This is a genomic window from Draconibacterium sediminis (assembly GCF_000949475.1).
GTDB lineage: Bacteria > Bacteroidota > Bacteroidia > Bacteroidales > Prolixibacteraceae > Draconibacterium > Draconibacterium sediminis.
The window spans coordinates 1-87,616 of record NZ_JRHC01000009.1; the positions used below are offsets into that span (position 1 = coordinate 1).

An 87,616-nucleotide genomic window follows, 5' to 3' on the forward strand; every position below is an offset into this window, starting at 1 on the left:
TGTTTCCGATACGCTTTTCAATATTGTGGTTACCGGAAGTGTAAACCTTGTTTTCACGTTCGTGGCAATTTATACGGTTGACAAATTGGGCCGGAGGGCCTTGATGATTATTGGTTCAGCCGGATTGGCCGGAATTTACGCTTTAATGGGGGCCGGGTATTATTTCCATGTTACAGGCTGGCCATTGTTACTTCTGGTGGTTTTGGGAATTGCATGTTACGCTATGTCACTTGCACCGGTTACCTGGGTGGTGCTTTCGGAGATATTCCCAAACCGGATTCGTGGCGCAGCCATGTCGTTTGCAACCGCAGCTTTGTGGATCGCAAGTTTCCTGTTAACCTACACATTCCCATTGCTAAATTCAGCATTTGGTGCCTCAGGTACATTTTGGTTATACGGACTTATTTGTGCTGCCGGACTGCTATTTATATACAAACGATTGCCTGAAACAAAAGGCAAATCATTAGAAGAAATTGAAAAGGAGATTTTAAACTAACGAAGATTGAGATTTGATTAATTGAGAAAGTAATAGAAGATGGATCAAGTAAAAGCTTATAAAGAAAATCTGGTAATTCCCACTTATGAATTGGGAAAATCAGAAATTAATCCCGTATTTTTTGAGAAAAGAGTTTACCAGGGATCATCGGGTAAAGTTTATCCGGTTCCGTTTATCGATAAGGTTTACGATAATAAAGTAGATCGGAATTACCAGGCTGCAACACTTGAAAACGAGTTTGTGAAACTGGTAATGTTGCCCGAAATTGGTGGACGAATATTTGAAGCACAAGATAAAGCCAATAATAATTACAACTTTTTCTACCAGCAAAAGGTGATTAAACCGGCTTTGGTTGGTTTAGCCGGTCCGTGGATTAGTGGAGGTGTGGAGTTTAACTGGCCGCAGCACCATCGGCCAGGAACTTATTTACCTACAGATGTTTACATTGAAGAAGAAGCCGATGGAGCCAGAACAATCTGGATGTCGGAGTACGACCCGATGTATCGCCTCAAAGGAATGCACGGAATTCGTATTCGCCCAAACAGTGCTTTGGTTGAATTGCGGGGACGCTTGTTTAACCGCACACCGTTAACACAAACATTTTTGTGGTGGGCAAACGTGGCTGTTGAGGTACACAAAGATTACCAAAGCTTTTTCCCACCCGATGTGCATTACGTTGCCGACCATGCCGTGCGTGCACAAAGTAGTTTCCCTTTTGCTGAAAACGATTACTACGGCATTCCTTACCACGAAAGACAGGGGAGAAACGATTTGCGTAATTACAACAATATTCCTGTGCCCACCAGTTACATGGTTTGCGACACTAAATATGATTTCTTCGGAGGATACGATTTTAAAGAAGGCGGAGGATTTATTCACGTAGCCAATCGTCATATTGCACCGGGTAAAAAACAATGGACGTGGGGAAATGAGGCATTTGGCCGCGCATGGGATCGTGAATTGACCGATGAAGGTGGACCTTATTTCGAACTGATGGCAGGTGTTTATACCGATAATCAGCCCGATTTTACTTACCTGCTTCCTTACGAGACAAAAACATTCTCGCAATTCTGGTGGAGCTATAAAAATCTTGGTCCGGTACAAAATGCCGACAAAGATTTAGCCATTCGCCTGGAAATTCTTCAAGGCAACAAATTGGATTTAGGTGTTGGAGCAAGTCGTAAATTCGATAACCTTAAGTTTATACTGAAAATTGGTAATGATACAAAGGTGTTCGAAAAGCAGAGCATTTCTCCCGATAAGCCATGGAAAGATACAACAATGACCATTGAAGCGGGACAGGAAAATGCAATTTCGCTAATTGTTATCAATGAGAAAGGAGATGAATTAATTGCCTATCATCGTCGTGAAATTAGTAAGGAACGCAACCGCAAACTAGCATTCGAGCCAAAACAGCCCGAAGAAGTTACCAGCGCCAACGAGTTGGAATTAATTGGCGAACACCTGGAATTGTACCGTCATCCAACCCGTTATCCTGAACCCTACTGGAAAGAGGCAATTAAGCGTGATCCCAAAAGCTACAAATCGTTTATTGCGTTGGGCCGTGTAAAACTGAAAAACGGAAAGTTTGCAGAAGCAGAAAGAAATTTCAGAACGGCAATCGATATCATGACCACCTATCATCCAAACCCGGCATCGGGCGAGGCACATTATTTCTGTGGTTTAAGTTGTTCGTTCCAGGGTAAAAAAGAAGAAGCTTATGCATTGTTCTACAAATCAACCTGGAACTTCGAGTGGCGCGCTGCTGCATATTATCAACTGGCAGCACTCGATTGTTTGAAAGCCGACTATGAAACCGCACTGGAACATCTTGAGGCTTCTCTGGATACTAATCGTCAGAACAACAAAGCATACATTTTAAAAGCTGTAATACTGAAAAATCGGGGTGATAAAAAAGCTGCAAAAACTGTATTGGCAGAATTGTTTAAAACAGATTCGCTCGATCAGTGGGCAAAATTTGAGATGGCAACCTTGTCAGGTAACTTCGCTGAGTTTATCGAATCATCGAGAAACGATGCACAAACCATAATTGATATTGCTTTTGATTACGCTGAAGCCGGTTTTTACAAAGAAGCAATTCAGGTAATTGAGTTACATAACAACAATGAAATTCCGGAATGTGCTGTACCAAATCCAATGGCAAAGTCGATTATGACTGATTTCATTCTGGCCTGGTTGTACCAGTGCATTGGAGATAGCAAAAGAGCATCTCAAACTTTGGAAATGACAAAATCGGCTACGCCCGACTATGTATTCCCATCGCGAACTTTCGAGCAAATTGTATTGGAATGGGCATTGCAGGCAGATAAAAAGAATACGGTGGCTGCCTTCGGTTTGGGGAACTATTTCTTCAACCTGAAACGCCACGATGATGCGATTAAAGCCTGGGAAATGGCAGCTGATGCAAACTGTACTTACGGTACGCTGTACCGAAACCTGGGAATTGCTTACTGGAATACTCTTGAAGAAGGCGAGAAAGCCCGTCAGTCATTTTTAACCGCAGTTGAACTGGCACCTGAAGATATGCGAATCCGCTATGAGTACGATCAGCTGCGCAAAAAACTGAACGACAATCCGAAAGAAAGGTTAGACAGTTTACTGCCGATTAGAGATAAAATTGTTACTCGAGATGATTTTTCAGTTGAACTGGCCGCTCTCTGCAATTTTGTTGGAGATTACGAAGGTGCGCTCGAGTTAATGGAGAACCGCAACTTCCATCCATGGGAGGGTGGCGAAGGACAGGTACTTCGTCAGTTTACACATGCCTGCTTAAAACTGGGACAATTAGCCTTGTGCAATGGTGATGCTCAGGCGGCATTCGATTACTTCGAAAAATCAATGAATACGCCTGACAATCTGGGAGAGAAATACCATCCTCTTCAGGCAGTTGCACACATCAATTACTGGAAAGGAATGGCATTGAAAGCAATTGGAAAAACAGAGGAAGCCAGGGCTCATTTCCTTGAGAGTAAAAACGAAGCGGGTGACTTTATTGATATGGCAGTGAGTGCTTATTCCGAATTGTCGTACTACAAAGCATTGTCGCTAAACGAGTTGGGGGAAAAGGTTGAGGCTCAGGATTTATTGGCCGATATTAAGAAATTTGGTGAAACCAAATTGAATGAAACAGCCAAGATTGACTATTTTGCAACTTCGTTGCCACTTTTACTGGTGTTCGAAGATGATATTCAAAAGCGAAATACCATTGATGCAAAATACCTGATTGCTCTTGCTCATGTTGGTTTAGGATCGTTTGGCGATGCAATAGATAACCTGAAGGAAGTATTGCAGTTGAATTCAATGCATGTGGGCTCAAAAGATTTGCTGGAACAGGTTACCGCTGAAGTTGCGTAATAATTTAAATAGAATTTAAAATGAAGTTGGGATATAGTTTTTTTATATTATTTGTAGTTCTGCTTTTTACAAGTTGCTCAAAACCTCAGGTGAAGGAAATTAGCCTGGAGGGAGAATGGGGTGTGGTCCTTGATTCTTTAAATGTGGGTATTCAAGAAGGCTGGGCTGAACAAGACCTGAAAGGAGAAACAATTCATCTACCCGGAACTTTGGATGATGCCGGCCTGGGAAAAGAAAATACCCAGGTGCCGATAATGGATAACAGCATATTATGGGGCTTAACCAGAAAACACCAATACATTGGAGCTGCCTGGTACCAAAAAGAGGTTGATATACCTGCCAGTTGGGACGGAAAGCATATTAATCTTGAATTGGAAAGAATCATTTGGGAATCAAAACTTTTTGTTGATGGAGTAATGATAGGAAAAGGAGAAAGCCTTGTTGCACCGCACCGATATGATTTAAGTGAGGTGCTTACTCCCGGGAAACATATTATTACGGTTCGTATTGATAATTCCAACAAATATCCTTTGATAAATGTACAAGGAAATCGTTATCCCGATCCTGTAAATCAGGATATGGCACATGCTTATACCAACCACACGCAAATTAAGTGGAACGGTATTTTGGGCGATATCATGCTAACTGCAGATGAACCCGGAAAGATTGAGAATTTACAGGTGTATTCCAATGTGGAAAAAGGAACAATTAAAGCTACTTTTAGTAAACCAGCGGCTGCTGAATCAGTAGTTAACTATCAGATATTTAGTGCCGATGGAGATGTTATTGCAGAAGGTGCAGTTGAGGATGGAAAAGAGGAAATCACAATCTCAACGCCCGATAAAATTGAACTTTGGGATGAATTTAATCCGAACCTGTACGAGTTCAAATTAACTTCGGGAAATACAAGTACAAGTGTTCGTTTTGGATACAGCCAAATTGGAAAAGATGGAGAAGTATTGACTTTAAATGGAAAGAGAATCTTTCTTCGTGGGAATCTGGAGTGCTCTATTTTTCCGCTAACTGGTCATCCGCCAACAGAGAAGGAAGAGTGGGCAAAGCTTATTGCTCAGGCAAAGGCTTATGGTTTAAATCATTTGCGTTTTCATTCCTATTGTCCGCCAAAGGCTGCTTTTGAAGCTGCTGACGAGGCAGGTTTTTATTGCCAGGTAGAATTGCCACATTGGAGTTTACGTTTTGGTGAGGATGAAAAAACAACCGAATTTCTAGTTTCAGAAGGAGAAAAAATCCTGAAAGAATACGGAAACCATCCATCGTTTGTGTTAATGGCCCTTGGAAATGAATTGCAGGGGAGTGTTGAACTATTAAATTCTACCACGGCTGCCTTACGCGAAAAAGATAGTCGTCATTTATACATGACAACAACCTATTCGTTTCAACGACCGCTGGGTTTGGTGGCTCAGCCCGAAGATGATTTTTTTGTAACGCAATACACCAAAAAAGGATGGGTACGCGGACAAGGGATTTTTAATGCACAGTCACCAAATTTCGACGAAGATTATACTGCCACCAGCCAACATGTACCGGTGCCACTAATTTCACATGAAATTGGCCAATATTCGGTTTATCCTGATATGACTGAGATTGAAAAATATACCGGCGTATTAAAACCTCTTAACTTTATGGCTGTTCGCAATAGTTTGGAAAAAAATGGTTTGCTTGATATGGCCGATAAATTTACTTATGCTTCAGGTAAACTTGCCGCTATTCTTTACAAGGAAGAAATTGAAAGGGCTCTAAAAACCCCGGCATTCGACGGTTTTCAATTACTTCAACTACAGGATTTTCCAGGACAGGGAACAGCACTGGTGGGATTGCTTAATGCATTCTGGGAATCGAAAGGAGTTATCAGTGCCGAAGAGTTCAGGCAGTTTAATTCAGAACTGGTTCCGCTTATTCGTTTCGAAAAAGCGGTGTATGAAAACGGTGAAACATTCGCCGCTTCCATTGAAGTCGCCAACTTCTTCAAAGAAACGAAGGGGCAAACACTGGAGTGGGTAATTGCCAATGAAACCGGAGAACAAGTAAAAGCTGGTAAAGTTGAAAGTGTTGATCTGAGCTTGGGGAACAATGCCAATTTGGGAACCATTGAATTCGAAGTTAAAGTTGCCAAAGCCGAAAAGCTAACAATCAGTCTGGCGCTAAATGGCACGGATTATAAAAATAGTTGGCCGATTTGGGTTTATCCTAAAAATGTTACGGTTAATTCAGAAAAAGTTGTTGTAACCGGGTCGTTTAGTGCTGCACAAAAAGCATTAAGTGAAGGAAAAACGGTTTTGTTAAATCCGGAATATAAAAAACTGGACGGAATAGCAGGTCGTTTTGTACCTGTATTCTGGAGTCCGGTACATTTCCCAAATCAACCCAGTACAATGGGCTTGTTAATGGATGAAAAACATGCGGCTTTTAACGATTTTCCAACCGATGACTATACCGACTGGCAATGGTGGGATTTGTGTCTCCAATCTAAGTCGATGATTGTTGATAGCTTGGATGTGACACCAATTGTTCGGGTGATCGATAATTTTGTGACGAATCATCATTTGGCGAACGTTTTTGAAACCAATGTTGGCGAAGGCAAATTAATCTTTTCATCAATCGATTTAATGAATAATCTGGACAGTCGCCCCGTGGCAAGGCAGTTACGATCAAGTTTGATACAATACATGGAAAGTGAAGCGTTTAATCCTGCCGGCTCGGTTAAAATCGATGAGCTGAATTTTCTGAATAACGAGGCTGAGAAAGAGTTTAAGGCTTCTGATATATATGAAGATTAAATAAGGAAGTTATAAAAGGAGAACCTGTTATGAAGATTGCAATAAATAACATGCTGGAAAGATACATTGTAGCCATCGCAGTGTTGTTGGGTGTCATTGGTATCGTTTCCACCAATGCACACGCACAGCAAAAACCAAATATTCTTTGGCTTACAATTGAAGATACATCGCCACAGTTTGTAGGATGTTACGGTAATAAAGACGCACGTACACCGGTGATTGATAAACTGGCCGAAGAAGGAGTTCGTTTTACGAATGCTTTTTCAACAGGTACTGTTTGTTCGCCCAGCCGAAGCGCCATTATAACAGGTGTTCATACTTTTAAAATGGGAACGGGACACCACAGAAGTAATTATCAGATTCCGGATTTCATTAAAGGTTTTCCATATTTCCTGCAACAACAGGGCTACTATGTAAGCAACAGTTACAAAACCGATTATAATGTGGCTAACATGAAGCAGTTTACTGCTGAAGCCTGGAACGAAAGTTCAGGCAAGGCCGGTTGGTGGAACCGGAAGCCCGGTCAGCCATTTTTCGCTGTTTTTAATTTCAACGATTCGCACCAGTCGCGAACCATGAGCAATTCGTACGAATGGTATGAGAAATATGTGTTGAGTAATCTTTCTCAGGAAGAAAAGATTTCTGAAGATGCATTTGAAATGCCGCCATTCTATAAGGATTCGCCAGAAATGCGAAAAGATTTTGCCCGCGTGTATAATTCGATAAAACTAACGGATAAACGTATAGGCGAGTTGCTTGATAAACTTGACAAGGATAATTTACGCGACAGTACAATAATTTTCTTTTATGCCGATCATGGAGAAGGGATTCCACGTGCAAAAACAAATGGTATTAACCTTGGGTACCGGGTGCCATTTGTTATTTGGTTCCCTGAAATGTACAAGCATCTCTCTCCCTGGGGAACTGCCGGAGTGGTTACCGATGAATTGATTGATTTTAAAGACTTGGCTCCAACATTAGTAAGCTTAACCGGAGGTGAGGTTCCCGAATACATGACAGGTAGGGTATTATTGGGCGAAAATCGTAGTCCTGAGGCAGATCACTTGATTTTATCAACCGATCGTGCCGACAATGGGCCGGACTTGGTTAGAACCATTACTAACGGGCGCTTTGTTTACTCCCGAAACTTTATGCCGTATATGCCTCAGATGCGCTATATCCGCTACCTGGAAATTGCAGATATAACAAAAGAGATGCGTAGCGACTTGAAAAAAGGCAACTTGGATGAGTTTCAGAAAAGCCTGTTTGATGAGCGCCCGGCAGAGTATCTTTTCGATATTGAAAGTGATATGTGGGAACGCCGCAACCTGGTGAACGACCCGGAATACAAATCGGTATTGAAGAAAATGCGCAAACAGTTGGATGACGAAATTTTATTGGCAAAAGATGCTCATTTTATGCCGGAATATGAATTAGGATTGATTTCTGAAACCGGGAATGCCTATGAATTTCGCTTGGATAAGAGTAATTATCCGTTTGAAAAGATTTATGCAGCAGCTTCTCTGTCGGGGAAACGGGGAGATGAAACAATCCGTCGGCAAAATAGCTTGTTGAAGAACGAAAATAAGTTTATTCGTTACTGGGCTATCGTTGGTCTGCGTTCTCAGAAGAAAGAATCGCTTTTGAAGTATAAAAAGGAAATTATTTCTGCCATGGATGACCCGTACCTGCCGGTTGCAGTAATGGCCTCATCTATTGCTTATCAATGTTTTGATAGTAAGGCCGCTGAGCAAAAATTAGTCAGTTTTGCTAAACACGATAATATGGATATAGCGCTTCTGGCTATTAACGAGATGCTATATTTTGACAACAAAGAACCTTTTGTTGAAACGATCGAGAATGTATACAAACTTCCGGAGAGAAACTTTAATGTAAAGGGGGCATGTCTCGATTTTTTGGGTATACTCGGGAAAGTGCCTAATACTCCTGATTATGGGAGTTAATACTTAGGTTATTTATCAGTTAAAATATAAATCACACGTCATGAGAGTATTGGGTATTGTTTCTTATTTGTTGCTGTTATGTTTACTTGTTAATGCGCAAGAAGAAAAGGCAACGATTATACAAAAACCGAACTTTGTTCTTATTGTGGCTGACGATTTAGGCTTTGCGGATGTAAGTTTTAATGGAAGCACTCAAATAAAAACACCGAATATCGACAGACTTGCAAGTACTGGAGTGCGGTTTACGCAAGGTTATGTCTCTTCAGCTGTTTGTAGTCCTTCGCGAGCAGGTTTGTTAACTGGCAGAAACCAGGTAGAATTTGGACACGATAATAATCTCGCTGGTATTCAGCCAGGTTTTGATCCCGATTTTAACGGTCTTCCCCTTACTGAAAAAACTATTGCCGATCGTTTAAGACCGTTAGGTTATGTTACGGGCTTAATTGGTAAGTGGCATTTGGGAGACCTGCCTCATTTTCACCCTTTAAAAAGAGGCTTCGATGAATTTTGGGGGTATACCGGAGGTGGTCATGATTATTTCGTTGCTAAACCAAATGGTAAAGGTTACACCGGACCGATTCAATGCAATTTTAAAAAACCTCAGTCCATTACTTATATAACCGATGACAAAGGGGATGAATGTGTTGATTTTATAAAGCGTCATAAAAACAAACCTTTTTTTCTGTTTGCATCCTTTAATGCACCTCATGCTCCAATGCAGGCCACTGATGCCGATTTGAAATTATTCTCACATATTAAAAATGAAAAGCGAAGAAGCTATTGCGCTATGGTGCACCGCCTGGATATAAACATCGGACGCATAATGGAGACGCTTGAAAACGAAGGGCTGGTAGAAAATACATTGGTGGTGTTTTTAAGTGATAATGGTGGCCCGTGCGACCAGAACGCATCAAATAATGCACCATTTAACGGACAAAAAGGGATTCTGCTGGAAGGAGGAATTCATGTTCCTTTTGTTATGAATTGGCCAGGTGCATTACCCACAGGTATGGTCTATGAAAAACCAGTTGTTTCGCTTGATATTGCACCTACTTTTTTAGAACTGGCTGGAGGCAAAATCACAAATGATGATAATTTTAGTGGAGTAAATCTTATTCCGTATTTAAATGGTGATATTGAAACGCTGCCGCATATTGATTTGAAATGGAAGTTCACAATAAGCCGGGCGATTCGTAAGGGGGATTGGAAATTGGTAAGTATCCCTGATCGGATTCCTTTGTTATATCATTTGCCATCTGATGTTTCTGAACAACACAATGTAGCCATGGAAAATTTTGACATTACCACTGACCTTCTAAAAGAATTAGGCAATTGGGATGTGAGTTTGCCATATCCCTTGTTTTTGGAAGGTGCACGTTGGAAAAGAGTGCAGCTGGATCTGTATGATAGAGAATATCAGCTTACCCAGCCTGGACAATAATAATTAGGATTATAACTCAAACTCTAGGTTTCACATAGAACAACAAAATAAAAAAATATGCTATGAAGTTAATTGTATTAATAACGCTCTTCTTTACATTTTCTACTACTTTGCAAAGTAACTCAGACACAATAAATACAAAGATTGATGAAGATTACCTAGCAGAGTTTAAAAAGCAGATGCAACTTAAATGGCCGAATAACAAAACAATGAATGTTGTTTTTCACGGACACAGTGTCCCATCTGGCTATTCCACAAGGGGAATCGTAAACACACTAGCAGCTTATCCTCATTTATTCTTAAAATTTTTAAAGGAGCAATACCCAACTGCGGTTGTAAATTGCATTACTACTTCCATTGGAGGTGAACAGTCGGAGCAGGGGGCTAAACGTTTTAAGGATGATGTGCTTTGTATGAAACCCGACCTGCTTTTTATCGACTACGCATTAAATGATCGGGGAATTGGCCTTGAAAGAGCTGAAAAGGCCTGGAGATCGATGATTAATGATGCATTAAACGTAAATATTAAGCTTGTACTTCTAACGCCTACACCTGATATAAAGGAAGATATCCTGGATGATAATACCACTTTGGCTGGATATGCCAATATGATAAAGAAATTGGGTGAAGAATTCGATATACCGGTAGTAGACGTGTATGCGCAATTTAAAAAGATGAGGCAAAATGGAGAAGACCTTACAAAATATATGGCTCAAAATAACCATCCTAATGAGTTGGGACATCAGGTGGCTGTGCAGGAAATTATCAAAAAACTTTTTAGCGAAATTCAATGAAGATAAAATTTCATTACCTGCTACTGTTTGTTTTCGGAGTTAGCCTTATTCAGTGTAAAAATTCCAAAACGCAGGAATTAAATGGAGCAAAGCCACCCAATATTGTATTGATTGTCACCGACGATCAGGGCTATGCCGATTTAAGTGCCTATGTGCATGCATCTGATTTGTGCCAGACTCCAAATATGGATCGTATTGCCAAGGCCGGTGTATTGTTTGACCACTGCTATGTTTCCGGGCCCGTTTGCAGCCCTTCGCGTGCAGGAATTTATACTGGTAGATACCAGGAACGCTGGGATAAAAACATGGGCTGGGGACCTGGTTTGCCAAACAATGTAAGCACTTTGGCCGAAATGCTCAAAGAAAATGGTTACACTACTGGTCGCGTGGGAAAAAGCGATTATGGAACGAATTATCATAACCCACATGCACGCGAATTCCCGGTGCATCATGGTTACGAACGTTTTATTGGCTTTAGCGCACATGCCCACGACTTCTTTTTGTTAGACGAAGAAATTGAAAGGACAACACCTGATCCTTACGGCGAAAGTGCATCGTTGGGAAGGTTATGGCGTGATACTACAAAGGTAAGCTTTGAAGATACCTATTCAACCAATCTTTATACCGACGAAGCAATTCGTTTTATAGAATCGAATACCGATGGTCCTTTCTTTTTAGATCTGGCTTACAACGCTGTGCATGAATTGATTCATCAGGTGCCGGAAGAATATCGCGAAAAGTGGGACGCCCCAAAAATTCCGAATTACGATCCTTTGATGGGAACGTACAACGAGTATTACTACAAATACACCAAAGTGGGCGATATTAGTGATGAAGGAAAACGAAAACTTTACCTGGCGAATTTGAATTGCCTTGACGACAATATTGGCCGACTACTGGATGTGTTGGAAGAAAAGGGATTAATGGAAAATACCCTGGTAATTTTGATCTCAGATAATGGGGGAGAGCCTTTAACGGGGGCAAATAATCTCCCTTTAAGCGGGTCGAAATATACCATGCACGAGGGGGGAATTAGGGTACCTTTTATTATTTCTTGGCCAAAATCCTTACCACAGGGTAAACTATATCAGTACCGTGTTAGTGCCCTGGATATTGTGCCAACATGCTTGCAGGCAGCTGGTATTGCATCAAATGAATCAGATACATTTGACGGTAGCGGCCTGATTTATCCAATTTTAAACGATGAACCATCTGTAAAAGCTGAGGAACCGCTTTGTTTTAAGTTTGGCAAACAATGGGCGATTATCGATCAGGGGTGGAAACTGGTTTATGCCGAGGATTACAATCCTGGATGGAGACCAATTACATCACAAATATTGTTGGGGGCAAATAGTGGTAAACTTGCCTTGTACAATTTGAATGAAGATATTGGCGAACGGAATAACCTGGTTGATGTTGAAGAGGAAAAAGCCCGGGAACTTCAGCATAAATTTGATAGTTGGCTGGAGAAAATGAAGGCAGAGCATCAGAATTATTCGTTTTGGTCTAAAGGAGACTAGTCCACAAGTATTGTGTTTATTCCGTGGAAGAGTTGAAGGAACGATAACAACAAAATATTGTAAAAGTGAATAGAGATGAAGAGAAAGGCGGTTGTATTTTTATTGTTTGGGGTTATTGGTATTGCTGGAACAGTTTTTTTTACAGTAACTTCAAACAAAGCCATATCTAGTACTGAAACGACAGAAAGAAAAGCAGAATATAACAACGAAAAACGACCAAGAGAAAGCCTTTCTGAAAAAGAAAAAGCTATTAATAAGGCTCATTTAGAGCGTCATTATGATTCAGGTGTCCCCTTAAAAAGTGCTTCCGGAATTACTTCTTATGCAGATGGGAAAATACAAGGATACTGGGATAAAATGCGATTCTTATCTTCGGGGAAAACTGGCTACGGTTATCGAGTGGATGGTTCGGTGTACGATAAGGAACATGATGTAATTTATGCGATTTCTTATGCAGGGCACATTTGGAAAATTAACCGTGACGGGGATAATCCATCCCAAATCCAATGGGAATTAATGAATCACAAGCAAAGTTTTAAAACTTCTTACATTGAAGGTTTAAACAAAAGCGATGGGGCATTTCGTATGATTCGTTCCTCAAAAACAGGAATGCAATACAGCGATGATGAAGGAAGAACATGGACGGCAGCGTCGGGGATTTCAGCTATGGAAGAAACCAGAGAAGCTGTCGTTGCCGATAAATTGGGAGCAAACAGAATATTTAGTGTCGTAAAAACCAGTTCATCAAATTTGCAGGCCTGTATTTCATTAAATGACGGAGTAACTTACAGTCCCTTATCTACAAACTTTAATCCTGCGGAATATAATGTTAAGATGTTCAAAGCATTAAACTCCGAATCCGTTTTTATTGCAGCCTTGTCCAATTCTGATTCATTATTAAGGATTTTCGAATGTACACCCGCCGATTCCAGTTTCAATTTAATTGCCACTTCATCAACCACATTTTTTGGGTTGGACAGAATATTTGGTACCTTTTATAACGACAATTTTCATTTTTACGTTGCCGCCAAAAATTCGCACATTTACTATTCATCAGACAAGGGAAATAACTGGGAACTAAAGAGCAGCACAAATAATAGCGATGGGGATACGAATCCCCGCACGGTGCACCCCACAAAACCAAATATAATTTTCCAGGGCTATTTAGACGTTAACATGTCGGTGAATAGTGGAGCATCGTTTTCGAATTTTTCCCATTTATTTGGTTGGGATGTGCATCACATGAAAATGCATCAGAAAAAAGATGGAAGTTATTTTCATTTTATTGGATTGGATTTCGGATGCTATATATCTGATGAACCTGAGAATAAGGACGAATATATCCAGCTTAACAATACTTCTCCAGCCCAAATGTGTTATGATGCCGATCATGGTCAAAATTATTACAGCTCATTCTCCAGTACGCAAGACCGGGGGACGTTGGGATATGAAACCTACTCCAACAGATCATTTACTACCGATGTAAAAACAACAGATGGATTGCGTGTGACCATCGGGAATAACGAAGAATCTGTTTGGACCTGGATGTACTACGGTTCAATTTTCAGGCAGGCAAACTTTGTGGTTCAGTCATCGGATTTGGCCCAAATTAACTGGACGAGCAACTGGTGGGCAGCCCCCATGATTCCATCTCCGGATAAAAATGAAGATGCAATTTATGTGGCGGCAGGGCCTAAACTTTCTAAGTTTACCTATAATTCGTCCGATAATTCTATCATTCAGACCAGCCATTATGTCGATTTTGGAGAGAAATCAGGGTCAGAAATAACAGGTTTTGGCTATTCTCCGATAAACACAAAAAGGTGGTATGTTTCGGTTAAAACAGGCGGTTTTTATTATTCAGTAAATGGCGGACAAACTTTTAGTCAATCGCAATACACCGGGCTTTTCCCACGTGCGAACGACCAGGGGTACAATTATGCTAAAAATCAGCATGTAATAAAAGCATCAAATATTGATGAGAAAACAGTGTACTGCGCCGGTGTAGGTAACTTGTTCATGATTAGCACCGATGGTGGACAAACATTTACGAACCATAGCAACGGATTAAATATATACAGGATACGAGACTTTGATTTTTCTCCGGATGAGAAATTCATTTTTGCTGCTTGTGCATATGGTGGCATTTGGGTGTATTCCGTGGACGATGATAAGTGGTATGAAATGATCGATGAGGCGGTTCCGTATGTTGACTTTACCGATGTTGAATATATGGTAAGAGAGAATACAGTAAACTTTGGAACATTCGGAAATGGTATACTAAAATTAAAACTCGATGTAAAGGTTCCTCCGGTGGCCTATCCCGATAGTTTGGTGGCAACGTTGGATGGGAACAATCGTGTAAAACTATCGTGGAAAGATAACTCGGACAATGAAATAGGTTTTATTATTCAACGTCTGGATAACGGAACGTTTTTAAAAATAGGTGATGTCTCACTTAACGTAACTTCCTATACGGACACTCAACTGACAGAACCGGGAGATTATACCTACCGGGTTAAAGCCATAAATTCGACCGAATCATCATACTTCTCTAACTATTCTCAGGCTACAATATTGCAGGAAGGTAAAGTCTCAAAACAAAACTGGACCCTGGTTAGTGTTGATAGTGAAGAAACCAGTGGATATGGTGCAGAGTTAGCTTTCGATGAGAATGAAAGCACCATGTGGCATACACAATGGAATGTGACTCCAAAGCCTGATTATCCGCATACCTTGGTGATTGATATGCACAACACGATTACATTGCAGGGGTTTGGGTATTTACCCCGCCAAGATAACCAGTGGAACGGAACAATTAAAGCTTACGAATTCTATGTTTCTACTGACAATTCAAATTGGGAAAAAGTAGCTTCGGGCAGTTGGGATCAAACAAAAAAGAACAAGGAGGTGTATTTCAGTTCACCGGTGGAGGCCAGGTATATTAAGCTGGTTGGGCTAAACGAAGTGAATGGTTTGGCTTTTGCTTCCTGTGCTGAACTATCGGTGTATACTCAGGTACTATCGAAACAATTACTTACTGCACCTCAATTTGTGCAGGGAGGCAGGTTATCAGATACTGAAATAGAATTAATCTGGCTGGATAAGTCGAGCGATGAAAGCGGTTTTGTTGTTGAACAATTAATCGACGGAAATTTTACTGAAATATACACCAGTGGTCCAAATGTAACGAGCTACAAGTTGCAAAACACAACAATTAATACGGCTTACTCATTCCGCGTTTCAGCATTTAACTCAGAAGGATCATCCGAATACTCAAGATTATTAACGCTCGATAATATAGATGCTCCAGTTGGTGTAGATGATTTAACAATTCAGAATGATATGATTGTGGTGTACCCTAATCCTGTTAAACATCAATTGAACATCCGTATTGACGGCAACTTGAAATTTGATCGCTGGCAAATATTCGATATGTCGGGCCGGGTGATCAAAAGTGGCAATATCACGGAGTACATAAGCCAGGAGCAGATAAATGTTCAGGAACTAAAAACAGGGCATTATCTGCTGCGTATGAGTGGTGTGAACGGCACGGTCTCAAAATCAATTATAAAAAAATAGCATGAAGTTTTTAGCGTTGTCATTTACTATCTTTTTATTTACTGTAAGTGCTTATTCGCAATTTATTGATGAGGCAACTCCTGCAGATGTAAAACCAACACTTTCATCGGTACCCGATAGTTGGGTGCTTGATTTTAGCGATGAGTTTGATGGTACGCAAGTAAATGCCAATAAATGGAGAATCGATAACAGTACCAAATCCCGTGCAGCCCGCCCCAAAATTGGAATCGACGATTGGCGATGGAAACCAGAGAACGTCTCTGTTGCCAATGGGAACCTAATTCTGAAAGTGTATAAAACAGCAGCAGGTTCCATGACAAATGGATCGATAAACAGTTACACCAAGTACGAAACTCAATATGGGTATTTTGAAGCCCGAATTAAGATTGGTGAAGCCAACAAAGGGACACACACTGCATTTTGGTTACAAGGACCAAATATGGGTAATGTAGATGGCACGGCAAATGATGGAGCCGAAATTGATATCTTCGAATCAGCATGGACTGGTGAATTCACAAAATCGGTGGTACATATTGATGGATATGGAGCTGATCACCAGGCAAACACTAAACAATACAGCACTCCCGGCATCCATGATGGATTTCATACCTGGGGTTTTTATTGGACGGAACATGAGATGGAGATATATTATGATGGTGTATTTAAAGTTCGGTATTCTGATCCGAAATGGGTGGCACAGGCTCCCGAATTTTTGTGGTTGTCAAACGGAGCCAGCTTCGGGTTGGAAGGCGATCAGTATTTTGTTGACCATCCGATTGGTTATCTTACCGAAACGCAGGTTGATTATATTCGAGTATGGAAACCCGACGGCAGCCAATCAGCTAACGATTCGCTATTAAGCAAAGAAAACTGGTCGCTCATATACACCGATAGCGAAGACAACTATAGCAGTAATTTGGCAACTTACGCTTTCGATGACAATCCTTATACCTTTTGGCACACAGAATGGAAAAACAACCAACCTCCCTTTCCTCACGAAATTCAAATCGATTTAGGAGATACAGCCGTATTTTCAGCCTTTGTTTATACGCCTCGTCAAGATAATAACCTCAATGGGAATATTAATAATTATGAGTTTTATGCTTCAAATGTTCCCGGATGCTGGGGCGATCCATTAAAATCAGGCTCTTTCACAACAACTGGAAGCACTGTACGTGTAGTACTTGACGAACCTGCAGAGTGCAGATATATTCGGTTGGTGGCCTTGTCTGAGATAAATGGATTGCATTTCACCAATGTTGCAGAATTATCTTTAGTTGGAGATTATATCAACGAAATTCAGGTTGGAGTTAATAATACAATAAAAGAATTGGTAGCCGCGGTTTATCCGAATCCTTTTACAGGTGAAATCAACCTGAAATTGAATAATAAGCATAATCTGGCTGGCTGGAGGATTTATACAATTGGTGGACAGATTATGAAGCAAGGCGAGATACCTGATTTAGAAAATAGAGTAAAAATAAATACACAAAGTTTAACACCGGGAGTATATCTTCTTGAGTTAAATAATGCTTTGGGGCGCGAACTAAAGTTAGTGGTCAAAAAATAATTTGTTAAGAATATATATGAAAATTGTAACCATGAGAAAGGATAAATTAGCAATTCATTTAAAGGCATCAATCTATGTAGTCATTTTTGCAGGAATGTTAATGAGTTGTGCCAATAGAAAGCGTGTTGAAATCGATTTGTCTGGCGATTGGAAATTTCAAATTGATCGTATGGATCAGGGATTTAACGAAAAATGGTACAAACAGGAGCTTTCGGACACCATCATTCTGCCTGGATCAATGCCCGAGCAGAACAAGGGAATTCCCGTTGGGTACAATACCAAATTTACCGGTAATATATGGAGGGAGTATCCTGCCAGTAAATACTGGTACGATGATGAAAATTACAAACCTTATTTAAGCGACGATAAATTTCGCTTTCCTTTCTGGCTGGTGTCCGATTATCATTATGTTGGTGCAGCATGGTATCAGAAAAAAGTTACAATTCCCAAAGATTGGAATGGAAAAAAAGTGGAACTGTATCTGGAGCGTCCGCACTGGGAAACTAAAGTATGGGTAAACGATACTTATGTGGGTGTAAATAATGCACTGGGTGTTCCGCATATTTACGATTTAAGCGAATACTTAAATCCAGGCGACAATGCAATTACCATTTGTATTGACAACCGTGTGAAAGATGTAAATGTGGGTATTGATGCGCACAGTATTAGCGATAATACACAAAGCAACTGGAATGGAATTATAGGAGATATCAAGCTGCTTCAAAAAGATATGCTGTTCATTTCTAATGTGCAGATTTTCCCTGACCTGGAGAATAAAATGGCACGTTTGGAAATTGAAATAGGCAACGATACAGAAAGCCCAATGTACGGCGAAATTAAGGTTTCTGCATCAAGTATTTATACAGAAGAAGTACACAGCGTTGATGCTGTAAGTACGACTTTCAATTCAGATGCCGGTACTAAAATAATCGAATTGGAATACCCCATGGGAGAAGATGTTCGTTTGTGGGATGAGTTTCATCCAAATATGTATCAACTTAAAGTGGAACTAACATCAAATGAGCTTGGTGATGTTTGGACCGGCAATTTTGGTATGCGCGAATTCCGAAATGTGGGTAAGAGTCTAGAGAATAATGGCCGCCCGGTTTATTTACGAGGTACTTTAGATTGCGCCGTATTCCCAAAAACAGGTTATCCTCCAACAGATAGGAAATCTTGGGAGCGAATATTAAATGTATGCAAAGCGCATGGTCTTAATCATATTCGTTTTCACTCATGGTGTCCGCCAAAAGCAGCTTTCGATGCTGCCGACAAATTAGGATTTTATTACCAGGTGGAGGCTTCGGCATGGGCAGTTAATTTAGGAGACAGCACAGCGTTAGATCAATGGATTTATGACGAAAGCGAGCGAATGGTATCAGAATATGGCAATCACCCGTCTTTCTGCTTAATGCCATACGGAAATGAGCCGCATGGTAAAAATCACAAAGCCTATCTAATTGACTTTGTAAAATACTGGAAGGCCAAAGGCGATAAGCGAAGAATTTATACCACAGGAGCCGGTTGGCCGCTTATTCCTGAAAACGATTTTCATAATACGCACCGTGGAACGCGTATTCAGGGCTGGAACCAAAACCTGGAGAGTGTAATTAACAAAGAGGCACCTCGCAGCGACTACGATTTTGAAAAAACAGTGGCAAATTTGAAAGCACCAATGATTGCTCACGAAACAGGGCAGTGGTGCGTGTATCCGAATTTCAAAGAGATGGAAAAGTACGATGGCGTAATGAAAGCCACCAACTTCGAAATCTTTCAAAAAAGTTTGGAGGCACATGGCATGTTGCATTTAACCGACGATTTTGTAAAAGCTTCGGGCATGTTGCAGGTATTGTGCTACAAAGCCGATATTGAAGCTGCGTTACGAACCAAAGGTTTTAGCGGATTTCAACTGTTGGATTTGAGCGATTTCTCAGGTCAGGGCACTGCCATTGTCGGTATTCTGGATGCCTTTTACGAAGAGAAGGGGTATGTTACACCCGCTGAGTTCAGACAATTTTGTGATGTAACTGTTCCCTTGGCACGCTTCAAAAAAATGATATTTACGAGCGATGAAAAAGTGGCTTGCGATATAGAAATTGCGCATTATGGCGAAAAGGAACTGAAAGGAGTTGAACCAGCATGGAAAATAGTTGATGCGGATGGAAATACAGTAAAAGAAGGAACTCTCGATAAAACCGATATAAGTTTCGGACACAATATTCAGTTGGGTTCAATAAGCGAAACCATTGAAATCTCGGAAGCTTCGGAATTTCAATTGCAGGTTGATGTAGCCGGCTTTGTGAATACATGGGATATCTGGATTTATCCGGCTGAGCTACCAAAAGTAGAAAGTGATGTAATGGTGGTTTCAACTTTAAATCAAAAAGCATTAGCAACCTTGGAGAATGGAGGAAAAGTGTTGTTAACAGTTAAAAAAGGCAGCATTAAAGAAGGTAAAGGTGGCGAAGTGGCCGTTGGTTTCTCAAGCATATTCTGGAATACAGCTTGGACGAATTATCAGAAACCGCATACCCTGGGTATATTGTGTAATCCTGAACATCCGGCATTGGCTGATTTCCCAACCGAATACTATTCTAACTGGCAATGGTGGGATGCCATGAGCCATTCAAATGCCTTCAATATTGAAGGATTTGAAAATACAACTGAACCCATTGTTCGTATCATAGACGATTGGGTAACCAATAAACCATTGGCCTTGATTTTTGAAGCCAAGGTAGGCAATGGAAAATTGATAATGACGGGTGTTGATCTTCAATCCGATTTGGATAACCGCCCTGAAGCAAGGCAAATGCTGTATAGCTTTAAGAAATACATGAGTGGTGAATATTTTAATCCGACAACAGAAATAGGTGTAGCCGAAATAGAAGGTTTATTTCAGAAGTAATTATTATCCATTTGTTTAAAAATTTAGAACTCCATTCAATTCGTATGAATTTGAGACTCAATTTTTGACAAGAAAGGTAATGAAAAGATTAACTGAAATGCTCACCAATATTGGTTTTAGGCAGGCTAAATTGTATAAAATACTTGTGATATAGTGGATTCTCATATTTGTAAAGGTAGGTTTTCAGTGAGATTGCGATCCCGCTATGTCGAATTTAATAATAATTGGTAATCACTTGAATAAACTATATTCTCTTTAAAATATGACAGGTTGTTTTTTGGGTAATTCAACCTCCTTTTAATTGAACAAATACTTCACTTTGCAACATCTGTTCAATGTTGACCATTAAGTTCAGAAAACTGGCTTTGGTTTTAAATTTATTCTTGCGCTATTCCTTTAGGTTTGTTGACACTTAAATGTAAAAATAAAACTAAAGAATCTATTCATATGAAACTTAGAACTGTTATGCTATTGGCAGTGGTCTGTTTTACCTTGTCAGGGTTTGGGCAGGAAAAGAAACCTAATGTAGTCGTGTTTTTAGTAGACGATTTAAGAACAGAACTCGGTTGTTACGGTAGCACTCATGTTAAAAGCCCAAACATCGATGCGCTGGCAAAAGACGGTGTGTTATTCGATAAAGCCTATTGTCAGGAAGCAATTTGTGCACCATCGCGGATGAGTATATTAACTGGTTTGCACCCACAAAATATTGGTATTTATTCCTTATTTACTCCACTGCGCAAAAAGCACAAAGATATGGTTACCCTGCCGCAGTTCTTCAAAGCCAATGGGTACACCACGGTTAGCATAGGTAAAGTTTATCATCATACATTCGACGATAAAGAAAGTTGGAGTATTCATATTCCAAAAGAATCCAACGCTTATGTGCTCCCTGAAAATATTGCTTTACAGAACAGTGGTAGTGGTAAAGGATCGGCTTTTGAATGTGCTGATGTTACCGATGACGCCTACAAGGATGGAAGAACAGCAAATCATGCCATTGAAACACTTCAAAAAATAAAAGATGAAAAGTTTGTAATGTTTGTTGGTTTAAGCAAACCACACTTGCCTTTTAATGCACCAAAAAAATATTGGGACATGTACAAAGAAGGTGATTTTACAATTCCCGTCAAAAAAGCTCCCGAAGGGATGAGTTCGCTGGCATTAACTAAATGGGGAGAGTTGCGTGGATACCATGGTATTCCGAAAGAAGGTTTATTGGATGATGAGCTAAGCCTTAAATTAATGCACGGTTACTACGCTTGTGTAAGCTATATCGATGCACAAATGGGCAAAGTAATGCAAGCTTTAGAAGACCTTGATTTACGCGAAAATACCATGGTGGTTTTAATGAGCGACCATGGCTGGAAATTAGGAGAATACGGTGCCTGGTGCAAACATACCAATTTTGAATTAGACGTTCATGTGCCAATGATTATTAGCCGGGAGACCTCGCATAAAAACCGACAAACCAATGTACGAAGCCAGGCACTTGTTGAGAATATTGACATTTTTCCAACAATTGCCGAAGCATGTGAATTAGAAGTGCATCCTGTCGACGGGAAAAGCATTTTGAAATTGGTTGATAATCCCGAAATGGAGTGGGATAAAGCAGCTTATAGCATCTATCCACGTGGCGAAAAATACATGGGCTGCACTGTAACGGACGGCGAGTGGCGCTACACCGAATGGCGAAATATGGATGAGCACAACACGCATTCGGTTGAGTTGTATCCGTGCCAAACTGATTTCAATAAAGTGGGTGAAAATCTGGCTGGAGGTGAAAAGTACAAAGGTATTCAGATAAAAATGAAAAAGTTACTGGACGAAAATTTCTCACCTGAGCGTATTTCGTTTTATACTAACTAAGGGAAATAATAAATAATGAAACAATTTATATTTAAAGCAAAACTACTTGTTTTTTTATTGATGTTTGGAACAGCTTATGCTCAGTCGTTGCAACACCCTGTTATCTGGGCAACTAACAACGATAAAGCTGAAATACAGGCTAAAGTAGAAAATTACAACTGGGCCAACAGTATAATTACAAAAGCCAAAGCGGCAATTGATGATAAAGTTAATACACATATTTCAAACCCGACGGCAATATTAGGCACAATTCCGGTGTGCGAAACCCGCGATGATTTGTCAGAATCTGCTGCCAGTGCTAATAATGCAAAACATGCACAGGTACTTAATTATGCATCATATGCGGCCATGGTTTATTATGTGACAAGTGAAGAGAAATATGCGCAGTTTGCTGCCGATATTCTTTGGTATTACATAGAAGAACTGGCGCCGCGAACACCCGAAACTACTGCTTTAAGCGGAAGCCATTTTTACGATCCAAGGGCCGGTTACCTGCAGTTTGCCATGGCCTACGATTTAATGGTTAGTTATTTAAAGCAAACCGGCACTAAAGTGTATCGAAAATCAACTGGAAGCAGAGTTGCTTTTGATAACGTAAAGGCACAAAAAGCCGTTCACAACATTGCAATGAATGCTTTACAAGAGCATGCCGGTGCTGATACCCGGATTGGACAACGAGTAAGCAATCATCCTATTTTAAGAGCACCCGGAGTTTTGTTCAACATTCTTTGTGTGGAAGATGATAACGAACGCGAGCGAATGTTCGAAGTATTCTGGAATACAGGAACAAAGAATCAAAACTCGTTTACAAAAACAATTTTACCAATGTTTGGCGATCAAGGTATTTGGCCCGAAGCGGTGAGTTACAGTTTTATGCCAAACATTACATTGGTGCTTGATGTGGTCGACCGCCTAAAGCCCGAAATGAATTTGATGGCGGATAAAATGCACATCCTGGATGGTAATTTCCTTTTTGATAATCTGAGGTATCCCAACAGACGTTTTGTGCGCTATGGCGATTCGCACCGCGACAACGACGGAACCGGGGCACTTTATCGCTACACCCTTGATTTAGCTGCAAGAAGAGGTTTTGCAGCATATGAACAAAAAGCCACGGTTGCCTTGCGCCAAGGCTACGATGCAGAAGGTGGGTACGATCCGGCAGTTCCGGTTACAACTTTTGATAATGTAAAAGCTTTTGAACAATTGTTTTTGGGAATAGATATTCCTGAAACCATTGACGGAGAAATTGATTTTCAGAAACCGACTGTAGTAATAGAACATGCAGGTGTTGCCCTTCAGCGGAATTATGTTGAGGTAAATAATATCGATTATGGGCTTTGCGGAATAATTGGAGGGGCTCATTATGTGCACTCGCATTGCACAGGTATTACAATGGAACTTTATGGAGCCGATTATATTATGGCAGCTAATGGTGGTTTGCCAAACTCATTGGCCGAAAGAAAAGAAGATGTTCATACTGGTTACTTTTGGCGCCACGCAGGAAACAATACCGTAATTGTAAACGGAACATCGCATGGTATTCAGCAAGGTTCGTGGAAATCCAATTCCGATTTGTGGATGAATACCACTGTAAACGAAGCTGCCGAACCAAAACATCTCGAAGACCCGGTTAATCCGAATTTCAGCTTTGCCACCCAGTTTTTAGATGACGAAGTAAACAATTGCGAACAGCAACGTACACTAAGTACCATTCGAACCAGCGAAACAAGTGGTTATTATTTTGATCTATTCCGTTCAAAATCTACTGTAAATAATAATTTTCACGATTATGTATACCATAATATTGGCGACGAAACACATATTTTCAATAGTAATGGCGACGAATTAAGTGTATCGGCAACCGCAAGGTATCAGACCGATATTGGCGACACCTACAAGTCTCCGGGATGGCGCTTTTTTGAAGAAACAAAAGTTACAGCACCGCTTGACGAGGCAACCAATATTCGCTTCGATTTAAATGAAACGAACACCTACATGAACATGTTTGTACCTGCTGATGTAGTGCGTGAATACACAAAAGCAGTAGGACCTGCCACACGCGAAGCAAAAGGAGGTTACGAGGATAGAAAGACACAAATACTGGCTGTGCGTCAAAATGGTGAGGCCTGGAATAAACCTTACGTTCATATCTTTGAACCATCAAAATCAACCATTACAAGTGTAAAATCGGTTGAGCATTTGTACCGGGGCGAGGTGATTGTTGGTGCAAAAGTTACCAGTCAGATTGATAATAAAACAATAGTTGATTACGTGATTTGTCAGGAAGATGAAAACCAAACGTTTACGCTGCCGGAGATGGGATTGACTTTTAACGGGCGTTTTGCCGTGGTAAGAACCGAACAGGATTTGGGAAAGGCACAGACAACGTTGTACATTGGCGAGGGTACTAAACTAACTTTCGGCAACCATATGCTGGAAGCAGATGCTGATAAAAAGGGAAACCTTGTTGTTGAAGGGGAAGTAGATTTAAGCCGGGTGCTTGGTTTTAAAAACCTTTCGAATAATACCGTGGTTGAGAGAGGCAGTAGCCTATCGGTTGAAGCTGTGGTTGGGAGCGACTTCACGGAAGTAACCTTGTTTGTAAACGGAGCGAATGCGGGAACTATAACACAGGCTCCGTATATATGGGAGTCGAATGCCCTCTTAGCTAACCTTACAGAGCCATCATATATTTTAAAACTGGTAGCCAAAGATGTAAATAATGAGGTTGCAGAGAGCTCAATTTCCATTTTAACTCCCGGACAGTGGGCACGTACAACCGATTTTCACCCACATTCGGTGCCAGGAGTAATTCAGTTTGAAGACTATGATTATGGCGGAGCAGGTGTGTCGTATTACGACCGATCGCCCATTGATGAGTCGAAATACAAGTATTGGGAAGGTGATAACGTGGATTTAAATAGTTCAAAAGAGAGGATAAGTTACATTCAGGGACAAGAGTGGTTAGAGTACACCATAAATGTTGAAAGCACTGGCTACTACGATTTTTTTGTTAATCATCAAACTCGGCGTACACCCGAATTTGAAGCCCTTACCGTTTCTTTGCCCGATGAAAATAAGGTTTTGTTTAGCAAGAAAATACTTACATACACGGGTACGGGTGCATTTGCTACCGATTTGCTAGGCAATGTTTACCTGGAAAAGGGGACACATGTAATCCGGTTTTACATGGATAGTTATGGCTTCGATTTGGATTATTTTGAACTAAAACTCACACAACCAACCGGTAATAAGCAGATTCAGGCGGAAGCAGATCGGTTGAAAATTTACCCCAATCCGGCACACGATACCGTAAATATTGCCATGGATGGATTTCGAACCGCCGATATCACCATTTACAATATGGCCGGGCAACTTATGTTTAACACACAAACAAGCGAATCAGTCATTCAACTGTCTCGTAGCTTCAATTATAAACGTGGACTATATGTGGTTAGGGTGTTGGATGAAAACAAACAGGCACACTTTGGAAAACTAATATTTAGGTAGTAAAACAGTAATATTTATATGAAATACTTATTGTCAACACTTTTTGTGCTTTTTTGCACTTCAGTTGTTTTTAGTCAAACAGAACAGAAGGAGGTAAATTACTTTGCCAACAATGCTTTTGGTAATCCGATAGTAGGCAAATTGGGAGAACATTATAATGGAGTAACTTATATCGCCTATCAAGGAGAAAAGGAAGACCCGTACGTTGCTGCGTACGACCATAAAAAGGAGATGTGGATAGGACCCTATAAAGCCGGGACAAGTTTACTGGGTAAAACATCCGGTAAAAAAATCGATAACCACGGAAAACCAACTTTGGTTGTAGATGGAGAAGGGTATATCCATGTTGTTTTTGGAGGACATGGAGGTTCAAAAGAGTTTGGCGAGAATTCTCTTGGAAATTACAATTGCGGAAAACAAATCCATGTTAAAACAAAAAAGCCCATGGATATATCGAGTTGGGAAGAGGTGGATAACCTTACACCCTTTGCAACTTATAGCCAGTTTCTGAAAATGGACAATGGAGATATCTACTTGTTTTATCGGCATGGGGCACATCGTAGTGATTGGGTTTATCAGGTATCGAAAGACAATTGCCGCACGTTTTCTCCCAAAGTTTCCATTGTTAAAGCAAAGCCGACATCCGCAACAGAGGAGTGTTCTGATGTCTGGGACTCCTGGTATCTTGATATTCAGCATGGCAATGGCAACGACATTATCGTTTCGTACAATTACCACGTTTGCAAAAACATGCGCCCTCACGATAGTGAACGTCATAATTGTTACTATATGAAGTTCGATACCGATAAAAATGAGTGGTACAATGTAAAAGGTGAATCATTAAAGCTTCCTGTAACCAAAGAGTATGCCGATACAATGACTCTGGTTGCAAACACCGGGGATAAATGGAATCATATCGGGCGAGCCTGTATAAATAAAAATGGTTTTCCCCATGTTGGCTTTTATGAAGGCGAAGATGATGGTTCGCTTAATGGCGGACCCAAACAGCTTAAACTTTATCAATGGACAGGTAATGAGTGGATTGGGGGCAGAACAAACCTGCCGGAAGAAGCCCGAGGAGAAATGAACGTAAAATCACCTGATTCAGTAAGTTGTTTACTTGGTAATGATAAGGGTGAGTTTGGTGAGGTAGCCTGGTGGAATAGTAGCAATGGCAACACAGCGTTTACAAAAGAAGCTGTTTTGCTAAAGGAAGAAGGTGGTCGGTTCACCTTGTCCAATTTTATTCGAAATGCACATCCGGATGCAAAAATTGTTGCAACACAAAAAATAGAAGGTACTGATTATTCGAGAATTTTTCTTTTAGCTGATAAGGGGCCGATAATGCGAAAGAAAGCTGAAGCTGACTTAATTTGTGTAAGTGAAAATCAGGAGTTTGATATCGAATCAGTCTTGAAAAAATCAGAAAAGCAATATGCTGTACTTCTGGGATCAGCTTATGCTGAAAATAAAATACCACGAGCAACTGATGGCCATGATGAGATTGAATGGGCACAACGAAAAATGGATTGGACTCAGGGATTTTTCCCCGGTTGTTGCTGGAAACTATATGAATATACTAACGATGCCAAATGGAAAAAGGCAGCCGATTATTTTCAAAACCTGTTTATTGACGGGAAAGATGTAAACACTACCCACGACCTGGGGTTTATGTTCTACTGCTCTTTTGGCGAGGGATATGAATTAACAAAAGACGAAACGTATAAACAGGTGGTAATTGATGCTTCTGAAGCTTTAATTACCCGGTACGATTCAACGGTAGGTTGCATAAAAAGCTGGGACTTTGGAAAAGAAAGGTGGACATTTCCGGTTATTATTGATAACATGTTAAACCTTGAAATGTTATTTGAGGCTTCGCTTTTAACCGGCGACGAAAAATATAAAAACGTTGCTATAAACCATGCGAATACTACATTGAAAAATCATTTCAGAGACGATTACAGCACCTGGCACGTGGTAGATTACAACCCTGAAGATGGAACGGTATTTAAGAAATTAACACATCAGGGCTATTCGGACGAAAGCAGCTGGGCCAGAGGACAAGGCTGGGCACTTTACGGTTATACCATGTGCTACCGTTATACAAAAAATCCGGTATACCTGGAGCAGGCAAAACATGTAGCAGAATTTGTTTCCGCAAATTTACCTGTCGATTATGTGCCGTTTTGGGATTTTAATGTAAGCGATGCTGAAATTATGTACAAAGATGCTTCTGCCGGGTCACTTTATGCTTCTGCCTTTATCGAATTGTATGAATACACCAACAACGAAGCGTATAAAACTTTGGCAATAAATATTTTAAAATCGTTGAGCTCCGAGAAATACTTCTCAGAATATGGCGAAAACTGTGGTTTTTTGTTGAAGCATAGTGTTGGTAATTTCCCAAAAGTCAGCGAGATAGATGTTCCGATTAATTATGCCGATTATTATTGCCTGGAAGCTTTGTTACGATTGAAAAAACTAAATAATTAAAGCAAAAAATCTCATGGTTAAAGTTATTGTTCTTGGAGGATTGCTGCTCGTTTGTTTGGTTTTACAAGCGCAAACCGAGGCGCCATCGTGGGTAGAATATGCCGATAAAAAAGAAAGTAACAGGTTGGACGAAGCTACTTTAAGCGATTATTCCTATTCGGGGTATCATTTCTCCGAAAAAGAAATTCCCGATGTTTCGGGCTGGACCAGGTTTGATGTTACAAACTACGGAGCGTCTCCGGATGATGAACATTATGACGATGATGGTATTCGGGCAGCCATTAATGCCGCAATTGCCAGTAATCAACCCGCTGTGGTTTTTTTTCCAGCCGGAAAATTCCTGGTAGCTGATGCCGCTAATGCCGATAAGCCGTTTGTAATAAATGCCAGCAACATTGTATTAAAAGGAGCTGGCTCCGGCGACGGTGGTACCGAAATTTACACTGATAAAACCCTTGATAATCCTTCTGATGCAGCGATATATCCCTGGCGTTTTCATTTTAAAGCCGATAACAATGCGATTGATGAGAAAATCACTTCAATTAATAAACGAATTAACAGGGGCGATTTTACAATTGAAGTTCAGGATGCAAGTGGATTAAGCGTAGGGCAGATTGTAAACCTTTATCACGGTGGAGTTGCCAATCTCGAAGCAAATATGCCCGGGTTAAGCTATAAGGCAGAGTGGATAAGAATAATAAATAACGGTATCAGGACTCATGAAAAACATATTATTGAATCTATCGAAGGCAATAAGGTAAAGTTTAAAAATCCTGTTCAATACAATATAACAGCCGATGTTTCGGGGGCTGAGCTACGAAAATATTATACAATTGAAGAGGTAGGTGTAGAAGACATTTTATTTACCAGCGGCTGGGCAAATAGTGCAGAGGTTTATGCGCATCATGCCAGCGATTATGTAGATTATGCCTACCGGGCTCTGGCGTTTGAAAATGTGAAAAACGGCTGGATTCGTAATTGTCAAATCAAAGATTGGAACGAAAGCCTGATGATTGAGAAAAGTATCGGGGTAACAGTTAAAAACATTTTAATCTCGGGAAAGCAAGGCCATACTTCCTATTTTGCACGATACTCTTATGGGGTTTTATTCGAAGATTGTAGAGACATCGTACCTGTAGGATTTAAAAATGCAGGAGGACAGGGGCACGGACCCGGAATGCGCTGGTCAACCGTAAATACCGTATTTCTTAACTGTGAAATGCCGAAACACCAATCAATTGATTGTCATGGTTATCACCCCTACAGTAATTTGTTGGATAATGTTTCAGGGGGCTCTTTTTATAATAATGGAGGTGCCGAAATTGCGTATCCCAACAGTGGCCCTTATATGACCTTTTGGAATTTTCTCCACGATGCACATTACAGCAATTGGACATTTGATTTTTGGGACACGGTAAATCGAAAAAACAATACTTATGTGAATCCTCTTTTTGTTGGTTTCCGTGTAGTGGAAAAGCCGGTTACCTTAAAAAATACAGGTTTGAATGAGTTAAATGGTGAACAAGCCTATCCAAAGTCATTATTCGAGGCACAACTGCAACTTCGGCTGTACGGAGGCTATATGTCGGCTTCTTCCTCAAAAGAAGAATTTTTACCTGTAAATGCGAATGATGACAAGGCTGCAACAAACTGGACTTCAGAAAATGCCGGGGCAGGCGAATGGCTGATGCTCGACCTGGGCAAAGCGGAAAGTGTAAATGAACTTACAGTAGATGAAACTACAGCAGGCATTGATGAGTGGAAGCTGGAGGCCTGGGGTGAAGGCGAATGGCAAATCCTAAAAACAGGATCGGAAATCGGAGCCAATAAAGTGATTTCTTTTGAACGAGTGGACACCCGCAAGTTACGATTGGTTGTTGTAAGCATGAAAAACGGGCTGGAAAGTAATCCCGTTTCAATAAACGAATTTAAGGTTTCAGGAGATTCTTACTATGTTGGAATTGTTAATCAACCAACAATTAATAATGAATTTATAAGTGTTTACCCAAATCCAAGTAATGCGCTGGTTAATATTGACATCAATTTTGAAGGCAATAAACACATTGCAATCTACAATTCTGTTGGAAAGCTGATTTGGCAAAAAGTTACCGTACAAAAAAGTATTCAGCTTTCAAAAGGCGTTGAATTAAATAGAGGATTTTATATTATCAGGATTATAGGTAATGGTAATCACATGTTTACGGGGAAAATGATTATTCAATAGAAAAATCACTAGCGAGCACTTAAATTCCGCAGGCTAATTGTTTTCTAAAAGCATACCTGCTTTGTACATACCTTTTAAAACAGGGTGCATTTCTTTTCCTAAAGCGGTTAAACTATATTCTACCCTGGGAGGAACTTCTGGAAATACGGTTCGAAGAATCAGACCATCTTCCTCCAATTCTTTAAGTTGTTTAGTTAGCATTCGCTCACTAATATCCGTGAGTAGCTTCATTAGCTCACTATACCGTTTATCTCCTTGATATAGATGCAGAATAATGGTTCCTTTTCGTTTTCCTTTAATCGTGTTGATAAAAGTATCTATTGGGCAATAACTTTTTTTCATTTTTTTCAACCTCCCGATGTACCGTAAATAGTTAAATCAGTAATAAATGTTCGTTTTCCTACTTTTTGTACGTTCTTGTGAAAGAATATATTTCTGTTGATATTTGCCTAAAATTAAACAAAAAACAAGCAAAAATGACAAATAATAAATCAACATTCAGGGCTTTTAGGATAGAAGAAGAAAATGGAATATACAAGGGGGTTATAAAAGACATGCCATTTGAAATCCTGGATAATAATGAAATACTTGTAAAGGTTCATTATAGTTCTTTGAATTATAAAGATGCATTGTCGGCAACCGGTAATAAGGGAGTTACCCGAAATTATCCCCACACTCCAGGAATTGATGCTGTTGGAGTGGTAGTCGACTCACGTAGTGACAAATGGAATAAAGGAGAAGAAGTAATTGTTACCAGTTATGATTTGGGAATGAATACTGATGGCGGATTTGCAGAATATATTAAAGTTCCTTCGGATTGGGCAGTTAAATTTCCCGCCAATATGACACAAAAGGAAGCAATGATATTTGGTACTGCAGGCTTAACGGCAGGGATGTCGATACTGCGTTTAACAAAGTTGGTAAAGCCTGAAGACGGAAAGATAGTTGTTTCGGGTGCTACCGGTGGAGTAGGTGCATTAAGTGTTGCAATTTTAGCCAAACTGGGTTATTCCGTTACAGCGATCACGGGTAAGGAGTTTGAACGAGATTATTTGTTGAAGCTTGGGGCAAACGAGATCTTATTACGCGATGATATTTTAAACTTTGATAAAAAACCATTATTGAAACCTTTATTTGCCGGAGCAGTGGATACTGTTGGTGGAGAAATCCTCGAAAATATTATTAAGGCAACAAAGTCAATGGGTGCAATAACTTGCTGTGGAAATGTAGCTTCTCCAAAACTCGAACTAACCGTATTCCCGTTTATTCTGCGTGGTATAACATTAATTGGTATCGATTCGCAGAACTATCCAATGAAGTTTAGATCGAAAGTATGGGAAATGTTAGCCAACGAATGGAAACCGAAACAACTTCTTGAGGCTTATATTGAAATAGAGATTGAGGAGTTACAGGAAAAAATAGACTTAATGCTTCAAGGAAAGTTGAAAGGAAGAACAATCTTGAAAATATTGGATTAAAGTATTGTTTGTCAATATTATAGATTTTGTATTGGCTTGATGTTTTATTGTGTATTAGGGTAAATTCTCATAAATACGAGCCTGAAGATTCCGGCTCGTTGCCCAGTGCTTCCTTTTATTACTTTGTATCAATAAAAAATTATTTCTTCAACTTCGAATAATACTCTTTAGGTGTTTGTCCATATTTCTTTTTAAACGAACGGATAAAATACGAGGTGGAGTTGAAGCCCACATAGGTTCCAATTTCATCAATGTTGTATTTGCCGCTTTTCATCAGTTTTACAGCATTGTTTAAACGTACATCGCGAATAAATTCGGATGGGCTTAAATTTGTTGCAGTCTTAATTTTTCGGTGCAGAGAGCTTCTACTCACGCCTAGTTTGGTTGAAAGGCTGTCGATATCGAACAAGGTATTTTGTAGGTTGTTTTCTACAATTCGCTCCGCCTTTTGCTCGAAAGTTTCGCTAACAGTTGAATCATGAGATGTCTGCCCCTGGTCGTCAAATTTTTTCTTCAAGTTTTCGCGGTTGCTTAAAATATTTTCGATACGAGCAATTAGTAATTTTTCGTCGACCGGCTTGGTAAGAAAAGCATCAGCACCTTTATGCATACTATCAATCTGATACTTATTTTCGGTTAGTGCAGTTAATAAAATAATTGGAATATGATTGGTTTTCTGGTTACTTTTAATCCTGTCAGTAAGCTCAATGCCATCAATCCCCGGCATCATAATATCAGAAACAATAATATCCGGTAAAACCTCGGTGGCAATTTCTAAGGCTTGCTGACCGTTTTTGGCGGTAAGTACTTTATAATTATTAGCAAGCACATTTTTCAGGTAAACGCGTAATTCGTCATTATCTTCAGCAAAAAGTAAAACTTTTTTATCTACGGAAGTAACTATAGCATTCTCTTCTATATCTGAATCAATATCCTTTGTAAGGTGCGATTGAATAATAATGTTTTCCTTTTCATATTCCGGGCTATCTTGAACTGGAAGGTTTATTGTAAATGTTGTTCCATTTCCTTGCTCCGACGTAACCATAATGTTCCCATTGTGTAAACGGATATATTCCTGACAAATATGTAAGCCAATTCCTGTGCCTGTTTCATCACTTTCTTTGTCAACAAAAAAGCGGTCGAAAATAGTAGGTATGTTTTTATCACTAATACCTCTTCCGTTATCTTTTATTTTAATTTCAAGGGAATCTCCCAAGAACTGATTCCCGGTATAATTTACATTAGAGTAGTTGTTTTCGTTTAGTTCTTTTTGTTCTATCGAAAGTATTACCTGTCCTTTTTCAGGCGAATATTTTAAGGCATTCGAAATGATGTTATACACTACCTTTTCAATTTTTTCAGAATCAATTGATAGTTTAAACGATTTAAATGGAGAAGAGAATATGTAGTTTATTTCTTTCTCCTTAATCTGAAATTCAAAATGTTGAACTATGTTTTGACAAATGCTTACAACATCTTCTTCTTGAATGTTTAACTTTACTTTGTCCAGTTCGATTAATCTGAAATCGAGAATTTGATTGGTTAAACGTAAAAGTCGTTCAGCATTTCGTTTCATTATGTTTAAATGCTCCTGCACACCTTTTTCGTTTTCAAAACGGCTTATTAAGCTGTTTAACGGCGAGAGAATAAGTGTGAGAGGAGTACGGAATTCATGCGAAATATTGGTGAAGAACTTGGTTTTTTCTAAAAATAAATTCTCTTCCGCTTCGTGTTTATAGCGCTCAGCCATCATTTCCTTCCTCATTTTTACTCTATAAGCCAATTCTCTGGTGATAAGTAAAAAAATAACTCCAATAAAAATGGTATATAAAATATAGGCGTACCATGAGAGCCAAAAAGGAGGATGGATTATAATTTCTATTTCTTTTGTTTGTTGGCTCCATATTCCATCATTATTTGAACCAATTATTTCGAGCGTATATTTTCCCGGAGGTACTTTTGCCAGCGAAACATCATGACCCTGGCTAATTTCAATCCAATCGTCGATATAATTTTTAATTCGGTACTTGAATAGGTTCTTCGATGATTTTATAAAGTTATTAGCAACAAAACCAAAAACCAGTGTATTCTGATTGTGTTTTAGTTCCAGCTTATTGATACTGGCAAAGTGTTTAGCGTTTACTTTTATCGTGTTTTCGCTGTTTATAGGTTGATGGTTTATCAATAGTTTCGACAGAAATATTTCAGGAACCACTGGGTTTTCTTTCACAATCTGTGGATCGATTATATTAAAACCATTTGCCCCACCAAAAAATATTTTACCTGTAGAATTTATAAAGGCTGCATTGGGATTGTACTGGTTTCCAATTATCCCATCTTGCAAAGAATAACTCTTCAGCTTGTTGGTCTTGGTGATGTATTGAAAGATTCCTTCGTTGGACGATACCCACATATCGCCATTCAGGTCTTTTATTATGCTAAAAATATCGGCATTTTCTATTCTATTGTTTTGTTTAAGTTTATAAAACGAGTCGCTTTTAGGGTCGTAAATATCAATTCCGCCACCGGCAGTGCCAATCCATATATTTCCTGCATTATCTTCAGCTACCGTATAAACCATATTACGGCTTATGCTGTTGTTGTTGTCATTGTAGAAAAAACGTTCAAAATTATCTGATTCTTTACGTTTTAAACTTAGGCCGTTATTGGTACAAATCCATAAATCGCCCCTTGAATCCATAAATGTTTTTCGTACACGGTTAGAACTTATCGATCCTATTTTCGAATCGTTTTCATGGTACTCTGTTGTCTTATTAGTATTAAAATCATAAAACAATAGACCATTTCCTGCACCACCAAGCCACAAACCATTATCGGTAGCGGTTATGGAAGTATTGGTCAGATTCAGACTGACATCACTTTTTATTTCAGAAAGTTGCTGATTAGCATACTTCCACAGTCCTTCGTTAAAAGTACCAATCCATATAGTGTTGTTTTTATCAGCTACTAACGATTCAATACGCTTGAATGGAATTTTTTTAGGATTGAAATTTTTTGTAACGAATAATTTTGTTTCTATATCATATTCAAATAAACCAAGGTTTTCGCTTCCAATTAAAATATTGCCATCTGCTTTTTCTGCAAAAGACGAAATAACGTTTCTTGGTGTAGGTGATCCTTCCTTCAGCCTTTTTATATGTTCAAATCGGTAGTTGTAAGGATTGTAATAGGCCAGACCCCCGGTCCATGTACCAACCCATGTGCCGCCATTTTTATCAACATAAAAATCGAAAATAATATTTAATGGAAGTTTATTGTGTTGTGTTGGTCTTATGGTAAGGTTTCCGTCTCTACTTATAACCTGAATGCCATCAAAAGTAGCCACCCAAATATCGCCATTAGGTTGTTCAATTATTTTGTGTAGCCGGTTATTAGGTAAGGCAAATTCTCCTTTAAGATTTTTGTTATATTCTTTTAATAGTTTTCCATCTTCATCAACAACAGCAATTCCATTATTTCTTGATCCCAGCCAATATCCGGACTTAGTTGTGCAAATATCTAAAATGTCGTTCGATGAGTTGAGTGTAGGGGATTCGTAAAGTATGCGAATATTATTTAAGGTATTATCGGTTACAAGTAATTTGCCAAATTTTGTTCCAATTAAAATATTCCCGGCATTATCCGTTGCTAAACACATCGCAGGCCTTAAGATGTTAATATTGAGGTCAACCTGCTGCAGATTCTTTTCTTCGATGTTAAAACGATAAAGCCCATTGTTGATTATTAATAGGTAGCCCGATTCAGAATATTGAAGAATTTGCCTAACATGGTGTTTTGACTGAAATAAATCAGCCTGCTTTAAATTCATTCGAACAAAAGCATTTTCCTTTTCATTAAAATAACAGATACCATTGTCAGTGCATATCCAAAGGGTGTTGTTCCAGTCTTTATAAAGCCGGGTAATAACATTAGATGGAGGAGTGTCTTCTTTTGTTGGATCGTAGCTATATTTTACTATTTCTAAACTATTGTAATAGTATAAACCATTGTAACAGCCAAACCAAATAAAACCATTTTTATCTTCAACGATGCTGCTTATCTGGTCGAATGCAAAACCAGCATCGGGCGAAATTTGCTCGAAAATGTACTCCTTGCTATTCGATAGAACAAGATTGTAAGTTAAAAGGGAAATGACTAAAGCAACAATATATTTCACACTTATTATTTTTTGGATAAAACTAATCATTATTGCTCCTGCAAGTTAATAAATCGTAACGAAATAGTTGAACAATTAGTTCAGGATGATATATCCGTTCAATACTGAATCAAAAGTTCACTTAACTGCATTCTATGTTAAATTATTTGATGCTACAAAAAGCGATGTTTGATTTCAATAAAATAAATCAGACAACCTTGATCTCAGTATGAAAAACATCGTTTATGCCTTTTTTCTAACTCTATTGTTTCTTTTAGGCTGCAACAACACTGAAAAAGGAAATTTATCAATTCTTCCGAATGCTTTAAAGTCAACCGAAAACCGTGTTTTCGACTCTTATTTCAATTATGTTGAAAATATAAGTTCTGCTGATATCCCTCTCAATAAATGCATTCAAAGGAACAAGCTTTGCGAGGATCTCGATTTTATCAAGAAAGTAGTAGACAATCCTGATTTATTGTATTTTCCAGCTACATTATGGCAACTGAACATTCTTCGGAGGAAAAAGGGCTGGGAACAACAGGTACCAGATTTTACAAAAGAAATTCAAAAAGCATTTTCGAATAATATTATAATCAACGGCGAACATATTCAAAGTATTTTTCTGTCTGCATACGAATATAATCCAACGATGGAATTGCTCGATGTAATTGTTAATGGCCTTTCGAATCATATTTCCCGTATCGAAAGAGATAAGATTAATATAGACAAGGAAGTAGCTACTATAAATAATCTGGATTTATTGATGGAAAACAAAATAATGTTTTTCGCAACTAAAAAAACAGGAGATCCTGTTTTTCAGAACTTTGCAATAGAAAATACTTCGTTTTTTTACGAAGAAGCTTTTAAAAATGATTTACGCATTATGTCCGTGATGTCAAATGGCATTTCTGAAGGTAACTTAAAACTACTACGTACTGAAGATTTTTATAAAATGGCACTTGGAATTCGTGGTTTTTACGAATTATACAAAGAAACAGGAATAGAAGATTATTTGAAGCTTTGTGAAGATATTGCCATGGTGTTTAATTCAATTTTTAATAGTAGCGAAGTAGATATTAAAATAGTGGATAATATAAATTTATTGTCTCAAAGCCTGGTAATTTTGGCCTTGTATGATTTATCAAAATCTCTTGATAATTCTTTTCTGGAGACTTCTGAGGAAATCTATCAAAACGTTTTAATGAAGCTGGAATCACTTTATCCCGATATAGAAGTACTGAACAGTGAGGATGGTATGCCGAACGAATCGTTCAGATTGTTTTATTATTTATTGGAATACGAGATAAGAAAGCAAAATGAATCATGAAATAGAATTACAATAGTTTTTCTCAAAGGGATTTTAGCTTGGGAGTTTAGTTAGTTAGTTAGTTTAGATTTGATTTATGGGGTGTAGTTCCTGCACCTCATATTTCTTCTAAAAAGAAACGACGAAAAACAATTTTTACAATAATTCGAAACAATTGCAATAAGGAATGGAATAAAGACGAAAAGAATTGAAACAATATTGTTAGTAATTGCACGATATTGAAAAAAAAAGCTTACACCATTCACTAGTTTTGAAGTTGGAGTAGTGTGCTATTTGTAGGCCAAATTTCAAACTAAGATTATTCTTGTAAAAGTGTTTTTTAGTAATAAAACAGTGATGAAAATAATAATGAACCAATATACTATGAACAAAGTATCAATGAAAGTCACAATTTTACTTTTTGTATTGCTTCTTATAACTCCTTCTTTTGGGATGGCGGCAATAAATGGTAAAGAGAAAAAGGCAAAAACAAAAAAACCGAACATTATCTTTATCCTCACCGATGACCAGCGTTATAATGCGCTGGGGTATGCCGGAAATAAACTAGCCACAACACCGGAAATGGATAAACTGGCCGAAAGTGGTGTTTATTTTAAAAACTCGGTAGTTACAACACCCATTTGTTCGGCAAGCCGGGCAAGTATTTTCTCCGGTTTACATGAACGCACCCATAAATACACCTTTCAAACTGGAGATATACGTGCTGAATACATGGAAGTTGCTTATCCGAAATTGCTTAAAGAAGCAGGATATTATACCGGTTTTTTTGGGAAATACGGCGTGAAATATTCCAAAAAAGAGAAACATTTTGATGTTTTTGAAGATTATGATCGCAATAACCGCTACAAAGATTACAGAGGATATTACTACAAAACTTTAGGCAACGACACGGTGCACCTAACCCGTTACACCGGGCAAAAAGCATTAGACTTTTTAGATGATGTTCCGGCAAACAAACCATTTTCATTATCGCTATGTTTTAGTGCTCCGCATGCACACGATGGGGCGCCATTACAATATTTTTGGCAAGAGGAGCCTGGCAAACTCTACCAAAATATGGATATGCCAGAGCCCGAGTTAGCTGATGATAAATATTTTTATGCATTACCCAAAATTGTTCGCGATGGATTTAACCGTTTACGCTGGACCTGGAGGAATGATACACCGGAAAAATACCAGCACAGTACAAAAGGATACTACCGAATGATTTATGGTGTTGATCTTGAGATTGCAAAAATTAGGAAAAAGCTGGAAGAAAAAGGATTAGCTGAAAACACTGTTATTATTTTGTTGGGAGACAACGGCTTTTTCCTGGGGGAACGCCAGATCTCAGGAAAATGGCTGATGTATGACAATTCAATTCGTACTCCGCTTATTATCTACGATCCACGCGTAAATAAACACCGCGATATTGAGGATATGGCATTGAACATTGACGTTCCTGCCACCATTCTGGATTTGGCGGGGGTTGATATTCCCGAAACCTACCAGGGAAAAAGTTTAGTGCCTGTTATTAACGGAAAAGAAAAATCGATTGGAAGAGATACAGTTCTGATTGAACATCTTTGGGAATTTGAAAATATTCCACCAAGCGAAGGAATAAGAACTAACGAGTGGAAATATTTGCGCTATGTAAACGACAAGTCGCTGGAAGAGTTGTACAACTTGAAGGACGATCCAAAGGAAACGAATAACCTTGCCGCCAATCCAGAGTACAAAGACGTTTTGTTGGAACTGCGTGCCAAAAACGATGAGCTTGGGCAACGATATGCCGACCCGTTTTCTGGAATTCCCACCGGATTAACAGTGGAATACATTCGTAAACCTGAAAATGTAAAAATAAATGATAGCAAACCGGAATTTAGTTGGATTGTTCCAAAAGAGGCTGTTTTGCAAAAGGCCTACCAGGTGCTCGTTTCATCAAGCAGAGAATTAGCAGAAAAGAATATTGGTGATGTTTGGAACAGCGGTCAGGTTCGAAGCAATAAATCATCGGATGTTGAACTGGAAGGAGAACGATTGAACCCAAACACCTCTTACTTTTGGAAAGTGCGTATTTTTGACAAAGACAACCGTATTTCTGAATATTCCGAAATTCAGGAGTTCAAAACCGGTTCGTTTGAGGGTGATATTACTTCGCAGAATTTTTTTCAGGTAGAAAAAATAAAGCCTGTTGACTCGAAACAATTGGCCGATGGCACGTATTTTATAGATTTTGGGAAGCATGCTTTTGGAACAATAGAACTAAACTACATGCCGAAAAAAGCAGAAACCCTTACCGTTCGCTTGGGTGAAAAATTATTGGATGGCAGAATAGACCAAAATCCGGGCGGAACAATCCGTTATGCCGAGGTACAGTTGGAAGTGAGGCCAGAAAAAAGTTCATATTTAGTTGAATTGGTTCCCGACAAACGTAATACAAACGAATTGGCAGTTACAATGCCCGATTCGTTTCCTGTTATCTTGCCGTTCCGGTATGCCGAAATTGTGGGAGCAGGAAAGAACTTTGAGCCCGGTATGGCAACTCAGTTAGCCTACTTTAATTATTTCGATTATAACACAAGTGCATTTAGTAGTTCTGATACCATTTTAAACCAGGTATGGAACATGTGCAAGTATTCGATGAAAGCAACCACTTTTGCCGGATATTATGTGGATGGCGACCGCGAACGGATTCCTTATGAAGCTGATGCTTATTTAAATCAGTTGAGCCACTATTCAGTTGATAATGAATATGCAATTGCCCGAAAAACAATTGAGTTCTTTTTTGAAAGTAAACCCACCTGGCCAACCGAGTGGCAAATGCATGTAGCCATGATGATGTACCAGGATTATATGTATACCGGAAACACCGAGCTGATTGAAAAATATTACGAACGATTGAAAATTAAAACCTTGATGGTGTTGGAGGTTGAGGATGGTTTTATCAGCACCGAATCACCCAATCATAATGTGGAATTGATTAAACAACTCGGTTTTAGGGATACAACCAATCGTTTACGCGACATTGTTGACTGGCCTCCAAAAGCAGATAATTTTGGCGGCAAAGGACCAATTCCTGGCGAGCGCGACGGATATGTGTTTAAACGCATTAACACGGTTGTAAATGGTTTTTATTACCATAACATGAAAATAATGGCAGAATTTGCCAAACTTCTTGATAAACCAAGCGAGGCATTGGATTTTGAATTTAGGGCGGCGCGTGTTAAAAAAGCAATTAATGAACAACTTTTTGACCAAGACAGAGGGGTTTATGTTGATGGTGTGGGGACTGAGCACGCATCCTTGCACGCCAATATGATTTTATTGGCTTTTGATGTGGTTCCCGATTCACATAAGCAAAGTGTGGTTGACTATGTAAAAACAAGAGGAATGGCTTGCAGCGTTTATGGTGCACAGTATTTAATGGAAGCACTATATAAAGCCGGTGAAGCCGACTATGCCCTCGACTTAATGACGGCCACACACGACCGTAGCTGGTATAACATGATAAAAATTGGCGCCACCATTACCTTGGAAGCCTGGGATATGAAATATAAAAGCAATGCCGATTGGAATCATGCCTGGGGTGCAGCACCTGCCAATATTATCCCTCGTGGAATGTGGGGGATTCAACCTGATACTCCGGGATTCGGAGTGGTTGAAATCAAACCACAAATGGGCAAGTTGAAAAACAGTAGCATAAAAGTTCCAACAATAAAAGGAGAAATAAAGGCCGATTACAATAAAATGAATGCCCGAATGAGTACATACAGCATTGAATTGCCGGCTAATATGATTGGCGAGTTTTCTGTTAAACTCTCCTCTGAAGATGTGGTAACGTTGAATGGAAAAACGGTTAATCCTGTTTTTGGGTCCATCCGTTTAAATCCCGGCGTTAACAATATTGCCATTCAAGTGAATTCATTTTAAAACATAAACATTAGATTAAGACCAATAAAATGAGATTATTGATAAAGAAAAGTATTTGTGTTCTATTAGTAAGTATTCTGTTTGGTGCGTGTTATGCAGGCCCAAAAAGTAAAGAGTGGAACGATAAACAGGCGATGGTAAAGGCCATGGAATGGCAGGAACAACATCCGATATTTGCACTTGCGCCAACCGATTGGACAAACGGAGTTTATTACAAAGGAGTAAGTGAAGCTTTTCGGGCAACCAACGACCAACGGTATTTGGCAGCCTTAAAAACAATGGGGTATCGTAATGATTGGAAACCTTTGCACCGAACACATCATGCAGATGACATTTCAATTTCGTATTCTTACTTATTTATAAGTACCACACGTCGCAATCTGGTTGACCTTAAACCAACAAAAGACTGGCTGGATAAGCATTTAATGGAAGCCAACGAGTGGAATGGCATTGGAGGCGAAAGCAAAATGCCTACCCTTTGGTGGTGGTGCGATGCTTTGTTTATGGCACCTCCGGTAATTGCTTATTACGCTGAACTTACAGGTGAAAAAAAGTACCTGGATGCCATGCACAAATACTACAAAGAAACATATGACTTATTGTTCGACCAGGAAGAAAAATTGTTTGCCCGCGACCTTCGCTACGTATGGAAAGGTAACGAAAAGGATATAAAGGAGGAGAACGGTCAAAAAGTGTTTTGGTCGCGCGGAAATGGTTGGGTAATTGGTGGTTTGGCATTAATTCTTGAACATTTGCCTGCCGATTACGAACACCGCTCTTATTACGAAGATTTATTGAAAACTATGGCAGCCCGTTTGAAAGAAATTCAACACGAAGATGGTTTGTGGCGTACCAGTTTATTGTCACCCGAATCATACAATCATGGCGAAGTTAGTGGTAGTGGGCTGTACACCTTCGCTATAGCCTGGGGCATAAACAATGGTTTGCTGGATAAGAACGAATACGAACCAGTTGTTATAAAAGCGTGGGAAGCTTTGCGTACCTGTCAGAACGATGAAGGTATGGTAGGTTGGGTGCAAAACATTGGAGATTCGCCAAAACCTGCCGATGCCGGCAGTTGGCAAAACTACGGAACCGGGGCATTTTTGCTCGCGGGGAGCGAAATGTTGAAACTTCAGGATAACAAATAACCAGATATTTAAGAATGAGTCCCGAGTTTAAGGACTCATTCGTTTACCTACAATCTAGTCCAATGAACAAGCTTTTTATTCTACTCCTGTTTTTTACAACTCCAATTTTATTATTTGCTACCAATCCTATCATTCCCAACAAAGGAGCAAACGACCCGCACATTCGTATCATAGATGGAAAAGCCTACTTGTCAGCAAGCCATGATAAATCATCCGATAACAAAAGATTTACAATGGAAGACTGGTGGCTGTGGTCATCGGACGATTTGGTAAATTGGAAACTGGAGTATACTCTTAAACCCGAAGAAACATACATTGGTAAACCGTTTGACCAATGCTGGGCAACCGATATTGTAAAACGAAATGGAAAATTCTACTGGTATTTCTCTGAAGGCAATAAACAAACGGGGGTGATGGTTGGGGATTCGCCGATCGGGCCATGGAAAGATCCGCTTGGTAAACCTTTACTAACTTCAGATATGACACCAACCCATGAATATGATATGGGCATCGTTCAGGATGAAGCAGGAGAGTATTATATTGTTTTTGGGGTGTGGGATTACTACATCGCCAAATTGAATGAAGATATGATTTCATTGGCGGAGAATCCTAGGAAAATAGAAATAAATAATCCACGTGGCCCATACAATTTAGATGGCAAAAACCACGAGAAACCAACCGATGATAAACCTTTTATTCATTTTTATAATGGGAATTTTTACTTGTCGTGGGGATGTTTTTATGCCATTGCAGATAACGTTTATGGCCCATATAATTACAAGGGCTCAATAATCGAGAAGGGGAGTTTTGCACCTGGTTATGATGCGCCAACCTGGCCTACCGGTTTTCGTCAAGGTCGGCATGGTTCTTTTTTTCAGTGGCATAACCAATGGTACTTCGCCTATTGCGATATTAGCCAAACCGGCAACCGCTATTTCCGCGATACTTTTATCAGTTACGTTCATTACAAAGAAAATGGCGAAATGGCTCTAATTAGGATTGATGGAATTGGGGTTGGTGAGTACGACGCTAATCAAACCATTCAGGCCGAAGATTATTTTAAAGCTTTTGGAATTCATAAAAAGGAAACAGAAACGAATGGTTTTGTAATTGACAATATCAGCAATAACGATTTTTTGACCTTTCAAAATATAAAGGGATTGCAAGGGAAAAAGAAAATTGAGTTTTCAGCAATTCCTAACGAGGAGGTAACTATTCAGATTTATCAGAATTCACCAGAGGGTAAGCTGCTGGCAAGTTGTGAAATAGCACCGGCAGACACGACAAAAAAGAATTTTGTTTGCGATTTGCCCGCAATGTCGGATACTGAAACCTTGTGTTTTGTTTTTGTCGGAAAAGACAAACAGCTGATGCAATTCGGTTCATTTTCATTCAAATAATTAATAACCAGTAATCAGTTAACATGAACAGTAAATTTATTCAAAGCATAAAAGTTCTGCTATTTTTTGTTTTTGCACTCATTTTAATGAATTGTACCGGAAAGAATAGTGAAAACGCATCTAAGGAGGAATTGAAAATTATAGAAGATATCATAATCGACTCTGTATGGGTAGCCAACAAAGTTTCGTTTGCATTGCAAACCGTTGGCGATAAACAGTTTGTTGCCTATTACGATAAAAACCGAATGATGACAGTTGCTTCAAGAGAGCTTGGCAGCAATAAATGGCAAAAAACAACCTTGCCCAATAAACTGCACTGGGATTCGCATAATTACGTGGCAATGGCTGTTGACAGAAAAGGATACATTCATGTGTCTGGAAATATGCATGTAAACCCGCTGGTTTATTTCCGCAGCGAAAAACCTTACGATATAAGCACGATGCTTGAACTGAATGAAATGACAGGAATGAACGAGCAACGGGTAACCTATCCAAAGTTCTTTTTCAACAATGAGGGCGATTTACTTTATTCATACCGCTCAGGTTCGTGCGGAAACGGGAACATTTTGGTGAAACGATTTCTACCCGAAAAAAAGGAGTGGGAAGTATACCTGAAAGAGCCATTATTTGAAGGTGTTGAAGCCGATGATGACCGTGCGGCTTATCACCAGTTTGTGAAAGATTCGGAGGGTAATTTTCATTTTTTATGGATTTGGCGATGGACTCCGGATGTTGAAACGAGCCACCAAATTTGTTATGCCACTACGCCCGATTTAATAAACTGGAAAAATGCGGCAGGCGAATCAGTTTCTTTGCCTCACCAGCCCGATGATGAAAAACTGATAGTTGACCCGACGCCATCAAAAGGAGGAATGAGCAACGCACGTTACCGGATTATTTTAACACCTGATGAAAAACCTTTGGTCGGCTATATAAAATACGATGAAGAAGGATTGACACAGTTTTTCCTGGCTAATTTTACGAATGGGATATGGGTGTCGAGACAAATTAGCAACTGGGATTTTCGGTGGAAATTTGTTGAAGGTGGCGACCAAATGACAATGGGTGGTGTTTTCAATTTTATTGGTTTTTCGGAAGATGGATTGCTGGGCGTGGATTGGAAAACTGAAACCGGGAAATCGGGACGATATGTAATCAATCCTGAAACGCTTGAGGTGGTGAATGCCAATACAAAATTTAAACCCCAATATCCTGAAAATCTATATGACAGAATTACCGGGCATCCTGAAATGTCGGTAAATATTCAAAACGACAGGAGCTTCAATGCGAATGATAACACGTGCTACGTTTTAAAATGGGAAAGCATGGGCAAAAGCCATGGCCGACATGCTCCTGAAGTTATTCCTGATGGGCCGATAAGTCCCCTGGTTCTGGTGGCATACAACTAAAAAGTGTAAAAATACTAAACCAAAAATAATGAAAATCATAGTTACTCTTGTCCTTGTTATTGTTCTTGCCAGTTGTACCACAATGCTAGAAAAGGATTTCCAAAATCCTCCGGTTCAATATAAACCCATGCCTTTCTGGCATATTAACGGGGAGTTAACCACCAAAGGAATCAGGCAACAAATGAAAGATGCCAAAGAAGCCGGTTTTTCGGGAGTGAGTTTGTTACCGCTTGCTGAAAAAAGCCCAACGAAACCGGGTACCACTCCCAAATTTTTGTCGGAAGAATATTTTGACCGTTACCAGGATCTATTGGACGTTGCTGAAGAATTGGGTATGGAGATTATCCTTTATGATGACAATGATTTCCCGAGTGGTATGGCCGGAGGAAAAATGGAGGAATTGTATCCGGAACATACCATGAAACGACTGGATAAAATTGAGTATTTAGTTAAAGGCCACGAGATTATTGTCGATACCATTTCCTGCATAAAAATAATGGCTGCGGTGGCAATGAATACTGAAACCCAACAGAGAGTTGAAATAAGTAAACATGTAAAAGATAATATTCTTGTATGGGTAGTTCCTGAGGGCGAATGGAAAATCCAGCTGTTTCCGTTAGTGAAAGACAGTTTTCATAAAAAATACCTCTGTATGGATTTTATGGATACCACAGCTGTTCGTCACATGATTAACGAAACCTACGAAAAATATGCCGAGCGTTTCGAAAGTTATTTTGGCAACACAATAAAAGTAACTTTTTTCGACGATGTTGGTTTTTGGCGTCATCCACGAAACTGGACAGCCGGTTTCAATAAAAAGTTTAAAGAAATTAATGGTTTTGATCCGCGGCCATTTTATCCGGCACTTTGGGAAAATATTGGGCCTGAAACGGAAGCCATTCGCAATGCATTTTTTAAAACAAGGGCAGAGTTGCTGGCAGAAGGATTTCCGAAGTTAGTAGCACAATGGAATGAAAAACACGGTTTGAAAAGTACGGGGCACCCGCCAGGCAATTACGACCCAACGCCTATTGACATGAATGCCGATATTTTTAAGTATTATCGCTATACGCAAATTCCACTTACCGATGCTATAATCAGTTATCAGTTTGGGCAAAACGGGCATAAGCTCATTAGTTCGGCTGCCGATTATTACGATAGGCCTGTTGTTTCAACAGAAATTTACGGAGCCTACAAAGAAGCTACATTTGATTCGCTGATGATGTATCGCTCAGTTATGGATTTATTTGCCAGAGGAGCGAATATGGTCATTCCGCATGGCATGTGGTATAATCCCGAACAAGTTTACATCTCGCCTTTAGTGTCGCCGTATAGTGATAAAATTGCTCCGGCTTTGCCTGCATATTCAAATTTTGTTGGCCGTTCGTGTATGCTATTGCAAGGTGGTAAACGAGTGTCCGAAATCGGCGTAATGTATCCGTTTGAGGAGTTAGCAGGCCATTTTGTTTTTGATAATCCCGATGGAATCCGACAAGGATTTTATGTGTCGAAAGAAACAGATTACCAGTTAATAAGTGGGATTCTTTCAAACGACATACGCCGCGATTTTACTTTTGTGCATCCCGAGTTTTTGCTCAATGAAAAGTATTTGGTAGAAGATGGAAAAATTATCCTGAACAATGCTGAAAATTACCAGGAATATAAAGTTATGTTTTTAACCGGATGTAAAACTATTTCATACAAAACACTGGAAAAACTGAAAGCTTTTTATGAAAGTGGGGGTACCATTATTTCAACAACTCAGCTACCATTTAAATCTTCGGAAATGGGACATGATCAGCTCGTAATCGATTTGGTTGGTGATATTTTTGAAGTAAATCCTTTACAAGTCGATACCACTCAAATAATTTCAAGTAGAAATCAGAACGGTGGCTTAGCTGTGCATATTCCTATCCCTGGCAAGGAAAATATTCAGAAGGTACTTGGTGAAAGAATGACAGCCGATGTAAGTTTCTCGCCCAACCCGGATTTAAAAACTGATTTTGGCAAATTCAATTACATCCATAAAATAAAGGACGGCAAACATATTTACTTTTTTACGAATTCAAGTGACAAAGAAATTGACATAGACGTGGTTGTGCGGGGCAAGCATAAATTAAGAAATTGGAATCCACATACGGGAGAGATTACCAGACTTGAAAGCTCCTTTAAAAGTGACTCACACCTAAATTATACAAGGTGTAATTTGAAATTGGGGGCAGTAAGTTCTGTTTTCTTTGTTGAAGAATAAGTATTGATAGACACGATTTTTATGAACGAGAAGATCACTAAAGTTTTCGATCTGTCAGGCAAAGTTGCACTGGTTACTGGTGGTGCCCATGGAATAGGAATGGCTATTGGAAAAGTGTTGGCTGATGCCGGAGCAAAATTATGTATTAACGGAACTTCACACGAAAGACTGGAGAAATCGAAAAATGAATTCGCAAAAACCGGAATTGATGTTTATACAACGGCCTTTGATGTATCAAATGAACAGGAAGTGAATGAAGCCATTTCCCGAATTGAAGCTGAGATTGGGCCGGTTGATATTCTTGTAAACAACGCTGGAATTATTAAACGTGCTCCTATTCTTGAGATGCCTTTGTCGGATTTTAAACAGGTTATAGATATTGATCTGATAGGACCACTTATTGTTTCAAAGCGAGTTGTACCTGAGATGATAAACAAACGTGCTGGTAAGATCATCAATATTTGTTCTCTTATGAGTAATTACGGTCGCATATCCGTAGCAGCTTATGCTTCGGCAAAAGGTGGACTCAAGCTTCTAACCCAAAATATGACTTGTGAATGGGCTAAATACAATATTCAGATTAATGGTATTGCTCCTGGTTACATTGCTACATCGCAAACAGCTCCGATAAGGGAAGAGAGTCATCCATTCAACGATCTTGTGTTGGCCCGTACTCCCGCCGGTCGATGGGGAGAACCAGAAGATATAGGAAATGCTGCCCTTTTTCTTTCATCAAGAGCCAGTGATTTTGTTAACGGTCATATTTTATATGTCGATGGCGGCATTCTGGCTAATTTTGGATATGTACAAGGTGAGAATGTAGTAGCAGACGAATAATCAGCCTATTGATAAATCAGAGTGAGAAATTGAAATCCTAATAATAAAACAGATTTTGCTGATTTTTCTGGATGTGCTGAGAATTGTGACCTTGCAGGATTTGATGGTAATCTCTCGGTAGTTCTGGATATAAAGACTGGCGTATAAACAATACTATAACACAAAATTATCAGTGCTAACCAAAAGAAGAAGGCCATAATGACGTATTTGCGGTAAACATTTTCTGGCAGCGCTGAAATGGGGCAACAAAAAAGCACCCAACCGGAAGGATGGATGCTTTTGTTCTCCACAAATCAAACACGTTATACTTCTTCGCCCGAAGTTGGAGGAATCGGTTCCGCTTCTTCAGGCTCACTGTCGGTACGTCCCTGGCGCGCAGCCAGCTCATTTTCGTAATCGTTTATCTGGTTGTTTGTTAATTGAATAAAATTTTCAATTTCAGGTGTGGCCATTTCCAGTTCAACCAGTGCATTAATTCTTGATACAATTTTTTCGTAAGCTGTATCAACAGCCTCGCGCAACAATTTGTATTCTTCGTTATCCTGGTCTACTGATTCCTGACGACGTTGTTCCGTTAGGTCTTGCACCGTAAGGTTTTCAGTTTTTAGTGCAGTAACCCAGTTGTTAATACCTACAGTCATGCAATAGCCGCCATAATCGCGGCTCTCCATGGCCTGAATAAGATTGGTAAGTACAGCCGACTCGCCTTTCAAAGGCATTGTGCGTACGTTACCATGTAAATCGAAAAGCGCTTTTAGCTTTTCGGCAGCCTCAACTTCGGCCTCGTCGGGGCCCATAATTGTAGCGCGCAAACGCATAAAAATAGCACTCCAGTATCGATCGCGTTTTACATCGGCGCCATTAATTAGCGGAGTAAAATCGCTACTGTTGTTCTTTTTGTACACCGTATCCATTTCCGCGAACGCGGCATTGAATTCGGGCATTTTGCTCTCGATGTTTAACGTAGCCGGTGTGGCCTTGTTAATACGTGTTATAAATTCAGTTATAAACTGATAATGGTCGTAATTACGGAAACGACTAAAAACCACTCTTAAAATTTTCATAATGAATTTGTGAGGTGTTTTAAAATGTTTGATGATTTTTAAAATATGTAGTTGAATTTGTGGATTTTGTATGCTTTTGGTATTAATTATTGAATAAAATTAAACGATATGTTAATCCATGTCAAGGGCTGATAATATGTTTTACAGCAAACTTTTGTTTAAAATGTGCGCTGCTAAGTTTTTTAAAATTCGTTTATTGCGTCGTCGCCGGTGTAATGATACATCAAAACGCAACGGTTTAGTTGCCCGGATGACTAACACCCGTGCAAAATGTATTTTGTACCACCAGCTGTGTGCTGAGCACAAGGAAAAATACGTTTTGTACCCATTTCGTTTGTCTGGCGGCGTGCGGAAATGCGTTTGAAACCCACTTCCGTCACCTGGCGGCGCAAAAAAACGCGTTCGGAACCAACTTCTGTTACCTGAGGACGAAAAAAAACGCGTTTGAAACCACTTTCTGTTATCTGGGGGCGTAAAAAAACGCGTTTGAAACCAACTTCTGTCACCTGTGGGAGCTTTAAAATCAGATAGTTAAGGGTGTTTGCATTTTGGGCAATTAGCTGAAAGCCGCCGGCAGCAAGGCACAGGGGCTAAAGACGAAATAAACCACATGCGAGGATACGTTCGCTTACTAAACCAGTGTTGTTTTAATTCTTTATTATGCTAACTTTAAACTCCGAATAAAAACCATAGCCGTTGAATACGTACCCTGAAATTACCATAAAAAGCAAGAATTATAGATTAAGTGTGTTTTACATACCATATGGGGTGTATAACAACTCTTTTTATAGCGATATCTGGAAAATAACATTACCTGGTGATGTTATATAGTAGTTATAGGCAAGGTTAAAATGAGATGAAAAAATCAAATCTATATCCACAAATAATTATCCTTAAGGGAAATGGAACATTCTCTTCGAAAGAGAGAAAATTCAAATCTCATTTTGAAATTGTGCATTATCCACAACATACTACAATAACTACAAAAATACGAGTTAGAAGAAAAAATTATTTTGAAAATAAAAACATATCGAACATTTGGGAATTAAATGGTTTAATTGATGGAAATCTAACCATTCATGCTAAAAATCTTCTGCTCACAAATTTGTCCGATAATATTCTTACACTTTCATCATTTAAAGACCTGACAATCTATAAAACTCAGACAAATAATTTAACATCAGCTGAATTTCCTCTTGTTGGACTTTACAAAGGAGATTTTGAGACTAGTTTGGATGGTTGGGATATTCAATGTTTTGGAGACAAAGAAAAAGTTAAAATAATTCAGAACCAGAGTAAAAATTGGAATATCCAATTGGAAGGACTCAGCTTAAAACTAATAAAGCAGAAAAGCTCAAAAGAAGAATTTCTTTCAAAAGCAAATGATATTACTTCCTTACTTTCACTTGCGCTTGGTAATGACATAGTATTCAATAGACAGAAATATTATCGGGACAATGAATTAATTATCGAAGATTGGAGAAGAAAAGTTGACGACCACTTTGGAGTTGAAGCTTGCGTTCCAGATTTCAGATTAGCCAATTTTATAGTAAAAACTTTGCACAATTATGAAAAGTGGAATGACAAAAAAAGAAAGATTTTTTATGCAACAGTTACTGGAATTAATTCATCTAGCAGAGGTTTCCTGGAGGACAGGATTTTAAGAATTTGTATTGCATGGGAAGGATTAGCCGGAAGTTGGTCTAAAAACAAGAAAAAGCCGAATTCAGAATTAAAACCATTAAAAGATTTGTTAATTGAAACTGTGGATGGATGTAGTCTGCCAAAAAACATTGATAAGAACTTTATTAAAACGAGAGTCTCAGATTCCTTAGATTGGGAAAAATCATCCGACTTTTTAACTAAATTTTCGAACCAATATTTATTGGACGCTGAAAAACTGAAATTGGATTTTAAATCATTAGTAAAAGTCCGAAATGACATTGCTCATTCAGGTCTTTTCAAGAAAAAATATACGACAGATTTTCTAACTGATTTGATATATAATCACAAACTTGGATTACAAATAATTCTCTTGAAAGAATTAGAGTATGATGGATTAGTAGTAACCAGTGAAAATAAATGGACAACTTATACAAAAATGGAAGAATTAATAAAACCCAGCCTATAACAAGGTAAATATTGCAGGGCGGGGTTTGGTGGTGTGCCAACTGCGGATTCTCGTTTCTTAGTTCCGTGTCCCTCTACTCGTGCCGATCTGTGATCGGTGTGCATTTCGGCAGAATTGAACCCGTTCTTTTCTGCCTGTCCCCCAATAATCGAAGACCGTAGGAATGGATTGGTCGATTTTAGTATCAATTCCACTGTTTTATTAAGTAAGATCCGGATTTCAGTAGAGAAACGAACTGTAATCTGATAGTCGAACTAATCCCTATAGCGGAGTGTATCTGGATAAATGAGTTTTGCCAGTCATCCGCTTTTGAAAATCATACAATAAACGCGTTGTGGATTATAATAAAGGATAAATCACTCATGTAATTGGATATTTATCTGATATGCATGGTATTTATTGCATAAATGTATGAGATAGCATTCAAATGTATGTTAATATAGTCTATATGAATGATTAATCATACAGTGATTGGAGTAGTTCAGTTTCTATCAAGTACACTCTACAAAAACATACATAGCCCCTTGACAAGAATCCATCCGGATCAATGGCATACGCCAAACTTTATATTTCCAGAATTCTAAATGAAATCTCAAATAGACACCTTCTTATAATTGATACTCTTCTCATCCAACGAGTCCGTTGGTAAAAACCCCATTTTTATCCAATCATTTCCAGGAAGATTATTGGAATTTTTATCGGTTTAATTTATTCACTGTTATTGCGTATGGAACACTATTCTAATGTTATTCTTGAGCTCGAACAACGTTATTGAAATCGTGTTTGCAGCCGGATGCGTGCCATGTTTAATCTGGTAGCTTTCAATAAGACAAGTGTAGACAAGAGAATATAAAAATGTTGATTATTATCTGCAAAATACGTATGTTTGTAGAAAATAATCAACATTATGAGGCCGAAGAAAAATATTATTTTCCCCAAACACCTGCAAATTTTGGAACGTTTGGGAGAAAATATTAAACTGGCACGAAAAAGGAGAAAACTAACAACGGTTCAGGTAGCAGAGCGTGCAGATATCGACAGGACAACGTTGTATCAGATAGAGAAAGGGAATCCTAAAGTATCTATGGGGGCTTATTTTAACGTCCTGAGAGTTTTAGGCCTGCAGGACGATTTCCTAAAACTGGCTGCCGATGATACCCTGGGCAGAAAGTTACAGGATTTGGATTTGTTGTAGAATCACGGTTACACATAAAGAGGTAACCATCGATATAAGAAATATGGCAACAGGTAAAACAGACATATATGTGTATGCTCACTGGAAGGGGCTTTCGGATCCTCAGTTGATTGGAATTCTCTCCGGGCATGCTGCAAAAGGAAGAAAAGCATTCAGCTTTGAATATGATACTTCCTGGCTGAATTCATCAGAGCACTACTTGCTGGATCCGGATATACAGTTTTACAGCGGCCCTCAATTTCCCAATAGCAAGGAAAATTTTGGTTTGTTTCTGGACAGTATGCCCGATACATGGGGGAGAACACTAATGAAACGACGGGCAGCGCAGAAAGCTGCGGAAAAAGGGGAAAGGGCAAAAACGTTGTATGAAGTAGATTATTTGCTGGGAGTACTGGATGAAAGCCGTATGGGAGCTTTGCGCTTTAAGTTAGATCCGGATGGACCATTTCTCGATGAGAATAGAGAGTCTCCTACGCCTCCATGGTCATCCGTTGCAGAATTGCAGGAAGCTGCAAGTAATATTGAAAACGAAACAGACAACGATAGTGTTAAAAAATGGTTGGCTATCCTGATTGCTCCGGGATCTTCACTGGGTGGGGCCAGACCCAAGGCCAACATATTGCACAAAGACAATAATCTCTGGATTGCAAAGTTTCCAGCCAAAAATGATATGGTGGATAAAGCAGCCTGGGAATACCTGGCCTGGAAACTGGCATTAAAAGCTGGGATCAACATGTCAGAGTGTAGGATCAATAAAGTTGCAGGTAAGTATAACACCTTTTTTACCAAACGTTTTGATCGGGAAAAAGAACAACGTATTCATTTTGCATCTGCAATGACCATGACTGGAAATAATGAAGATACGATCAGGGATAATCCGGCCAGTTATCTGGAATTGGCTGAATTTGTTCAAACCCATGGCGCGCAGGTTAATGACAATTTGGAGCAATTGTGGAGAAGGATTGTTTTTAATATAGCCATTTCCAACACTGATGACCATTTACGGAACCACGGCTTTATTTTAACTGATAAAGGGTGGATATTATCACCGGCGTATGATATAAATCCATCGATTGATAAAGACGGTTTGGCTTTAAATATTGATATGGATAACAATGATTTGGATTACAATCTTGCAAAAAGTGTTGGTGAATTCTTTCGTTTAGATAATGCAAAAATGGATCAGATCATAGAAGAAATCATTACTCAGGTAAAGAATTGGCGTAAAATGGCAAAGAATATTGGGATCCCGAATAACGAGCAGGAGTTGATGGCCAAAGCATTTCGTGTATAATTTATCTTTGATATTTTTTGTTGGTATTCTCCAGTGCCCCGGCCCATTCCCCTGACGGGCTTCAACGCTCCCTAAACCCGTTCGCCCACTCCCGGGAAACGTTCGCTGGTTTTGCCCTTACAGAAAAAAGCGCCTACAGGCATCACACTCAAAAGCGCCATCCTTTCGTTTCACTACTGTCCTGCACTTTCCTTTTGCCCGCCCACCTAAGCGATTTAAGGGTTGTTAATTCTTAAAAGGTTGAAAACAAAAGAAGACGCCCAAAGATCGCCAGCCTCCGCTAAAGCCCAAGCCCGTTAAACCGCAAGGCTAAATAAATGTCCCGTTTTATCTGTTGAAAAGCTAAATCCGGAATTTTAACAGTTACGGGACAGCCTTGCCGTTTATCCACGGCTGGCAGTCCCCGGGCTTTCTTCTCTTTTTTTTCTTTTTTTCTCTTCTTTTGGGGATTATTTTATTTTACCAAATAAAATTAAAACAGCCTGTTTTTTAGGTGAATTTAGCTTGTTCCGAATGGCTTCTGTTCGAAAGCATTCAACTACGTATAAATTTAATGTTATCGAGGAAATATATTTAACCAAATAAAACGCTCACTGAAAAACAAAACGAAAAACAGACAAAAACAAAAGGGCTAAACAAAAAGTTGGTTAGCCTCAATCCGGTTGATTTGAATTTTGAAAGGGAAACAGTCAAGCCTGTTTCTCTTTCTTCTTTCAAGCCCGAAGTCCTTGCTATAGCTGGTGGGGGAGGGGTTGGCAAGATGTGATTTTGTTTCACAAAATCGCTTGTGCCTGTCCGGCAGGGACTTTTAATCTGGCGATTAAAAGCTGGATTAATTCTTCGAATTAAGGTCTTTACAATTAAAATTTATAAGCCATGTCACGCTACCGAAACCCGAGAGATAAAAAAACAGAAGCAGTTCGTGTTCGCTTCACTCCCATGGAAAAGAAATTACTCCGCGGCCGTTGTAAAAAAGAGGGCTATAAAAACCTGAGCAATTTTTTTCGGGCAAAGGCTATGCGTCATCGTGAGATTAAAAAGATTGAGGTCTCCCCTGAATTTACCACCCTGATTAAAAGCCTGGATTTTAACCTGAATAAAATAGGTGTGAATTTAAACCAGGTGGCAAAACAGATTAATACGAAAAAGAACGATGAGCTCACATCTGCCGACCGCCATACACTTGACAGGGTGCAACAAGAACTGAAAAAGTGTTTTTCCTCCCTTCAAAAATACATGGACCTGATCCGATAAATTCCTAATCAAGTATTAGACTATGGTAATTGTGATGCATAAGAGTGCATATACCGAAAATGTAATGATGTATAACGAAAAGAAGGTAAACGAAGGAGTTGCCATGTTTTTTCATTTTAAAAATACCAGGTCGGTCAATCCGTTTAACTACGACGAACATCACCGCCTGAAGATCTTGCTGGATATTGAAGATGAAAATCCCCGGGCATGGAATAAGTGTTTTCATGTTTCGTTTAATCCATCAACCGAAGATTATAAAATTCTGGACGATGCTACCATCAAACTGGAAATTGAAAATATGATGGAACACATGGGCTATGGTCATCAGCCTTATTTTGTGTACCGCCACGAAGATCTGGAACGTGTTCACTTTCATGTGGTATCAACGCGGATTGATTGTGTAACACATCAAAAGATCAAGGATAATTTTGAGCGGCTGAAGATGCAACGTTTTTTACATCAGTTGGAAGAGAAATATAATCTGCCGTTGAAAGATAAGCCACAGGAGATTAACTTTCGTTTCTCAGCCCGCAGCAGAAATATCAAACAGAACCTGGAGAATCTTTTCACACATTTGAATGGATTGGATGAACTCTCCACTAAAGATTTGTACGATCAGGCCTTGCTGACTTTTAAAGTTGAAGTTCAGAAATCGGGGAGAGGCCACATCGCTGTGGTTCTGGGCGATGATGGTAAACCGGCGCGCTATCCTATTCGCTTATCGAATTTTAAAAATAAACCGAAGTTTTATTCCAAAGAAAACAAGTTGGCAGAACATGAAACGGTTGAAAGAAAACAAAAAATCGATAAGTCTCAGGATATTGATTTAACCAAGGTTGGGGTTATTGCAAGGGATCTGAATCGGTTGGTGGAGCAGAGTAAGCAATCAAATAAGTCTACAAAACCAAAGATAAAGAATAGAAAAAAGGGGAGGCAGAAAAGATTTTAAACCTTAAATGTTCACCGACTTAGATAAGCTAGTTTTAATTCAATCTGAGTTTTTCTGTTCTGAGGAACTTTCAGCCAGTGCAATGCTGGTTCTAGTGCAGAAAATACCTGGTATTTTGAAGAATGTTTATAACTTCTAACGTACTGTACGGCCTTGTTGAGCAGTGATTCGGAGGCCAGAATGGCAAATTTCTTCAATCCCGTATGATCAATATTGTCGAATACAAAGTGACTTAGATCTTCAATTTCTGCGAAGTTCAACTGTGTGTTTGCGTTTCGAATATCAATTAAGATGGAATATTCCTTTCGAAAAAATGGATTGCTTTTTAAATCGGTAATTACTCTTTCAACACTTTGCTGATCGAGTAAATTATTGTGGGAAACAATTATCAGTCTTAAACTTTCTATGATATGCAAATTTTCACTTGAAGATAACATCACATCTTAATTGGTAATACAGGCATTAAAGTAAGCTAATTTTTTAAAATGAATTACTGTCGCCAGGAATAATGAGTAGGATATTGCCATAAATCCTGTCAAAGTTACTTCGCCGCCCGGAAAAGTCAAGGGCGGCTGGTATTGCCCATTTTTTGCCAGCCGTCCTTCGGAGCTGTTCAGTTTTTATTTAGAATACTCCATAAAAACTGACATAGCCCCTTGACAAGAATCCATCCGGCTCAATGGCATGCGCCAAAATTTAATGGCGTGCCAGTAGCCGAAATAAACCCGCAGGGCAGCGGTGGATTCAATGAGTAAATTTGATATTTATGAAACAGTTACTAATTTGATTGTTGAACGCCTGGAAGCAGGTGTAATTCCTTGGCATATGCCTTGGAAAACCGCAAGTGCTATTCCTCGTAACCTGGTATCTAAAAAGCCTTACCGGGGATTCAATTTCTGGTACTTGCTTAGCTTTGGTTTCGAAAGGCCTTATTTCCTTACTTTCAAACAAGTTCAGGACCTTGGTGGAAAGATCAAAAAGGGATCTTCATCATTTATGATTGTATTCTGGAAAATGGTGGAATACGAAAAAGATGATGAAACCAAGGAAATTCCAATGCTTCGTTATTATCGGGTATTTCATATTGATGATATAGAAGGTATTGATCCTGATAAAATTCCTGAGAACACTGCTCACGATCATGATTTCGATCCAATTGCTTCCTGTGAGCAGCTTATCCAGTTTTGGTCTGATTCTCCAGTAATAAAGCTTGATCAGAAAAGAGCCTGTTATATTCCTTCATTAGATGAGGTCCACATGCCTGGAGCAAGAACTTTCTTTCAGGATGAAGAATTCTACTCTACGATTTTTCATGAATTGTGTCACTCTACAGGTCATCGTAAACGGTTAAATCGTCACGAAAGGTTTTCTAACCTTAATTTTGCAAGTAAAGATTACTCGCAAGAGGAACTTGTAGCCGAAATGGGAGCTGCATACCTTTGCGGTATATGTGGCATTGAAAATGCTACCATCGATAATAGTGCAGCTTATATTCAAGGATGGTTAAAGAAGCTAAAAAGCGATAAGAAGTTTATTGTTCTGGCTTCCGGATTAGCTCAAAAAGCTGTTGATTATATTCTGGATCATCAGGATTCGAATCCTAAACCAGTTACTAGTAGATCCAAAAGGGAGAAAGGTAAATCGGCTTCTTTTTCAATGAATTTCTGATCGTATGGCTAATGAAGCCCCCAAATCCTTTTTAGTATTCATTAAGCTGGCATCACGAAATTGCCTGTTAATCTCGTTTTTCAGTTTGTATGGACGATTAAAGGCTTCCTGTGAAATCTGAAAATATTCAGATAGTTTGCGTATTGTTTCTTTTGACAAGCCTTTCTGGTAATTCAGAATCTTTGAAACTGTTCCTTTCGACAACCCCAGGAGTTTTGCCAATCCAACTGCTCTAAGGCTGTTCTCTTCCATTAATGACTTAATAAGTTGTACAGGGTCAAGATCATTAAAGGTCCTGTGTTCCGAATCCCACTTCTCAATGAGAAGCGTTAACAACTCAATTTCATCATCAAGGGTAGGAGAGGCCTTTGAAAGAAGATTCTCAAGGATATTACAATAGTTGTTGTACTGTTCTTCAGTTTTTATTACTGTATATTTTAAAGCTTCCATGTCTCTTTGATTAATAGATATCTACAAAATACTGTTCTTCATTATTACAGAGCTTTGTGTAGAAAGCATGCGTTCCAATCCATTTTACAAACAGATGTACCTTCTGCTTCCCAAAATAATACTGGCAAATAATCCGGTATTTGTTACCACCAATCTTAAAAACAACTCTGTTTGATCCTTTCCCCAAAATATCAGCAGAATTAAACGTTCTGATAATATCCCGGGGACTTTTCCAGTCAGCTCTTTTTACAATCGATAGCCAGGTTTCAAATGCCTTTCTACTTTGGACATTATCACGGACATAGTTTTCGATTGACCGTACTTTTATTAAATGAACTTTCATTGTTGTACTTGGCAAAGTTAGTAAAAGTTACACAAAGGGAAACTCTGTGTTGTTTTAAATTTATTAAACTATTTGGATTTCTTTTTTTGAGACTTCTTTCCAGATAGCTTTTTTTCAAGAATGGCCATATCATCGCTTATTTTCTTCTCAACCACCTTTGCATAAATTTGGGTTGTTTTTAAATCGGTATGTCCCAGCATTTTGCTGACGGATTCGATAGGTACGCCATTCGTAAGGGTTACTGTGGTAGCGAAGGTATGTCTGGCCACATGAAATGTTAGATTTTTATCGATTTCACAAACATCTGCAATTTCTTTAAGGTAGCTGTTTAGCTTTTGATTTGAAATATTTGGAAATATTGTTCCTTTATTGACAGAGCGTGGATGGTCTTTGTACTTGTCGATTAAGACCTGGGCCTGGGATAATAACGGTATTCGCACCGGTGTGGTCGTTTTTTCTCTCTGGGTAATTATCCAGGTCATTCTGTTAATGCCTATCCTTATGTTATTGGGTTTAAGATTCATAACATCGATGTAGGATAGTCCTGTATAACACGCAAATACAAATAGATCTTTAACATACTGAAGACGTTCAATCTTGAATTGTTTCTTTTTTATTGTATCCAGTTCCAATTGAGTTAAAAATTCCCGTTCAACACGTTTAAATGACAGGCGATAGGCTACAAATGGATCTTTGTCAAGCCATCCAAGTCTTACGGCGAGATTGGTCATTTTGCGCAATCTTTCAATGTGTTTCATTACTGTATTGTTTCCCATTGGTAAATGATGATCCTCAGGCTGGTATTTTCGCAGGAAATGTTCGAAATCAGTAATGAACTTGTAATTTAATTCTACCAGAAAGATATCATTGCGTTTGAATTTCTGCTTCAAAAATTTCTCGATATACTTTTCGGTAGTTTTGTAATTTTTTAATGTTCCCCACCTAAGGTTCGAATCCATTCCGGTGTTGTGATAATCAACGAGTCCTTTTAAGGTTTCTCCTGAATCTTCAACTCCCAAAAATTTGTTTTTAATTGCTTCAGGACTTACTACTTCTTTGTTGATGACAAGTTCCTGATAGCACTCAGTAAGCTGAGACCTGATCTGTTCTAAATAAGAGTTAAGCTTACTAATTTCCGGGGACTTGCCTTTTGCCATTCCTCGGCCATTATTCCAGTTATCGACATGAATTCTTTTCTTAATTGAGATTTCAGCCCGTTCTCGATTTACTGTTACACGGGCATAAATAGGAGCTTTGTCGTCTTTAATCCGATGCTTGCGGATCACAAATTGAATTCCAAAAGTGTTAATCTTCTTCATAATTTTTAATGTTGTTTAGTTCTGGTTCACTTTTGGTTCACCAGAAAATGTTAAAACTGGTTCCAAACTGAACTAAACGGTACCAAAAACTTCGATTGTAATCTTTTGAATAATAGGTGATTATGTGTTTCTGGTGAACCAAATCTAAAAAATATTTTGGTTCACCGTATTGTTCACATAAACAATGGTTTTAGATGGTGTATTTTGACATCGTAAAAACAAAAAAGCCTGCAAATCATCTGATTTACAGGCTTTTGGTGGATTCTGATTTTCCACTTCGTCGGGATACCAGGATTCGAACCTGGGACCCCCTGCTCCCAAAGCAGGTGCGCTAACCGGACTGCGCTACATCCCGAATTTATTTATGCGGAGAGAGGGGGATTCGAACCCCCGGTACAGTATTACCCGTACGCCGGTTTAGCAAACCGGTGGTTTCAGCCACTCACCCATCTCTCCAAAAAAGATGATTAAAGTTGCTAAATCTCCCTCGCCTCTCAGCGTTGGTATTTAAAACTTAATCTGTTTTTAAAAAGAACGTCGTTGCTTTGTTAAAGCGTGTGCAAAAGTAGAAATTGTTTTTACACTGGCAAAGAAAAATGAAAAAAAATGGCAAAAAAAATCGAATTCTTTTTTCGCGGTATAAACGAATGGCGATAGGGGATTGAGCCGTTTAAACTTGATTTTTTTGTACGTCTTTTTATGTGATTAAAAACCAGAGAGTTTCATTAGGTGGTTTTGGGAAGTTCATAGGTGTCTTATAAAAATGAAGTTTTTTGTTTAATATTTTGTTTTTATAGATTAAACAAAATAGTTTTTAGTCTGTTTATTAACTCGTAGAAACTAGAAACAGAAATTATGAGTTACAGAGAAGAAATAATATTTACCAATACCGGAGCTGGAAGGAATGGTAAAACAAACGGACATGATAATCATGAGACCATAGGCGATAATCACATTGCGACTTCAATTGATACTCCAATGCGCGATGATGCTTTTGAGCTGAGCGACGAAAGGAAAATGGAAATTATTGAAGAGAAGTTTCGTGATATAATGGAAACAATGGGGCTCGATTTGAATGATGATAGTTTGAGTGGAACGCCACATCGTGTTGCCAAAATGTTTGTGAAGGAGATATTCAACGGACTAAATCCAGCCAATAAACCAAAAATCTCTGTATTCGAAAATAAATTCAAATACGGCGAAATGTTGGTGGAAAAGAACATCAATATGAATTCCACTTGCGAGCATCATTTTCTACCGATTGTAGGAAAAGCTCACGTGGCTTACATTTCATCGGGCGAAGTGATCGGATTAAGTAAAATTAACCGTATAGTCGATTATTTTGCACGCCGTCCGCAGGTGCAGGAGCGTTTAACGGTGCAAATTGCAAACGAGCTAAAAACAATACTTAAAACCGATGATGTGGCTGTTGTGATCGATGCCAAACACATGTGTGTATCGTCGCGCGGAATTCAGGACGAAAGCAGCAGTACGGTTACTGTCGAATATTCGGGTAAGTTTAAAGACAAAAACGTTCGCGAAGAGTTTCTGAAGTATGTAGAACTTTAAGCCTTATCTTTTATATCGAAAGCCATCAGCACCTGACCATGGCGCTGGTATAAAACACCGTTTTTAATTACCGGGTGCGAGAAATGTTCCTTTGTTCCCCGGGTAATTTTAAAATCGCTGATCGGATTCATTTTACCGGTTTCATCGAAACCAACTAATGACAATGTTCCGGTTTGACCATAATAGTAGAGCAGATCATCGGCCGAAATAACTGCGCCCCAACCCAACTTTAGCGAGTCGCTAAGTTCGCCACTTGTTGCATCAATGCTTCTGAAAAACTTTTTCGAGGTGGCGCTACCGTATAAATGATCGTCAATTTTTACAATGCCGCCCATATAACTGTCGAAGCCTGTATTGCGCCACACTTCTTTAATGGCTGTTCCGTCTTCGGAGAGTTGAAGTTTTACCCCGCAATTTCCGTCTCCGGCGGCGTAGTATAGGTAACCTGAGTCGTATATTACACAATTGCTGTGTGTATCGCCCATGCCCGGCTGACGTTTGTCGAGCGGAACATTATCCTGCGCATGTGTCCATAACAGTTCACCTGTCTCAGTGTCAAATCCCATCATATTATAAGCAGAGAATGTAACAAAAATATGACGTGTTGGAAGTTCGATAAGCGTTCCCGGATTGTAGCCCGATCGTTCGCTATGTCCGGCATTGCTCCAAAGTATTTCTCCTGTAAAACGATTTAAACCAACCACATTATATTCTTTTCCACCGGGTGTCCAGAACACTTTGTCGCCATCAATTACAGGCGCTTCCGAGTGCCCAAAACGCGGATAGATACCTTCAAAATCTTCTACAAATCGTTTTTCCCAGACCAACTCTCCATTCGTGCGTTTCAGGCAAAACAAATTTCCCATTCCCGAACCCACATAAATTAAATCGTCGACAACAGTTGGTTGCGAGCGCGATCCCGGGTAGCTGGTAACCCATTCTTTTCCGAGTGATACTTCCCATTTTTTCTGCCCGTTTAAATCGATACAGAACAAAATGGCAGTGCTGTCGAGTGCTCCGGTTATAAAAATCTCATTATCGGTTATTGTGGGCGTGCCATATCCATCTCCAATACCTTCAATATACCAAAGTTCGGCAGGTCCTTCTTGGGGCCATTCTTTTAAAAGGTTTTGCTCGTTAAAAATCCCTTTGCGGTTTTCGCCGCGCCACTGGTAAATTTCGGTTTTGTTTGAACTACATGAAAAAACAATAAGGCAGATGAAAAGCAGGAACAAATTCTTCATAACAGTTATTTCGGTTTTTTAGAAATAAAAGTAGGAGTAAGTGCCAAATAATTACAGTTTTAAGACGAAATTTTAGGCTTTACCTTCAAAATACTTTTTCTGCATTGTGACAACTGATTTGTGAAAATCAGGAAATCTTTCCCAAAGGTCTTTATCACAGCCTTTTAGCTGCTTGCACTGAATGCACGAGTCGAACTGTTTATCTTTGGCACACGCACGAACCGTACAATTAGTAAGAACAACTCCGGCAGGTTTACCGGAATTTTTACACCCGAAACAAAATATCTTATCGGCCTCAAATGCAATTCCGTAATGTTCTTCTATTTTCCATTGTTCGTAAGCTTTTTTCTTTAGTTCCACATCATTTTTTTCTGATGCCTCCAGAAACTGACAATCGGCAGGGCAGGTATAGCCACAATAATTTAGTTTCTTCGGATCGGGAAGTTCATCCTGAGGAAAAGTAAAGGCTGAAAGTTTTCCTGAAAGCAAAATTGCACAGCCTGTAAAAGAACTGTTTCTGATAAACTGCCGACGGTTGGATGGATTAGTCATAACTACTGATTTTGGTTTACTAAGTTATGACAACTTATCAAAGGAACACCCTTACTAAGGAGGATATTTTTGGCTGAAATGATCCGGTATTTCAGATTGAGTAATTATTTGAAATAAGCATATACCTCGTCATAACCTTTCATTTCCATCACATCGGCACGCATTTTTGCCGCACCCGGAAATGAATTGAGGTAGATTTTATAGAAGCGTTTCAGAATATTGAAATTTTTGTCGGGGCTCCAGGTTTGTTCAAAAAGCCGGGTGTGTTCCAACAGTTTGGCAATGCGGTCTTCCATCGAAATTTCTTCTTTTTCAGGATTGAAAAACCAGGGATTGTGGAAAATTCCACGACCGATCATTACTCCGTTTACGCCGGTTTGGTTAACGCGTTCAAGTCCCTGTTGGTACGACATCACATCGCCGTTTCCATGAACCGGAATATGTGGTTTTAAGCTATTTTTCAGTTGAACCGCTTTGGCAATTTCTTCCCAGCTGGCATCGCCATCCGATTGCATACGTTGCGTACGGCCATGTAAAATAATAGCTGCCGGATCAACCTCCAGCAGGTTGGCAATCCAGTTTTCGGTAATGTGCTCTTTTATTCCGGTGCGGGTTTTTACACTCACGGGTAGGTGGGTGCCTTCTTTTGTTGCCAGAATTATTTCTTTGGCACGTTCCGGTTCGCCGATCAGAGCGCTGCAGGCACCAATTTTAAATACCTTTTTTACCGGGCATCCCATGTTAATGTCGATGCCGTCGAAATCGTAATTTTCAGTAATGTATTTGGCAATGTTGTGGTAAATCTCCGGATTTCGTCCCCAGATTTGTGCCACAATTTTAATGTTGAGTTTTTTGAGCAGAGCCCGTTCCGACTCATTTACGATCAACCGTTCCGAAACACGTTCTCTGCCCACCGGATGATTCATACCTTCAACAGAAGTGAACTCGGTGAAAACCATGTGTAATTTCCCCGGTGCTGTCATTCCCATTACAATTTCGCGGAAAACCGTATCGGTAACATCCTCCATGGGGGCCAGCGAAAAAGCAGGGCCATCAAACTCTTGCCAAAAATTGTTCATGCCGCAAAATTATCAAAACATATAGAAGTGCACAACGAAACTATTTCTGTTGCTCGAGTTGCATTAACGAAAGGCTTTTTCTGAACTTGCGGCTGTTGCCAAAACCAATGCGTAAATCGGACGGCCGGCCGGTGCCCTGCATTTTTTCGTCGGCACATTCGGGTGTGCAGCAACCGTGGTATTTCTCTGCACATTGTGGGCATTGGATAAACAATATATGACAGCCATCATTATCGCAATTGGTATGCGAATCGCAGGCTTTGCCGCACTGATGGCATTTTGAAATGATTTCGCCATTTACACTTTCTCCCAAACGTTCGTCAAAAACAAAGTTTTTACCAATAAATTTTGAATCGAGTTTGGCCGTTTTAATCTGTCGGGCATATTCCAAAATCCCGCCGTGTAGCTGGTTCACATCGCTAAATCCCTGGTGTTTTAGGTAAGCACTGGCTTTTTCGCAGCGAATTCCACCGGTACAGTACAACAGCACTTTTTTATCTTTTTTGTCTTCCAGCAAGTCGGTTACAATTTCCAGTTCTTCACGAAAAGTATCCGCTTCAGGGCAAATGGCACCTTCAAAATGACCGATCTCGCTTTCGTAGTAGTTGCGCATGTCAACAACAACCGTATCTTCCTGCCCGATATATTTGTGGAACTCAACACCCGACAAGTGTTTACCCACATTGGTAACATCGTAGGCATCGTCGTCCAAACCATCGGCAACCAGTTTTGGGCGTACTTTAATGGTTAGCTTGTAAAACGATTTTCCATCGTCTTCAATGGCATATTTAATCGGAATGTCTTGCAGGATTTCATGTTTTTTCAAGGTTTCCACAAAAGCGTCCCAATGGTGTTCCGGCACGCTCATTTGTGCGTTAATTCCTTCGCGGGCCACATAAATTCGGCCAAAGCAATTCAACGGAAACCAATCACGAAACAATTCATCTCTAAATTCCTGTGGATTTTCAAGAATGTGATATCGATAAAACGAAATCGTTTTTCGCTGAAAGGTTTCTTCAGCCAGCCTTTTTTTTAGTTCTTCCTTGTTTACCCGGTTGTATAAAAACATGTTACCTGTGTTTAAAATGCGCGGCAAAAATACACAAATTGGCAAAAAGAGCAAAAAAGATGGTTTATTCTTTAATGTGTACTGTTTCTGAAATACTGTTTTTCTTGTAACTTTATATAGCTTCTTCGCGTTGCGGAATCAGTAATCTAAATTATACCAAAATGAAAAACCTGTACTATCTGCTAATCTTATTGTTATTCATTGGAACTTCGTGTGCCAAAGAAGATCCAAAAATAAAAGAGGTTAAAGACTACATCGAACAATTGCGTGTTGAAAGCGAATCGGTAGGGTGGACTGCAACTGTTTCGATTGATAATGAGATTGTTTTGTCGAAAGGATTTGGTTTGGGTCATTACGAGCAACAGGTGCCTGTTTATCCGAGAAAAACCAAATTCAGAATAGGAAGTATTTCTAAGGCACTTACAGCGGCCGGATTGGGTATTTTGATAGAGGAAGGAAAGATCGATCTTGATGCTCCGGTTCAAAAATATGTACCTGATTTCCCGGAAAAGAAATACGAAATTACTACGCGACAGGTGGCCGGGCATTTGGCTGGAATACGCCATTATAATGGGGATGAATTCCTGTCGTCAAAGTACTATCCAACGGTGAGAGATGGATTGGAAATTTTTATGAATGACACCCTCTTGTTTGAGCCGGGAACAAAGTACAGTTACTCGAGTTATGGATTTAATCTTTTAAGTGCTGTAATGGAAGGTGCTTCTGGCGAGGAGTTTCTGCATTTTATGCAGACGCGTGTTTTCGATCCTTTAGAAATGACCGAGACAACTGCCGAACGTATGGATTCGCTCATCCTGTTTCGTGCCGGTTATTATGACATGAATGAGGGGAAAGTTATAAATGCACCATTCGTAGATAACAGTTACAAGTGGGCCGGCGGTGGTTTTATTTCTACCTCAGCAGATTTGGTAAAGTTTGGGAATGCAATGCTGAATAATACGCTTTTTACGGAAGAAGTAAAACAACAACTGATTACACCACAAACCTTGAAAAATGGAGAAAAAACAAACTATGGTATGGGTTTTTCTTCCGGAACCGATGAATTTGGACGTGAATATTACGGACATGGTGGCGGTTCGATAGGAGGCTGTAGTAATCTTATTATATACCCGGAGGAGAAAATGGTGGTAGCTGTAATAACCAACGATTCACGTGCCAAGGTGGGGAATGAGCTACATAAAATTGCAGAAATCCTGCTAGGCGAAAAACAATAAAAAACCCGGAGTTTAAATCCGGGCTTTGAGCTATTTAAAGTACTTAATTACAAATGAATAATCGGATCCGGATTTCCGTCAGGATCTCCATTAACAGTACCACTTGAACTTGCCGGTCCCATTAACAAAACACCTGCTGCGTGTGGTGCAGCCATCGATGTTCCGCTGATGGTATTATAACCTCCGTCTTTCCAGGTTGACTTAATGCGGTAACCGGGTGCGCAATAATCAACGGCACTTCCGTAATTCGAGAAATAGGCCCAGTTATCGTTACTATCGCAAGCCGAAATGGTGTAAACTTTTGTGCTTTCGTCACCTACGCGGGCAGGAGAATGATTGTTTGCATCATCACTTTCGTTACCGGCGGCCAGCACAAAGGTGCAACTTGATGCGGCGGCTAAGACAGCATTGTCGAGTGTAGTAGAAACGCCACCGCCAAGACTCATATTTGCCACATCGCCTGACGAGGCATTAGCGGCTACATAATTTACTCCGGCTACAACTCCTGATACTGTACCGCTTCCACGACGGTCGAGAACGCGAACCGCAACAACCGTTGCTCCGGCTGCAACGCCCACAACACCTTCTGAATTATCAATTGCCGCAATTGTTCCGGCAACATGAGTGCCGTGTCCGTTTTGGTCATCAGGCGTTGATTTTCCTCCCAAAAATGTCTCACTTCTATTTTTATCTACATTCAAATCCGGATGGTCCTGATCAATTCCGCTATCAATTATCCAGGCAACTTTTCCGGTTCCGTCGGCAGCTCCGCCAACACGGGCAATTCCCCAGGGTGTTTCCTGCGCAGTAGTTCCGCCTCCTGTGTCGCCACCACCACTATTAGGCCCTTTTCCGGGAGGTGGTGCCAATGCAATTACTTTGTCTTGCTCAATGTAAGCCACCGAAGCATCATTTTCGAGTTTCTTTAATTGCCCGGGAGCAATTTTTACTGAGAATCCTTTTAAGGCAGTGCCGTATACGTGGACAATTTCACCATCGGTAATACCGGCACGTTCCAATATTTTTGCAGACTTGGCTTTTACAGCATTTTGTTTCTTTTCGTAACCTTTTAACCGGGATAAGTCCTCCGTTAAATCAGCATCGTTCAGTACAACTATGTAACTGTTTTTCGATGATGACGCGGATTTAAGTTCTACTGTGTCATCAGCGTTTTCGTCACTTACAAAGGTGTCGTTACACGAGTAAATTAATGCTCCGGCACAGAAGAGAACCAGGATTTTTAATTGCAGTTTTTTCATAAAGTCATGTTTTTAGTGAGTAATTAATTATCAGCGTTTTGTGTTCATTCTAAAGCATAAAAAAAGCTGCTTGTAAAATACAAACAGCTCTTTTATTAATATTGTTTAAATCCTAGTTTATCAGTTCATTCACCTTCTCAATAATCTTGTTGAATTCGTCTTCATTAAAACCGATAGAAGCGACTGCAATTTTTCCGTTTTTATCGATTATAAAATTACGCGGAATGTTTTGTTTGGCGTATTTCGAAAATATATCGCGCTCAGGATCAGGGTAGAAAGGGAGGACGTAATTGTTGTCGGCTTTAAATTTATTTACCGTTTCCCAATCGTGTTCGCGGCCAATTACCATTACCTCGAAGTTTTCGTTTTGCTTAAGTTCTAGGTACACTTCCTTTTCCAAATGAGGCAACTCTTTGCGACATGGCGGACACCAGGTGGCAAAAAAGTTAATCCATACTACTTTCCCTTTCAAATCTGATAGCTTTTTTACCGAACCATCTTCCAAAGTTATAGAGAAGTCGGGTGCTACATCTCCTTCTTTAACCAGGGTGAATTCGTCTTGTGCATAATTATTTAGCGCGAAGAACGCCAGTAAAATAAAAATCGTCAGTTTTTTCATCATACAATTTTGTTTCTAAACAGGAATAATCACTTTACATTTTTACGAAGAAAACAAAATTAGCTTTATAAGCCAACAGTTTTTATATACGAATAATAATTGGCGGCTTCAACCGTGCTAAAAAATAGTCCTCCCATTTGATTAATATGTGGAGGGATAAAAATGCCAGGCCTAAGGGCGCTGTCAGCTATTGGTAATCTTCCTTGATCTGTATTTACAAAGCCATTTCTGAATTCACCGTTTTTGTGTTTTTCCTGTAAAATTATTTCATCGCCTTGACTATAAGTCCACTTTCCTGTTTTTAAATGATCAAGATATTCACCACGAAGAACAAATGAGATATCCGGCCATTTTTCAATAACAATTTCGAATTCTCCGTTGCCTGAGTTAAGATGATAATTGGGGTTATCTTTATCTGTTATTTTCAATTCAAATGATTCATTTTTGAAAATCACTTGCATATTTTCAGAGCCATCCTCATTAAAATAGGTCCAGGTTCCATCTGGTAGTGCATTCGTGAAATGTGCCTTTAACTTTAAGTTTCCGTTTTTATAATATTCCAGGTATTCGCCATTAATTCTGTTGTTTTCCAATCGTCCTTTAGCATATAGTTCTCCGCTGACGTAATAATCCTCAAATTCTCCGCCAAAATTATTCAATAATTTTGCCCAGAAAGCTTTCCTGTAAAAGCTTGCTTCACCGGGCAGACATATCTGCCAGTTATCATTAAAATATACCTTAACTTTTCGGTTATAATCAGATTCTGAAATTTGATACGAGTTATTAGTGAAGTGCGGATAGTAAATCGTATCGGAAATTATTCCGGCCAGTCGTGTATCAAGAGCTCTCGAAAGTGTATCGGTGTGGCCGCGGGCTTCAAGCAAATGAGAGCACCCATCACAATACGCACTTAAGGCAATACAATTTATATCTCCTCCCAGAACAAATGCTTTTTCAAGGTCGTCACAGAAATTATCAATACTGTCGATGTTAAAATAACACACGGCCGAGTTGATATAAACCGAGGCATTTTCGGGAGTGTAACTTTTTACCCGATCGTAAAACACCAGGGCCGAATCGTATTTTTCATTTAAACGATAATAATTCCCCGCAAACAGGTTCATGTATAAAAGTTTGGTCTGGCTGAAATCTTCTGCAGCAACTTCAATGGCAGGAATAAAATACTTGATGGCATTCACCGAATCGTTCCTATGTTTGTAAAGATTTCCCAGGGCGTATTTTGTTTCTGCATTATCGGGTTCTAATTCAATATTTGACTTGAAATCAGCAATGGCGCCAAGTGTGTCTTTTAAATGTAATTTGCAAAGTGCCCTGTTTTGATAGATAAAGAAAGCCTCGGGATCTTCGTTCAATGCTTCGTTAAAAAGTTGAAGCGCATCCTGGTACTTATCTTCGGTCATAAACATATAGCCATCGTAATTCTTCTGGGCTATTTTTCTGTTTATGTATTTTTTCTGAGCGTGTAAAAACTGAAAACTAAATAGCAAAATACAGCTGAAAATAAGAGGTTTTAACATGGTAACTTTGGCGTTTTATTTGTGTTTTAGGGTAGAAAGTTAACAATAAATATTACAAACAAAAACACCCGCTTAAAATTAAGCAGGTGTCTTCAGTTTATGATCGTTATTCTTTTATGCTTGTTTCAAAAAATCATTAACGGCAGTTTCAATACGCTCTTCAATTTTTGAAGTATCTGATTTTACAAATTTGTCGCCGGTGATATTTTCATACAATTCAATGTATCTTTCAGAAACCTCGTTAACAAACGACTCCGGAATTTCTGGAAGCACATCGCCGTCGCGGCCCTGGAAATTGTTTTCCATTAACCACTCGCGAACAAATTCTTTCGAAAGTTGCTTTTGGTTTTCGCCTTTGTCAAAACGCTCCTGGTAACCATCAGCGTAGAAATAACGCGATGAGTCGGGTGTGTGGATTTCGTCGATCAGGTAAATCTGTCCGTCTTTTTTACCGAACTCGTATTTGGTATCTACCAAAATCAATCCCATTTCTTTGGCCATTTCGCTACCGCGTTTAAAAAGAGCCAGCGAAATACGTTCCAGTTCTTTATAATCTTCTTCCGAAACCAGTCCTTGTTTGATGATCTCTTCGCGCGAAATATTTTCGTCGTGAGCACCTTGTTCAGCTTTTGTAGTTGGCGTTAACAGTGGTTCAGGAAAAGCCTGGTGCTCTTTCAAACCTTCAGGAAGCGGAACGCCGCAAATATCGCGACCGCCATTTTTGTACAATCTCCACGAACTTCCGGTTAAATAACCACGCACGATCATTTCTACCGGGAAAGTTTCGCAAAAATGCCCAACGGTTACGTTCGGATCGGGTGTTGCTATTTTCCAGTTCGGAACAATATCAGCAGTGGCATCCAGAAATTTCTCTGCAATCTGGTTAAGTACCTGACCTTTAAAAGGAATTCCTTTTGGCAGCACCACGTCGAATGCTGAAATACGGTCGGAAACAACCATCACCAAAAAATCGTCGTTGATGTTGTAAACGTCGCGAACTTTACCTTTGTAGTGGCTTTTTTGTCCCGGGAAATTGAAACTTGTTTTTGTAAGTGCGTTACCCATTTTTGTTGAATATTTATAGTTGTATTTATACTTATTGCCGGTGTTATAATCTGTTTCCGATTTTATTACAAATTTAGCTGGTTTTTGTTTAATTCAGAAAATTGTAAAACTTGATTCTGGATACTCGATTTTTGATACTGGATACAGGATCCTCCGAAATTCAAATTTCTTTTATAGAATGATCTACTGCTTGTTTTTTTCTTTGGTTTCAGTTTTTATCTCAATTTTCTCCTCGTCATGTTTATCGTATGCTTCTACAATGTCGCGCACCAATCGGTGGCGTACAATGTCTTTTTTATCGAAATATATGTTCCCAATATTTTTAATTCCCTTCAGAATTTTCAGGGCCTGTATCAAGCCTGAATGACTTTTTCGCGGGAGGTCGATCTGCGTAACATCGCCGGTAATAATAAACTTGGCGTTGAGGCCCATTCGGGTTAAAAACATTTTTAGCTGGTTAACGGTGGTGTTTTGCGCCTCGTCGAGAATAACATAGGCGTTACTCAATGTTCGTCCACGCATAAAAGCAAGCGGGGCAATTTGTATCACACCGTCTTTCAGAAATTCCTCCAGTTTTTTCGGAGGGATCATATCCTGCAAAGCATCGTAAAGTGGTTGCAAATACGGATCGATCTTATCCTTCAAATCGCCGGGTAGAAAACCCAGATTTTCACCCGCTTCAACAGCCGGGCGACTCAAAATTATCTTACGTATTTCTTTGTTTTTTAATGCTCGTACAGCCAGTGCTATGGCGGTGTAGGTTTTTCCGGTCCCGGCCGGACCAATGGCAAAAATCAAATCGTTATTGGCACTGGCCTCCACCAAACGGCGTTGGTTGGGTGTGCGGGCACGAACAGGTTTTCCGCTGTTACCAAAAACAATAATATCGGGTTCACCATTGCTGTTTTCTTCAAACGATGACACTCCCGAATCCAATAGCTCGTGAATAATTTCTTCCGAGAGCATATTGTACTGGTAATAATGATCGAGAATGAGGGCGAACTTTTTCTCAAAAGCTTTGATTTCCTTTGGTTCCCCCTGAACGAACAAGGCGTGGCCCCGCGCTGTGATCTTAATTTTTGGGAAAAGCCTTTTTATCAGTTCAATTTTCGAATTGTTTACTCCAAAAAACTCAAGGAGATCAATTCCTTCCAGTAAAATTTGTTTATCCAATGTGTCTTCTTAAAAATTTAAGCACGGCAAATTTACGAAAATAAATTGCCACTATCGAATGTTGGAAGGCTTTGATATTCAATTTCTGACCGATGTGTAAATTGTCGGCTTTTTTATTTCGAGAACATTTTTACGAGCCAAAGAATAAAGTACAATCCCAGTCCAACTCCAAAAATAAATACGCCAACTACAAATGCAATCCTGATTGTTGTTACGTTCCAGCCTAATTTGCCGCTTAGCCATTCAGATACTCCTAAAATCATGTGTTTATTATTTATTGTTATACTGGCAAGATAAAATTTATAAATAAATCTGTGAACTTTAAATTCAGTTTTTGTTTGTTAAACATCGGAATCCTTAACTTCGGATGAAATTTGAAACCTTATTGAATGGAACGAAAAGTAGAAGAGTTTAAACGCTTACTTGATATAATGGACGAATTGCGCGAGAAATGTCCGTGGGATAAAAAACAAACACTGGAGTCGTTGCGCAAACTAACGATAGAGGAAACCTACGAGCTGGGCGATGCCATTTTGAAAAACGATTTGCAGGAGATAAAAAAAGAATTGGGCGACATTATGCTGCACATTGCTTTTTATGCAAAAATCGGATCTGAAAAAGGTGCTTTCGACATGGGAGATGTGCTGGAAGGAATCAACGAAAAATTGATATACCGTCATCCGCATATATTTGGCGATGTTGATGTTGATGGTTCGGCCGATAAAGTTGCTGAAAACTGGGAAGCCTTAAAACTGAAAGAGAAAGGCGGCAATAAACGTGTTCTGGAAGGTGTGCCTGCTGCCATGCCGGCGCTGGTTAAAGCCAACCGTATTCAGGAAAAAGTGCGTGGTGTGGGTTTCGACTGGGAATACAAAGAGCAGGTTTGGGATAAAGTAAAAGAAGAAGTTGACGAGTTAAGCGTGGAGATCAACAAAGCTGACAAAGATAAAATGGAGGCCGAGTTTGGCGATTTGCTATTTGCCGTTGTAAATGCTGCCCGTTTGTATGATATCGATCCGGAAGCTGCGCTGGAACGTACCAACCTTAAATTTATAAAGCGCTTTAATTACCTCGAAAGCAAAACGCTGTTGCAGGGAAAAAGCCTGCACGATATGAGTCTTGCCGAAATGGACGAGATTTGGGAGGAAGCCAAGAAAGAAGAGTAGTTTTAAGGCAAAAGTATAAAGTAAAAGGGCAAAAGGAGAGGAAGGATTATTGATAAAGGATTAATTGGTAACGGATAATAGTCGCAATCACCAGTCGTAGTTGGCAGTTTAGCAATTTATCAATCGATGTGAAGTGGCCAAACCATAGCGTTTTAGATTTATTTCAGTCTGTCTGCGGTAATTATTCTAAACGTGTTTTTATTAATTGTAAGCCTGACATTACGTGTTTTATTGGTAATGTAGAAATTTTTACCTTTTAGTTGAAAATTGGTTTCGTCGGTTTCGTTTATAATCGAGCAAACCATTTCTTCGATTTTGTCGTTTGGCAACTCAATTTTTAGTTTCTTATTTATTCTGCCATAAACAAGATCAGTGTAACAAATTTTCTTGGCTATTTCATTTTTTAAACTTTTCATAAATCTTTGATAAAGCTTTCAATTAAAACAATTAAGCATTTTTATATTCAATCTTCCATCAATCTATTTCAAGCTCCAATCAATCAGTTACAACCTTTTTCATCAGCCAGCTCATATTCTCGGCCAGCGTCCGGATGGTGTTTATTCCTTCTTCATCCTGCAGCACATCGCCCTGGTTTTTGCCAAAAGCAAAGTTCCAGTAACTGGAGCCGGGAACGATCATCTGGTTAATCAGGAAGAATCGATTCATAGTATCAAAAGTGGGCAAGGCACCGCCACGGCGCACTGAAATTACACCGGCACCAACTTTTCGTTTTAGCAAATGACCGTTGCCACGTGTAACATAACCGGCCACATCAATTAATGCTTTTATCTCGGTGCTCACATCGGCAAAATAAACCGGTGTGCCCAGAATAATCCCGTCGGCTTCAATCATTTTTTCGATGCAATGATTTAGCAGATCATTTTTAATGTGGCATTTGCGGTCCTGAATTTCGCGACATTTACCACAAGCCGTGCAACCGTGAACCGGTTTATTTCCCAGCTGAATAACTTCGGTTTCTATTCCTTCCGCCCGAAAGATCTTAAACGTTTCTTCTATTAACAGCGATGTATTTCCGTTGCGTCTTGGGCTTCCGTTAAAGGCTACTACTTTCATGAATTAAATTGATAAAATGTTGAATTGCTAAACTGTCAAATTGCTAAATTGAAAACTGATAAATTGTTTATTGTCCGAATACGTAGGCGATAATGTTGGCGCCCATTTTCAACGCTTTTTGGCGCAGGTCCTCCGGATCGTGGTGTACGTCGATATCTTCCCAGCCATCACCCAAATCGGTTTCGTAGGTGTAGAAACAAACCAGCCTGTCGTCGACAAATAGTCCAAATGCCTGTGGCGGTTTATTGTCGTGCTCGTGGATCTTCGGAATGCCTTCGTTAAAATCGTACTTCTGATGAAAAATCTCGTGCGACGGTGGCAGTTCTACAAACTCCTTGTCGGGGAAAACCTTTTTCATTTCGCGTCGGATATATTCATCCAGCCCGTAATTGTCATCAATGTGTAAAAAACCACCGCCTTCAAGGTAAACGCGCAAATTCATTGCATCGCTTTCCGATAAAATGATGTTGCCGTGCCCGGTTAAATGCACAAACGGGAAATTAAACAACTCAGGGCTGCCAATTTCAATGGTCGATGGCTCCGGATTTATGTTGGTGTTCAGGTTTTCGTTACAAAACTCTATGAGGTTGGGCAGGGCAGTAGGGTCGGAATACCAATCGCCGCCGCCATTGTATTTCAACAAAGCAATTTTTACACTGCTGCCTTGCGCGGCAACACCAAGTGTAAAAAGTAGAAACAGGAACAGAAATGAAAGTTTCATTTGCAAAATTTTCCGAAAAATACGATTCCTTACCGAGATGAAAAAATGCAACCGAAATCAATTACTAACTGAAGGCAATATTAACTTTCCATTGCTCCCCGCATTAGTAAGTCAAGGGCTTTGTCCAGCGAGCCGGCAGCTGTTATTTCTCCCGAGTTTACAAAGAAAATTTCATCGGCATTTTCAATTGTATTCAAGCGGTGTGCAATTATCACTTTTGATGTTGATGCAGGCAGGTTGTTGATGATTGTTTCCAGTTGATGTTCGGTAACGGTATCGATATTTGCTGTAGCTTCATCAAGAATGAGCAACTCCGGTTTTCGTAAAATGGCACGCATAAAAGCAATCAGCTGTTTTTGTCCCAGACTAATTCCGTCGCCCGTCATTTGAATGGTCGTTTCCAAACCACTATCAAAACGTTGCAGCAAACTTCCCAACCCTGCTTCTTCAAGCGATTGTTGCAGCTCTTCGTTGCTTAATGCAGCCATGGTTTCGTTGCCATATAAAATATTTTCCCTTACCGTTCCCGAGAATAAAATGGGGTCTTGAAGAATCACCCCGATTTTTGCTGTTCTTTCGGCAGGATCGTATGATTTTATGTCTTTTCCATCCAAAAGGATCGTGCCTTTTGTGGCGTCGTATAAGCGCGCAATCAACGATGCGGTAGTTGTTTTTCCGCCACCGGTTGGCCCGATAAAAGCATAAGTTTTTCCACGCTCCAGGTCAAAGCTAACCTTGTGCAGCACCTCTTTCCCGTTCGGGTAGCTAAACGAAACATCGTTAAAGTTGACCAGCGAAGCGTTTTTTTGTATTTCCGATTCCTTTGTTACTTCCAGATTGTTTTCCAACGAAAGCAGGTATGAGATACGATCCCATGCAGCCAACGCTTGTTGAAAGTTAGCCCAAAGGATGGCCAGCTGTCGTAAGGGATTGTAAAAGTTCATTACATAGGCAATAAAACTGATCAGCAAACCAATGCTAAAATTACCCTGAATAATGAGGTAAATTCCCAACGCCAAAACAATTAATTGCCCAAGGTTGGCCGCAAAAGTATAAACCGGATTAAGGACATTATTGGCAATTCCGGCATAAACCGAGTGCTTGTAATTTTCCTCGTTCGCGGCAGTAAAACGTTTTCGGAAATAGTCGCGGCGGTTAAAAGCAACTACCACCTTAAAATTGGCCAAACTTTCCTGAATTTCGGCAGAAAGGTCGCCCAGACTTTTTAAACTGGCTTCGTTCTTTCTGCGTATCCACGGCGAAATAATTTTAGTAAAAACCAAAAGAAGCAGGGCAGGAGAGAGTGCCGCCAATCCAAGTGGCAGGTTGATTACCAGAAGCAGAATTCCAGCACCGGTCATGGTAATAATTCCACCAATAAAACGCATCAGCGATTGCGAAAAGAACTCGTTTACCTTTTGTGTATCGTTGTTGATGCGCGATATCAGGTCGCCCGATTTATTTTGGTTAAAAAAGTCGAGCGGCAATTCCTGCAGTTTATGAAATACCGAGTTACGGAGGCTATACAACATACGTTGCCCGATACCGCCCATCATAATCATTTGAGCATAATTCACAAAAAATGCCACTACATACATCGTCAGCAAAATTCCGGAAAAGAGTAAAATTCCGTGGTAATCTTTGGTTTGCACATAATTGTCAACCGTATACCCAATTATATATGCGCCTGCCAGACTTAATGCAGCATTTATCGCAATTGCAGCAAAAGCGATAATCAGGTTACGGCGTTCGCCACTAATAATGGCCACCAGTTTCTTTAGTGATTTCAGAAACGGGAGCTTCTTCTCATTTTCATCGGGTGTACGATTCAGATTATAATTCATAATGGCTTGTGCTTTTTTGTGAGTTATAAATCTGAATATATTCGGGCGAATTTTCTTTCAGCCTTTCGTGTTTACCTGTTGCTACTACTTCGCCTTCCATCAGTAGAATGATTTGGTCGAAACCGGTAACAGGAGCTATCTTTTGTGTTATAGAAAGCAGTGTTAGTTCCGGGTAATTTTTATGAATATTAGTAAGGATTTTATCTTCGGTTTTTCGGTCGACCCGCGAAGTAAAATCATCGAGCAAAAGTATTTTTGGGTTTAAAGCCAGTGCGCGCGCCAGCATAATACGTTGTTTCTGTCCGCCCGAAAGACTGGTTCCCCGTTCCGAAACAATGGTGTTTAAACCGTCGGGTAATGTTTTTATAAAATCAGCCAGTTCAGCGGTGGCAATGGCTTTGTTTAAATCTACATCCGAAACCTGGTCATTAAACGCAATGTTTTCACGCAGGCTCATATTAAAAATCACATTGTCCTGAAAAACAAAACCAAGCTGTCGGTTTAAAACTTCGGTAGAGTAATCTTTAACCTGAATATTGTCGATGGTGATCGACCCGGAATCCGGCGGTATTAGATTGGTAAGCAGATAAAGCAACTGACTTTTTCCGGCAGCTGTTGGGCCGATAATCGCCGTCTTGCTTCCGGCTTTTATTTCGAACGAAATATTTTTAAGCACCGGTTTTTTGTCAAAGCTCAGTGTAATATTCTGAAGTTTAATATTTCCCGATATATCTGTTTCTACAGCGCCGTTATCAATCGGTGGAGGAGCATCCAAAACCTGCCTGATCCGGCCGTAAGAAGCCGTTGCCGAGGCAATAATATTGCTCATAAATCCGATCATCATAATCGGAAATATCAACATCATTACGTAGCTGTTAAAGGCTGCAAAATTACCCAGCGAAAGGGTGTCCATAACCACAAAATGTCCGCCAAGTGCCAAAATGATTACAATGGCTAAGTTGGCCACAAATGTTACGATGGGAATAAGCGCTGAGAACAGGCGAACAATGGCAAGTCCCAAATCGCGCGATTCAACATTTTTTTCTGCAAACTTGAGGATTTCGGGTTGTTGCGAATTCAAAACCCGTATAAGTGCCGAGCCCAGAATACTTTCGTTAATAACCCGGTTGAGGGCATCGATAATCTCGCGGCTTTTCTTAAAAAGCACTTTTACTTTTTTGAATACAATATAAAAGGCCACCGACAAAATCGGCACGATGGTGAGTACGGCCAACGCCAGTTTCCAGTTAATGGAAATCAACAGAACAGCTACGCCGAAAATGATAAACAACGATGAGATGATGGAAACGAATGCCTGCGAAACAAACATTTTTACCGAATCCATGTCTGAGGTAAGGTTGGTTAAAAGTTTCGATGGATTGGCTTTTAAAATAAAGGAATAACTCTGTTTCGAAATCTTGTCCGACAATTTACTGCGCAGATCTTTAGCTACTTTTTCGGCGGCTAATGTTTGCACTACACCCTGAAGAAAAGTAAAAATAAATATGCCTGATGCCGCCAGAATAAATTCGGTGATGATAGTTTTTGCATCAAATTGATTGGCTGTAAATGCGTCAATACCGCGGGCAATAATTCGCGGAATAAACAGGTTGATTCCGCTGCCGGCCAGTGCCATTATTATTAAGGCGGTTACGAGTGCTTTGTATGGTCCCAGCACCCGAAACAGGCCACCCCGCTGTTTTCCTTCTGTTCTTTTTTTACTTTGGGTTTTGCGCATTTTTAAAATTGTGGTGCAAATCTACCCAATTATAACCGTTTCCCCGGCAAAATGATTAATCGGATTCCAATTAATTATTAAAAGTTTAGATGCAGCTTTTGTAACGAGCAATAACTCAAAAGTTTCGGCAAAGTTATTTGTTGGCTAAAACAAAACATTCATGATTCCCAATTCTCATCAACAGAGATGAAAGTGAGGCCTATTGACAGCATTTCATAAAAATGGCCAGATTACAAGGCGCACACAACGATTGTGCTATGAATAGCTTACTGATTGCGCCTTTAAATTGCCGCACACCAACCCCGGGTTTCACCCGAGGTTAGTCACATTTTATCCCTTCGGGATATTGAACTGAATAACAAAGCTAAGACGAGTTTATTGACCTGAATGTCGGAATTGCAAGTTTTTTATGACGCTGGAAGCGTCGAATGTGAATAACCCGGTGCGTAGCGCCGGGATGAAACGACAGAAGGGAAATCGTCCGGCGAAGAAAGCAGATCGAAGCCAGATGGTTCTCCCGGACGAAACGCAAACAGTAATACACATAAAAAGATGGAGGCTTTCAGGAAAAAAAGTGCATAGCCAATGGCTACACACTTTACACTCAAAACACTTTATTTACAATTACCCTTTTGGCTAACTATTCTTTTCCTAGACAAAACACGTTTTTGTACCTGTGGGTTGGTTTTGGATATCCGGGACTCAGGTATTTCCATGCTTTAATTGTCGTCTCAATTTCAGTTCCGGAAACAACTTCCAGCGTTTCTTTTATTAATCTGTCCAGCTTTTCATGTGCAATTTCAACACGAGCATTTATTGTGAGTTGTGCGCTGTTTGACTTTGCCACTTCTCCTCGTATTGAAAGAGTTTTGGATGAGCCCGTAATATTTCCGGAAATGTATTCCTGATTGTTTTCAAGCAAAAGTTTTATGTGGCCTACACCAATTTGTTTTTCATCAATTTTTGCCGCTAACCGTTTTAAAAAGTCATTAATAAATATGTTCCAATCTATCTGTTTCCCTTGCAACGTTGCAGAACCGTTGAGCCATCCCAATACGGCTTCTCCCTCGGCATAGGTATCGTAATCAATTTCAACGATGCGTTGTCCGGCATTGGTGTTAGTTTCAAGTAGTTTCAACCATTCCTGTAAACCTTTGCCGGTTTTTGAACTGACGGCAAGTACGGTAGCAAAAGGATAAGCAGCTTCAACTTTTTGTTTCAGTCCGTCCAGCTCATTCTCGTTTAAAAGATCTGCTTTTGAAATAAGAATAATGTCGCTTTCCTCCAGTTGCTTTTTGAAAATATAGGCTGCACTCGGATGTAGTCCTGCAGTTCCGCCGTTTAAAATATCGGACAGTCGAACAGGATCGGCAAGAACGCTGAGTGGAGATAGTAACAAATCTTTACTGTAATTTTCTTTTAAAGGCTGCATTAAAGTGGCCGACAGATCGGTGCAACTGCCAACCGGTTCGGCAATAATTACATCGGCAGTAGCGTCGTGTTTTACTTGATATACAGAATCGATAAATCCCTGGTAGTTGCAACAAAAACAGCTGCCGCTAACCTCCGCAACATCTACTTTTGTGCGCAACAGAAATGAGGTGTCAACCAGTTCCGATGCCTGATCGTTGGTAACCAAACCCACTCTTTTTCCTTCCTCCATTAACCTTTGGGTGGCATTAAAAAGCAGGGTTGTTTTTCCTGCTCCCAAAAATCCTCCTACGATTATCAGCCGGGTTGTGTCTTTCATTTTCTGCCTTTTTTTCAATTGCTAAGTTTATAAAAATCGGGATTAAAATTGAAATGATGAGACAAATAAGCGGTTAGAACTGATGAATAGCGAAACCTTTTTGTCTTTATTTTTAGTGTTGTTGACTGGGATTTTTGATGAGAAAAGCGGAACACCAAAGTGATAACAATGGAATCCCGCTTTTATAATTTCTTTCTACTTTTTCGTATCAAAGTGCTTCAACACTGACGAAACTTTGTTTGTCAGCATTTTCACACATCTCACTAGTTGTATCGAAGTGCTTCAACCCTGATGCTTTGATCGGAATTTCGTCACTCATATCTGAGTGCCTCAACAGGGTTGCGGGTTGCAGCTTTATAACTCTGTACTGAAACCGTCAGCAATGCAATGGCAATGGAAAGAACTCCTGCCAGTGCAAATATCCACCAGTGAAGCTCGGTTTGGTAGGCAAAGTTTTGAAGCCAGCTGCTCATTACATACCATGCCAGCGGCGATGCAATTACAAATGAAATAAGTACCCATTTTATAAAATCTTTGTTGAGCATCGCCAGAATTTGCGAAACCTTTGATCCGTTTACTTTACGAATACCGATTTCTTTTCGCTTTCGTTCGATGGCAAAAACCGACAGGCCAAACAAACCTATACAGGCAATAAATATGGCCACAAACGAGAAGTATTGGAACAGTCCTGATATGCGGAGTTCGGAGTTGTACATGTCCTCCAGTCGCTGATCGAAAAAGCCAAGTTCAATGTTGGAGTCGGGAATAATCGTTTTCCAGTTTTCCTTTATTGCGGCAAGCGTTTGACTAAAATTTTCAGGTCGTATCCGCATGATCAATACATCTGGATTCTGATTTAAAGGGATCATCACCATGGGCTCAATTCCGTTGCGTAACGACTCGAAATGAAAATCTTTTGCGACTCCCACAATCCGGGCCCTTTCGCCGCCATTTCTGCCAAAGTATTTCTGTATCGGATCGCTCATTTTCATCCGGCGAATGGCTTCCTGGTTAAGTATCACTTCGCTTGAGAATTCACTTTCACTATCTTCAGTTAATTCCGTGGAAGGCGAAAAACTTTGTCCTTCGGCCATTGAAATTCCAAGGGTTTCGAAATACTCGCGATCAACCCGCATGGCGCAAATCAATACTTTATTCTCCGGGTCTTTGCCTTGCCAGTCGTAACCCCACGACGAGTTTCCTCCCCAAAACGGAAGTTTGTCTGCTTTTGTAAGGTTTTCTACGCCGCTAATATTTTTTAACGATGCCGAAAGCGCCTCATGTTTTGTTTTTGTCGCATCATCAAGATTGATGTACACCAGGTTATTCTGGTTGTACCCCAAATCGTAATTATTGATGAATTTTAGTTGCGAATTCACCGCTATGGTGCAAATAATCAGAATGATTGACAATGTAAATTGAACGACTACCAGCAGGCTCCTAAAACTGATTCGGTTGGCACTTTTTCGGGCCGCTTTTTTTAATACCCGCGCCGGTGCAAAGGATGAAATGTACAACGAGGGGTAGGCCACTGATAAGATGAGTGTCGTAAGGATCATTGCGATCAGCATAAAAATGAGGTATTTGTTACCCAATAACGACAAGGAAATATGTTTGTCGGAAAGTTGCCCGAAAAGTGGTGTAAAAGCCAGTACCAAAGCAGCTCCCAATACGATACTAATTAGAATCATCAGACCTTTTTCGTGAAAAAACTGCGATGTAAGATTCGCTTTCGTAGCTCCCAAAACTTTACGGATTCCAACTTCCGGCCGGCGTGTTTCCGAACTGGCTGTTGATGAATTCACAAAATTGATGGATGCTATAAGGACAATGATAAGCGCGATAGCCAAAAACTGGTAGATGTATTGTATACGGTTGTTTTCTCCGGAGAAAGTATACAAATGGCGTTTTGCATAAGGGAACAGGTAAATGGATGTATTTTCCTGTCCTTTTTCCTGTAGAAAACCGGTGAGTTTGCTTTCCAGTTGATTGGCATCGGTGCCTTCGGTGAGCAGCAGACAGGTGAAAGGCCAGTTGTTTCCCCAGCGCGTGAGATCGGCACCCAGTTGCTCGGCTACTTTTATCGATGCCAAAATATCAAACTGTGTTGACGAGTGGTCTTTGGGATAATCGATAACTGCTCCAACCGTAAAGGTGTAGTTGCCGTAAACGGTTAGCATTTTGCCAATTGGCGATTCATTGGGGAAGAACAGCTGAGCAATTTTTGGCGTGATTAAAATTTTATCAGGAGCATCAATGGCATTTAAGTCTCCTTCAATAAGTTCGAACGAGAAAATATTTACAAACTCCTTGTCGGCCAGTGTCAGACTGATGTCTTTGTATTCGGTGGTTTCGTATTTTACGGGCAAACCGCCAAGGCTGGTAAAAGTGGTGGCATTTTCAATTTCAGGATAGGTTTGTTTTAACTCGTTTGCCAATGGAAAAGGTGTACATCCGGTGTGCAGATCCTGTCCGTCGGAATAAACCTGGTGTTCATAAACCTGGTACACCTGTCCGAGGTTGGCGTTAAATTTGTCGAAACTGAGTTCGTCAACCACCCAAAAAAGGATGAGTGTGGTAACGGCAATTCCGATGGCCACACCACCAATATTTAAAAAGGAAAAGAATTTGTTTTTCAGGATATTTCTCCATCCCAGTCTGAGGTTACGCTTAAATTCTGACATGGTTATTGTTTTTGGTTTTTATGATGCTCAATCCGATTCCAATGGAGTTAAGCAGTGTTTGTATGAACTACCTTTTTAAAGCATTATTTCTCCCAATTCTTTTTTAACCTCCTGGGTAATTACCATTCCGTCGAAAAGGTTGATAACGCGGTGGGCATATTCCGAATCGCGAAGCGAGTGTGTCACCATCACAATGGTGGTTCCTTCCTGATTTAGTTCAGTGAGAAGTTGCATCACTTCCAAACCATTTTTGGAATCAAGGTTTCCGGTGGGCTCATCGGCCAAAATTAGTTTCGGGTTAGCAACCACTGCACGGGCGATGGCCACACGTTGTTGCTGACCTCCGGATAGTTGTTGCGGGAAATGTTTCATTCGGTGACCGATTTTCATACGCTCCAGCACCTCCTCAACGCGCTCTTTTCGCTCGCGCGCTTTCATTTTCAAATAGATAAGTGGAAGCTCAACGTTTTCAAAAACAGTTAACTCGTCAATCAGGTTAAAACTCTGAAATACAAAACCAATGTTTCCTTTTCGAAGCATGGTTCGGTTGCGTTCTTTCAATTGTCCAACTTCCTCATTATCGAAAAAATACTTACCTGAAGAAGGATTGTCAAGAAGCCCGATAATATTTAGCAATGTTGATTTTCCACAGCCGGATGGGCCCATAATGGCTACAAATTCGCCGCTTTTTACATGTATGTTAACATCGTTTAGTGCACTGGTTTCAATCTCATCGGTTCGGAAAACTTTTGAGAGCTTGTTTGTTTTAATCATTGTTTATGGCTTTTGTTCGTTATAAAAAGTTGATTTGCTTTTTTATAAGACGACACAAAAAGCCACACGTTACAATAACATCGTAAAAAGTATTACATGCTTATTCGAAATTATTGCAAGATTAACCGGCCTGAACCACAGAACATTGACTATTCCTGCGGAGCAAGCGGCGTTGTAGGATCGTTGCGCTCGGCAAGATTGAAATACTGAAAAGCCTGAAATGTAAACGGGATAACCAATAAAACAGTAGTGATCACTGATGAAATGGCATTCAGTACCCAATACCAATTCGGATAATCTGCCGGATTGGTAATTTCTGTTGAGAAAATAGTGGATGAAACGCCCATGATCAGCGAAGGAATAGATAGTACAATACCTACTGCATACACAATAACTACGGCAATCAGGTTGATCAAAAGCGTATTCCACCAACTTGAATTCACCAGTTTCCACGAGCGATTGAGTGCATCACTAATTCCCTTCTTCTCGAAAATTAGGATGAAAACAAGCAACGAAAAGGTATTGGCAAAATACAATCCGGGAACTATACACATCATGGCACCAAAAAATACCATGATCACGAAGATGAAGTTGGCTCCGAGCGCCAGCAGGCTGTTGGAGAAAAACTTTGAACTGATATCGGTCAGATGAAAATTACCTTTTCCGTGTTTTATGTAGGCTTCAAGATAACTATAGTAGGTGCCCATTAACAGCGACTGCACAAAAAGACCAAAAAACATAAACATAAACAGGTTCTGGTAAAAAGGGCCAATATCGGCCATAAGGCTTTCAGGATTGGTGAGGTCGAACTGACTTAACACATTGCGTTGAAAATAAACCTGCGCACCGGCATATAAAACAACGAAAGGCAAAACATAAATGCCAATCATCCGAAAGATCGGCTTTGCTTCTTGTTTTAAAAAATCAAATGAATCGGAAATTACAACGCCAAGGTCACGCTGTTTACGAAAACGGATATCTTTTTGCTCCATGAAATAGAAAGGCTTTACTCAAATGTTTTTACATCAATTTGATATTTGTTACGGTCGCTCGAACTTCTCGATACTAATTCGCCAAGGAATCCGGCCAGAAAAAACTGAGCTCCGATTATCATCGATGTTAAAGCAATATAAAAATAGGGGCTGTCGGTAACTAAATGTCCGGTAATTCCGTTGTTCAGCTGAATGATCTTTTGAACTCCGAGGTATGCCGCAGAGGCAAAACCAATAATAAAGATCAGTGCACCCAGAATACCGAAAAAGTGCATGGGGCGTTTTACAAAACGCGAAATAAACATTACGGAAAGTAAATCAAGCGGGCCACGAACAAAACGTTCCAGCCCGAACTTGGTTACTCCATATTTTCGCTCGGCATGTACAACCACTTTTTCGCCAATATTTTTGTAGCCGGCCCATTTTGCCAAAACCGGAATATAGCGGTGCATTTCGCCGTAAACTTCAATGCTTTTTATAACGTTTTTACGATAGGCTTTCAGTCCGCAGTTCATATCGTGCAGCTTAATACCGCTCATCCGCCGAACGGTCCAGTTATATAATTTACTGGGCAGGTTTTTCGTAAGAACCGGGTCGAAACGTTTTTTCTTCCAGCCCGAAACCAAATCGAAACCGTCTTCCTTGATCATACGGTACAGTTCCGGAATTTCCTCGGGGCTGTCCTGTAAATCGGCATCCATGGTTATAACCACATCGCCCTGCACCGCCTCGAAACCACAATATAATGCGGCCGACTTTCCGTAGTTACGTCTGAATTTAATTCCTTTAATACAGGAATTTTCTTTCTGAAGTTGTTCGATCACTTCCCACGAGTTGTCGAGGCTGCCGTCGTCGATCATCATAACTTCATAGGAGAAGTTATTCCCGTCCATCACCTTCTTTATCCACGCCGCCAACTCGGGCAGCGACTCTTCTTCGTTAAACAGCGGAATAACTACGGAAATATCCATTAAAAACGCTTTTGAATATTAATATGAATCTTCAACTTTCTTCTTAACAATTGCCGCAACAATCAGCGAAATTATGCCTCCGCCAATAATTCCTGAAAGAGCTGCCTGGCGTAACGTTTTTGCAATTGTCGGAATTTCTTTAAACTGCTCCATAGCCTGGTCGATACTTGAATCAGGAACGCCACGGCTTTCCATAAATTCCAGCGTTTTTTGCTGCATGCTTGCCATCAGGTTTTCCATGTAATCCGGAGCAATAAAACTGTGGAAAATATAGGTGTAAATAACCAGGATGACAGTTGAAACAATGGTTACCATCATTACAAACTTAAAAGCCTCGGTAAAACTAATGTAGCCTTCAAATTCTTTATTGCGGTAATTTTTTGCGAAAATGAACAGAATTACAAAAGATATTACAAAAGATAAAAGAGCAACAATTAAAGAACCAAAAAGTCCTAGTGATTCCATGATACCGCCGGCCCAAATAACTACATTAAGGAAAATGGAAATTAAAGCCGCGTAGAGACCATAGGTTAAAGATGATTTAAGTAAAGGTGATGATTTTTGTTCCATGATGTTTGTTTTAATTATAGGTTTGACAAATATAAATGATTTTTTGGAGCATTTGCGTAAAACAATATATAGTTACATAACGGTTTTTGGGCTCGCTTTTTTCACATAATTTCTAAAAATGTTGGGCTTGCCCCTTGTGGCGTAAAAAAATGCTTAAAAATTTTCATTCAGTTGTATTTCATTTTCAATCTGATAAGTCGTTGTGTCGTGTTTAAAATTACGCGATAGAATGATTTTGTTTGGCGGAAGAACAAAATTTTCTACTTTTGTCGCCGGGTAAGTCCTGTGCGACCAGCTCCTGCTGAATCCCCCCAGGGTCGGAAGGCAGCAAGGGTAGGCGGTTGAGCGGTGCGACACAGGTAGCTTACCCACTTTTTTTCAAAAAGAAAAAGCGTTCAAAAAAGTGGTGAAAAGTTTAAAAAAGGTATTGCAGAATTAAAAATTAATTCTTTCCTTTGCACCCGCTGATTTGAAAAAGCAACGTTCTAACAAAAGATTGAGATAATAAGCCGAATTAGCTCAGTTGGCCAGAGCACGTGATTTGTAATCTCGGGGTCCCCAGTTCGAATCTGGGATTCGGCTCATTTAAAATATTTTGGGAAGATACCGAAGCGGTCAAACGGGGCAGACTGTAAATCTGTTGGCTCAGCCTTCGTAGGTTCGAATCCTGCTCTTCCCACCAAGGGAATAACTAAACAAGTTGTTCCCTTTTTTTATGGAATTCTATCTTTTGCAGACGATGGTTTAAATCAGCACGTTCTAAAAAAAAATAATGAAAAAATGCCGAATTAGCTC

Annotated in this window: 59 protein-coding genes, 4 tRNA genes and 1 other RNA gene; 34 read left to right on the forward strand and 30 right to left on the reverse strand. The window is 39.7% G+C overall.

What is annotated here, in order from left to right:
• The 14 genes from LH29_RS22475 to LH29_RS22540 form a co-directional block, all read left to right on the forward strand.
• A partial coding sequence (locus LH29_RS22475) for an MFS transporter (RefSeq protein WP_045033599.1) occupies nt 1–496 on the forward strand: 496 nt, incomplete at its 5' end.
• Between the two features lie 39 nt (nt 497–535).
• Nucleotides 536–3,871, forward strand: a complete 3,336-nt coding sequence (locus LH29_RS22480) for a DUF5107 domain-containing protein (RefSeq protein ID WP_045033600.1) — start codon at nt 536–538, stop codon at nt 3,869–3,871.
• A gap of 20 nt (nt 3,872–3,891) precedes the next feature.
• Entirely contained in the window at nt 3,892–6,669 is a 2,778-nt protein-coding gene (locus LH29_RS22485; protein ID WP_045033601.1) for a sugar-binding domain-containing protein, read from the forward strand.
• 29 nt (nt 6,670–6,698) lie between these two features.
• The gene (locus LH29_RS22490) at nt 6,699–8,633 is read left to right on the forward strand and encodes a sulfatase family protein (RefSeq protein ID WP_198152557.1); all 1,935 of its coding nucleotides are present in this window, start codon (nt 6,699–6,701) and stop codon (nt 8,631–8,633) included.
• A gap of 40 nt (nt 8,634–8,673) precedes the next feature.
• Entirely contained in the window at nt 8,674–10,074 is a 1,401-nt protein-coding gene (locus tag LH29_RS22495; protein WP_045033603.1) for a sulfatase-like hydrolase/transferase, read from the forward strand.
• A gap of 62 nt (nt 10,075–10,136) precedes the next feature.
• Nucleotides 10,137–10,868: an SGNH/GDSL hydrolase family protein gene (locus LH29_RS22500; RefSeq protein WP_082063909.1), complete on the forward strand. Its 732-nt coding sequence runs from the start codon at nt 10,137–10,139 to the stop codon at nt 10,866–10,868.
• Entirely contained in the window at nt 10,865–12,388 is a 1,524-nt protein-coding gene (locus tag LH29_RS22505; protein WP_045033604.1) for a sulfatase family protein, read from the forward strand. The genes LH29_RS22500 and LH29_RS22505 overlap by 4 nt, the downstream gene beginning before the upstream one ends.
• A 75-nt stretch (nt 12,389–12,463) precedes the next feature.
• The gene (locus tag LH29_RS22510) at nt 12,464–15,970 is read left to right on the forward strand and encodes a discoidin domain-containing protein (protein ID WP_045033605.1); all 3,507 of its coding nucleotides are present in this window, start codon (nt 12,464–12,466) and stop codon (nt 15,968–15,970) included.
• A gap of 1 nt (nt 15,971) precedes the next feature.
• Nucleotides 15,972–17,540, forward strand: coding sequence for a discoidin domain-containing protein (locus tag LH29_RS22515; RefSeq protein ID WP_045033606.1), 1,569 nt, complete (start codon nt 15,972–15,974; stop codon nt 17,538–17,540).
• Nucleotides 17,541–17,571: 31 nt separating this feature from the next.
• Nucleotides 17,572–20,445, forward strand: a complete 2,874-nt coding sequence (locus tag LH29_RS22520; RefSeq protein WP_082063914.1) for a sugar-binding domain-containing protein — start codon at nt 17,572–17,574, stop codon at nt 20,443–20,445.
• 447 nt (nt 20,446–20,892) lie between these two features.
• Nucleotides 20,893–22,314: a sulfatase gene (locus LH29_RS22525; RefSeq protein WP_052671184.1), complete on the forward strand. Its 1,422-nt coding sequence runs from the start codon at nt 20,893–20,895 to the stop codon at nt 22,312–22,314.
• Nucleotides 22,315–22,329: 15 nt separating this feature from the next.
• Complete coding sequence (locus LH29_RS22530) at nt 22,330–25,827, forward strand: T9SS type A sorting domain-containing protein (protein WP_045033607.1); 3,498 nt, start codon at nt 22,330–22,332, stop codon at nt 25,825–25,827.
• An 18-nt stretch (nt 25,828–25,845) separates the two neighbouring features.
• Nucleotides 25,846–28,320 carry a BNR-4 repeat-containing protein gene (locus tag LH29_RS24395; RefSeq protein WP_045033608.1) on the forward strand — a complete coding sequence of 825 codons (2,475 nt, stop codon included), beginning with the start codon at nt 25,846–25,848 and terminating at the stop codon, nt 28,318–28,320.
• A 13-nt stretch (nt 28,321–28,333) separates the two neighbouring features.
• Entirely contained in the window at nt 28,334–30,544 is a 2,211-nt protein-coding gene (locus LH29_RS22540) for a DUF4955 domain-containing protein (RefSeq protein WP_052671185.1), read from the forward strand.
• A 33-nt stretch (nt 30,545–30,577) separates the two neighbouring features.
• Here LH29_RS22540 and LH29_RS22545 read toward each other — a convergent pair whose 3' ends face one another.
• Nucleotides 30,578–30,886 carry a winged helix-turn-helix transcriptional regulator gene (locus LH29_RS22545; protein ID WP_045033609.1) on the reverse strand — a complete coding sequence of 103 codons (309 nt, stop codon included), beginning with the start codon at nt 30,884–30,886 and terminating at the stop codon, nt 30,578–30,580.
• 134 nt (nt 30,887–31,020) lie between these two features.
• Here LH29_RS22545 and LH29_RS22550 point away from each other — a divergent pair, with 134 nt between their 5' ends.
• A complete protein-coding gene (locus LH29_RS22550; RefSeq protein ID WP_045033673.1) occupies nt 31,021–32,022 on the forward strand; it encodes a YhdH/YhfP family quinone oxidoreductase in 1,002 nt (333 codons plus the stop codon).
• 139 nt (nt 32,023–32,161) lie between these two features.
• Here the strand turns inward: LH29_RS22550 and LH29_RS22555 are convergent, their stop codons facing one another.
• Nucleotides 32,162–36,199 carry a hybrid sensor histidine kinase/response regulator transcription factor gene (locus tag LH29_RS22555; protein WP_198152558.1) on the reverse strand — a complete coding sequence of 1,346 codons (4,038 nt, stop codon included), beginning with the start codon at nt 36,197–36,199 and terminating at the stop codon, nt 32,162–32,164.
• A 208-nt stretch (nt 36,200–36,407) separates the two neighbouring features.
• Between LH29_RS22555 and LH29_RS22560 the strand changes: the two genes are divergently transcribed.
• From LH29_RS22560 to LH29_RS22590, 7 genes are all read left to right on the forward strand, one after another.
• Nucleotides 36,408–37,508 (forward strand): hypothetical protein, encoded by a 1,101-nt coding sequence (locus LH29_RS22560; protein ID WP_045033611.1) that lies wholly within the window; start codon nt 36,408–36,410, stop codon nt 37,506–37,508.
• A 363-nt stretch (nt 37,509–37,871) separates the two neighbouring features.
• Complete coding sequence (locus LH29_RS22565) at nt 37,872–41,420, forward strand: alpha-L-rhamnosidase-related protein (protein WP_198152559.1); 3,549 nt, start codon at nt 37,872–37,874, stop codon at nt 41,418–41,420.
• A 29-nt stretch (nt 41,421–41,449) separates the two neighbouring features.
• Nucleotides 41,450–42,571 carry a glycoside hydrolase family 88/105 protein gene (locus LH29_RS22570; RefSeq protein WP_045033612.1) on the forward strand — a complete coding sequence of 374 codons (1,122 nt, stop codon included), beginning with the start codon at nt 41,450–41,452 and terminating at the stop codon, nt 42,569–42,571.
• Nucleotides 42,572–42,633: 62 nt separating this feature from the next.
• A complete protein-coding gene (locus LH29_RS22575) occupies nt 42,634–43,971 on the forward strand; it encodes a family 43 glycosylhydrolase (RefSeq protein WP_045033613.1) in 1,338 nt (445 codons plus the stop codon).
• 23 nt (nt 43,972–43,994) lie between these two features.
• Nucleotides 43,995–45,380, forward strand: coding sequence for a BNR repeat-containing protein (locus LH29_RS22580; RefSeq protein WP_052671187.1), 1,386 nt, complete (start codon nt 43,995–43,997; stop codon nt 45,378–45,380).
• Nucleotides 45,381–45,408: 28 nt separating this feature from the next.
• The gene (locus tag LH29_RS22585) at nt 45,409–47,631 is read left to right on the forward strand and encodes a glycosyl hydrolase (protein ID WP_045033614.1); all 2,223 of its coding nucleotides are present in this window, start codon (nt 45,409–45,411) and stop codon (nt 47,629–47,631) included.
• A 21-nt stretch (nt 47,632–47,652) separates the two neighbouring features.
• Nucleotides 47,653–48,468 carry a gluconate 5-dehydrogenase gene (locus LH29_RS22590; RefSeq protein ID WP_045033615.1) on the forward strand — a complete coding sequence of 272 codons (816 nt, stop codon included), beginning with the start codon at nt 47,653–47,655 and terminating at the stop codon, nt 48,466–48,468.
• A gap of 302 nt (nt 48,469–48,770) precedes the next feature.
• Here LH29_RS22590 and LH29_RS22595 read toward each other — a convergent pair whose 3' ends face one another.
• Nucleotides 48,771–49,532 carry a DUF6261 family protein gene (locus LH29_RS22595; RefSeq protein WP_045033617.1) on the reverse strand — a complete coding sequence of 254 codons (762 nt, stop codon included), beginning with the start codon at nt 49,530–49,532 and terminating at the stop codon, nt 48,771–48,773.
• 254 nt (nt 49,533–49,786) lie between these two features.
• Complete coding sequence (locus LH29_RS22600) at nt 49,787–50,038, reverse strand: hypothetical protein (RefSeq protein WP_045033618.1); 252 nt, start codon at nt 50,036–50,038, stop codon at nt 49,787–49,789.
• 350 nt (nt 50,039–50,388) lie between these two features.
• Between LH29_RS22600 and LH29_RS22605 the strand changes: the two genes are divergently transcribed.
• The 6 genes from LH29_RS22605 (at nt 50,389) to LH29_RS22635 (ending at nt 58,023) form a co-directional block, all read left to right on the forward strand.
• Nucleotides 50,389–51,663 carry a hypothetical protein gene (locus LH29_RS22605; protein ID WP_045033620.1) on the forward strand — a complete coding sequence of 425 codons (1,275 nt, stop codon included), beginning with the start codon at nt 50,389–50,391 and terminating at the stop codon, nt 51,661–51,663.
• 907 nt (nt 51,664–52,570) lie between these two features.
• Entirely contained in the window at nt 52,571–52,858 is a 288-nt protein-coding gene (locus tag LH29_RS22610) for a helix-turn-helix domain-containing protein (protein WP_045033622.1), read from the forward strand.
• Nucleotides 52,815–54,152 (forward strand): type II toxin-antitoxin system HipA family toxin, encoded by a 1,338-nt coding sequence (locus tag LH29_RS22615; RefSeq protein WP_198152560.1) that lies wholly within the window; start codon nt 52,815–52,817, stop codon nt 54,150–54,152. The genes LH29_RS22610 and LH29_RS22615 overlap by 44 nt, the downstream gene beginning before the upstream one ends.
• 876 nt (nt 54,153–55,028) lie before the next feature.
• Nucleotides 55,029–55,406, forward strand: a complete 378-nt coding sequence (locus LH29_RS22620; RefSeq protein WP_045033626.1) for a plasmid mobilization protein — start codon at nt 55,029–55,031, stop codon at nt 55,404–55,406.
• 34 nt (nt 55,407–55,440) lie between these two features.
• Nucleotides 55,441–56,355, forward strand: coding sequence for a relaxase/mobilization nuclease domain-containing protein (locus LH29_RS22625; protein ID WP_045033627.1), 915 nt, complete (start codon nt 55,441–55,443; stop codon nt 56,353–56,355).
• Between the two features lie 747 nt (nt 56,356–57,102).
• Nucleotides 57,103–58,023 carry an ArdC family protein gene (locus LH29_RS22635; protein WP_052671189.1) on the forward strand — a complete coding sequence of 307 codons (921 nt, stop codon included), beginning with the start codon at nt 57,103–57,105 and terminating at the stop codon, nt 58,021–58,023.
• On the opposite strand, the gene LH29_RS22640 is transcribed toward LH29_RS22635, so the two are convergent.
• From LH29_RS22640 to LH29_RS22660, 5 genes are all read right to left on the reverse strand, one after another.
• On the reverse strand, nt 58,009–58,473 hold the full coding sequence (locus tag LH29_RS22640) for a helix-turn-helix domain-containing protein (protein ID WP_045033630.1): 465 nt from the start codon (nt 58,471–58,473) through the stop codon (nt 58,009–58,011). The two genes, LH29_RS22635 and LH29_RS22640, sit on opposite strands and share 15 nt — an antisense overlap.
• Nucleotides 58,474–58,483: 10 nt before the next feature.
• Nucleotides 58,484–58,816 carry a type II toxin-antitoxin system HigB family toxin gene (locus LH29_RS22645; RefSeq protein ID WP_045033631.1) on the reverse strand — a complete coding sequence of 111 codons (333 nt, stop codon included), beginning with the start codon at nt 58,814–58,816 and terminating at the stop codon, nt 58,484–58,486.
• A gap of 68 nt (nt 58,817–58,884) precedes the next feature.
• A complete protein-coding gene (locus tag LH29_RS22650) occupies nt 58,885–60,135 on the reverse strand; it encodes a site-specific integrase (protein WP_045033634.1) in 1,251 nt (416 codons plus the stop codon).
• 280 nt (nt 60,136–60,415) lie between these two features.
• Nucleotides 60,416–60,490: transfer RNA gene (locus tag LH29_RS22655), tRNA-Pro, on the reverse strand.
• Between the two features lie 12 nt (nt 60,491–60,502).
• Nucleotides 60,503–60,591, reverse strand: a tRNA-Ser gene (locus LH29_RS22660).
• Nucleotides 60,592–60,990: 399 nt separating this feature from the next.
• On the opposite strand from LH29_RS22660, the gene folE reads away from it, so the two are divergent.
• Nucleotides 60,991–61,704 carry a GTP cyclohydrolase I FolE gene (gene folE, locus LH29_RS22665; protein WP_082063911.1) on the forward strand — a complete coding sequence of 238 codons (714 nt, stop codon included), beginning with the start codon at nt 60,991–60,993 and terminating at the stop codon, nt 61,702–61,704.
• Here the strand turns inward: folE and LH29_RS22670 are convergent.
• The 4 genes from LH29_RS22670 to trhO form a co-directional block, all read right to left on the reverse strand.
• Complete coding sequence (locus tag LH29_RS22670) at nt 61,701–62,948, reverse strand: outer membrane protein assembly factor BamB family protein (RefSeq protein ID WP_045033636.1); 1,248 nt, start codon at nt 62,946–62,948, stop codon at nt 61,701–61,703. The two genes, folE and LH29_RS22670, sit on opposite strands and share 4 nt — an antisense overlap.
• 72 nt (nt 62,949–63,020) lie before the next feature.
• On the reverse strand, nt 63,021–63,500 hold the full coding sequence (locus LH29_RS22675; RefSeq protein WP_045033638.1) for a DUF3795 domain-containing protein: 480 nt from the start codon (nt 63,498–63,500) through the stop codon (nt 63,021–63,023).
• Between the two features lie 104 nt (nt 63,501–63,604).
• Complete coding sequence (locus LH29_RS22680; protein ID WP_045033640.1) at nt 63,605–64,579, reverse strand: tRNA dihydrouridine synthase; 975 nt, start codon at nt 64,577–64,579, stop codon at nt 63,605–63,607.
• Nucleotides 64,580–64,619: 40 nt separating this feature from the next.
• Nucleotides 64,620–65,648 (reverse strand): oxygen-dependent tRNA uridine(34) hydroxylase TrhO, encoded by a 1,029-nt coding sequence (trhO, locus tag LH29_RS22685; protein ID WP_082063912.1) that lies wholly within the window; start codon nt 65,646–65,648, stop codon nt 64,620–64,622.
• Nucleotides 65,649–65,809: 161 nt separating this feature from the next.
• Here trhO and LH29_RS22690 point away from each other — a divergent pair, with 161 nt between their 5' ends.
• The gene (locus LH29_RS22690; protein ID WP_052671190.1) at nt 65,810–66,883 is read left to right on the forward strand and encodes a serine hydrolase domain-containing protein; all 1,074 of its coding nucleotides are present in this window, start codon (nt 65,810–65,812) and stop codon (nt 66,881–66,883) included.
• A 47-nt stretch (nt 66,884–66,930) separates the two neighbouring features.
• Here LH29_RS22690 and LH29_RS22695 read toward each other — a convergent pair whose 3' ends face one another.
• From LH29_RS22695 to LH29_RS24400, 6 genes are all read right to left on the reverse strand, one after another.
• A complete protein-coding gene (locus tag LH29_RS22695; RefSeq protein WP_045033642.1) occupies nt 66,931–68,142 on the reverse strand; it encodes a S8 family serine peptidase in 1,212 nt (403 codons plus the stop codon).
• A gap of 112 nt (nt 68,143–68,254) precedes the next feature.
• Nucleotides 68,255–68,764, reverse strand: coding sequence for a TlpA family protein disulfide reductase (locus LH29_RS22700; protein ID WP_198152562.1), 510 nt, complete (start codon nt 68,762–68,764; stop codon nt 68,255–68,257).
• 62 nt (nt 68,765–68,826) lie between these two features.
• On the reverse strand, nt 68,827–70,299 hold the full coding sequence (locus LH29_RS22705; RefSeq protein WP_045033644.1) for a hypothetical protein: 1,473 nt from the start codon (nt 70,297–70,299) through the stop codon (nt 68,827–68,829).
• A 114-nt stretch (nt 70,300–70,413) separates the two neighbouring features.
• Nucleotides 70,414–71,364, reverse strand: a complete 951-nt coding sequence (locus LH29_RS22710) for a phosphoribosylaminoimidazolesuccinocarboxamide synthase (protein ID WP_045033645.1) — start codon at nt 71,362–71,364, stop codon at nt 70,414–70,416.
• Between the two features lie 183 nt (nt 71,365–71,547).
• Nucleotides 71,548–72,537: a PhoH family protein gene (locus LH29_RS22715; RefSeq protein WP_045033647.1), complete on the reverse strand. Its 990-nt coding sequence runs from the start codon at nt 72,535–72,537 to the stop codon at nt 71,548–71,550.
• 113 nt (nt 72,538–72,650) lie between these two features.
• Nucleotides 72,651–72,800, reverse strand: coding sequence for a PspC domain-containing protein (locus LH29_RS24400; RefSeq protein ID WP_082063913.1), 150 nt, complete (start codon nt 72,798–72,800; stop codon nt 72,651–72,653).
• A gap of 126 nt (nt 72,801–72,926) precedes the next feature.
• On the opposite strand from LH29_RS24400, the gene mazG reads away from it, so the two are divergent.
• A complete protein-coding gene (gene mazG / locus LH29_RS22720) occupies nt 72,927–73,703 on the forward strand; it encodes a nucleoside triphosphate pyrophosphohydrolase (protein ID WP_045033648.1) in 777 nt (258 codons plus the stop codon).
• Nucleotides 73,704–73,861: 158 nt separating this feature from the next.
• Here mazG and LH29_RS22725 read toward each other — a convergent pair whose 3' ends face one another.
• From LH29_RS22725 to LH29_RS22780, 11 genes are all read right to left on the reverse strand, one after another.
• Entirely contained in the window at nt 73,862–74,119 is a 258-nt protein-coding gene (locus LH29_RS22725) for a DUF3781 domain-containing protein (RefSeq protein WP_045033649.1), read from the reverse strand.
• 79 nt (nt 74,120–74,198) lie between these two features.
• Nucleotides 74,199–74,777: a flavodoxin family protein gene (locus tag LH29_RS22730; RefSeq protein WP_045033650.1), complete on the reverse strand. Its 579-nt coding sequence runs from the start codon at nt 74,775–74,777 to the stop codon at nt 74,199–74,201.
• Nucleotides 74,778–74,844: 67 nt separating this feature from the next.
• Entirely contained in the window at nt 74,845–75,498 is a 654-nt protein-coding gene (locus LH29_RS22735) for a DUF4159 domain-containing protein (protein ID WP_045033651.1), read from the reverse strand.
• Between the two features lie 80 nt (nt 75,499–75,578).
• Entirely contained in the window at nt 75,579–77,342 is a 1,764-nt protein-coding gene (locus LH29_RS22740) for an ABC transporter ATP-binding protein (protein WP_045033653.1), read from the reverse strand.
• A complete protein-coding gene (locus LH29_RS22745) occupies nt 77,332–79,080 on the reverse strand; it encodes an ABC transporter ATP-binding protein (RefSeq protein WP_045033654.1) in 1,749 nt (582 codons plus the stop codon). The genes LH29_RS22740 and LH29_RS22745 overlap by 11 nt, the downstream gene beginning before the upstream one ends.
• A 640-nt stretch (nt 79,081–79,720) precedes the next feature.
• The gene (locus tag LH29_RS22755) at nt 79,721–80,830 is read right to left on the reverse strand and encodes a GTP-binding protein (protein WP_045033657.1); all 1,110 of its coding nucleotides are present in this window, start codon (nt 80,828–80,830) and stop codon (nt 79,721–79,723) included.
• Between the two features lie 311 nt (nt 80,831–81,141).
• Nucleotides 81,142–83,514: an ABC transporter permease gene (locus LH29_RS22760; protein ID WP_045033659.1), complete on the reverse strand. Its 2,373-nt coding sequence runs from the start codon at nt 83,512–83,514 to the stop codon at nt 81,142–81,144.
• Nucleotides 83,515–83,589: 75 nt separating this feature from the next.
• The gene (locus tag LH29_RS22765; RefSeq protein WP_045033660.1) at nt 83,590–84,288 is read right to left on the reverse strand and encodes an ABC transporter ATP-binding protein; all 699 of its coding nucleotides are present in this window, start codon (nt 84,286–84,288) and stop codon (nt 83,590–83,592) included.
• Nucleotides 84,289–84,437: 149 nt separating this feature from the next.
• Complete coding sequence (locus LH29_RS22770; protein WP_045033661.1) at nt 84,438–85,280, reverse strand: hypothetical protein; 843 nt, start codon at nt 85,278–85,280, stop codon at nt 84,438–84,440.
• A gap of 14 nt (nt 85,281–85,294) precedes the next feature.
• Entirely contained in the window at nt 85,295–86,251 is a 957-nt protein-coding gene (locus tag LH29_RS22775) for a glycosyltransferase family 2 protein (RefSeq protein WP_045033663.1), read from the reverse strand.
• Nucleotides 86,252–86,269: 18 nt separating this feature from the next.
• Nucleotides 86,270–86,821 carry a DUF4199 domain-containing protein gene (locus LH29_RS22780; protein ID WP_045033665.1) on the reverse strand — a complete coding sequence of 184 codons (552 nt, stop codon included), beginning with the start codon at nt 86,819–86,821 and terminating at the stop codon, nt 86,270–86,272.
• A gap of 274 nt (nt 86,822–87,095) precedes the next feature.
• Between LH29_RS22780 and ffs the strand changes: the two genes are divergently transcribed.
• The 3 genes from ffs (at nt 87,096) to LH29_RS22790 (ending at nt 87,503) form a co-directional block, all read left to right on the forward strand.
• Nucleotides 87,096–87,194: signal recognition particle sRNA small type (ffs, locus tag LH29_RS24405), an RNA gene on the forward strand.
• Between the two features lie 135 nt (nt 87,195–87,329).
• A tRNA-Thr gene (locus LH29_RS22785) sits at nt 87,330–87,403 on the forward strand.
• 15 nt (nt 87,404–87,418) lie between these two features.
• Nucleotides 87,419–87,503 (forward strand) — tRNA-Tyr (locus tag LH29_RS22790).
• The last annotated feature ends 113 nt before the right edge of the window (nt 87,504–87,616 follow it).

Bases quoted from the DNA above. Each gene is read 5' to 3' on its own strand.
- LH29_RS22585 (WP_045033614.1), top strand. From the start codon at position 45,409: ATGAAAATCATAGTTACTCTTGTCCTTGTTATTGTTCTTGCCAGTTGT.
- LH29_RS22510 (WP_045033605.1), top strand. From the start codon at position 12,464: ATGAAGAGAAAGGCGGTTGTATTTTTATTGTTTGGGGTTATTGGTATT.
- LH29_RS22505 (WP_045033604.1), top strand. From the start codon at position 10,865: ATGAAGATAAAATTTCATTACCTGCTACTGTTTGTTTTCGGAGTTAGC.
- LH29_RS22520 (WP_082063914.1), top strand. From the start codon at position 17,572: ATGAGAAAGGATAAATTAGCAATTCATTTAAAGGCATCAATCTATGTA.
- LH29_RS22530 (WP_045033607.1), top strand. From the start codon at position 22,330: ATGAAACAATTTATATTTAAAGCAAAACTACTTGTTTTTTTATTGATG.
- LH29_RS22570 (WP_045033612.1), top strand. From the start codon at position 41,450: ATGAGATTATTGATAAAGAAAAGTATTTGTGTTCTATTAGTAAGTATT.
- LH29_RS22525 (WP_052671184.1), top strand. From the start codon at position 20,893: ATGAAACTTAGAACTGTTATGCTATTGGCAGTGGTCTGTTTTACCTTG.
- LH29_RS22650 (WP_045033634.1), bottom strand. From the start codon at position 60,135: ATGAAGAAGATTAACACTTTTGGAATTCAATTTGTGATCCGCAAGCAT.
- LH29_RS22775 (WP_045033663.1), bottom strand. From the start codon at position 86,251: ATGGATATTTCCGTAGTTATTCCGCTGTTTAACGAAGAAGAGTCGCTG.
- LH29_RS22565 (WP_198152559.1), top strand. From the start codon at position 37,872: ATGAACAAAGTATCAATGAAAGTCACAATTTTACTTTTTGTATTGCTT.
- mazG (WP_045033648.1), top strand. From the start codon at position 72,927: ATGGAACGAAAAGTAGAAGAGTTTAAACGCTTACTTGATATAATGGAC.
- LH29_RS22480 (WP_045033600.1), top strand. From the start codon at position 536: ATGGATCAAGTAAAAGCTTATAAAGAAAATCTGGTAATTCCCACTTAT.
- LH29_RS22705 (WP_045033644.1), bottom strand. From the start codon at position 70,299: ATGTTAAAACCTCTTATTTTCAGCTGTATTTTGCTATTTAGTTTTCAG.
- LH29_RS22770 (WP_045033661.1), bottom strand. From the start codon at position 85,280: ATGGAGCAAAAAGATATCCGTTTTCGTAAACAGCGTGACCTTGGCGTT.
- LH29_RS22645 (WP_045033631.1), bottom strand. From the start codon at position 58,816: ATGAAAGTTCATTTAATAAAAGTACGGTCAATCGAAAACTATGTCCGT.
- LH29_RS22640 (WP_045033630.1), bottom strand. From the start codon at position 58,473: ATGGAAGCTTTAAAATATACAGTAATAAAAACTGAAGAACAGTACAAC.
- LH29_RS24400 (WP_082063913.1), bottom strand. From the start codon at position 72,800: ATGATTTTAGGAGTATCTGAATGGCTAAGCGGCAAATTAGGCTGGAAC.
- LH29_RS22710 (WP_045033645.1), bottom strand. From the start codon at position 71,364: ATGGGTAACGCACTTACAAAAACAAGTTTCAATTTCCCGGGACAAAAA.
- LH29_RS22485 (WP_045033601.1), top strand. From the start codon at position 3,892: ATGAAGTTGGGATATAGTTTTTTTATATTATTTGTAGTTCTGCTTTTT.
- LH29_RS22625 (WP_045033627.1), top strand. From the start codon at position 55,441: ATGCATAAGAGTGCATATACCGAAAATGTAATGATGTATAACGAAAAG.
- LH29_RS22560 (WP_045033611.1), top strand. From the start codon at position 36,408: ATGAAAAACATCGTTTATGCCTTTTTTCTAACTCTATTGTTTCTTTTA.
- folE (WP_082063911.1), top strand. From the start codon at position 60,991: ATGAGTTACAGAGAAGAAATAATATTTACCAATACCGGAGCTGGAAGG.
- LH29_RS22690 (WP_052671190.1), top strand. From the start codon at position 65,810: ATGAAAAACCTGTACTATCTGCTAATCTTATTGTTATTCATTGGAACT.
- LH29_RS22620 (WP_045033626.1), top strand. From the start codon at position 55,029: ATGTCACGCTACCGAAACCCGAGAGATAAAAAAACAGAAGCAGTTCGT.
- LH29_RS22500 (WP_082063909.1), top strand. From the start codon at position 10,137: ATGAAGTTAATTGTATTAATAACGCTCTTCTTTACATTTTCTACTACT.
- LH29_RS22490 (WP_198152557.1), top strand. From the start codon at position 6,699: ATGAAGATTGCAATAAATAACATGCTGGAAAGATACATTGTAGCCATC.
- LH29_RS22595 (WP_045033617.1), bottom strand. From the start codon at position 49,532: ATGAAAATTTTAAGAGTGGTTTTTAGTCGTTTCCGTAATTACGACCAT.
- LH29_RS22730 (WP_045033650.1), bottom strand. From the start codon at position 74,777: ATGAAAGTAGTAGCCTTTAACGGAAGCCCAAGACGCAACGGAAATACA.
- LH29_RS22745 (WP_045033654.1), bottom strand. From the start codon at position 79,080: ATGCGCAAAACCCAAAGTAAAAAAAGAACAGAAGGAAAACAGCGGGGT.
- LH29_RS22780 (WP_045033665.1), bottom strand. From the start codon at position 86,821: ATGGAACAAAAATCATCACCTTTACTTAAATCATCTTTAACCTATGGT.
- LH29_RS22495 (WP_045033603.1), top strand. From the start codon at position 8,674: ATGAGAGTATTGGGTATTGTTTCTTATTTGTTGCTGTTATGTTTACTT.
- LH29_RS22575 (WP_045033613.1), top strand. From the start codon at position 42,634: ATGAACAAGCTTTTTATTCTACTCCTGTTTTTTACAACTCCAATTTTA.
- LH29_RS22515 (WP_045033606.1), top strand. From the start codon at position 15,972: ATGAAGTTTTTAGCGTTGTCATTTACTATCTTTTTATTTACTGTAAGT.
- LH29_RS22735 (WP_045033651.1), bottom strand. From the start codon at position 75,498: ATGAAACTTTCATTTCTGTTCCTGTTTCTACTTTTTACACTTGGTGTT.
- LH29_RS22675 (WP_045033638.1), bottom strand. From the start codon at position 63,500: ATGACTAATCCATCCAACCGTCGGCAGTTTATCAGAAACAGTTCTTTT.
- LH29_RS22670 (WP_045033636.1), bottom strand. From the start codon at position 62,948: ATGAAGAATTTGTTCCTGCTTTTCATCTGCCTTATTGTTTTTTCATGT.
- LH29_RS22615 (WP_198152560.1), top strand. From the start codon at position 52,815: ATGATACCCTGGGCAGAAAGTTACAGGATTTGGATTTGTTGTAGAATC.
- LH29_RS22580 (WP_052671187.1), top strand. From the start codon at position 43,995: ATGAACAGTAAATTTATTCAAAGCATAAAAGTTCTGCTATTTTTTGTT.
- LH29_RS22695 (WP_045033642.1), bottom strand. From the start codon at position 68,142: ATGAAAAAACTGCAATTAAAAATCCTGGTTCTCTTCTGTGCCGGAGCA.
- LH29_RS22550 (WP_045033673.1), top strand. From the start codon at position 31,021: ATGACAAATAATAAATCAACATTCAGGGCTTTTAGGATAGAAGAAGAA.
- LH29_RS22610 (WP_045033622.1), top strand. From the start codon at position 52,571: ATGAGGCCGAAGAAAAATATTATTTTCCCCAAACACCTGCAAATTTTG.
- LH29_RS22740 (WP_045033653.1), bottom strand. From the start codon at position 77,342: ATGAATTATAATCTGAATCGTACACCCGATGAAAATGAGAAGAAGCTC.
- trhO (WP_082063912.1), bottom strand. From the start codon at position 65,648: ATGTTTTTATACAACCGGGTAAACAAGGAAGAACTAAAAAAAAGGCTG.
- LH29_RS22540 (WP_052671185.1), top strand. From the start codon at position 28,334: ATGGTTAAAGTTATTGTTCTTGGAGGATTGCTGCTCGTTTGTTTGGTT.
- LH29_RS22545 (WP_045033609.1), bottom strand. From the start codon at position 30,886: ATGAAAAAAAGTTATTGCCCAATAGATACTTTTATCAACACGATTAAA.
- LH29_RS24395 (WP_045033608.1), top strand. From the start codon at position 25,846: ATGAAATACTTATTGTCAACACTTTTTGTGCTTTTTTGCACTTCAGTT.
- LH29_RS22590 (WP_045033615.1), top strand. From the start codon at position 47,653: ATGAACGAGAAGATCACTAAAGTTTTCGATCTGTCAGGCAAAGTTGCA.
- LH29_RS22605 (WP_045033620.1), top strand. From the start codon at position 50,389: ATGAAAAAATCAAATCTATATCCACAAATAATTATCCTTAAGGGAAAT.
- LH29_RS22680 (WP_045033640.1), bottom strand. From the start codon at position 64,579: ATGAACAATTTTTGGCAAGAGTTTGATGGCCCTGCTTTTTCGCTGGCC.
- LH29_RS22765 (WP_045033660.1), bottom strand. From the start codon at position 84,288: ATGATTAAAACAAACAAGCTCTCAAAAGTTTTCCGAACCGATGAGATT.
- LH29_RS22755 (WP_045033657.1), bottom strand. From the start codon at position 80,830: ATGAAAGACACAACCCGGCTGATAATCGTAGGAGGATTTTTGGGAGCA.
- LH29_RS22760 (WP_045033659.1), bottom strand. From the start codon at position 83,514: ATGTCAGAATTTAAGCGTAACCTCAGACTGGGATGGAGAAATATCCTG.
- LH29_RS22725 (WP_045033649.1), bottom strand. From the start codon at position 74,119: ATGAAAAGTTTAAAAAATGAAATAGCCAAGAAAATTTGTTACACTGAT.
- LH29_RS22635 (WP_052671189.1), top strand. From the start codon at position 57,103: ATGAGTAAATTTGATATTTATGAAACAGTTACTAATTTGATTGTTGAA.
- LH29_RS22700 (WP_198152562.1), bottom strand. From the start codon at position 68,764: ATGATGAAAAAACTGACGATTTTTATTTTACTGGCGTTCTTCGCGCTA.